Source organism: Henriciella sp. (assembly GCF_029937755.1).
GTDB lineage: Bacteria > Pseudomonadota > Alphaproteobacteria > Caulobacterales > Hyphomonadaceae > Henriciella.
In genome coordinates, this window is the sequence record NZ_JAPYPG010000005.1 from 57,672 (window position 1) to 169,496 (window position 111,825).

The window sequence follows — 111,825 nt, forward strand, 5'->3', positions numbered from 1 at the left end:
CTTCGTCGATGAGAGCCACCAGACCGTGCCCCAGATCGGCGGCATGTTCCGGGGCGACTTCAACCGCAAGTCCACGCTCGCGGAATACGGCTTCCGCCTGCCGTCCTGCATCGACAACCGGCCGCTGAAATTCGCCGAATGGGAAGCGATGCGCCCGCAGACCGTCCACGTCTCCGCCACGCCCGGCAAGTGGGAGCTGGAGGCCACCGGCGGCATTTTCACCGAACAGGTCATTCGCCCCACCGGCCTGATCGACCCGCCGGTCGAGGTCCGCCCGGTCACCGGCACGAAGGAAAACGGCAACATCAACCAGGTCGACGACCTGCTGGCCGAGGTGAAACAGGTCGCCGAGAAGGGCATGCGCTCGCTCGTCACAACGCTGACCAAGAAGATGGCCGAGGACCTCACCGAATACCTCCACGAACAGGGCGTGCGCGTGCGCTACATGCACTCCGACATCGACACGGTGGAGCGCATCGAGATCATCCGCGACCTCAGGCTCGGCGAGTTCGACGTGCTGGTCGGCATCAACCTGTTGCGCGAGGGCCTCGACATCCCGGAGTGCGGCTTTGTCGGCATTCTCGACGCCGACAAGGAAGGCTTCCTGCGCTCGGAAACCTCGCTGGTGCAGACCATCGGGCGCGCGGCGCGCAATTCAGAGGCGCGCGTCATCCTCTATGCCGACAAGGTGACCGGCTCGATGGAACGCGCCATGGAAGAGACCGAGCGCCGGCGCGAGAAGCAGATCGCCCACAATGAAGAACACGGCATCACGCCGACCACGATCAAGCGTGCCGTCGCCGACATCCTCGCCGATCTCGGCGAAGCCCGCCCCGGCAAGTCGCAACAGCTCAAGGGCGGCCGCTCCCGCCGCGTCCCCGCCCGCGGCATGGCGGAAGAGGCCGTCGCCAAGCTCGAGCCCGGCTCCGGCCACAACATGCAGGCGGTCATCGCCGACCTGGAAAAACAGATGCGCGAAGCGGCGGCGAATCTGGAGTTCGAAGAGGCGGCAAGGCTCAGGGATGAGGTGAAGAAGCTGCGGGAGAGCGAGCTGGGGCTTTAGGTGCGACCGGTCCGCTAGCCTATTGTCGCGGTGCCAGTTTCACTTCAGAGCCACGCCGGGAAGCTCAACGTACCACTCGGCAGTTTCGCGTAGAGCTTTTTTTTGAGCTCTCGTAAATCTGCCGCCATTGGGCGACCGCCACACCTCTCCATGATACGGGTTACCTTCAATAGGTTCATACCCGATCATTAGTTCTCGTTCTCTGATCGACTCCGCAATAAAGTACACCGACCCCGTGAATCGGGGCGTGGTGACAAAATCCATGGGCTCAACACCGTCAGCAACAATAAGCTTTTCGACATCAACTGACATGCCGCCCTCATCACCACTTGAAGCTGAGAACGCTTTCGATGAAATCCTCTCGCCACCCGTGTTGTCATCAGGGACGATATGCTCGTTCGGATCGATCCGGCGGATTATGATGTCATCCGCCTCAATTTCGTTTTCGTCATAAGGCTGCATAGTTCGACATGCACCTTATGCTGCGGCTATTTCTTCAACTTCGTCTTCGCAAACCAGATAACGCATCCAATTTGCTACTTCAGAAAAATCTTTCTTAAGTTCAAGCTCTTGCTCCGCGCCGGAGAGTCGATCGCAATGATATGCGACCACGTTATACACTCCCAAGACATCCAATTCGATATCGTGTTGATTGAGGTGCCATTCCATTTGCAATGTGCCGTCCCCTCCAGGCACCAAGCTTGGTGCTGGAACGTCCTCTCTGCAAAGCCGGTTTAGTATATTTAGCGCAAAAGAATAGCAGTCCTGAGACAGCTGCCGACCATTGTATCCGTCCCAACCCGAGGGCAAAGCCAACAACTCCGCAAAGCGGGATTCAAGCTGCTTTGCCCAAGCGCTACAATCGTGCTCGACAATCGTCCTGAAAACAGATTGATGTGTTCCAATATTTTCTACGGTCATCGATTTTGGCGAACGAAACTGTCCTGTGAACGCTGCGCCTGATTGATTCTCACTCACTTTTTTATTCCCCAGTAATCATGAGCTTTTTCTGTCGTCAGCTCTTTGAAGCTGCAAACGATCTTTTCTCTTGCAACCTGAAAGAATTCTACCGCTGATGCAACACCTTCATCATCGGGTGTACCGCGAACAGTGATATCAAACCGAAAGGCTTTCTTTTTACCGTCAATTGAGACTGCGGATTGAAGCTCAAAATACGCTCTACCAAATGGCTGGTCCGCACTATCGTTCAACACCTCTTTAAATTGCGTATTCATCGACTCTAAATCTATAGAGGGAGCATTAAAGCTCTCCATCCAGATGCCGACATCAGAAAACTCTTCAACCGGTATTATGTTAAAGTAGGTGACCTCTGCCTGGTTTATTCTTAGTTTGTGGTCGTACCTTTTAGCAATATATTCTTCCAACGCCTGATACTTGTCTTTGAAAGAAGACAATATGGTCTCGAATCTGGGGTACTCTCCATTTCCGCCCCGTTTTCTCCAATTTGTAAGAAAGCGATCCTTTTGGAATTGGACTAAGTGGCTTTCATCCTCGGAAATGAACCAAAGTCGGTTCTCCGCTGGAGCAGAACCCACTCGAAATTGCACACTATGTCCTGGCGAAGCTCCGCCAAATGTCTCGAACTGGGGAGCTAAAGGCGGGTGCTCTTGGATTGCAGGAAGCTCGTGCTGAAAGAGAGACCACACTTCACCCAATCCCACGCTCGTGAAATTTGGAATTGCTCCAAACTGCACGCCCAATGCAACTTCGTTTATCGGCGGGTTCAAGAAGTCAGGTAAATGCGATGGGCGGGTCATGTGGCAGAAACATTCGATTCTCTAATTTTTCGCAAGCTATCAACTATCGGCTGTGAGTCGACAATTGGTCATATAAACGGAGCAAAAGAAGAGGCGGATTTTATATATCGGGGCTGTGTTGCATTAGATGGAATCCTACGAACAGCAAACTTGAATTTCATCCAACCGGATAGATTCCTCCCCCATACTCCCGCCCATGACCAGACCGGGATTCATCGAGGCGGGGCTTAAGGCCGTTCGTGAGACGCTGGTGACGGCGGCTGACAAGGCCGGGCTGACGATGCGGCAGTATCCGGTGACGCGCAGTGGCGCGCAGCGCTTTCGCGGGGTGGTGCGCCGGCTCGAGACCATGCTGCGCCGCCTGCTTGCCCTGATGGCGGCCAATCTCGCCCCCGAGCCTGCGCGGCCTGCCCCTCAGCCCCCGCTTACCCCGGCGAAAACCGGGGCCCCGTCCCACGCGGCCGAGCCCTCGGACACACCCGTCCCCACGCCCCGCGCACGCGCCTTCGCCCTGACCCAGCCCGGCGGGGCCGACCCCGAACAGCTGCACGCCCTGCGCGCCCGCTATGGCCGCCGGCCGGCAGGAGACAGGTGGGCTGAAACCGGAACGCTTCTGGAACGCTACCGGACCCTTCTCGGATACCTCGACGACCCCGCCCCGCTCGCCCGGCGCATGGCGCGCCATCTCGCCCGGCTGAAGTGTTCCGGCGCCCCGTGCCCGATCTGCGCGCCCGCGCCGGTCCCGTCCCGGCTCGGCCATGAGCTGGGCCTCATCGCCACCATCCTGCCCCAGGCCGTCGGCGAGGCGCTATCGGACTGGTACAACAATAGCAGCTGAGGCGCGCGCCACCGTCCGCCTGCCCTCTTCCATTGCCACCTTTCGGAAGGCGTGCCGTCCCCCGGGATGTGAGCACGCCCGAAAATGCATGCCTGGACTGCAGCAGCCAGCTTGCATGCATATTGCATCGGTTCATCAAGACGAAGGGACCGCCCCGGCCGCTCCGAAACGGAATGAGCTTCCATGCTGCACATCAACAATTTTCGCGGCTTCGCGATCCTCCTCATCATCCTGACCCACACCATCGAGATGTTCGCGCAAAAGTCGCCGGAGATGAGGGAGTTCGACTATATCATCGGCAACGGGACCTATTATTTCATCTTCATATCGGGCTTCATCTTTTTCCGGAGCACGGAGAATTTCCAGTTCACCAATTACATGGCCGGGAAGATGAAGTACGTGCTTCTGCCGTACACACTCTTTTCCGTTCCGGCGCTCCTCCTCTGGTATGCCGGGATCAATGATTACATGCTGATCGCCTCGGCGCCGTGGTTTGAAACCCTGCCACTGATCGGCCAGGCGGCGGCCCTCTACCTGACCGGCACCCAGCTGGGGCCGTACTGGTTCATCCCCACGATCATGATCATCTATGCGGTCTCTCCGGCCGCACTCGCGCTGAAAGACCGCTCGGTCCTGACCGTGCTCGTCTGCTTTCTTCTCTTCTTCGTTTTCGCCGTCCTGATCGCCCGGGGCAATCCGGTGCGGTCGGCCATTTACTTCATCCCGGCCTTCCTGCTCGGCTTTGCCGTCTCGAAGATGGAGAAAGCCCCGTCTTTCACAATCTCCCGGCGCGCCATATGGGCCACGATTGCGGCCACCGCTGCCCTGGCCGCCGCCACGCCTTTCGCGATCTCATTTGAAGGCACCACAGCGGCCCTGTTCAACCAGATCTATTGCGCGGTCACGACCCTCGCCCTGTATGTCGTGTTCAAGAAAAAGATGAGCCAGCACAATGTGACCCTGGACCTGTTCGCCCGCCTGAGCTTCTACATCTATTTCGCCCACGGCTTCTTCCTTCTGGGCTTCAGGAAACTGTGCGAAAATGTGGAGACGGTCGGTTACCAGCTCGTGACAATCATCGCGACGTTTGCCGCGACCCTCGTGCTCTGCATTCTGTCCTATGCGCTTCTGAAATGGAGCCTCGGCAAGAAAAGCCGGCCCCTCATCGGCGCCTGAGGGCCAAAGCGCTCAGCCTATTTTTGAGAGGCAAGCTGTTCGTCCAGCGTCGCGATGGAGAGGCTCGTCCACGTCTCCGGCGGATTTCCGGCAAAGAGATGGTCCAGTTCGATCTGGAGCCCGACAAAGGCGAGGGAGTCAGCGCCGAGGGATTCAAAGCTCTCGGTCTCATCGATCCCATCCTGCATCAGGATCGCCTCAAACGCCTGCTTGACCGTATGACACTGATGCGCCGACAGACCGAGGATCTCCAGAAACCCATCCCAGACCCGTCGAACCAGCGGAGCGTGATTGACCGTGTTGAAGTCCTGTTCGAGCGCGAGATAGCTCACCTTGCCATTCGGCAGGAAAGGAAGGCTTTCATAGAAACGAACGGCTATGACCTTCTGCGGAACTTCCAGTGTTTCAGACAGGGCGCTCTGGACGTCCCGTCGCAACGCGTCGCTCTCCTCTGAGACAAGCGCGACGGCCAGCCGCTCATCATTGCCCGTGACGGCAAGCGTGCCGAATTTTTCCTTCAGCATCTGCTCGACGGAATCGAGATTGATGCGGCTTCCGAAAAGCTTCACGAACCGCTTCCTGCGCCCGACAATCTGGAACAGATCGCCCGGCAAGCGACGCGCAATATCACCGGTCCGGAGATAGTCCGGCGTCTCGTCTGACGCCAGTTCAGACCGATCGGTCGCATATCCCATCATCACATTGGGGCCCCGATAGGCGAGCTCGGCATCGTGCGCCGCGGTCACGGTCTCTCCCTCGTCATCGATCAGGAACAATTCGCCACCGGGGATCGCCTGTCCGATGGAATCCGGAAATGTCCTGGCGTCGTCCGGCTTGAGATAAGACATCCGGGGCGCTGCCTCCGTCTGCCCGTACATGACGAAGAAATCCTTGCCAGCTGCGGCGAAGGCCTCGACGAAATGGGAGACCAACTCGCCGCGAAGCTTCCCGCCCGCCTGGGTCGCATATCTGAGGTCCTCATACGCCGCCGGGTCGAACCCCAGTTCGTAGAGCATCTCGTAATTATAAGGCACGCCGGAAAAGCTGGTGGCTCTTGAGGCTTTGAAATCGACCCAGAACTCGGGCTCCATCATCGACTTCTGCGAAAGCACCAGCGATCCCCCGCACTGGAGATGCGAATTGATGATAGAAAGACCGAAGGAGTAGAACGGTTTCAGATGGCAGAACGCCCTCTCCTCCTTCGTCAGGCCCAGATACTCGGTGATCGCCTCTGTATTCGACTGGATGTTCTTCTGCGACAGCTTCACGAACTTCGGAGAGCCCGTTGAGCCCGAGGTCGACAGCAGCAGTTTCAGGTCAGGATGCAATTGCGGCGGTTCAGCGTCGAATACCTCGGCCGCGTGCTCCCTGAGGATCAGGTTGGGACGATAGGCTTCGATTAGCCGCTGCCCTTTCTCATTCCCGGCATCCTCCAGGAGATGAACCGCCGCCGGCGTGCGCAGTGTGGCGAGATAATTGACGATCGTCTCAATCGTGTTCGTCCCCTCAATGAAGACGAGTTTCGGGTCGAGCCCGATCTCATCGACCTTTCCCCGCACCCTCTGCTCGAGCGCCTCATAGCTCAGGACAAAACCATCCTCCGGCCGGATGATGGCAGGATGATCGCCGAAAAGGCCCAGGTCTTCAAAGAATGCTCGTACCGGCATGGTCCACCTTGCCATCTGCCCCAGCCTTCAGACTGTCGGGATTATTACACAGCCCGCATAGCCATGCAGGTCACGGGCCACGCCTCCATGACGTCAATACGCCATTCGGGCAGGCTGTAACGCAGTATTTGAGACTGCCTGGCGACCTGAGGATAGCTGGTCCACCGCCCAGGCTACCCGCACCAGTCCGCCTGCACGCCCTCCTCCAGCAGCTGCGCCAGCCCCTCCTTCGATAGCAGCCAGCCGACATGCGTGCCATCGAGATAGACGTGAGCCCGCACGCGACCGTATCGATCCATGCCCTCGGCGAGGAAGGTGACCTTGCTGCCGCCTGAAAAGAGCGTGCGTGCGCGGGCCTCGACCTCCCGGCCCAGCCGGGCTTCCTCCGCGCAATTCGCCGCGTCCCCGGCTTCCGGACTGTCCCAGCCGATAAGGCGCAAGCGGATCCGTTCCTCCCCGCCCGAGGCCGTCAGCCGGCGGAGCTCGAACGTGTCGCCGTCAACCGCCAGGAGATCGCGCACCGGAACGCTCACACATCGCGCGCCATCGGCCTCGCAGAGATTGGGCGGCTTGTCATAGCCTGTAGGGCCACCGCAAGCGGTGATGAGCGTAAAGAGTGCGGGAAGGCCCAGTCTGACGAGATGTCTCAAGGTTTGCCCCTCCCGGCCGGTTCGCGTCCAGACTGCGAAGAGGCGGGGCGGGGGTCAAGCCGCCTTTCGGAACCCGCCGCTCCCCCGGCGCATTGCTTTTGTAACAGTCATGAAGAGGATGCCCGATGGCCAACGCGCCCGTTAAGAACCAACCGCTCATCGCCGCCGCCGCCCTCGTCGGGACCGGTGTGCTGCTGCGCCAGTGGAAGCCGACCATGCTCGACCTTCCTGAAGCAAAGAAGAAGCGCCCTCATCTCGATCGCGGTGTGTCGCGCAAGGTCCGCAAGGCTCGCGATGGCGTGGCGAAAGTGGCCATGCCGCCCAATATGCTGCACTCGCTCGGCAACTCCCTGCTCGCCATTGGTGGCGGACTTGTCGCGCTGCGCCTGATCGACGAGATCGTCGACGACAAGGAGCGTCTGTTCTAGGCCACCGGGCTTTACCCACAGGCGCGGGGCGGTTCTCCACAGGCCGCTCGCAAATCTGTGCATAAATCCAAAAATTAACCTTGTGCCCTCTCGACTCAGTCGCGTTTTTGGAGGATCGTTTCGGAACGCCAACGAAGTCCGTGTGAGGAGCAAACCTCACCTCGGATCGTCGGTGAAGCACATCGCCCCCGATACGTCGGCCGGGCCAGGAGCAAGACGGTGAGAGCCGTGGCGCAAAGGGCTCAGCAGAGACGGCGGGACAAAGCAGGCGATGTCCGTGAGGCAGGTCCGGACCTGCCGGAGCGGTGCTGTAGGCCGTGACCGGAGCGCGAAACCGAAACACGGCGGCCAAGGACACATGTTTCCTTCACTGGAGACAAGTCGGCGGCAGGCCAAAGGCAGAAGCCCCCGCAAGGGGACGACTTGCCGGCGGCAGGCAAAGGGAAACGATGGTGGTGTCAAAAGCCGCGAAACGCCCTGGAGCCGGACGATCAACGGCGAGCCGGGCCGACGGGCCCAAAACCGGACCGGCGCGCCAGATCGTTTAACGGGTAACTGACCGGACGCCGGGAGCGGTGCACACGCAACCGGAAAAAGGAAAGGCGCCCGGGTGTGCTCGACCACGGACACCTCATTCGCTGTCACAAGTGTCTGAGTAGGACGATTCGAGACGCATTGGAAGGCGCGATTTGCTCTTTCGGGAGCGATGTCGCGCCTTTCCTTTTTGCGGGCGCCAGAGTCTCACGCGCTCGCCTGACCCACTTCCCGCACCTGGTCACACCCTTCAAATATTACAGGAAATTGAGAGAACCGCCCGGTTATGCGGCGCGTTTGAGGTTTGATCTGTATTAAAGCAAGGATGCCTCGCCATGAAAAATACCCGCGCAAAGACCGGCCTGCTCGCAGCCATTCTGATCGGCAGCTTCTCGATGACCGGCTGTATCGCCGCCGCCATTGGCGCCGGTTATGTCGCCGGTGAGGAAATCAGCGAGAATGACGGCGACTTCGATCCGCTGGACGAAGTGGTCGACGGCGAGAAGTAGCCCATACGGATACCCGTAGCGCGCCGCATGGCGCCCCCTCCCGCCTCTCAGAAAGGACCTCTCCCAATGAAACTCGACCTGGAAAAGCTCGATCCGAAACCCCTTATCCTGGCCGGACTGGTCGGCAGTTCCTTCATGCTGTCAGGCTGCCTCGCAGCCGCAGCAGGCGCCGGCTATGTCGCCGGCGAGGAGATCAGCGAAGACGATGACGATTTCGACCCGCTGGACGAAGTCGACGAGTAGGCCAGCCCCTGCTCGCGTCAGAACCACAAAAGCCGTCCGGGCAACCGGGCGGTTTTTTCTTTGCGCATAAACATAGTGGTGCTCGGAGCACTGGCCGATGATGTCAGCGCGGGCAATTAAAAGCCCCCTTCCCCTCGCCGCGCATCCCCGCTACAAAATCGCCCCGCCTGCAATGACGCCGTGAGAAACCGGTGACGGGGAGCGTAGAGACCATGTTCGAGCTTGTAGCGCTGCATGAGTGCAATCCGGCCCGTGTCGCCGACTTCCTCACCATCAATCGCGACCGCTTCCGCCCCTATTCGCCCACACGCTCGGACAATTACTTCACCCGTGAGCACTGGAAGGCCGCCTGCCGGCTCGCCAAGGTGGAATGGCGCGAGGACCGCGCCTACCGCTTCTGCATCGTCCACAACAATGACAGCGTGATCGGCAAGATCGACCTCGACCAGATCACGCGTGGGCCCTTCCAGTCCGCCACGCTCGGCTACATGCTCGACCGGCGCTTCGAGGGCCAGTCCGTCATGCGCCGGGGCCTGCAGGACGTGATCGAGCTCAGCTTCGGCGATTTCAACCTGCACCGCGTCGAGGCTGCCATCATGCCGGACAATCACCGCTCGCGAAATCTCGCCGGCCGGCTCGGCTTCCGCGAAATCGGCCTGGCGAAGAACTATCTGGAGCTCGATGGTGCCTGGCGCGACCATGTGCTCTACGAAATTCAGGACGCCTGGTTCACCCCCGGCGATGGCGTGGACGCGCTCTGAAGTGTCCCGCATTCCGTCCAACTGCTCAAAAGCCCGCCATATCGCCGTTCAGGCCATATTAAAGCGGTATAATGTATGCATGTACGGGTTGACCCGCCCCATGCCACGACCGCTAATGGAATAGCTGGGGCCAATCGCCTGTGACTTTTTCGTCGCAGGCCTTACGAAAACCGCGTAGATTGACCGCCATGGACGCCAAAGACCCCAGACACCCGGAACACCTTCCGAAAGTGACCCAGATCCGGACTGAATCCGGACTACCATCGGACTCCCTTGAGAGGCTGACCGAGGCACGCGAATCCGGGCGGACTTTCCTCTGGATGGGGCTGGCCGGCGCCTTCGCCTGGTGGATCGCCGCCTTCGGTGGCGCCGTGGCCCTGCTCGGGCTCGACCAGCTCTCGGCCTACTCCGCCGCCGTCATCGGTGCGGGCTCCGTCGCGCTTGCCATACCGGGCCTGATGATCCTCATGGCCGGCCTGCTGGCGCGGGAAAATTCACGCGCCGCATCGACCAATGCGGTCGTTCTGGAAGCGGCGGCCCGCCTGCTTCTTCCCATGGAGAGAACCGGAGAAGATGCGACCCTCTTCGCCGACCAGATGCGCCGCAGCGCTGGCGAGGTCGACCGCTCCATGGCGCATGCCTTGTCGTCGATGAAGGCAATGTCGGCTGAAATTTCCGATGAAAGACAAAGGCTTGAGAGCGTCTCCTATGTCGCTGCCGACAATGCCAAGGAGCTGTCGAAGCGCCTGCATGACGAGCGCAAGTCGCTTGAAACGCTCGCCTCCGACATTCGCAAGCAGACGGAAATGATGAGCGAGGCCATCCCTCGCCAGGCCGCCCAGATGCGCGACTCCGCACGTGCGGCGGCTGCGGATATTGCGCAGGCCGACCAGGCGCTGGAAGTGCGTCTTGAAAATCTCGACAGCGCGAGTTCGAAGCTCTCGGAGAAAGTCACCTCGCTCGACACGATGTCAGTGGAAGCCGCCAAACGTAGCGAGGACCTGGTTTTCGCGGTCGCGCGGATGGAGGAAAAACTCGAACAGTCCCGCAAAATGGTCGAGCAGGCGCTGCGGGCCGGCGAAATGGTCGCCGCCAGCGCGCATACGACCGGGGACCGGCTGACGGATGCGGTCAACTCCGCCCTCGAACGCGCCCGGCTCGCCTCACGCGATATCCAGTCCGAAGCGCTGGAAGCCTCCGAACGGGCGGCGACATCACTTTCTCAATTGAAACAAGCCGGTAGGGACGCCGCCGAAGCCGTACGTGCAGCCCGTGCCGAAGCCGATGCCGAAGCAAGACGCCGGGCAGAGGCCGAGCCACGTCCGACACCGCCTCCCGCAGAACCGGCCCCTCGCCCGATCGTCAGCGAAGGCGAGGATCGTCACGCCAGCTGGTCGAAACCCGCCCAGCGCGGCCCGTCACAGCCTAAGCTCGAAGACGATGACGTGTTTGAAGATGCGCCTGCTCCGGCCCGTGAGACATCGACGTCGGTGTCGGATGAAGACCTGTTTGACAGCGGCGAAACGAAGGGCGAAGCCCCCTCTGCGCCGGAGGAACGCGAAGAGCCCAAGGCTACAAGCGCACCGGCTGACAATGAGAACGAAGCCGAGCCTTCATCGCCCGCCGCATCCGGCGGAGAGAACAAGCCCGTCCACTTTTTCCGCCGCCGCGCCACCGACCGCGCGCCCTATCTGAAGCCGGTTGGCGGGACGCATGCGGTCAATCTCGCCACCGCCGAAGAAACGGAACCTGACGAACAGGAAGAGGTCGAGGCTGAGGCGGAAACTGTAGAAGCTGTTGAAGATGAAGCAGAAACCGCGCCCGAGGCCGAGCCGGAAACTGTCGCAGAATCCGCGCCTGAACCGCAGCCGGAGCGGCGCTCCGACAGCCATCAGTGGAGCGACATCATCGCCGACATGGAGCGCGACGAACACCCGACGCTCCCACGCGAGGAGATCGCTGAAGAGGTCATCCACCGTCTGATGGACTCAGGGATCCGCCTGGGGGAAATCTTCCGCCCGCGCGACAAGAAGAAGATCGCCAATGCCGCCCGCAAAGGTGAGGGTCTTCGCAGGAAAGCGATCAGCGATGCCGCATCCCGCCAGGTCCAGCGCGTCCAGAAGCGGCTCGATATCGACCGCCAGCTGATGCATATGTCCCGGGAATTTCTGGCGATGGAAGAGCCGGATGCCCTGATGGCCCTCGACAAGACTTGCCACTCTTCGAAAAACGCCAGTGCCCGCCTCTCAGCCTACCTGCTGATTGACGCGGCCCTTGGCTGAGGGGCATGCTGCTTCGAACTTCAGACATGAAGGCCGTTCGTTATGTCCCGTTTTGCAACACTCGCGCTTGCCGCGCTCGTCATGCCGCTCGTCGCGTTCGCCCAGTCTGCGACGATGTACAAGACGCCCTGGTGCGGGTGCTGCCTCGGCCATGCCGACTATCTCCGCGATCAGGGCTATGAGGTCGAGATCATCGAGCAGGATAGCGAAGCCCTTGCGGCGCTGAAGACCGAGCACGCTATCCCGCAAGAGCAGCGCGGCTGCCATACGCTGGTGATAGACGGCTATGTGATCGAAGGCCACGTACCCATTGAGGCGATCGAGGCTCTGCTGGTCAAGCGGCCCGACATCACCGGGATCAGCCTGCCCGGTATGCCGATGGGCTCCCCCGGCATGAGCGGCGAGAAGGCCGGATCCTTCAAGGTGGAAGTCATCGGCGCGCCCGGAAAGATCTTCATGGAGGAGTAGGGTTTGGGACTTCGTGCCCCGACGTCGAAAGCCTATTCCCGTGTGCAGGCTGCCGAGGCAAAAAGCCCGCTTGAAACGGAAGTCGCTGCCGAAAAGGCCGTGGCCCTCGGGCGCGCTGGCCGCGCCATAGAGCGGGCGCTCAAGCAGCTGGACGATCCTGACATCGACGACAACCGCGAGGAACGTCTGCTCCGCGCCGCCCAGGCCGTTCAGGCCTATTTCCTTCAGCGCGAACTCAACGGCTTGCGCGACCAGCGCGAAATCATAAACGCCTTCAACATCCCCAGAGCCGTGCTGAACCGCATCGGCATTATGCGCACGCGCTAGCCCTCAAGCCACCTTGCGGGCTTTTCCTTATGGCCAGTCTCGAATAGGAGGTGGCGAGAGGCAAACCCACGCTTGAGGCCCAACCGCACCATGCTCAGATCCGGCTTACTGACCCTGCGCGGCGCAATCGTGTTTTGCCTTGCTGTCCTGCTTATTGCTGGCGCATCCGCCCAGCCCGTCACCTCGGAGCAGACGCGAACCGAACTCGAAAACCTCGAGACCCGGCTCACCGAGCTACAATCCGCAATAGAAGAGTCCGCGACGCTTATCGGCAGCGAAGCTGAAGAGGCAACGCTCAGCGAAGAAATCATCGACCTCGATAATATCCTGATGCAGCTGCAGAGGGTTGAATCCTCAGCAGATACAATCCGCAAGCGCGCCGTTGAATCGATCGACGAAGTCCGGCCGCTCCTCGAACGTGAGAGCCGAACCGCGACATCGCAATCAGACTCCCGAGATAGCGAAGAAGTGGAAATCGATCCTGCGGTCGATGCCGTGCTGGCTCCGGTCAGGGAAATCCGCTCGCGCGCCGCCGTGATCGTGGCAGAGGCCCGGCTGGCCCAGATCGAGGCCCGGCGTCTCGGCCTCGAACTTACCACCTTGCGTGACCGCACCCTTGTCTCTTCCACGCTCGACCGTGGTCCATCCCCCCTGCAGCCGGAAGTCTGGTCAAATGCCATGCCCCGCTTCTCGCAGGCCGTAAGGGAGATCGGAAGCAGCCTTGCGACCTGGCGCGCCAAGCGCATTGCAGAAGGTAAACCGCTGCCACTCATCATTCTTGCAGGAACTGCTGCGCTGGCAGTCTTCGTGCTGTTTATCGTCAATGCCCGTTTCTACCGCTGGCAAGTGCGCCGCTTCTCCGAAAAGTCCCCGACGAGACAGGCTGTGGCCTCAGCTGCAACGACCAGCTTCCTGCTTCGCCTCACACTCGCCATCGCTGCTGTCGGTTTCCTGGCAGGCGTTGCCGAGGCGATCGGGGCACTCGACACAATCCCGCGCTCAATAAGCATCTCGCTCGGCATGGTTGCCATTGCGGTCATTTCCGCACGCGCTCTGGTAGAAGCCGTTATGGCCCCCCGGACCACCGCCTTCCGCCTCATCGCCGTCGGCGATACAGGCGCTCGCGCTGCCTGCTTTGCCTTTGTGGCGCTGGTTGTCGTCTTCGCGATCGAGAGTATTTTTGAGGCGACCGGCGCCATGACCTCGCCTGGCCCTAACCTTCAAGCGGCTGGCACCTTCTTTCTCTCCATCCTGACAGCTGGCCTGCTTGGCTGGCTCGCCCTGAAACTGAAGCCACACACCGAGACCGGATCGACCTGGCTGCGGCACGCAGGTCGTCTCCTGCTCGCCGCGCTGGGCGTTCTCATCCTCGGGGCGTCGCTGTTTGGTTATTCCGACCTTTCGCGCTTTCTGGTCGAGCGGATCGTTCTCATCTCCTTCGTTCTCCTGATTGGCGTCCTCGTGCGCGAACTCCTGCGCGCCACGGCGCTCCAGTTCCTCTCCGGCGTTGTCGAGCGGCGGCGCTACCAGTCAGCACGTGAAGACGGCGACGATTCCAGCGAAGGCAGTTCAGCAATCAAGGGCGAATTCTGGGTCCGGATCATGGTCGATACGATCATCATCATCATCGTTCCACCCTTCATCCTGCTGGCAATCGGAATGCCTGCACAGGAACTCTGGAGCGAGATTCGCCATCTCATCGCCGGGGTCGAGGTTGGCGGCCAACGCATTTCGCTCGGAAAGATTCTCTCCGCCCTTGCCACGCTCGCAGCCGTCCTCCTCGCCACCCGGCTCGTGCAGCGGGGGCTTGAGAAAAACATCCTGCCGCACACGCAGATCAGCTCGGGCGCGAGCAATTCGCTGATCACCCTGCTCGGCTATGCTGGCGTACTTGTGGCGGGCATAGCCGCGATCAGCGTGATCGGCTTCGACCTCTCCAGCCTCGCCATCATTGCCGGTGCGCTTTCGGTCGGTATCGGTTTCGGCCTGCAGAGCATCGTCAGCAATTTCGTCGCCGGCCTGATCCTGCTCTTCGAGCGCCCGTTCAAGATCGGTGACTGGATCGTCACCCCGTCCGGCGAAGGCACGGTGCGCAAGATCAATGTCCGCGCCACCGAGGTCGAGACCTTCGACCGTCAGTCCGTCATCGTCCCGAACGCCGAATTGGTCAGCAGCTCCTTCGGCAACTGGACCCACAAGAGCGAGGTGATGCGGATCATCGTGAATGTCGGCGTGAAATATGGCAGCGATCCGCGCCAGGTCGAAAAACTGCTTCTGGAAGCTGCCGATACCGTGAAACTGGTGCGCTCCTATCCGCCGCCCTATGTCGTCTTCAAGGAATTCGGCGACAGCGCCCTGCAATTCCAGCTGCGCGGCTATATCGTCGCCGACGATATCGTTACCGCTCCTTCCGAACTACGCTTCGAGATCGCCGAAATCTTCAAGCGCGAGGACATCACCATTCCGTTCCCGCAACGCGACTTGCATGTCGCCTGGCCAAAAGGGCTCGAAGCCGCGGATGAGGGGAACGATATGGACGAGCCGACTGGAGAAGATGAGGAAAGGTAAGGTGCTGGAGGCAGCATCAAATTGAACCGCTTCGGCGTTACGGCGTTTCCACATAGCACATCGCGTCCAAATCAACGCGCGACTGGAAGACCTTCAACAGTGTGCAGAATGCACAAGGAGACACCTTATGACCCATCTTCGCTATGGCATGATAGCCGGCCTGATGACACTTTCGAGCGCTTTTGCCCTTACCCCGGCCGCAAGCGCCGCATCCGGCGAAGAAGGGGCCGTCGAAGTCGTCAACGATGCCGTTGGCCAGACGATGACTGCGCTTGAAGACCAGACGATTTCACAGTCCGAAGCCTCAGGCATCATCAAACTGGTAAAGGTCGATCGTGTCGCGCAATTTGCGCTCGGCAAGACCTGGAAAACCGTTAGTGACGACCAGAAAGGTCGCTATATTGATGCGTTCCACACCTATGCGAATGCGCAGCTGCAGCAGCACCTCTCCAATCTCTCTGTGGCCGATGCGGAAGTCACGGATGTGACCACTCGCGGCGAGGGCGATGCAATCGTCACAACCAAGGTCGCGACTGAAGACAATCCGAACGAGAGCGTCAGTTGGCGGGTGATCGACGAGGGCGGCTGGGGCATCGTCGATATCCAGGTCCAGGATGTCTGGTTTGCCATTCAGCAGCGCGAGCAATTCCAGGCGGTTCTTGACCAGAACAATGGCGACATTGATGCCCTGATCGAGAAACTGTCCGCCGGATCGCTATAAGTCAGCGGCCGCGGAAAAAGCGGAAAACGCCGAACAGGCCCGCCAGCAAAGAGCCGGCCCCGCCGAGGATCATGAAGACCGGGTCGAACGTGTCAGCCATAGCCAGAGCCTGGCCGAGACGCGAGACCCGTACTTCCACACGATCGGTAAAGGTCCGGATCGGCAGGGCCTCATCATTTTCCAGCGCAAACAGTTCGATACGCAGCTCATGCATACCGGTCTCGAGCGGCGTGACGCGCCAGCGCCAGATATTCTCCGTTACCGGGGAAATCCTCTGAATTGATGGTGATACAGGGTCGATGTCAAAAGCCGGCCCGGTAAGCGTTGCTTGCGCCTTGTCGAGGATCTGCGCCTCGCCTTCAACGACATTACCCTCGCCCGGCAAGGCATCGGCAGCTGTCTCGTCGCCGGTCGCGTCGATGGCAACAGTGACTTCGAAAGCGCGGTTGAACTTGGCGTCTGTGGGCGTTTCGTGCGCGATCGGAACAGTACGCAACCGCGCCATCATCTCGCTCGTGGCGCTAGCGATGCCGAATGTGTCACTTTCCGCAGGCGCTGCCTCGAAGGCAGCCGTCTCGCCACTGCGTCTTGCCGGCCCTGAGGCCTGAGGTGAGCTACTCTGGAAAGGTTGGTCTTCGGCAACCTGCGAGCCACTCCCGACAACCTGTTCCTCCATATAATAGCGGTAACCGCCCCAGCCTAAAAAGGTGAGCCCGGCCAGAAGCAGGATCAGGGAAAACAGTCTCAGCATAGCGCAAACCCCTCATGCGCCGGGATGGGTACCCCGGTTCACTACTGTCACGACAAGCCTGCCAGCTTGTCCAGCCCGGATAGGCGCGAAATCGGGCAGGGATAAGACGAGCCTAGACCATACGCTCTTTTGTGGCGGTAAAGCTAAGCTCGGGGTTCTTTTCCTGCGCGTAGCCAACATCCCATGCATTCTTGGCAAGATAGACCGGGGCGCCATCGAGATCGGTGCCGACGGACGAGCGGTTCTTTTCCAGGAAAGCTTCGAGCTTCGCCTCGTCATCGCTCGAAATCCAGCGCGCAACATTGTAGGAGGCCTGCTCGAAAACGACTTCGAGATTGTATTCCGCCGCCACGCGTTCGGCCATCACATCGATCTGGAGTGAGCCGACGGCACCGACAATCATGTCGGATCCGAGGGCCGGGGTAAAAAGCTGCGTCACGCCTTCTTCCGCCAGGCTTTCGAGCGCCTTGCGAAGGTGCTTCGACTTCATCGGGTCCTTCGGTCGCGCGCGGCGGAGGATTTCCGGCGCGAAATTAGGGATGCCCTGGAACTTGATGTCGCCGTTCTCCGACAGGCTATCGCCGACACGCAGCTGCCCATGGTTCGGCACACCGATCACATCCCCGGCATAGGCGGTCTCGGCGATCTCACGGTCCTGTGCCAGAAACATCAGTGGCGCATGGACATTGATCTGCTTGTTCGATGTCGTCTTCAGGCGCATGCCGCGCTTGAACTCACCCGAACAGAGCCGGAGAAAGGCGACGCGGTCGCGATGGTTCGGGTCCATGTTCGCCTGGATCTTGAAGACAAAACCAGCCACGGCCTTGTCGGAACGCTCGACAGTAATCGGCTCATCCTTCTTGTGCGCCTTTTGCGGGCGCGGGCCTGGCGCGAACTCAGCAAGGGTCGAGAGAAGCTCATTCACGCCGAAATGGCGCAGCGCCGATCCAAAGACGACCGGAGTCATATGGCCTTCTTCATAGGCCTCACGATCAAACTCGGGCAAGGCGCCGGCAGCGAGTTCCGCGCCCTCTTCCAGTTCGCCCATGACCATCGTGTCGATCGTGCCGCGCGCCTCCTGCATACCGATCCGGTGGCTCGGGCCGACATCGGTCTGCTGGTCGGCGGTCTTCTTGCGGAAGGAGATGAAATCGCCCTTGCGCAAATCCTGCATGCCTGAGAACCGCTGACCGGACGCCGCCGGCCAGTAGAGCGGCGATGTATCGAGCTGCAGCTTGTCCTGGATTTCGTCGAGCAGTTCCAGCGGATCAAGCGCCTCGCGGTCCATTTTGTTGATGAAGGTCACGATCGGAATGTCGCGCATCCGGCAGACTTCAAAGAGTTTGAGCGTCTGCGGCTCGATGCCCTTGGCCGCGTCGAGCACCATGACGGCGGAGTCGGCAGCCGTCAGCGTGCGGTAGGTGTCCTCGGAGAAATCTTCGTGGCCCGGCGTATCGAGCAGGTTGAAGACAAGATTCTCGTGCTCGAACGTCATCACGGAAGCTGAGACCGAGATGCCGCGGTCACGCTCGATCTTCATCCAGTCCGACTGCGTGCGCCGGCGCTCGCCGCGCGCGGCCACCTGACCGGCCAGGCGGATAGCACCGCCAGCCAGAAGCAGGTTCTCCGTCAGCGTTGTCTTGCCGGCGTCGGGGTGCGAAATGATGGCGAATGTCCGCCTGCGGGCGGCTTCTTCAGCGGGGGTCAAACTCATGCGCGCGAGTTAGTGGGGAATGGCGGATTTGTCGAGACGGTCTGGCCAGCGACAGGTTTCCTGACCATTGGAATATAGCGGCCTTCCCTTTTCCGGAGACAGGCTGGATTGCGTTACAGCCCAAGAGGCGGCTAGGGTCGCCGACTCTATAAGGCAAAGGGGTAGAGGCATGTCAGATCAGTCTTCCGCAAGTGAAGCGAAAGGATTTCTCGGCTGGGTCGAGAAAACGGGCAATAAGTTGCCCGACCCGGTCTTCCTCTTTTTCTACTTCATCATCGCCCTGGTCGTCATTTCCATCGTCTGTTCGGCCCTTGGCGTGAGTGCGACCCTGAATGATCAGGTCCTCGGCGGCATGCCAGATAGCCAGAAAGCCCGCTTCGGCATTGGAGCAGACGGGATCATCTCGGCAGTCAGCCTCATATCGGCAGACAACATCCAGCGCCTCTGGGTCGAAATGCCGGCGACCTTCACACACTTCCATCCGCTCGGCTATGTTCTGGTCGTCATGCTGGGCGCCGGCGTGGCAGAACGCTCGGGCCTCTTCGCCGCAGCAATGCGCTCGGCGGTCCGTGGGGCACCAACCTTCCTGCTCACACCCGTCGTTGCCCTGGTCGCCATGGTCGGCAATCATGCCGCCGATGCCGCCTATGTGGTTCTCATTCCGCTAGCCGGCGTTCTGTTTGCCGCTGCGGGCCGGCACCCGCTCGCCGGGATCGGAGCGGCCTTTGCGGGCGTCTCGGGCGGTTTCTCGGCCAACCTCTTTCCGGGCCAACTCGACGCCCTGCTCTACGGCATTACCGAGCAAGCTGCTGAAATTCTCGCTGCTGACTATGATGCCAACATTGCCGGCAATACCTACTTCATCATCGCGCTTCTGTTCATTTATCTGCCGATTATCTGGTTCGTGACGGACAAGATCATTGAGCCACGCCTTGGCACCTGGAATCCGGCGGATGGCGAGGAATCCGCAAGTTACGCCGCTGAAGACCAACCGCTGACCGACCGGCAGAAGAAAGGCCTTGGCCGCGCCGGGCTCGCCCTGATCGGCGTGATCGCCCTGTGGCTATTCATGACCTACGGCCCCGGCACGCCGCTCATCGCTGAAGAGCTGTGTCCACCGGACTCCGCTGCCGCCGGCACCTGTAATCCGATCACGAATTACGGCCCCCTCTTCCGCTCACTCGTCGCAGGCTTCCTGGTTCTCTTCCTCGCCACAGGCTGGGCCTATGGGGCAGCAGCCGGCACCATCAAGAACCATCGCGACCTCGTAGCCATGATGGCCGAGGCGATGAAGGATATGGGCTACTATCTCGTCCTCGCTTTCGCGGCGGCACATTTCGTGGCGATGTTCGGCTGGTCCAATCTTGGCCTGATCAGCGCGGTTCACGGCGCTGGTGCGATCGAGAGCTCAGGCCTTCCTCTGCCTATCCTGCTTGGCCTGATTGTCCTCTTCTCGGCGATGATCAACCTGTTCGTCGGATCAGCCAGCGCGAAGTGGGCGCTACTCGCGCCGGTCATGGTGCCGATGCTGATGCTGCTCAACGTCTCGCCGGACGGGGCCACGGCGGTCTATCGCGTCGGTGACTCGGCGACCAACATCATAACGCCTCTGATGGTCTATTTCCCGCTGATCCTCGTCTTCGCACAGCGCTGGGTGAGAGATTTCGGGCTCGGCAGCCTAACGGCAATGATGATCCCTTACTCACTCTGGATGTTGATCTCAGGGGTGCTTCTGGTTGTCGCCTGGGTCTATCTCGGCTGGGATCTCGGGCCGGGGGCACCGATGGAGTACACAATCCCCAGCACGGAGTGATGCGGCTCTCGCCTAGTGTGCAGCGATGATGCGATCACCGGAGCGACGGGGCGCTGAGGCTTCGTCATTCGCGGCACCCTGCGCAAACACATCCAGCACGGCTGCTGGTAAGCGACGCAGCATCGGCGCACTCGATCCGTCAGAGCGCTGGCGCAGGATGAGGCTGTTGGCGCCGGTGCGCGAGATAATCAGGGCGGCAAGATCGCGCGCTTCCATATCGGTCAGGATGCGATCGAAGAGGCGAGCCTGATCAAGACGGGCATGAACGAAATCGACGACGTCATGGGCACGGAGCGCGTGGGGTCTGCCACAGCCGATTGTCTTCCAGCGGCACTCGAGATGCATCTCGGGCACAGCCACTTCGACAATCCGGTCGTTCAGCAGGAACAGCATCTCCCCAATACCCCGTAAGCCATGGGACTAGGTGTCCCCGATTTGGTCTTAACGGTTGGTTATTAAGCAACGAGGATGCCGTAACTCAGGGTTTTCCCGTAGTCGCTGGAACTGATCCTAGACGCCGTGGATTTCGCCAGCGGCGGCTTCGGCCTTCACCCATTTGATGAAAGCGCGCACATCTTCCGACATGTGACGGCCTTTGGGCCAGACGAGCCAGTACCCGAAATCGATGCTGGTCGACCCGTCTGCAAAGGGCGCCACGAGCCGGCCGGCCGCCATGTCCGAAGACGCAATCGCACGCTTGGCAAGCACCACCCCCCGGCCCGAGGCGGCAGCCTCAATGGCCAGCGAGGACTGGTTGAAACGTGGGCCACGCTGGGCGTCCAGCTTGTCAGCGACACCCCGTGCGGCGAGCCAGCTTGTCCAGTCCGGACAGGACGGGTCCTGCTCGGTGCTTTCGTCGTGGATGAGCGTATGCTTTGCCAGGTCCGCCGGGCGGCGGATGGCGTCAGAACCTTCCAGAAGGCGCGGTGAGCAGACAGGCAGGACCGTTTCGTCCATCAGTTTTTCTGATTTGAGCCCGTCATAATCACCCCGGCCATAGCGGATCGCAAAGTCGGCGTCAGCGGTTGTGAAGTCCGTGATCGACATGTCTGCCGAGATCCAGGCTTCGATACCGGGATAGGCGATATGGAAGCGGTCAAGGCGCGGCGCGAGCCACTTGGCCGCAAAGCTCGGAGCGCAGGAGACCATGACCCGGCCCTTGCGCGCAGGCTGCTGCATGATGCGGCCGGCTTCAGTGATCCGGGAGAAGGCCTCACGCACAAGTGGCAGGCTTGCCTGCGCCGCATCGGTCAGCAGGACGCTGCGCCCGGTGCGGCGGAACAATGGTGTCCCCGCATACTCCTCCAGCTGACGTATGTGTTGAGAAATCGCGCCCGGCGTGACATTGAGTTCTTCGGCTGCCTTGCTAAAGGAGAGGCGCCGGGCTGCAGCCTCAAAGGCTCTCAGGGCGTTCAGGGGAGGCAAACGGTCATTACTATCGGCCATGTCTTGGCCTCTCATAGTTTATCTAAACGATCGGATCAGGGGTCTACGCTTGCTGACCCGAGGTCACAAGCCCCATTTTCTGGGCACGTTAGCGACACTGCCCCTTCAAGCGAGTTCCGATATGCGCCTCTTCCCCGCCTTCTTCCAGATGGATGATGCCCATATCGTCATTTTTGGCGATGGCACGAATGCCGAGCGGAAGACGCGGCTCGTCGCCAAGACCCGAGCGCGCATCTTTCTCGTTGCTCATGCGCGGCCCGATTGGGCCGATGCGTTTGGCGACCAGATCCAGCTGGTCGAGCCGGAACATGCTGCCGGGGCACTCGAGACGGCCCGCTTCACCATCATCGCCCTTGAGGACGAAGCAGAAGCGCATCGAGCTTACGACCTCGCCCGCGCTTCCGGTGTCCCGATCAATGCGGTAGACCGCAAGGCGCTTTGCGATTTCACCATTCCCAGCATTCTCGACCGGGGCGACGTGGTCGCTGCCGTGGCAACCGGTGGGGCCGCCCCAGTCCTCGCAAAAGACATCCGGTCCCGTCTCGAGACCCTTCTGCCGGAGCGTATTGGCACACTCGCCGCGCTGGCTGAACGCTGGCGTCCAGCCGTGAAGGAGGCCATTTCCGATGAAACGAGGCGCCGTCACTTCTGGGAGAGCACCCTTCGAGGCGCCGTCGCGGAAGCGGTTCACGCAAACAATGACGAACTGGCAGAGACCCTCATGGCTGAAGCGCTGGCGCGGTTCGCTGCCGACCTGACCGGGACCGAAACCGGCCCTGTCCATATCGTCGGCGCCGGACCGGGTGACCCGGAACTGCTGACGCTGAAAGCCTTCCGCCTCATCCAGCAAGCCGATGTGGTCTATCATGACAAGCTGGTATCGGCTGAGATCATGGACATGGTTCGCCGGGACGCTGAGCGCGTGCCCGTCGGCAAGTCGAAGGGCGAGCACCTGGTTCCACAGGACGGAATTCATGAACTGATGATCGCGTCCGCACGCGAGGGCAAGCGCGTTGTCCGGCTCAAGGGCGGAGACCCCTTCATCTTCGGTCGTGGCGGCGAAGAGGTCGAAGCCTTGCGCGAGGCTGGGATCGAAGCCCATGTCGTCCCCGGTATCTCTTCGGCGCTCGGCTGTGCAGCGAACGCCAACATTCCGCTCACCCATCGCGACCACGCCCAGACACTGACCTTCGTAACCGGCCATGCCCAGAAAGGCGGCGTGCCCGACCTCGACTGGGCCGGTCTTGCCAAGCCGCACCAGACGGTCGTCGTCTTCATGGGTGTCGGCACGTCCGCGATCATCTCGGAAAAACTGCGCAAAGCCGGCCTGTCCGGTGACACGCCTGTGGCTGTCATCGAAAACGGCACCCGCAAGAGTGAAAAGCGCGGCTTCGGCCAGCTTGCCAAGCTGCCACAGATCATCGAAGAGCACAGCATAAAGGGCCCCGCCCTTCTCATCATCGGCGACGTGGCGGGCCTGCCTGCCGAAGCCCAGGACAGGATCATCGCGGAGGCACTGGCATGACATCGGTTCGCCCGAAACTGAAACCCGACCAGCCCAAGGCCGTGACTGCCTGGGATACAGCGACCGGCAAGGTGGTCTGGATGGCCGACGATGGCAGCTGGTCGGACGATCCGGCGAAAATCGGCGTCTTCACCGGCGACAAGGCCGACGACATGCTGGCTACTGCCGAAACTCAGGAAGGCACGGTCACCGACCCGTATTTCATGCAGGTTGCCGAAGATGGCGCCATCGATGGCCGTGAGACATTACGCGAAACCATCCGCGCCAACGGGCCGACCGTTCATCCCGAATTCCAGCGGAGCGCAAAATGATCCGCATCTATGGCGACAGCATCTCCGGCAATTGCCTGAAAGTGAAATGGGTGGCCGAGCGTCTCGGCATCGATCATGAATGGATCGAGATCGACATCCTGAAGGGGGAAACACGCACCGACGAATTCCTCGCCATAAACCCGTTCGGACAGGTACCGGTTGTCGAGTTCGAGGATGGCCGCACACTGGCCCAGTCCAATGCCATCATCGCCTATCTGGCAGACTCCAGCGAGCTTGTCCCCGAGGATCCATTCGAGCGCGCGAAGGTTCTCGAATGGCAATTCTGGGAGCAATACTCCCACGAAACCGCCATCGCAGTGCGCCGTTTCCAGAAACTCTACGAGAAGAAGTCCGACGACGAAATCGATCCCCACCTGATGGCGAAGGGCCGCCGCGCGCTCGGCCGCATGGAACTGGCCCTGCTCGGCAATGACTGGATCGCTGGCGGCGAAGCCATGACGCTCGCCGATATCTCTCTTCTCGCTTACACCCGCCTGGCCCATGAGGGCGGGTTCGACGTGTCCGAGTTCCCGGCCGTTCAGGCCTGGATTGCGCGCTGCGAGCGCGAACTCGGTCTGCCCCATCTCCACGAGGTTACTGATGTACAGGTATGACGAATTCGACGCGCAGATCGTGCGCGAACGAGTCGAGCAATTCCGCGGACAGGTGGCGCGCCGCCTTTCGGGCGAGCTGAAGGAAGACGAGTTCAAGCCACTCCGGCTGCAGAACGGCGTCTACCTGCAGCTACACGCGTACATGCTGCGAATTGCCGTGCCCTACGGCCAGCTCAACCCGCGCCAGGTGCGCCGGCTGGCCAAGATCGCACGCGACTATGACCGCGGTTATGGCCACTTCACGACGCGCCAGAACATCCAGTTCAACTGGGTCGCGCTGAAGGACATTCCCGATGTGCTGGCGGAACTCGCCGAGGTGGAGTTGCACGCCATCCAGACCTCCGGCAACTGCATTCGCAACACCACGAGCGACCATTATGCCGGCGCGACAAAGGACGAAGTGATGGACCCGCGCCCATGGTGCGAGATCATCCGGCAATGGTCGACATTCCATCCGGAATTCGCCTTCCTGCCGCGCAAGTTCAAGATTGCCGTCACCGCCGCCGAACATGACCGTGCCGCCATCAAGGTGCACGATATCGGGCTGAACATGCGCGAGCGAAATGGCGAGGTTGGCTTCGAGGTTCATGTCGGAGGCGGCCAGGGCCGCACGCCGCACATCGCGGCCAAGATCTCCGACTTCGTTCCAGAGCGCCAGCTGCTCGACTATCTCGAGGCGATCATGCGCGTCTACAACCGCTTTGGTCGGCGCGACAACAAGTACAAGGCGCGGATCAAGATCCTAGTGTCGGAAACCGGTGAGGAGGAGTTCCGCAAGCTGGTCGAGGAAGAGTTCGCTGCTCAGCGCGATGCCGAGAAGATCGATTTGCCGCAGGAAGAGATCGGCCGCATCCATGCTTACTTCTCGCCTCCGGAGCTGGCTGCGAAGCCCGCAACCTCGGAAGGCTTCGAACGGGCAAAGACCGCCGATCCGGCCTTTGCGCGCTGGACCCGGGCCAATCTTCACCCCCACAAGGTGGATGGCTATACGACGGTTACGGTCAGCCTGAAACCGATGGGCGTGGCGGCTGGCGACGCGAACGACGCACAGATGATGGTCGTTGCCCACCTCGCCGAGACCTATGGCTATGACGACATCCGCGTCAGCCATGCGCAGAACCTCGTCCTGCCGCATATCGCGCTGGATGATGTCTACGATGTCTATCGCGAGCTCGACGCAGCCGGTCTTGCGACACCGAATGAAGGGCTGATCTCCGACATGATCGTGTGCCCCGGGCTGGACTACTGCAATCTCGCGAATGCCCGCTCGATACCTGTCGGCATGGCGATTCAGGAAGCGTTCTCCGATCCGGACGATCAGGCCGATATCGGCAAGTTCCACATCAACATTTCCGGCTGCATCAATGCTTGCGGGCACCATCATGTGGGCCATGTCGGCATTCTGGGCGTCGACCGGAAAGGCGAGGAATATTACCAGATCACGCTTGGCGGTCGTGCCGACGAAAAGGCCGCCATAGGCAAGATCGCCGGGCCTGGCCTCAAGGCTGACGATGTGCCCGCGGCGTTGAAACGCCTCGTCGACCGCTATCGCGAACTTCGCACCAGCAAGGACGAGACCTTCATCGAAACCTTCGAGCGCGAAGGCATGGAGCCGTTTAAGGAAGTCATCTACGCCGGCGCGTAGATCACAGGGAATTCTCTTACATGCCACTGATCAAGAACCGACAGGAAGTCGATGATATCTGGGCGTTTGTCCCGGACGACGCTCCACTTTCACCCGGCGGCTGCGTCACCGTTTCGCTTGGCCGCTTTCGCAGCGAGATGGAGCTGCTGCTGGCTCGCAACACCGAAATCGGGGTGCGGCTGGAGCCGGCCGATGACCCGCACGAGCTGGAGGATCACCTCGACCGGCTTGCACTGATCGAGGTCAGTTTTCCGAAATATACCGATGGTCGCGGCTACTCCCAGGCCCAGCTCCTGCGCCGCCGTTTTGGTTATGAAGGCGAGCTTCGCGCCGTCGGTCATGTCCTGCGAGATCAGATTCTCTATATGAACCGTTCAGGCTTCGATGCTTTCGAGACCGAACGCGCCGACCTACCTTCCATAATAGACGCGCTGGAAGAGTTTTCAGCGTTTTATCAACCGGCTGCCGATGGCGCGACACCTGTGTTCCAGCGCCGTCACGGGAAGGATTAGAGGCTTTTCATGCCTTATGCAGATTACCAGACACGCCTGAAGGAGCCCGTCTCTGAGCGGCTGGAACGGCTCAATGGTGAACTGCGAGAGGCTTCGGCAACGACGATCCTGCGGGCATCGCTCGTGCGTGAGTGGCCGCAGAAACTGACTTATGTTTCCAGCTTCGGCGCGGAGAGCGCCGTCATGCTGTCGCTCATCGCCGATGTCGATCCCGACTTCCCGGTGATCTTCCTTGAGACTGGCATGCATTTCCCGCAGACGCTAGACTATAAGGACGAGCTGATTGAGCGCCTCGGCCTGACCAACGTGCGCGATATTCTGCCAAACGAAACCGAGCGCAAGGTGCTCGACCCGAAGAACATGCTCTGGAAGACAGATCCGGACGCCTGTTGCGCCCTGCGCAAGGTGCGTCCGCTTGAGCCGGCGCTGGACGGGTTCGATGCCTGGATCACCGGCCGCAAGCGTTTCCATGGCGGCGCCCGTCTTTCGCTCCCGGTATTCGAATACGCGGCCGGCCGCTTCAAGGTGAACCCGCTGGCCAGCTGGACCCAGGAAGATGTCGACCGCTTTTTCATACAACGCGGCCTGCCACGTCATCCGCTGGTCGATCAGGGCTATCCGTCGATTGGTTGCTGGCCCTGCACAAAGCCAGCCGAAGACCCAAGCGACATCCGTTCAGGCCGCTGGGCCGGGATGGACAAGTCAGAGTGCGGCCTTCACGTGGACAAGAAAGAGCGCCCTCGCGTTTTCTAAAGGCTGGCACCGTTGCTCCCTCTTGGTCCCGAGAGGAGCGTCATGAAAGCCACCAGACTGCCCTCGGATGAAAGCATCATCTAACTTCTGCCAAATTTTCTGCTATAATGGAACCATGGCAAGATACACACGCTGGTTCCTGGTTTCGCTTTTCCTGACCCTTCTTCCTGCCAACCTGGCGACAGCCAAGACGGCACAGGAAAGTATGGGCGTTGGCCTGTGGCAGGAGGCCATGGCGGCTCATGAAAGATATGCCGACGAGATTGGCAACGACAAGTACATGGTCGTCATCGACTATCGCCGCCATTCCGGTGAGCCGCGCTTTTTTCTTATCGACATGAAGACCGGGTCGACCAAGTCCTACCTTGTTTCGCATGGCCGTAATTCCGACAAGGACCATGACGGCATTGCCGATACTTTCTCCAACACCTCAGGTTCGAAGATGTCCTCGCTCGGCACCTTCGTGACTGCGGAAACATATTATGGCAAGCATGGCCTGTCGCTACGCATGGATGGGCTTGAGAGCCAGAACGATGCCGCGCGCGACAGGGCCATTGTTATTCACGGTGCCGACTATGTGACGCCGAAGCGCGCCAAAATGGGCCGGAGCTGGGGATGCCCGGCGCTGGAGCGGGGCGTCGCACAGGACCTTATCCCCAAGATCGCTGATGGTGTCCTCGTCTACACCCGAGGCCCGGGCGACCAGACGCAACTATACGCCGAGGTTGTCGATAAGGCGGGTTGAGCCCATCCAGGCTGCGGCCAGGAGCCGGCATCCCTGCCCCTCGACCAGCGGCCCGTCCGGCAGGTCCTGAAGATTTAACGGATCGACAGCGCTGACATAATCGAGTTTCGAAAAGCCCGCAGCGAGAATGTGCCCGCGGGCTTCTTTCATGGCTTCTTCGACCGGCACCCCGATGCGGATGCGGCAGGCTGCGCGGTGCAGTGCGGCGAACATCGCATTGGCGCGAGAGCGTTCTTCCTCGCTCAAATAGGCATTTCGCGACGACTGGGCGAGTCCGTCCCTGTCGCGCCAGGTCTCGCCACCGATGATCTCTATACCGAAGCCGAGATCACGCACCATACGGCGGATGATCTGGAGTTGCTGGAAGTCCTTCTCGCCGAATACGGCGACGTCAGGCTTCACATGGATGAACAGTCGCGCCACGACCGTTGCAACGCCATAGAAGAAGTGCGGCCGGTAGATGCCGTCCAGCAAGTCCGACATCTCCTCGACCCGGACATTGGTGAGCGAGCCTTCCGGGTACATCTCTTCAACGCTGGGGCAGTAGACGAGATTGCAGCCAGCCTCGCCAAGGCGAGCGACGTCACCCTCCTCATTGCGGGGATACCGGTCGAGATCTTCACCCGGAGCGAACTGCGTCGGGTTTACAAAAATGCTCGCCACCACGCATTCGCACTTTTCCCCAGCTTTCTTGACCAGGGAGATGTGGCCATCGTGGAGCGCACCCATCGTGGGTACGAACCCGATTTTCCTGCCTTTTTTCCGTTCTGCCGCGATAGCTGCCTGCAGATCCGCACGCGTCCTGACGATTTTAGCCTGCCGATTGTTCACTTGGAGACTGCTCCGAACTCTGATTTCGTAAACGCCCTGTTAACCAATTCGAGCGAATTCTTTACACATGAGAAAGCCCATCATGCCCCGACTGAAGATCCTGCTCGCTTGCGCGGGCCTGTCCTCACTCAAGCGCCGTGACATGAAAACGGCCTGTCAATTCGAGCCGGAACCTATCAGGCGCCCGCTTGATGACAACACGGTCGCGCACGCGGATGACTGGCTTTTCGATCACCAGCCCGAGGCAACCGCTCACGGCAAGGCACTCGACACGCTGACCAGCTCGATGATGCGCCTTCGCGAAGCGCTGACGCGCGTTTCGGAGCACGCCCCCCTTACTGTCGAAGCAGAGCCGGTTGTGCCGCTCGGGGCTTTCAGTTTTGACCGGGACCTGTTCGACGGCGAACCGATGCTCGCTGAGACCGGCGACGCCGCCATGACGGGTCTGGATAATGACCTCTTCGAGGATGCAGGCACGGTCATCGCCTTTGGTCAGCCAATCGCTGACGAGAGCATACTGTTCCAGCAAGCCGCCTGAGCTGCTGCATCCCGGACGCAAGGCCAATGTGGAGTAATTCCTAAATGCCCGCAGACGGATTCGGCACAGTCGATACGACCCGTGACGACGCAGTGACGCTCCGGCCGTCGCCTGACCGCGATTGCCGGGTCATTGTTGTGGGCAACGAAAAGGGTGGCGCCGGCAAGTCGACGGTCGCCATGCACCTTTCCGTCGCCCTGATGCGCATGGGCCAGCGCGTCGGTGTCGTCGATCTCGACGTGCGCCAGCGCACCCTCACCCGCTATCTGGAGAACCGGCATCGCTGGATGCAGTCGACCGGCTCGAAACTGCCGATGCCGGAGATCATCCGCGTCGATGCATCGACCGAGCGCGACCTGGACACCGCCGAGCGGGAAGAGACCAATCGCCTGATGGGGGCCATCGACCGCCTCACAGCCGTCAGCGACTATATCATCATCGACGCGCCCGGCGGCGACACCTTCCTCTCACGTCTGGCGCATACGACAGCCGACACCCTCATCACGCCGCTGAATGACAGCTTTGTCGACTTCGACCTTCTTGGCGATGTGAACCCGCAAACGCTGGAAGTCATCCGACCGAGTTTCTATTCCGAAATGGTGTGGAACTGCCGCAAGAAGAAGGCGCAGGCGTCGCGCAAGCCGATCGACTGGATCGTCATGCGCAACCGCGTCTCGCCGCTTGAGGCCCGCAACAAGCAGAAGGTCGGCGAGGCGCTGAATAATCTTTCCAAGCGGATCGGCTTTCGCCTGGCGCCCGGCTTGTCTGAGCGTGTGATCTATCGTGAGCTCTTCCCTGCCGGCCTGACCTTGCTCGACCTGACTGAGCGCGGCTCCAATGTGGCCTTTACGATGAGCCATGTGGCTGCGCGTCAGGAGCTGCGCGACCTGGTCATCCTGCTTCAGCTCCCGGCCCTCGCTGGCACAGAAATAACGTTCTAAGCAGCCAGATCTTTTTCAACACCGCCACCGAAAAGCCCCGCCTCTTTTTCAGGAGACGGGGCTTTTTTTCAATTGTTCGCTTTGAGACGAAGCTCGACCCCTTACGGTCCTTCCGGAGCGGTCGGGATGAGCTCCTCGAAACCGCTCTCGTCACCCTCACCGACTGGCGTCTTGTTCGGCGTGAAGACCTGGCCATTCAGCATCGGCATGGCCGCGCCGTTCGGATCGACTGGCGATTGCAGCGCGCTGAAGGCATAGCTGGCTTTCAGTTCGTCGGCTTCCTGATTTTCATCGAAGCTGTTGTAGGCCGCTTCGATCAGGTCGGTCACGTGTGCGTCGCGGGACTTTGAGGTCGAACCGCCGAACATGATCGCAATGACACGGCGACCATCACGCTTTGCCGACGCCATCAGGTTGAACCCCGACGCCCGCGTATAGCCCGTCTTGATACCATCGACGCCGTCGACGCTTTTCAACAGGTTGTTGTGGTTCTTGTAGGTGCGGCCGTTATAGGAAAAACTCGCCCGCGCGAAATAATGGTAATAGTCAGCGTGGTCCTCAAGCAGGCGTTCGGCCAGGATCGCCATATCGCGGGCCGTTGACAGCTGCTGGCTGTCAGGCAGGCCTGATGCATTCCGGAACGTCGTATTGTTCATGCCGAGGGAATTCGCCTTGGCCGTCATCAGTGTTGCGAAGCGGGACTCTGTTCCGCCAAGGCGCTCGCCCACAACCGCGGCAACGTCGTTGGCAGACTTTGTGATCAGGGAATCGATTGCGTCGCGCACACTGATTGTCGAACCGGCCTTGAGCCGCAGCGCCGACGGTGGCTGCGAAGCAGCATGACGGGAAACATAAAGCCGTTCGTTGAAGGTAACTTCGCCGGCCTTGAGCGCGTCGAAGAGCATGTAGAGCGTCATTGCCTTCGTCAGCGAAGCGGGAAAACGCGGCTCATCGGCATTGCGGGCGTGAAGGACTTCGTTTGTATCAGCATCCACGACAATGGATGCATACTTCTCTGCGATCGCCGCTGGTGCCATCACAACGATGACAGCGAGCGCGCCTAGAGCTGCCCGGATTTTCTTCCCGCCAGCGCGAAATGCCATGGATGTCCTCCGTCCCTGATACGTTATGAACCCCGGCCCTTGCGTGATTCGATCATAGGGTGACCGAATTCTCTTATCCAGCCGTTAAGCGCATTTACCTGCATGAACCATACCGCAGCTGAATCGTTAATGAATGTCGGAAATTATTGTGCACCGCACAAAAAAATGTTGCAAGTGCGAACTGGGTGAGTTATATGGAGAGCATCAAAGGAGTTTTCCCATGGCCAAGACTGAAACCAATATGTTTGGGGCATTCGCCCCTGAGACCTTCGTCAAAGCATTTCCCTTCGCCAATCAGTTCGGCGATATGGGCAAGGACGCGATGACCGCTGGCACGGAGAGCGCGAAAGCTTCCGTGAAAAGCTTCCAGGACGCCAGCGCTGCTGTGATGCGTCAGGCCCAGGACCGCGTAAGCATGACGGTCGAGACCGGCAAGACGCTGGCAGGCGCCAAGACGATGGAAGAAGCCATTGAAATCCAGTCTGCGTATATGCGTAGCGCTTTCAAGGCCCAGATGGACGGCCTCAGCGAACTCGCTGGCATCTACTCCACAGCCATGAAGGACTGCATGGAGCCTTTCGCTGGCTACACCAAGGAAATGATCGCAGAAACCAAGAAAGCGACGAACGCCAAGGCCAAGGCTTCCTGATCTGCGCACTTCGCATGCAAAGTTACCGTTGGCCGGCTGAAAGATCAGCCGGCCAATTTTTTTGATGCCTCAACTGCATCGCAGGGAATACGCCGCGCTGGTGAGCCGTTAGGGTCATATTATGAGCAAACGGGTGGATTTCGAGACAGTTGTGCGGCCCGGTTCGCCGAACACATATCTCGTGGCCCCCGAAGGCCTGTGCCGGAATGCCGAGCCGGATGCCTTCTCACCGGAATTCGCGTTCACCCCTGACGGTCTCTTCTCTGCGTTTGAAGAAGTCATTGAGCAGCACGGCAACTGGACGATCCGTGGCACCGATACGGTGGCTCGCCAGATTGACCTGATCGCGGTTACCAAGGTGCTCAAATTTCGCGACGACGTCGCGCTGCGGGCCCTACCTGTGGAGGGCGCACCAGAGAAATCGAAATTAGCTGTCTATTCACGCTCGCGAGTCGGCTATCATGATCTGGGAGCCAACCGAAAAAGGGTGGAGCGGCTGATCGTGGAGTTGAAAGAAAAAGTATGAGGTGCAGCTTGATCAGTGATCTGCACCTGTTCAGGCTTAAAATTGCCAAACCCTAACCATATCTGTTTGACATGACTGCTAGAGACGACAGACCGAAGCTTGCCGAACCGGAAGATCCTTCCGGCCCGTCTCGCACGGACGGCACGGGACTGGCCACCGAAACGCGCGTCAAGACGAAGAAGCCGTCCATGTACCGCGTCCTGCTGCTCAATGACGACTACACCCCGATGGAATTCGTCGTCTTCGTTCTCGAGCAGTTCTTCAACAAGAGTCGCGAACAGGCGACCCGTATCATGCTGCATGTTCACCAGAAGGGGGTCGGTGTCTGCGGTGTCTACACTTTCGAAGTCGCTGAAACGAAAGTGGCTCAGGTCATGGACCTGGCGCGGCGTAACGAGCATCCTCTGCAATGCACGATGGAGAAAGAGGATTAGAAGCCTATGCCTTCACTGACCGATAGCCTCGAAACAGCCCTGGAAAAAGCGCTTAACCTCGCTGGCGAACGCTCACACGAGTATTCGACCCTCGAGCACCTTCTGCTGGCGCTTACCGAAGACACCGACGCGGTTGAAGTGATGACGGCCTGCAAGGTCGATCTTAACCAGCTGCGCCAGTCGCTGACCCAGTATATCGACGAGGAACTGTCGAGCCTGATTACCGATAATCCGGCTGCCAGCGTGCAGCCGACCGCCGCTTTCCAGCGTGTGGTCCAGCGCGCAATCCTTCACGTCGAAAGCTCCGGCCGCGACGAGGTGTCCGGCGCGAACGTCCTGATCTCGATCTTTTCCGAACGCGAAAGCCACGCCGCCTACTTCCTGCAGGAGCAGGACATGACGCGCTACGACGCGGTCAATTTCGTGTCGCACGGCCTCGCCAAATCGCCAGGCATGTCGCGCAGCTCCACGCCGCGCGGTGCGGAAGAGACCGAACAGCAAGCCAAGGCCGGACCGGCCAAGGAAGCCCTTGAAGCCTATTGCGTGAACCTCAATGAGAAAGCCAAGCAGGGCAAGATCGACCCGCTCATCGGCCGCGATTTCGAGATCGAGCGCTGCATCGAAGTGCTTTGCCGCCGTTCCAAGAACAACCCGGTCCTTGTCGGCGACCCGGGCGTTGGCAAGACGGCGATCGCGGAAGGCCTCGCCAAGAAGATTGTCGATGGCGAGGTTCCGGAAATCCTGGAAGACGCTGTTATCTGGGCGCTCGACATGGGCGCCCTGCTTGCCGGCACGCGGTATCGCGGTGACTTCGAGGAACGCCTCAAGGCCGTGATGAAGGAAATCGCCGAGCAGGAAAAAGGCATCCTGTTCATTGATGAAATCCACACCGTCATCGGTGCGGGCGCCACTTCCGGCGGCGCGATGGATGCCTCCAACCTGCTAAAGCCGGCCCTGCAAAGCGGCGAAGTTCGTTGCATGGGGTCGACGACCTTCAAGGAATTCAAGCAGCACTTCGAAAAGGACCGCGCGCTTGCCCGCCGCTTCCGCAAGATCGATGTGGTCGAGCCGTCCGTTCCGGATGCCGTGAAGATCCTGACCGGCCTCAAGCCGACCTTCGAGGAGTTCCACGGCCTGCGCTATACGAATGAAGCGATCAAGACCGCCGTCGAGCTCTCGGCGCGCTACATCACTGACCGCAAGCTGCCGGACAAGGCAATCGACGTGATCGATGAAGCCGGTGCCACCCAGTGGCTGCTTCCGGAAAGCAAGCGCCGCAAGCAAATCGGGACTAAGGAGATCGAGGCCATCGTTGCCAAGATCGCCCGCATCCCTCCCAAGCAGGTCACCAAGGACGACGCGGTCGCACTCAAGAATCTCGAGCCGGACCTCAAGCGGGTTGTTTATGGCCAGGACGCCGCCATCGAGGCGCTCTCCTCGTCCATCAAGCTGGCCCGTGCCGGCCTGCGCGAACCGAACAAGCCGATCGGCTCGTACCTGTTCACCGGTCCGACCGGTGTCGGCAAGACCGAGGTCGCGCGTCAGCTCGCCTCAATCATGGGCGTCGAGCTGCTGCGCTTCGACATGTCGGAGTATATGGAGCGGCATACGGTCTCCCGCCTGATCGGCGCGCCTCCGGGCTATGTCGGCTTTGACCAGGGCGGCCTGCTCACCGATGGCGTGATGCAGCATCCGCACTGTGTGCTCCTGCTCGACGAAATCGAGAAGGCGCATATGGACCTGTTCAACATCCTGCTTCAGGTGATGGATAATGGCGCGCTGACGGATGCGAATGGCCGCAAGGTCGACTTCCGGAATGTGATCCTGATCATGACCACGAATGCCGGTGCCTCGGACGCTGCCAAGAATTCGATTGGCTTCGGTCGCGGCAAGAAGACTGACGAGCAGGAAGATGCGCTCAAGCGTCTCTTCACGCCGGAGTTCCGCAACCGTCTCGACTCGACGATCACCTTTGGTGGCCTCACGCCGGAGATCATCGAGCGGGTTGTCGAGAAATTCGTCCTGCAACTGGAAGTCCAGCTCGCCGATCGCAACGTTACGATCGAACTCAGCGAAGAGGCCCGCCACTGGCTCGCCGAGCGAGGCTTCGACGAGGAGTTTGGTGCCCGGCCGCTGTCGCGGACCATCCAGGAGCACGTCAAGAAGCCGATGGCGGAAGAGCTCCTCTTTGGCAAGCTCGCCAAGGGCGGTGCTGTCAAAATCGACATCGACAAGGACGACGACGAGAAGCTCGCCTTCAAGTACATCGAGGACAAGGGCAAGAAGTCCAAACCCTCGAAGAAGAAGGACAAGCCCGAGCAGGTCGACTAGACCTCTCAGGCAACCAGACAGATCGAAACGGCCGGAGGGAGCCTCCGGCCGTTTTCTTTTTCAGACGATGCCCCAGAGCATGAAGCCGCTATAGCCGATAAGTCCGGTTGAGATCACGAACAGGGCGATCATGTTGGAAGCTTGCATGATCTCAGGTCGCTCTACGCCGCGGCGCGTACGAGCCCTGGTAATGTCCCGCCCGATCAGCAGGTCGAGATATCGCCCCGATCCGCCATTGACCAGGCCCGCCTGCCCTTCCCACACTTTCGGGTTGCGGAAGGTACCGAACAGCATGTCCCAGATGGGAATGTCCCCGTAATTATAGTGGTGGACGCCCCGCTCATGGTGTAACGCATGGCTTTCCGGCCGGGTGATGATGTAACCGAGCCAGCGCGGCGTGCGGATGTTCGCGTGCTGGAACAGGCCGCAGAAGGTACTTACCATGACCGCGAACATGATTGCTCCGGGCGACACGCCAAGCGTCAGCGTAAGAGCCAGACTGCCGATGAAGGCAAAGCCGATCACATCCAGCGGGTGGAAATAGAGCGCCCCCCAGATGTCCACGCGTTCGGCGCTGTGGTGGGTCTGATGAAAGATCCGCCACAGAACGTCATTGCTATGCATGGTGCGGTGCCAGGCATAGATGCCGAGCTGGTAGAGCAGGAGCGCGGCCGGTCCGGCAATCCAGACCGGCCAGGCCGTGCCGTCGACCAGCTGGTACTGGCCAAGCCAGGCATCCCAGATGAACGGCGAATACCCAGCCAGGAAAAAGTACATCACTGCCGAGGCCAAGCCTTTGAGACGCCAGGCCTTCACCGTCGGGAAGGTCCGGGCTGGAATGATGAAGTCCAGCAGGACAAGAGCGCCGAAAACGGCAAAAAAGAAATAATCAAGCAGACCAAACATGACTGCCTCCTCCGGTTTGAGTTTGCAGGAAGGCTCATTGCCTCCGCTGGACGGAAGATCGCTGGAGGATGCATTTTAAACTAGAAAGCGCGTGGTACAGTTATTCTGGATCGGAGAATAACGCATACATTTCCGCAGCTTATGGCTGCGTATTGGCATTGCGCGAGAGGTCCCGCTTCCTTTCACAACTGCAAAACTGTACCCTCGGTCTAGTAATATTCGTCAAATAAGAGCTGACCGATGAGTGCGACGACCAAAAGCAAGGGTGAGATGACTCGCGACCGCATCCTGGAGATTGCTGAGTCCGCTGTGCTCGCCAAAGGCTTTTCGAACACGTCGATTGACGAAATCATCGCCGAGGCCGAACTGACCAAAAGCGGCTTCTTCTACCATTTTCGTGACAAGACCGAGCTTGCGCGTGCCCTGCTCAGCCGCTCTTTCGAACAGGATGACATCATTCTGGGTGGCATCTTCGAGCGCGCACGCGAACTTAGCGATGATCCTTTGCATGCCTTTCTCGTCGGCCTGCGGATGCTGGCAGAGACGATGGGTAACATGGATAAGGCCCATCCCGGCTGCATGGTTGCCACGGTCACCTATCACGACAAGCAGTTTAACGATGACATCCGGACAATGAACCGCAACGGGATGGTCCGATGGCGCGCGCTCTTCCTGAGTTTTCTCGTAGAGATCGTCCAGACCTACCCTCCGCGCGCAGATGTCGATGTCGATGCGCTAGCGGACATGCTGTCTGTGACTGTCGAGGGCGGCATCATACTGTCGAAAGTCTTTGATGATCCCAAGGTGCTTGCTGACCAGATCATGCAATACCGCACCTTCATCCGCCTGCTCTTCCAGGGAAACTGACGCTGGCGCCTTTTACCAGACCATAGCTTCCTTCAGCTTGGCGTGGAGGTCGGGCGGGATGTCCTGGGCGGCCTTGTCAGCCTGCAGGTCGGCCGGCGCTTCGCCCGGCTTGAGATAGCGCCAGCCCTGGAAGGGCCGCTTTGGCGTTGGGTCGACGGCGATGAGTTCCGGGTCGAAGACGAGCTCGCAAGCCCGCCGTCCGCCACGGTCCTCGATCTCGCGAATGTCGGTGAAAGCCTGGCGCACCTGGATCACGCCCTTGATCACCCAGTAGATCGAGCCGCCATCGAGTAGCTGACCCATCTGTTTTGGCACCATACGCGTATGATGAACCGGCGCGGGATGGCGCTTCATCAACCGCTTCTGCCAGGCTTCGAGATCGCCGACATCATCTGCGCCGACGCAGAGTTTGACCATGTGCAGTGTCACGAGGGTTAATTTAACGCGCTGCGAGCCCGCGACCAGAGGAAGACTGCCGCCGGGCTTCGTAATCTGCTTCTGCCTGTGGATTGGCGAAGAAGATCTCAATGGAGGTAACCGTCGCAGTGTAATGGCGCTCGATAGTGCGGAAGCCACCCTTCGCCGTCATCGATAGACTGTAGGAAGCTACATAGGAAAAGCCCCAATTCGGGTCGCTCTCCAACAGATAGGATTGTTCGAAAGCCGTCAGCCGCCCGCCCTTCGGTCCGCGAACCGGATGGGGCAGCTCATAATCAAGCCGCATGAAACGGCCTGATTGCGGGTCGAGCCAGGCTTCGGCATCGACGCGCTCGGCGAACCAGGCATCCAGTTCAGTGTCGTTGAGTGAAGGGTGATGGCGAAAGCGGACACGCCATGCCGCGCCAAGGTCACTGACATCGACCCGCGCACCGACGCTGGGACGTAGATCATCCGGAAAGAGCCGGCCATCAGGCGCGGGTTCCTGGCTCCACTCAAGGGCGGTGTCATCGAGATCGTCGTCGCGGCCACGTGAGGCGACCAGCTGCCAGCGCTCGCTGACATCAAGGCGCGGGTCGAAGCGGAATTCCCGCATGGCATCATCGCTGACCAGCCGGATCGTGAAGGCCGCTCGAAGGGTATCTGGAGATTCCGTGGCACGCAGCGCCTGGTCTACCGGCCCGCTCTGAGCCGATAATTGATACGCCAGGGCAATGAGCAGCCCGCTCCCCAAAACAACCTCCAGAAGCCCGCACGTTTGCCAGCTTGTCCACGAATCCCCTGTTTAGGGGTTCGCAGATTTACAGCGCCTGAATGAGGCCGAAATCAGACCGCGGAACTTCAGGCCTCTTCCAGCTCCACCAGCACAGCTCCTTCGCCGACCTGTTCGCCAACGTCTGCGCCAGTCGCCTTGATGGTGCCATCGCGCGGTGCGGTGAGGCTGTGCTCCATCTTCATCGCCTCCATGACGGCAACCACCTGGTCTTTCTTCACCGCATCGCCGGCAGCGACGCGCAGGTCGATAAGCTTGCCCGGCATCGGCGCCGACACCTTGTCGCCACCGGCAATGGCTTCCGCCTCGGCCTCATAATCCGGCACATCGACCAGTACCGTGTCACCATCAGCGGCCACAGCGTAGCTGTGCGCAGAGATGGAGGCGACCGGAAGGTCTTCCGGCAGGGCGTCGGCAGCCGGCGAAAGGTCCATCAGCTCACCATCGACATTGAGACGGATCGTGCGGCGCGGAGCGTCATTCATGCGCCAGCCATCGGTGATGTCCCACGGCCCGTGGCCTGCCGGATGCAACAGGGCCTGAGCAACGAGATCGGCCGCGGCCTTGCGCTTGTCTTCATCGCGGGCAGTGAGCGTCTCGATTTCGTCGGCGATCCAGTTCACATGATGCTCACCGGCGCGGAAAACCTCATGATCGAGGCAACGCTTCAGGAAGCCGATATTGCACGGAATGCCCGCCACAATGCTGCGACCCAGGCTTTCCGACAGGGCTTCGATGGCACCCTCACGGTCCCAGCTTTTGACGATCGCCTTGGCGATCATGGAGTCATAGACCGCTGGCACGGTATCACCAACTGCGAAGCCAGTATCGAGGCGGTACTGGTTGAAGTCATCGTCCATCATCTCGGAAGAATCGAACTCGTCCATATTGTCTGACAGGCGCTCGACATTGCCGAGGTCGAAAGCCGTGAGCCGCCCTGCCCCGGGACGGAAATTGTCGGCCGGGTCCTCGGCGCAGATCCGCGCCTCGATGGCGTGTCCATTTAGCGGGATATCCTTCTGTTTCAGCGGGATTTTCTCGCCGGACGCCACGCGCAGCTGCCACTCAACCAGATCGGTGCCCGTAATATATTCGGTAACCGGGTGCTCCACCTGCAGACGGGTATTCATTTCAAGGAACCAGAACGTGTCCTTCGCCAGCGGGCGCGCGCCATCGACAATAAACTCGACCGTGCCAGCGCCTTCATAGCCGACGGCCTTGGCCAGCTTCACAGCCGCATCCGTCATCGCCTTTCGAACGTCTTCGGGCATGCCCGGCGCAGGCGCTTCCTCGACAACTTTCTGACGGCGCCGCTGCAACGAGCAGTCGCGCTCATAGAGGTGGACCGCGCCACCATGGCTGTCGCCAAAGACCTGCACCTCGATATGGCGCGGCCGTTCGACCAGCTTTTCCAGCATCACGCGCCCGTCACCAAAGGATGACTTTGCCTCACGGATGGCGCTTTCGAGTTCGCCTTTCATATCTGCTTTCTTCGAGACAAGCCGGATGCCACGGCCGCCGCCGCCGGCAACCGCCTTGATGAGCAGCGGATAGCCGATGCGGCCGGCCTCGCCTTCCAGGGTTTCCGCGTCCTGCGCCTCACCGCGATAGCCGGGCAAGACCGGGACACCAGCTTCTTCAGCGATGCGCTTGGCTTCGTCCTTGAGGCCCATGGACCGGATGGTCTCTGCCTTCGGCCCAACCCAGATCAGTCCGGCCCCGGTAACGGCGTCTGCGAAATCGGCATTCTCGGACAGGAAGCCATAGCCCGGATGGATGGCCTCCGCGCCTGTCTCCTTTGCAGCCGCCATGATGCGCTCCGCATTGAGGTAACTCTCGCTTGCGGCTGCACCGCCGACATGAACCGCTTCGTCAGCGTGCCGGACATGGCGGGCATAGACGTCAGCATCGGAGTAGACAGCAATGGTGCGGATACCGAGACGGCGGCAGGTGGCGATGATGCGGCAGGCGATCTCACCCCGGTTCGCGATCAGCAGGCTTTTCAGCATGGCGTCCTTCCCGTGTGCCGTGGACCAGTGCCACCAGCACGAAACTTATTATCATGAGCAGATACCAAGAGCCGAATTTTGCAGGAGAAACAAGTTTCCAGACTGTTTCCTGCCCCGGATAGGTCCAGGCCCGGGCGAGCGTCCCCAGATTTTCTGCAAACCAGATAAACAATGCCACGAGGCCGAACCCTATGACAAGCGGCATCGGCCGGTGCGTTTCATCAGGCCGGAACCAGACCACGCACCGGCCATAGATGAGGATGGTCGCGAGAAAGAGCCCATAGCGGATGTCCACCGTATAGTGGTGGGAAAAGAAGTTCACATAGATCGCCGCAGCCAGCAGGCCCTGCAGCCAGAGCGGCGGAAAGCGATCGAAGCGAAAGTCGAAGATGCGCCAGACACGGGCAAGATAGGAGCCAACGGCAGCATACATGAAGCCGGAAAAAAGCGGCACACCGGCGACCCGCAGAAAACTCTCCTCAGGATAGATCCAGCTGCCCGCTCCCGTCTTGAAGACTTCCATCACCGAACCGACCACATGGAAGACGAAGATGATCCGCGCCTCCTCCCATGTCTCCAGCCCGCTCGCGATCAGCAGGACCTGGATGGCAACCGCGGCGACAACGAGGAAATCGTACCGACTGAGGGCAGCCGTCTCTGGATACCAGAGGTGGGTGGCGAGAATCAGCGCCAGAAGAAGACCACCAAAGATGCAGGCCCAGCCCTGCTTGATTCCGAAGCTCACAAACTCGAACAGCGCCTTCGACCACGGCCCTCCCACGACCCGCTCGCGCAGGCGCTCGCGCTGTGCACTCAAGGCAGACTGGATGGCGGAAAATCTGGACATGTCTTGTCCATCCCCTCACAGGCGGGCAGGAAAATGGCGCAAAGACAGCCATTTAGGGTTACTAGTCAGAGCTGTCGCGCTGGTCTAGGCTCCCCACCGTGTCATGAGAGGGGATGCTTAATGGCTTATATGCAAAACCGGAATGTGAGTGTCGTCGCCGGGATCATTATCGGCGGTATTGGCGGTTATCTCGGCTGGGAGCAGGCTGCTGCCACCGGCGTCAGCCCGATCCTCGGAGCATTGATTTTCGGCGCGGCCGGATTCGTCGTCGGCATGGCCGGCGCCTTCATCTTCAAGTCGCTCGCCCAGTTCCTGGTTTTCCTCGTGCTGATCGGGGCCATTATCTATTTTGCGCAGGATCCGATCACGCAGATGACAGGCATAAACCCTGTCAAAGCCGTTCTGGGCTTTCTGGAAAACTTCGGTATCGCGATCGGCGATGCTACCGGACCGGATACCGGGGGCTGATTAGCCGGTCCAGTTCGGCTTGCGCTTGTCGAGGAAGGCCGACAGGCCTTCCCGGCCTTCATCGCTTGCCCGGCGGGAAGCAATCCGCTTCGCCGTCTCATGGCTGAGGGATGGATTGATCTCGAGCCCGGTCAGGTCAAGCACAAGGCGCTTGGCATCCGCAATCGCGCCAGGCGCAGCCTGCATTGCCAGATTGGCGATGTGCTCTTCCATGGCGGTGAGGCCTTCCTGATCCTCGACCACATACTGAACGAGACCAATTCGCTCGGCAAACGACGCATCGAAGCTTTCAGCGGAAATGAACAGCGCCTTGGCCCAGCGCGGACCGATGGCTGAAATCACGAACGGGCTGATTGTCGCTGGAGTCAGGCCAAGGCGGACTTCCGAGAAGCGGAACTTGGTGTCAGCCATCGCGACGGCCACATCGCAGGCTGCAACGAGACCGGCTCCCCCGCCCATCACTGCACCATGCACCAGCGCCACCGTCATTTGCGGCAGGTTGGCGAGCTTGCGCAGCATCTCTGCCAGCTTGTAGGCGTCCTGCTCATTTTCATGGCGCGTATAGTCGGCAGCCGCCTTCATCCATTTGAGATCGGCACCGGCTGAAAAGCTTGGACCGTTGCCGCGCAGGATGACCATGCGGATCGTTTCCTGCTCTTCCAGCGTCTCAAGTGCGTCGGTGAGTTCCTCGATGACCAGCGCATTGAAGGCATTGTGGCGGTCGGGCCGGTCAAGGGTAAGCACCGCGATGCCGCCGGGGGTCGCATCAAGATTGATGGTCTCGTACTCGTCCATGAAAATCTCCTGTTCTGCCCAGACCATAAGGCCCACGGCTCAATTATAAAACGGGGCTTAGTCTGCCGTCTCTGCCTTTCTGTAGTGGCTGTCACGGCGAAGCGCCGGACGCTCGATCAGGTGCCAGAGGACGAAGCTCGCCACCAGGATCAGCAGGGCAGCGAAGCCGAAGCCCACCGCCAGTGGCAAGCTGGCGAACATGCCAGCCACGACGAGGGCCTGCAGGATTGGGAAGTGGGTGATGTAGACACCATAGCTGATATCGCCGAAGCGCGCGGCCTTTAACCTCGGCCCGGGCATGAAGGCGACAAAGGCAATCAGCCCGGCCAGCCCTGCTGCGCGCAGCGGTTCCAGCCACGGGTGCGCGAAGGACAAGACAGTAATTGCCGCACCGACCAACCCGAACCGAGCAGGTTGTGTCTTTGCCCTGTCCCAGAGTTTCCAGACAACCATGCCGCTTGCGAAGAAGGCCAACTGCCCCGGCAGCTGACGAGCGAGTTCAGGCGCAAGCGGGTGATCGAACCAGACTGGCAGCAACAGGCGCCATGCCTCGGCGGAGATATAGATTACGACAAACACGATCCACCAAGCCCGGTCGCTGAGACGCAGCAATAGTGCCAGCACAGGCAGCGCGATGTAGAACATCACCTCTATCTTCAGCGTCCAGAGAGCCCCGTTCACCGCCGTGAACCGGTTGCCCTCAAACAATCCCGGAAGCGTGGGCTCAAGGAAGTTCAGAAATACCAGGTTGGCAGCGAGATAGCGGGCTACCGCTTCAGCTTCCCCCACACCAGCCACAGCCAAACTGACAAGCGCGGGCATGAGAACGACGACTGCATAGGCGGGATAAAGTCTTCGCACCCGCTTGGAGGCATAGATCGTAAGGGAGGAGGACCGCTCCAGCGACCCGAAGACAAGCGCGCCGGAAACGATGAAGAAGCCCTGGATCGAGATTTCAGCGATTTGCGCGAGCATGATCTCTGTGAAGCCGAAGGGCACGACAGCTGGCAGGACCCAGGCATGGTAGCCGAAGACAGCGCTCGCAAAGAGGAGACGCAGGAAATCGAAACGGTTGCCGGTCAGCCGGGCCTCCCTCGGATCAGTCCTCTGTTTGCAACCTGCTTTCGCAAGGAAAATCAAGCCGAGGCCGACAGGCCTAGCGCCATTGACAGGATAAAGAGCAGAACAAAGAAAAGAGCCCGCTCCAGCAGGAACGGGCTCTCGGGAGGTGAATGAAGAAGGTCAGAGCAAGCTCTGATTAGTAGGAGGAGTCAGTATCAGTCTCGAGATCAACATCAACGTCGGCCTCGACGTCCTTGTCCTTCCACTCCGCCATGGCGGAGGTGAGCTCAGCTTCGCTGACGGAGCCATCGGCGTTCGCATCGATCTTGACGAACTTTTCGCTGGCTTCTTCTTCAGTGTATTCACCGTCAGCGGTCTTGTAGGTCACAAACTCGGCCTCGGTGACCACACCGTCTCCGTTGGCGTCGATGTCCGTAAAGGCGACCATTTCACCGGCGGAAGCGGCAAAGGCACCTGCGGAGGCGGCGGCGGCGATAATTGCAATGCGTTTCATGGGTTTCTCTCCAATCTAACTGGCGTCGAACTTCTGTGACGCGCCAATAGAGACGCACATATCCCATGTTTTGATGCGTTAAGAATTGGACAGGGCCATGAAACCTCGGAAAGGAAGCATCAAAAAGCTCGCCTATTCAGCGGCTTGAGCGAGGTGATGTATATTTTGAAACCACTTCTTTCTGGTCTTTTCATCGGCCTGTTCGACCCCACCGAGAACGGTATGACGGACAGGCTTGAAGCCGGAAACTCCAAACAGGCCGCGCTCTAGCGCTTTCAGCGCGCCTGCATCGAAGACCAGTTTATATGCAAATCCCGGCATACCCATCGTAACAATCGTTCGGGCTGACTTGCCCTTCATCATCTGCTTCGGCCAGCTTGAGGCACTCTCTCCTGTTTCGAGGAAAAAGTTTCCACATCCCGCCAGTTCGAAGAAGGCTTTCGCCTTGGCTGGCATATTTCCGAGCCAGAGCGGAAAGATGATGCAGACATGATCGGCCCGCTTGATCTTCTCACGTTCAGAAAGGACGGGTTCCGGCGGATGCGTTTCGAAGTCGCTAACCTTGTCGAGAAAGCCAAGATCAAGCTTTGCGATGTCGATCCGCTCGACACTATGGCCCGCTTCTCGCGCGCCTTCCGCATATGCGTCGGCGAGCGCGTGGCAAAGATGATCGGCGGGATCCGGGTGAGCATCGATCAGGCAGATATGGGTCATGCGGCCAAGCCTCCATCAGGTCGAACCTGATCTAGGCAAGTGCCGCAACTTCGGGAATCCGTATCAGCCCGTATGGCTACATCCGAAAGACACCGAAACCGCGATCCTCGAAGGGCGCGTTCAGCGTCGCGGCAAGGGAGAGCCCCAGAACGCGGCGAGTATCGGCCGGATCGATGATGCCGTCATCCCATAGGCGCGCGGTCGAGAAGTAGGGATTGCCTTCCTTCTCATACATCTCGCGGATGGGGGACTTGAAGGCCTCTTCATCCTCGGCACTCCATTCCTCGCCCCGGCGTTCGAAGCCGTCGCGACGCACCGTTGCGAGCACAGACGCTGCCTGTTCGCCACCCATGACGGAGATACGCGCATTCGGCCACATGAAGAGAAAGCGCGGGCTGTAGGCCCGACCGCACATACCGTAATTGCCGGCTCCGAAACTGCCGCCTGTAACCACTGTCAGCTTGGGCACCGACGCCGTCGCAACGGCCGTCACCATCTTTGCGCCGTCCTTCGCGATGCCGCCTGCCTCATACTTCGATCCGACCATGAAGCCAGTGATGTTCTGAAGGAAGACAAGCGGCGTGCGGCGCTGATCGGCAAGCTCGATAAAGTGGGCGGCTTTCTGGGCACTTTCTGAAAAGAGGATGCCATTATTGGCGAGGATCGCGACAGGCATGCCGTAGATGCGCGCGAAACCGCAGACGAGCGTATCGCCATAGAGGTGTTTGAATTCGTGGAACTCCGATCCGTCCACAGTGCGCGCAATGACTTCACGCGCGTCATACGGTTCGCGCACATCCTGCGGCACAAGGCCATGCAGCTCTTGCGGACTGTATAGCGGTTCGGCCGGCTCAGTCAGGCCAACCCTTTCCGGTTGCGGTTGGTGAAGCGTGCGGACAATCGACCGGACGATGGCAAGCGCATGTTCATCGCTGGCGGCATAATGGTCGGCCACACCCGACTTGCGGGCATGGACGTCAGCGCCGCCGAGGTCCTCTGCCGAGATTTCCTCGCCTGTGGCAGCTTTCACCAGGGGCGGACCGCCGAGGAAGATCGTGCCCTGTTTGCGAACGATAATGGTCTCGTCCGACATTGCCGGGACATAGGCTCCGCCGGCCGTACATGATCCCATGACCGAAGCAATCTGAGGGATGCCCTTCGCGCTCATCTGCGCCTGATTGTAGAAAATCCGCCCGAAATGCTCACGGTCGGGAAAAACGTCGGCCTGGTGCGGGAGGTTCGCACCGCCACTATCGACGAGGTAGATACACGGCAAATGATTCTGCAGCGCGATTTCCTGGGCGCGCAGATGCTTCTTCACCGTCATCGGAAAATAGGCGCCGCCTTTTACCGTCGCATCATTGCAGACAATCATGCATTCGCGGCCTTCGACCCGGCCCACACCTGTAATGACACCAGCGCCGGGCGCCTCATCGTCATACATGCCGTTTGCAGCCAGTGCGCCAATTTCGAGGAAGGGTGTACCAGGGTCCAGAAGCCGCTCGACACGCTCGCGCGGGAGCAGCTTGCCGCGGTCGGTATGGCGCTTGCGCGCGCCTTCCGACCCGCCCTGCGCTGCCTGGGCAGTCCTGGTGCGCAATTCATCGACAAGGACTTCCATCGCCTGCCGGTTGGCGGAAAATTTTGCGCTGGCAGCGTCGAGCTTGGATTTGAGAACCGGCATTTGCCCTCCCATGGACTGTTTCTTGCACAACTATAGCCGTAATCAGGCATTGTCATCCCGAACAGATCATCATGTTCAAGACCGCACCTCAAAAGCCCGAAACAAAAGGCAAAAAACCCTTTTCAGAAGCGGCGGCTACGAACACATTCAGATCTATGAGTCTGAACATCACGCCGACGCTCAAAACGATTCCGTTTCTGGAGGACGTGCCCAAGCGTGCGCTAAGGGCCGCAGGCCGCGAGGCGCGCTGGTTTTCGCTGCCGGCCGGCTGGGAACTCTTCAAGGCCGGTGAGACATCGAACTCGATCTACTTCGTCCTGTCAGGGTCGCTCGGCGCCTTCCGGACCATGGCGGACGGGCGCAGCGATTTCCTTGGCCACATCCGCGCCGGTGAGCCAGTTGGCGAGATGGCCCTGTTCGAAGGTGGGCTGGATGATGACGGCGACGGCATCCCCGAAAACGCGCCACATACGAGTTCGGTCTATGCCCTTCGAGACGCCGAAATTCTGGAAATCTCCCGCAAGGGATTCGACCGGCTGATCAAGGCGGAACCGGAAATCCTGAACGCGATGATCCGGCTGATGCTCACCCGGTTGCGCGAGGGCCGCAAGCCGAACCGCCGCAATGCGCCAAAGGTCTTCGCCCTCGTCGCGACGTCTCCGACCATCGATCTCAAGCTTCGCGCCCGCGCCTTGAAAGCCTCGCTCGACAAGCTCGGCCTCAAGTCCCGCATCATCGACGAGACAGAAGGCACCGACCAGCCAACCGGCTATTTCGACCACCTGGAAGCAGAGAATGACGTGGTCATGCTCGTCTCTTCGGTGGGCGACACTTCCTGGTATCGCCTGTCGGTGCGCCAGGCCGATCGCATCTGGGTGGTGGGCCGCGCCGATGCCCGCCCGTCGCACCCGCTCATGCCGGAAGACGACTCTCCGGCCAAGTCGCTCAAACTGATCGACGTTATCCTGCTCCATCACAGCGGAGAACGCCGGGCCGCCAAACCGACGGAGTGGCTTGATGCCGCTAACGCCGCACGGATCATACATTGGGAAGGCATGGACGGCGAAAGCTGCGACCGGCTCACGCGGATTATGGCGGGACGCTCAGTAGGTCTGGTCCTGTCAGGTGGAGGCGCCCGTGCCTACGCCCATATCGGCGTGGTCAAGGCATTGCGGGAAGCTGGTATTCCGATCGACTTTGTTGGTGGTTCGTCGATGGGAGCCGTGGTCGCCGCCTGTGTCGCTATGGGCTGGGATGATGACGAGATCAATCAGCGCATCCGCAAGGCCTTTGTCGATTCAAACCCGCTGGGAGACTACGTCTTGCCCGTCGTCGGGCTGGTTCGCGGCAAGCGGGTGATGACGCGCCTCCACGAACACTTCGGTGACACGGAGATCGGCGATCTCGACATTCCCTTCTTTGCAGTTTCGACCAATCTCACGGATGGCACCTACCGCGTTCACCGACGCGGCCTGCTACGGCAGGCGCTGCGGGCGTCCATTTCCTTGCCCGGCATCCTGCCCCCTGTAGTTCATGAAGGCGAAGTGCTGGTCGACGGGGCTGTGCTCAACAACTTCCCGACCAATGTCATGCGGGAACTGCACCGTGGTGTCGTCATCGGGTCCGACGTGGCACGGGCACCCGAAGGCCTTGCCGCCGAGGATTTCGAAGATCCGCCCAGCTTTTTCCGCTGGGTCTGGAAGCATGGCTTTTCCTCGGCCCCGCCCATCGCCGGTCTGCTGATGCGCTCAGCGACGCTCAGCGTAGACCCGACAGCCGGACGCGAACTGGTCGATGTCCTTGTGGTCCCCGATCTCCGCGATATCGAACTGCGTGACTGGGAGGCCTACGAGGACGCTGTCCAGGCCGGGTATGAAGCCGCGAAGAAGGCGATCGCCAGCGGAGAACTGATCGACTTCTGCTACGGACCAACTGCTGAAATTCCGAGCGTGACGATCGATAGAGTCTAGCAGCCTCTTTAAGCCGCCGTGTCCCATTCGGGCGCCCAGCTTGGATCAATAAGGCGCTTATGATTGGCGTTGAGCGCTGTAATACGCCCCATTTCCTGTGCCGTCAGCTCGAAGTCCTGGACGTCATTATTGGCCGCGATGTGTTCCGGTGACGACGAGCGCGGGATGGTGATCACGCCCGGCTGCTGGACAAACCAGCGCACGGTCACCTGAGCCGGCGACTTGCCATACTTCTCACCAATCTCTTTCAGGACCGCATCATCAAAGACCTGGCCCTGCGCAAGCGGCGAATAGGCCGTCACCGACATGCCGAGCGCATGCGCCGCTTCGAGGACGGGCGTCTGGTTGATGAAGGGGTGATACTCAACCTGATTGGTCAGGATGGGCGCTTCCGACAGCTTCACCGCCTGCCCCATCTGCTCGACCGTGAAGTTGGATACGCCGATATGCTTCGTCATGCCCTTGCTGCGCGCATCGTTCAGAGCGGCGAAGGTTTCTTCCATGGAGACGTCCTTGTTCGGCCAGTGCAGCAGGACGAGGTCGACATGGTCGAGATCGAGACGCTCCAGGCTCTTTCTGAGCGACGCCTGAAGGTCGCCATCCTTGAATTCCGACGTCCAGATTTTTGTGGTGACCCAGAGATCATCGCGCGGCGTCTGGGAGTCAGCGATCCCGCGTCCGACATGGGTTTCATTCTCATAGGCCTGTGCAGTGTCGATCATCCGGTAGCCAGCCTGATCGCCTTGGCGACGCACATCTGCGCGGTTTCATCGCGCAGCTTCCACGTGCCAAAACCGATTTTCGGGATATCGGCGCCGAAATGCTTCGTTGTGAGAGTCATGAGCGCTCCTTCTTGCCTGTCTGTCTCGATTATCTGCATTGAAAACGGGAGCGCCTGCAGGCAGGTTCCACCCATACCTGCGCCCTGATGGCCGCAAAACTGCGGCGCCGCAAATCAGTCCTGATTGAGACCAAGCTCTTTCTGGAGCTTCTTGGTCAGGCCGAGCGAAACCAGACGGTAGCTTTCAGCGAGATAGTCCTTCAGCGCGCCATCATCGACAGCCTCATCCGAGTAACGCTGGATCCACTTCATGCCACGCGATGCCAGGTGCGGCGCCCCGCGGCAGCCGGGCTGCTCCCTGAGAATGTCGAAGGCAAGGTCGGAGACCTTGAAGCTGACCCGGAAGCCCTCCGGACCATTGTCCCCGCCAATGGCAAACACCTTGCCGCCGACCTTCCACACATGGCTGCCGCCCCATTGGACGACATGGGTGGTATGGGCGAGGCTGGCGCAGTAGGCGTTGTACTCCGCGAGTGTCATGTCCCCGCTCCCTGTCCTGAGAGTTCAGTCTGCCTCAAGGAGCATCACGGCGAAAAGCCCTTTCTCGTCGGTCCAGTGGCGCGACAGGGACCAGCCCGCCTTTTCAGCCATCCCGGCAAAGCGGTCGAGTGCGATCTTGCGGGAGTTTTCGGTATGGATGGTCTCGCCGTCCTGGAAGTCGAATGACTCTCCTGCAACCCTGACGGTCTGCGGCTTGAGACTGCACAAGTGCATTTCAATTCGGCTGTCACTCTCGTTCCAGCGGGCTTCGTGAGCGAACGCATCGAGATCAAAATTTGCGTCAAGCTCGCGGTTCATGCGAGTGAGCAGGTTCTTGTTGAAGGCAGCCGTAACACCTTGGGCGTCATCATAGGCCGGCACCAGAATTCTCGGCGGCTTGGGCTGATCGATTCCGATGATGAAACAGGCCCCGTCACCAAGGTCGGCGCGCGCATTGGACAGGAAGCGGTGGATCTCCGCATCAAGCAGATTACCGACAGTTGAACCGGGAAAGAAGCCGGCACGGCGGCCGGCTGCCTCAGGCAAACTCTCTCCCAGATTGGACGCCATAAAGTCCGATGCGATCGGCTTGATCGTCAGATCCGGATAGTCTGCTGTAAGCTCGTCGGCGGCCGCTTCGAGATGGCTTGCCGAGATATCAACCGGCACAAAAGCAGCCGGGCGTTCCAGCGCATCCAGCAAGATGCGGACCTTCAGCAGGGAGCCGGCGCCATACTCCACAATCACCGCTTCCGGGCCGATGGCATCCGCCATCTCTCCGGCGCGGTCGCCCAAAATCTTCAGCTCGGTGCGTGTCGGATAATATTCCGGCAACTCGGTGATCTCGTCGAAGAGCTTCGAGCCTTTTTCGTCGTATAGCCAGCGGCTGGGGATCGCCTTTTGCCGCTGCCCCAAGCCCTTGATTACGTCTTCCCGGAACGGGTCCCGTGTCAGCCCGTCCATCATGCATCCCTCGCAAGCCTGAGACCGGCGAACTGCCAGCGTTTTCCGGGGTGGAAGAAGTTCCGGTAGGTCGCACGGATATGGCCGGGCGGCGTCGAGCAGGCGCCTCCGCGCAGGACATACTGACCACTCATGAACTTGCCATTGTATTCACCCACGGCACCTTCGGCAGCCTTGAAGCCCGGATAAGGTGCATAAGCGCTACGCGTCCACTCCCAGACATCGCCAAAGAAGCCGAGAAGGCCATCGCCGGACTGGGGAGCGGGGCTAAGACGGCCCGTGCCGACATCATTACCGTCCGGCGGGACATCATGAGCAGCCACTTCCCACTCTGCCTCATCAGGCAGGCGTGCGCCGGCCCAGCTTGCATAGGCATCGGCTTCATACTGGCTGACATGGCAGACCGGAGCTTTCGGATCGACGGGCTGCCAGCCGCGCAGCGTCATTGTCCACCACTCGCCATCCTCGAACCGCCAGTAGAGTGGCGCCTGCCAGCCCTCGGCCTGGCATGTCGCCCAGCCATCGGACAGCCAGTGGTCCGGCCGCTCATAGCCGCCATCCGAGACGAAGCTCATCCACTCGCCATTGGTGACAGCCCGGTTGGCCAGCTCGAACGGCTCAAGCCAGACCTTGTGGCGCGGCCCCTCACAATCGAAGAAGAAACTCTCCCCCTCATGACCGATCTCAACGAGGCCACCCTCGAAACGCTGCCAGCTGAGCTCTGCAGCATCACCTTTCATCAGGCGCAGCTCGGGCGGGCGGAAGGCTGGCTTTAGCGGATTCTGGGCAAAGAGATGCAACAGGTCAGTGAGAAAGAGTTCCTGATGTTGTTGCTCATGGTGAAGGCCAAGCGTGACGAGGCCAGCCAGCTCTTTATTCAGCTCGCCTGACAACAAGGCCTCCATCCCGGCATCAACATGGGCGCGATAAGCCAGCACCTCGTCCAGTCGCGGCCGGGTCAGCATGCCCCGGCGCGGGCGCGGGTGCCGGTCGCCTACAGCATCGTAATAGGAGTTGAAGAGATAGTCGAAATCATCACTGAACGGCGCGTAGCCGGACAAGTGCTCTCGCAGGATGAATCGCTCGAAAAACCAGGTGACATGCGCCAAGTGCCATTTGGACGGGCTCGCATCCTCCATCGACTGGACCGTCGCATCCGCATCGGACAGCCCTTTCGCAAGCTCAAGGGAGTCCCCGCGAACTCTCGAAAAGTCTTTCAGCAAATCGGGGGTCAGGGTCTGCTTGCTGGGCGATAGTCCGTCTGGCATGAAGCGCTCCTTTTGGCCGGCGCTATGGATAACGGGCGACATATTAGCCGCGTTCCTAGACAATGCTGTTTCAGCTGCCTCAGGCGGCAAGGCCAAAACCAGAAAAACCTTTTCCCATCTTTGCAGATTGGAAGGAGCAAGACCAATAAACTCAATCAATCCTGACTCGAGCTATGCAAAAAAGCTGTAGAACGAGGACAAGCGATCGATTTTTCAATATCCCGTTAAGCATGTTGCCTCACAAAACTGTAAGATTCGCTACAGTCGGAGAGGGGTCTTCCATGGATGCAGGCGTCTTTGATTTATTACCGATCGTCGTTTGCGAGGTCGCACCCGTGCGGGATGAGGCTGGCAATATCATCGATCTGAAGTGGATCGACGCAAATACGCTGATGAGCCAGACAATCCTGCCCGACGGCGGCAGCATTGTCGGAATGCGCATTTTCGAGTTCGACCCCTCCTATCGCGGGTCAGAAATGGTCCGCGCGGTCATGGACGTCATCAAGACCGGCAAGCCAGGCACACTCATTACCCAGCAGGGCCGTGCCGCGAAAATGTTCGCGAAAATCATGAAGACGACGCTGATCCCGACCGAACGCGGCGTTCTCTCCTGCTCCCACGAGATTACCGACATTGCCCAGGAACGCGACGAAGCACTCGGCAAGGCAGAATTGCTGCGCGTCGCGTGCGACAGCGCCATCCATGGGATCACGATTACGGATGGCGACAGCAAGCTTCTCTACGTTAACGATGCCCTAGCCGCCCTTTCAGGTCACTCGGCCGGCGAACTCATCGGTCAGCCCATCAGCCATCTTTTTGACCACCCCGCTGTCGAGGCGGCCTCAACCATCCTCCAGGCTGCAGAAGCAGGTCAGACGGTCAAGCACATTGCCGATTCAGAACTGGTCGCGAAGACAGGCGAACGAATCCGCGTTTCGGTGGCCTTGAACAGTGCCTTCCTGCCGGGCGAGCAGGAAGCAGTCTACATCACCCACATTCAGGATGTACGCGAGGAGCGCCGCAAGGCGCATGAGCTGCGCGATGCCCTGAACCGCGCTGAGCAGGCCACGCGCCTGAAATCTGAATTCCTCGCCAATTTGAGCCATGAAATCCGCACCCCGCTCAATGGCGTGCTCGGCATGGCACAGACCCTCGCCCATGATGACCTGACGGCCTCACAAGCTGAACAGGTCTCGATCATTCTCGATTCAGGGCGCGCGCTCATGGTGCTGCTGAATGACATTCTCGACCTCTCCAAGATCGAAGCAGGCAAGCTTGAAGTCTCCCCGGTCGAGAGTGACCTGCGCCACAAACTGAGTGGCCTGTTCAAGCTGCACGAGGCTGTCGCTGAGGAAAAAGGCATTGCGCTGAAAATGTTCGTCGATCCGAGCGTGCCCTCTCAGCTGAGCTTCGACCCGGTGCGGGTTCGCCAGTGCGTTGGCAACCTCGTCTCGAACGCGATCAAGTTCACAGAACAGGGGGAGGTCATGATCGTCGTGACCTGCTCACCGGATAAGGATGGCCAGAACATGGTCATCGTCCACGTCACCGACACAGGGTGTGGCATCTCGGCTGACAAGATCGAGAAGATCTTCGATTCCTTCGCACAGGAAGATGGATCGACGACGCGGAAATTTGGCGGGACCGGTCTCGGTCTGGCGATCACGCGACAGCTTGCCCGAATGATGGGCGGTGACGTCACAGCCGCCAGCGAACCGGGACGCGGCTCGGTCTTTACATTGACCTTCGCCGCTGAGGCAGCCGATAGCGTAACGAAGAAGACAGCCAGCAACACAGTGAATCTGCCTTCGCGCAAACCGCGCGCCGGCCTCACCGGGTGCCGGGCCCTCATTGTTGACGACAACGCGATCAATTTGCGGGTCGCGCGCACCTTCCTGGATGGTTATGGCCTGGAGATCAGCGAAGCCGGTAATGGCAAGGAAGCGCTCGACCACCTCACAAACGATGCGTACGATATCGTGTTAATGGACATTCACATGCCGGGCTTGGATGGGATCGAAGCCCTGAAACAGCTGCGTATGTCGGCCAGCCCAAATCGCTTCGTGCCCGTTATCGCACTAACGGCGGATTCCATGCATGGCGACCGCGAACGCTTCCTCGGGATGGGTTTTGACGGCTACGTCTCCAAACCGATCGAGGAACGCGCGCTCATCACCGCTATCGGACAGGTGCTCAGCCTGTCGGCCGAGAATGAGCCCGTCCGCGCGGCGGGCTAGCTCGTCTCGCCGAAGAGTTCCCGGCCGATCAGCCAGCGGCGGATTTCCGACGTCCCTGCCCCGATCTCGTAGAGCTTGGCGTCACGTAGCAAACGGCCGGTCGCGTATTCATTGATATAGCCATTGCCGCCGAGCAGCTGGATTGCATCAAGCGCGAGCTTGGTCGCTGTCTCGGCCGCATAGAGGATCGCCCCGGCCGCGTCCTTGCGCGCGGTCTCGCCTCGATCACAGGCCTTGGCGACAGTGTAGACGTAAGCCTTGGCGGCGTTCATCTGCACATACATGTCAGCGAGCTTGCCCTGGACAAGCTGGAACTCGCCGATGGACTGGCCGAACTGCTTGCGGTCGTGGATGTAGGGCAGCACGACATCCATGCAGGCCTGCATGATGCCGGTCGGCCCGGCCGACAGGACGGCGCGCTCATAGTCGAGCCCACTCATCAGCACTTCGACGCCGCCATTCAGCGGGCCCATGATGTTCTCCTCTGGAACTTCGCAATCCTCGAAGACCAGCTCGCCCGTTTCCGAACCGCGCATACCCAGCTTGTCGAGCTTCTGGGCGACCGAGAAGCCTTTCATCCCGCGCTCGATGATGAAAGCGGTGATGCCGTGTGATTTCTTTTCCGGTTCGGTCTTGGCATAGACGATCAGCGTGTCGGCATCCGGAGAGTTGGTAATCCACATCTTCGAGCCATTAAGGATGTAGCGGTCGCCCTTCTTCTCGGCGCGCAGCTTCATCGAAACGACGTCCGATCCAGCGCCAGTCTCCGACATGGCCAGACCGCCAAGATGTTCGCCGGTGACGAGCTTTTCCAGATAGCGCTTCTTCTGGTCATCATTGCCCCAGCGGCGCAGCTGGTTGACGCAGAGGTTCGAGTGCGCGCCGTAGGACAGACCGACCGAGGCGGAAGCCCGGGAAATTTCTTCCATCGCGACAACGTGTTCGAGATAGCCGAGCCCTGTCCCGCCCCATTCCTCTTCCACCGTGATGCCGAGCAGGCCGAGTTCGCCCATCTTCGGCAGAAGGTGGCGCGGGAAGACATCGGTCCTGTCGATTTCAGCGGCGATGGGGGCGATACTGTCGGCGGCAAAACTTTGCACCGTATCGCGGATCATGTCGGCAGTTTCGCCGAGGTCGAAGTTAAGCGTGGGATATGTATTCGGGATCATGGCCCGGGTTTAGCTGGCCTTGCCCGGCTTGCCAATGCGCCAATCTCGCCAGTCAGCGCCGCGAGGCGACCGCGCGGGTCCAGTAATAGGCCATGACCAGGAAGATCAGGCCCCCGGTCAGCATCAGGAGGGGCGGCAGGTAGCCGAAAGCTGGCGGCTCGCCCGATATGGTCATTCCGAACCAGCCGAGATGCATCGCGCCGCCAAGCAGGAAGACCAGTGCACCGGTCAAAGCGATAAGCGCAAAGACGATCATCTCGCCGGCATTCTCGGCATCTGCATCACGCCGGAGATCCGGGTCTGCCGGCGGCAATTCTATCTCGCTCACATCATCGATATAAACCTGCCCTTTACGGCGCCCCGCCTGCTCGCCTTTGACAGCAAGTAGGCCCGCTTCAATCGGATAGACCTCAGGATCGAGATCTGATGTCAGGTCGAGCGGCTCCAGATCAGACTTGGCTTCGTCATCCTCAGCCACGAGGGCAGAAATGGCGGCGCGGATTTCTTCGACGCTCGCTTCGCCAGCAACCTCTTCCGCTTCAGCCTCGTGTGCCATGGCTTCGACGGCGGCATCGGCACCCGCTTCATACTCGCCAAGAATACGCGTCAGGCGTTCCTTCACGTTGCGCGCAGCCGCCTCGGTGGCGGTTTCATCAGACAAATCATTCTGGTCGGCCGCTTGCGGTTCAGCCGCTTCGGTTACTGTAAAGGACCGTCGCGAGGGCTTGATGATCTCATCAGGCTGCGGGCGGAAGCGACTGGAGGCTGCGAGCGGTACAGTGCCAACAGTCTTCAGGAACAGGGCCTTCTCGTCGGCGCGGCGGCGCACCAGCGGATCGACAATCATGGCACGAGGGCCGACCTTGGCATTACGCCAGGTTTCCATGCATACGGCAGCCGCCATGCGGTCGCCACCATTCAAGGCGGCCAGTACATCGGAGGTCTCGAACTGGTCGACACCGATATTGAAGACGAAGGAGACCAGCGCATCGAACTCATGCTGGTTTAGTGGAACGAGCGCCATTTCCTTCAGCGCCCGCTCAATGGGCGGGAGGTCGAACTCGCGCAGGATGGCGGCAGCTTCCTGCTGGCTGACTTTCAAGCCAGCACGCGCGGCACGGGTGTGCCCATAGCCGATCACCCAGCGCCCATCAGGCAGCCGGGTTGAGTGGGACCGAAACCCCTCATACGCCATGATCAGCTTCAGTCCTGCTTCGGACGTGCGAAGGTCTGACCCCATAATCTGCTCCAAACCGATACAATCGGAATTCCTATTGCGAGCATCATTGCAAGTCGTACGCCTGTCAGGAGAAAGGCCCACCATTACAACAGAATAAGCGTTGCAAGGCCGAGGAAGCTGAAGAAGGCCATCACGTCTGTGAGCGTGAGCACAAAGACCGAAGAGGCGACAGCCGGGTCGGCACCAACCTTGCGCAGACCGAGCGGGACGATGACACCGGAGAAGCCGGCCCAGATGAAGGTGGCGAACATGGCGACGCCGATGGTGAGCGCCAGCCCGGCACTCTGGAACCAGAGCCCCGCAATCAGCGCCACACCGATGGCAAAGATGACGCCATTGGCAAGCCCCGTAAGCGTCTCACGGACGATCGCCCGGCGGCTGGCATCGCCATCCATTTCGCGTTCGGCAATGGCACGCACGGCGACAGCCAGACCCTGACTGCCAGCATTGCCGCCAAGAGCTGCGACCACCGGCATGAGGATGGCGAGCTGGACGATCTGGTCGATCGTGCCTTCAAACATGGAGATAATGCCAGAGGCGATGAAGGCGGTGATCAGGTTGACCGCCAGCCAGGGCGCACGCGCCTTCACCGAGTCGAGCACCGTGTCGGTGCCTTCTGCGGAGTTCACACCGGAAAGGGCCAGAAGGTCTTCTGTATTTTCTTCCTGGATGACATCGACCACATCGTCGACCGTCAGCATGCCCATGAGGCGCCCGGCACCATCCGTCACGGGAGCCGACGCCAGAGAGTATTTCTGGAACTGGTAGGCCGCGTCTTCCTGATCCATCTCGGCTGTGATGCCAGACTGGATTTCCTGCATGATATCCGAGAGCTTCACATCACGTGGCGTGCGCAAAAGCGTCGCCAGGGGCACCTGCCCTTTCAGGCGATGCGTTGGATCGATGACGTAGACCTCGTAGAATTCGGTCGGCAGTTCTTCGGCATTGTCGCGGGCATGGTCGATGGCGTGACCGACGGTCCAAAACTCCGGCGCAGCGAAATATTCGCGCTGCATGAGGCGGCCGACAGAGTCCTCCTCGAAGGCGAGGCCCTGTTCGAAGCTGGCCCGCTCTGCTGGTGCCAATTCATCGAGGATGCGTTCGCGACGGTCGTCCTCAAGATCTTCCAGGATGGTCGTGACATCATCGGAATCGAGTTCGCCGAGTACGGCAGCAACCGTCTTGTCCGGCAGGACATCGACGGCTTCGACGCGATATTCGTCCCGCAGCTCAATGATGATTTCGGTGGGAAGCTGGCCGCCGAGCAGCGTTACGGCATCAGCGAAATCATCGGTGGAGAGTTGTTCGAGAAGGTCGGCGGCGTCAGCCGGATGAAGCCGGTTCAGCGTGCGCGAAAGCCAGCGCGAATCCTCTTCCCAGACGGCTTCGCGGACATCCTGCTCCAGCGCGAGATGCTTCGCGCGGGTCTCTTCCTCGACATGCTCTTCGGATTGGGTTTCCGGCAGTTCGGACATGGGGAGGACCTCCTATCCACAAGGACAGAAAACCTGCCCGCCTGCCTACTCTTCCCAGGGATGGTGCGGTCGAGAGGACTCGAACCTCCACGGATTGCTCCACAGCGACCTCAACGCTGCGCGTCTACCAGTTCCGCCACGACCGCATATCCCGTACGGGAAGAGTGCGGGGTATAAGTGCGTGAGAAGGCTTTGTGAAGCCCTCCTTGCACCTCTATATGCGCAGAATGACAGATTTTCCTTCCGTCGAATGGGCTGTGAGCCCGGCACCCGTGGATTACGAGGCCGCTCTGGCTTTCATGGAGCGGCGTGTGCGCGCGATTCGCGACACCGGAGCGCCTGAACTCGTCTGGCTTCTGGAACATCCCCCACTCTATACCGCCGGCACGAGTGCGAAGCCGGAAGACCTGAAGGATGCGGCGCGCTTTCCTGTTTATGATGCGGGGCGCGGCGGGCAATACACCTATCACGGACCCGGCCAGCGGGTAGCCTATGTCATGCTGGACGTCGCCCAGCGCGGAAAGGATGTGCGCGACTTCGTGGCGAAGCTGGAAGCCTGGATCATCGAGGCGCTCGACCGGTTCAATGTGACAGGCGAGATCCGCGACGGCCGCGTCGGCGTCTGGGTCGACCGCACCCAACCGGGCGGCCCGATGCGCGAAGACAAGATTGCTGCGATCGGCCTGCGCCTGAAACGCTGGGTGAGTTTCCACGGCATCAGCCTGAACGTCGAACCGGACCTATCCCATTTTACCGGTATCACGCCTTGCGGGATTTCCGAGGACGGCCTCGGCGTCACCAGCCTGGTCGATCTCGGTCTGCCGGTGACGATGGAGGATGCCGACGACGCGCTGAAGGCAGCGTTCCGGAAAGTTTTCGCTTCGGGCCTTGTCGAGACCACCCCGCCTCTCAGCGAGGTTCAGGCATAGGCGCCTTCCGGCTCCCACGGAATGACGTCCGGCGCGGGCCCGTATTCATTGTCCTCCGGATCATTCGGCTGAAGGCCGACCCAGAGGAAGAAAACAAGCGTTGTCACGCCGACCACAAGCGCCGCGAAGACATGAACCGCGAAGATCCAGCTCGGAGGGCTCGAAAAGCCACCGAAGCCCATGATCAGTAGTAGCTCAAGCAAGAGAACCCCGAACATCGCGACAAACGGGACAAGCTGGAGCCACCCAGTATGCCCCATATCGTGCAGACGCTTTGTGTATAGCGCAGCTGACATGGCGACCTGCGCGACAATGACGAGTAACGGGATCACCATGAAGACGGGACTGATCGCGGACAGGCCCATACCGATCCCGGCGAACAGGCCGCCCACGATGGCAAGGCCCACCACCCCGACCCAGAACCATTTGCGGCTGAGGCGCCCATGGAATGACGTAAGGGCAAAGACGAGCCCATCGCGCGGATAGACCAGTTTCGGCATGTGGATCGGTGCGCGCGCGACCCACATCAGGCTCCAGATCGCAACCAATGCCGAAAGCGGGATCATGATCATCTGAATGGTCGGAAGCGCATTCTTGAGAACTGTTTCGGCCTTGGGACCCATGGGCTGGTCGAGAGTCTGGATACTGGGCGCGCCAGGGCCGCTACGGCCTTGACCTTGTTGCGTCGGCTGGGACTCAGCGCCCTCCTCACCACTGGCCTCGGCTTCCGCGGCCTTCGCTTCGGCTTCCTGCTTGGCTTTTTCTGCCTTTTCGCGCTGCTTCGCCCGGAAGGCATCGGGATTGGCAAGGTAGTCCTGACGCATTTCGAAGCGCTCGTCATACTGCGCCGATTGCTGACTGGCCGCGCCCATGAAAGCAACAACCGCAATGATCAGCGGGATCAGAGGGACGACGGCGAGCAGCTGTATCTTGCCGGCATCAAGCAAACGGCGTGAATGGATGACATAGGACAGCAGGGTCGTGGCGATGAATACAATGGGGGTCGCATAAACGCCGAACATACCGACAGGCTTCCCCTCGCCGCCGGCAGCGTTCAGCACGGCCGCAATGGTCCATGGACCAACGATGATCATCAGCTGCAGCATGAAGAGCAGTGTCCATGCCCGCGTGAAGTGCAACTTCGGCGACGCCCCCAGCGGATTGAACAAGGTCTGCACCCAGTTCATGTGGCGCGGCAGTTGGCGCTCATCCGTCAGCCATGGGCGTTTCGGGTCGAGCGCAGTCGAGCTTGAATCAGACATCCGGGAGGGCCTTCACGTTCTTATCGAAAAACGGTTATACGCCCAATTCTAAATTTATCAATAAACGATAAGGAAAAACTCAGCTGAAGTCGTCATACTCCGATCCCGGCACCGGACCATGCTTGTTGGTACGCGGTTCGGTTGCCAGTGACCCGACGATGAAACCGAGAATTGCATTGTTGACGACGGTCGTCAGGATCGACAGCGGCAACATGATTTCAGCGAGGCGCTCCTGCGCCTGCAGGAAGACATCAAACTCACCCTGCGCCAGACGCTCTGCCGCTTCGGCCTGAATAGCGCGGCCTTCCTCACCAAGGAAGATCGGTCCGAAAAACAGTCCTTCAATGAAGCTCAGCACCACGGCGGCGAGCCAGACAGCAATCACCCACCATCCGGTTGTACCAGCATCGTGAAAGCGCTTCGCGTAGACGCAGATATAGGGAAAAATCATCAGCAGGTTCAGCAGGCCGAACATGCTGCCCAGATAGACCGGTAGCGCCGTGATGATCACGGAGGCCACAGTCAGCACGACGAGGCCCTGCCAGAACCGGTTCTTCAGGATCCTGCCCTGCGGATTAAATAGCAGGTTTCCCATCACAAGCCTCCTTTAGCCCCATAAGGGGCGTGTTAAGACGCGCCGGCCCTTACGGCAATTGCCGCCTATTCGAATTCGACCATCACTTCGTCGGCGGCAACGCTATCGCCCGCCCCGACATTGATCGTCTTGACCTTGCCGGTCGCTTCGGCGCGGATGATGTTCTGCATCTTCATCGCCTCAACGATACAGACTGCCTCGCCTTCCTCGACCTCCATGCCAAGCTCGACATCGACCGAAACGACAAGCCCCGGCATCGGAGAAATGATCAGCTTGGATGTATCCGGCTTCGGCTTCTCCGGCAGGCGGGCATGCAGGCTCGCGGTCAGCGGCGTGCAAACGAGCGCGGTCACCGCCACACCCCGGTGGCGGAAGACGTAGCCTTCGGTCTTGTCGGCAAACTTCACCGCGAATGGTTCACCATCGAGGCGGCCTTCGAAAAGGTGGGTTCCGGGGCGCCAGTTTGTGACCAGCGTGTGGTTCTTGTCATCGACCCGGATGGTGGCTTCATGATCACCGAGATCAAGTTCGATCTCGTGATGGGTGTCTCCGAGAATGACGACCCAGTCCTTGCGCTGCGCACCGGGCTCGCTCATCCGGCCCGAAATCTGCTCGGCGCGACGGGCAAAAACGCCATGCACATAGGCTGCTGCCACGGTCAGGATCAGCGTCTGATAGTCGGTCGGCTCGGTCCCGTTGAAACCCTCGGGAAACTGCTCAGGGATGTATTTCGTGGTGATATCGCCGGAGCGGAACCGCTCCTCGTCCATCACTGCGGCGACGAAGGGGATGTTGTCCTGGATGCCTTCGATATGGAAGCGGTCCAGCGCGGCAGCCTGAGTATCAAGCGCGGTATCCCGGTCCTTGCCGTGCGTCACGAGCTTCGCGATCATCGGGTCGTAGAACATCGAGATCTCGTCGCCCTCGCGGACACCGGAATCCATACGCACCGTGCCTTCGTTCAGCTTGCCCTCTTCGGGTGGATGGAAGCGTTTCAGCCGGCCGATGGACGGCAGGAACTTACGGTACGGATCCTCGGCATAGACGCGGCTCTCCACCGCCCAGCCATTGATCTTGAGGTCGCTCTGCTTGATCGCAAGCTTCTCGCCAGCCGCGACGCGCAGCATCTGCTCCACAAGATCGACCCCCGTGATCATCTCGGTGACCGGGTGCTCCACCTGCAGGCGGGTGTTCATCTCGAGGAAGTAGAAGCTCTTGTCGACGCCTGAGGCAACAAATTCGACCGTGCCGGCACTGTCGTAGTTCACCGCCTTGGCCAGCGCGACAGCCTGCTCGCCCATCTTCTTGCGGGTCGCCTCGTCGAGAAGCGGGCTTGGCGCTTCCTCGATGACTTTCTGATTGCGCCGCTGGATCGAGCATTCGCGCTCGAACAGGTAGACGCAGTTGCCGTGCTTGTCGCCCATCACCTGGATTTCGATGTGACGCGGGCTTTCGATAAACTTTTCGATGAAGATACGGTCATCGCCGAAGGATGACTTGGCTTCGGCCTTCACCGCCGGGAAGCCTTCCTGGACTTCCTTGTCATTGTAAGCGACCCGGATGCCCTTGCCGCCGCCCCCGGCAGACGCCTTGATCATCACAGGATAACCAACGTCGTTGGAGACCTTTACGGCCTCTTCTGTATCCTTGATCAGGCCCATATGGCCCGGCACCGTGGACACGCCGGCTTCGGCGGCCAGGTTCTTCGAGCTGATCTTGTCACCCATGGCCTCAATGGCATGCGGGTTCGGACCGATGAAGGTTATGCCTTCTTTTTCCAGCCGCCTGGCAAACTCCGGATTTTCCGAGAGGAAGCCGAAACCCGGATGGATGGCTTCCGCCCCGGTCTGCTTCACCGCATCGATGATCTTGTCCATCACGAGATAGGATTCGGACGCTGGTGGCGGACCGATATGAACCGCTTCATCCGCCATCTCGACAGCCATGGAAGCGGCATCGGCATCGGAATAGACAACGACTGTCTTCACGCCGAGGCGCTTGCAGGTCTTGATGACGCGAACCGCGATCTCACCGCGATTGGCGATCAGGATCTTCTTGAACATGACTGCCCCCTGAAATAGCAGCAACTAAACACAATTCGGAGTGGCTTATAGCCCGCTCGCCGCCCTGTCCATCATCTGACCTTGCGTCAGCCATCAGAGTTTCTTCACTCGCCCTGATCTTCAGGCGATTTCGGAGTTGCGGCTTTCTCGAGACTGGCTTCGAACATGCGGATCTTGCTGGAAATCGAGACAAGGAATGCCGTCGACCAGCCGATCAGCAGGAAACCGTTTGCTGATTCGGTGGCTCCGAGCAGGCGCCACGGCTCCGCCGGCAGGACATCGCCAAAGCCGACCGTCGTGAAGGCGGAGATGGAGAAGTAGAGCGCGTCATGCAGGTTGTCGAAACCACCCACCCAGAGAAACGCCGCAGTGTAGACCCAGATTTCGATCGCATGCAGCAGAAACAGCGAAAGCACGTAGACAATGATTGACGTTCCCTGCCCGATCTTGGTTTCCAGATGCGCGGGATGGAATCGTTGACGGCGCATGATGGCCGAGAGGACCACCAGCCCGCCAAGGTGGATCGTGTTGGTAATGACGACCAGAAGGGCGGCAATGCCGAGGACCGTCGCCAGCATGTTGCTATGCCGCGTCCATAGCCTGCGTCGCCTCACGCAAGCCGCGCGCAAAGCCCGGCGCTTCAGACTTCAGCAGTTCGATCAAGGTGCGCTCGGCCGGACTGACCGTCTTGTCCCAGCCGAGACGACGCAAGAACCACTTGCTCTCTTCCTCGATAATCTGCTTGCCGGTCTTCGTGGCAACTTCCTTTGCCATATAGCGCGCCCGGGCTGCGGCCTCGGCATCGTAGCTCACCTTGTCGAACCATGAGCCGCTGGTGAAGGCATTCACCATCTTTGAGAAAAAACCGCCCACGCTCGCCTTGTTGTCCTCAAGCCAGGCTTCGCGGGCCAGCGCATCGGCTTCGGTATCGGGTTCCGGGTGGGCGGCAGAGAGCAGGTGGTTGAGAATTGCCTTGGCAAAGACATTGTTCCAGCTCTTCGCATTTGGCGCTTCTGCAATGGCATCATTTGTCCGGAACAGCACAATGGCTTCATGCCGGCTGACCCAGAGGCCCGCTTCGCCTCCTGGCGCGGAGAGTATCCGCCGCATGCGCTCACTCATCGCTTCGTTGGCAACGCCGTTCTCGATGATCCTGTGCGAGATAGCCTCCAGACAGAAGCGTGAAAGTTCCTCCGGGGCCCCCTCCGCATAGCGTAGAAGCTCAAGCAGGAGATCAATTTCACTCTCGCTCTCGACATGTCCGTCGCGGCCGATGACCTTCATCAACCAACTGGCTTCATCGTCACTGATCCAGCCTTGGGGAGCTTCGCGCGTGAGCAGAAAGTCCTTAAGGGCCTCAATGAAACGCTCGACCCAGACAGGGTCACGATCAGCCAGCTGCTCATTGAGACGGAACAATGCTTCGGCTTCTTCACGAGTTACCACACCGTCGCGATACACCTCGTTCACAATGCGCCGGGCTTCAGCTTCACCTATCTCGCCGAGATGGGCAATGCGCGCCATCAGGAGCTGCATCTCACTATCCATTCTATCCTCGGGGACCACATTCACAGACATCGCCGTGAAGTATTACAGATATCGGTTTCCAGAGGGTTAGCGTGGTGCCCGCGACCGGGACAGGCCGCCTCGAGCAAGAAGCCTAGCGCATACGGATGAACTTGGAGAAGAGATAGAGCAGGTCGCGGGGCATGTCTGGACTCATCAGGACATCAATGGAATCATCCTTGCGAATAACCATCGTGGAAGACCCTTCATCGTCGTCCACGCGATGATAATTCATCGTCCATTCCGGGAAGGCACGCGCGCTGATCGGCTCACCGATAATCTGAGCCACTCCGTAATGACGCTTGTCTTTGGCGATACGCGAATAGATATCGTTGACCTCTTCACGCGGCCCCTCGATCGCCTGCATGAAGCTCCGGCCATTATGCGCCAGGAAGCCGGTAAGGTAGCGCTCATCATTGTTTGACTGAGAGACGTTGAGGATGTCCTCAATGTCTTCGTCACTCAGCCCGTCTACCGCCGTGCTGACATAAACAAGACGATACATTTCTTCCGGATCTTGCTTCATGCCGGGACGCACTCCCTTAAAATTACCTGCGTCTGTCGGTGAAGGTAACCGGTCATAATTCCCCGTAAATTTCAAGACGGTACAAGTCTGACGTGTGAGATCTGTTTTTGATACGTTCCCGCAGGTCAGCACACGGGATTTTCCTTTCGCTGCGGTTCTGCGCGGTCGTGCATCATGATAAGCAGATGCGATGAGCCCGACGGCAGCCAGCAACCGTCTGTCCGGTAACGCTCAGGAAAAGGGACATGCCATGACCGTCCGAGTTGTATTCGCGCTTGCCAGCTTTGCATGCCTCCCTGGGACAGGAGCGGCCATCGCAGACGAGACGCCCGCCCGAACCCTGCTGGTCTGTGACGGCTGGTCCGCACGCTATACTGACGATCCGGCCGTCGATTTCGAAGCGGGTCTCGAGGAGGCCGCCGTCACCGCCATGATCAAGGATGACCGTGTTGAAGGGGGAACCCTGCCACCGGCTCCGGAAGTCTTCGACGGGGAAGCATTTGCCCGAACCGGCAAGCCAGCTGTCCGCAAGACCAGTATCGATGATGACAATCTCGCTTACCGGATCCTGTCTGAGGGGCTGGCTGACAGCGTCACCTTTATGGGCCTGCAGACCGAAACCCCAACGCTTTACTGGCAGCGCTTGCGAACCCATGAGAACAGCCTGCACGAGACCTTCATAACGGCAACCTGCACCTATCAAGACAGCGAGTAGGCCGCCCCCGCCCTATCTGTCGAGGACCGCCTTGACCATCGGTCCGTAACCGGACCCACCAAGCATGGCGAGCTGTTGCTGGGCAGAGACCTCATTGATCGGAACCTGCGGCTTGGCACGCGGATGGACCGGCCGGCGAAGTGGACGCGTACCCGCCGACATCATCATGATCTCGGCGATTGCTCGCGGGACGTCCATCGGGTCGGTGTCCCCGCCGCCACCGCCACGTTCACCCATTCCGGCAGTAAGCTGCGGATAGCCTTCGAGCAGCGCTTCTGGGGTGCGTGCCTTGAGTTGGGCGGAATAGCGCGCGCCGTTCTCCCAAATCTCCGTTGGATAGCCGCCCGGCTGAATGATCGTAATGTCTATGCCCTTGGCCACGACCTCATAGGCCAACTGCTCGGAGAGGGCCTCCAGCGCAAATTTCGTCGGCGAATACTGTCCGAGTCCCGGAATGATCACCCGGCCCAATTGCGAGGTCACATTGAAGACCTGGCCCTTCCCGGCCTTCCGCATCGCTGGCAGGACCGCGCGGATCATACGTTGAGGGCCGAACACGTTCGTATCGAACATGCGCCGGGTCGCCTCCATATCCATCACTTCGACCGGCGCGGACATCGCAATGCCCGCATTGTTGATCAAAACGTCCAGCTTTCCACCCGTCGCTTCAAGCGCCTGGGCTACACCGGCTTCGACCTGTTCATCGGAGGTGACATCGATCTCGATCACCGTGATGTCGAGGTCTTCCGCCTCGGCCAGCGTTTTCAGTTCTTCCGCTTCAGGCCGGGGCATATCGCGCATGGTCGCAAAGACCTTAGCGCCGAGCCTGGCGTAGTGTTCAGCGCCAAGCCGGCCAAAGCCGGAAGAGGTACCGGTAATGAGGACGGACTTTCCACTGAGGCCATTACCGCTGCCAGCCCCGCCCTCCTGCGCCGAAGCGGCACCAGCCGACAGGGCCATTGCGACCGCGCCGGCGCCCATCATCAGGTGACGGCGGCTGAGGTTGATGGTGTTGGACATGTGGCGCCTCCTATTCGCTGGCCCACACTCTAGGCGAGATGGCACGGCCTGTCATGACGCACTGCCCTCATCATTGCTCATGGAAGGCACGGAGCCTTGTGGCCTATGACGGATGCGGAATCAGGTCTTTTTGGCACTCGCGCACATGCGACCACGCTAGGCAGGTTTCAAAGATCGGCCAGCGTCGGGACCGCATCATCTTCACCGAGCCATGCTTCCTCAAACAGATGGCGGGCATATGCCGCTGACCGTTCGTTCCCAGCTGCTTCATACGTCTCCGCAAGTCCATAAAGGGCGTAGGCATTGTTTGGCGAGTCGATCAGCGTCTTGAAGAATTCGCGTTCCGCCCGATCCGTCTGACCATCCAGCAACAGATAGGCCCCAAGTGTCTGCCGCGTCGGATAATACCACCAGGCCGGCTCAAAATACGGCAGTTGCTGTTGCGCATCAGCTGCCGCTTCCAGACTATGAATGGCCGCACCATACTCGCCTTCAGCGGCGGCCAGGCGGCCTTCCAGCGTCAGGCTGGCGACGTCCACCAGTCCCGGCAGCGGTGCGCCGTACATGGCATAGGTGTCAAAACCCGGCGCATCGCTCAGAGCCTCGAGGGAGGCAAGTTCGCGACTGGCTCTTGCCATCTCCCCCTGCCGGGCGAAGACAACACCACGCGCATAATGCCAGGCCATCCGCATATAAAGATGGGCAGCTGGCGGCTCCTCACGAGCAAGCACATCCTCGTCGGAGCCGAACTGAAGCGCGGTAAACACTTCCGCTGCCGCAACATGCTCGACAAGCGGCGAAGGCGCGTCGGGGTCCATCTCGACAATCTTACCGAGCTTGTCAGCCATCGAGATCGCGGTGTCAGCGTCGCCGCCAAGTTGCGCATTGGCGATCACAAAATGGACATTGTGCGGGTAGTAGACCGCGCCATAAAAGGCCGCATTCTCACTGCTAGCAATGTAGGCCTCATCCGCCGCAATGGCATCGATATTGGCGTCGATCGACTTCTTCCAGCGGCCCAGCCTCAGATAGATGTGGGAAGGCATATGGACGAGGTGGCCGATGCCGAGATCGTGCTGGTGCAGCGTGTCAGCGAACCCTTCAGCACGGAACGGATCGGTCGATGCCTCGGTCGCATGGATGTAGAGATGGATGGACGGCGCGAAGTCGGCATCGATATCGAGCGCCGTTTCCAGAAGTTCGAGCGTTCGTGCCGTGCGCCCCTTCGGAACGCGGGAGCCAGCCTGCCAATAGTCCCATGGCTGGGTGTCCATATTGGCTTCGGCAGCCAAGGCAAGGATCAGCTTGTCATCGGAGTATGTACGCGAGACCACGTCCATCCGGTCAGCGAAGGCAGCGGCATCCTCAACCACCTCTCCGTCCTGTTTACGATACCGTGCCGCCAGCGCGGAAATCAGCGCCGCTTCCTTTTCAGAGGCTGTGTCAGCCAGCTCGGATGCCTTTTCGGCTGCGACCAGTCCGGCTGCCCCGCGCGCGGGCTCAAAGGGAGCGTTGATATTGCTCCCAAAGGCGAAACCTTCTCCCCAGAAACACATCGCGCAAGCGGGGTCCTGCCGCTGGGCCTCGCGGAAGGCGGCGATGGCTTCATCATGGTTGAAGTTCGCCATGTGAGCGAGCCCGGTATCGAACCAGCCCTGGGCGAGATCGCTGTCAGTGGCCACAGGATAATGAAAGTGCGCAACGACATCGTCCGGAAGGGCGAAGGGTTTCCCGTAATCGAAACTGACTTCTGCCAGTGCCGTCGCGGCTGTATCTTGTCCTGAAAGCGGAGCCGTCTTGCCGCCGCAGCGGTTCTGCGAAAGCGTGACCGGATCGACGAAAGTCGGCGTCGGCTCTTCGCTCTCGGTCGCTTCACCGGAAACACATGAGACCAGGCCCGAGACGCAAAGCGCCGCCCCGGCTAACCAGATACGTGAAGTCCCCATCGAAATTCCTCCTGTTACGGAGAAATTGCGCCCATCAGGAAAAATAGTCCACAAGAATAACCTCCGAGGCCCTCAAATATTCGATGGCCCGCTCACAAAAAGCCGCGGGCCATCGAGATATAACGACTTATAACTGCCTGAGCGTATTCAGTATTTACGCTCACTCACAACAGCTGACTCAAGCGGATTCTTCGGCGATCTTTTCATGCAGCCAGGCCGCATGGCGCGGCGCTTTCTTTGTCTGCGCCCACTCGTCCAGCATGTCATAAGCGACAGACTTGAGTTCGCTCATCTGCTCGGGCGTACCGATGTCACAGGCGAGTTCGAGACGGTGGCCGTTCGGATCGAAGAAATAGATCGACTTGAAGATGCCGTGATGGGTCGGCCCGACCACGTCGAGGCCCATATCCTCGGCCCGCTTCTTGGCGTTCATCAGGTCGTCCATCGTCTCAACCTTGAAAGCGATGTGCTGGACCCATTCCGGCGTGTTCTGGTCGCGGTCCATCTCCGGGCTGTTGGGCAGTTCGAAGAAGGCGAGCACATTGCCGTTCCCCGCATCGAGGAAGACGTGCATGTACGGATCGGGCGCGCCGGTGGACGGCACCTTGTCCTCTGCGATGGCAAGCTGGAAGTCCATGCCGAGCAGCTTGTTGTAGAACTCGACCGTCTCCTTCGCGTCCTTGCAGCGATAGGCGACGTGGTGGACGCCGCCCAGCTTGGGGGCAGGTGTGGACATTATGCGTCCTCCTCAACCTTCAGCGTACCACGCTTGATCTGATCGCGCTCCATGGATTCGAACAGGGCCTTGAAGTTACCCTCACCGAAGCCGTCCTCATAGTCACCCACGCGCTGGATGAATTCGAAGAAGACCGGACCGACCTGCGGTTCTGCAAAGATCTGGAGCAGAAGGCGCGGCTGTCCACCCTCGGTCGTGCCATCGAGCAGAAGGCCACGTGCCTTCAGGGCAGCTTCATCACGGCCATGGCCCGGCAGGCGCTCGCTGAGCATCTCGTAATACGTGTCCGGCGGCGGCGTCATCATCGGCACGCCAAGCGCTTTCAGCCGGTCATAGGCTTCGACGAGGTCGTCACAGATGAGCGCGATGTGCTGAATGCCTTCGCCATTATACTCGCGCAGGAACTCCTCGATCTGACCCTTGCCGCCTTCGCCTTCCTCATTGAGCGGGATACGAATCTTGCCGTCCGGCGCCGTCAGCGCCTTGGAGGTGAGGCCGGTATACTCGCCCTTGATGTCGAAGTAGCGGATTTCCTTGAAGTTGAAGAGCGGGCCGTAGAACTCGTCGGCCCAGTATTGCATCCGGCCCTTGTAGACATTGTGCGTCAGGTGGTCGACGCGCTTGAAGCCGGCGCCTTCGGGATACTTCTCGACGCCCGGCAGATATTCGAAATCGATGTCATAGATCGACAGGCCGTCATCGCCTTCATCGGCATAGCGGTCGATGAGATAGATCAGCGAATGGCCGATGCCGCGGATCGCGGGCAGTTTCAGCTCCATCGGGCCGGCGGGCACGTCGCAGGGTTCAGCGCCCTTCTCGAGCAGGTATTCATAGGCCTGTTTGGCATCCTTCACGCGGAAGCCCATGCCGCAGGCGCTCGGCCCGTGCTCACGGGAGAAATAATAGGCCGGCGAACCCTTTTCATAGTTGGTGATCAGGTTGATGCCGCCCTGGCGCCACAACTCGACATCCTTGGAGCGGTGACGGGCCACCTTGGTGAAGCCCATCACTTCGAAGACAGGCTCGAGAACGCCTTTCTCTGGTGCTGAAAACTCAATGAATTCGAAGCCGTCGAGGCCAGCCGGATTTTCAAACAGGTCCGCCATGTGCTTATCCTTGTGCTGTGTGACAGATCCCATAATAGTTGCATTTGCAACTAAATCAACCTCGGAGACCCGATTACGGATGAAGAATTCGACAGACGCCAAGCAGGATCACGCCCAGGACACGCTGAAGCTCGATGGCTTCCTGCCATACCGCCTGTCGGTGCTTTCGAACGCGGTGTCGCGCAAGATTGCCGACATGTATGAGCGGGAGTTCGATATCTCGATCTGGCAGTGGCGGATTATCGCCGTACTCGGCGAGAGTGACGGGCTGACCTCGACTGAGGTTGCCAACCGCACGCTGATGGACAAGCCGGCTGTCAGCCGGGCAGCCGCCAGCCTTACTGAGCGCAACATCATCTCTCGCAAATCCGACCATGCCGACCGGCGCAAGGCCGACCTCCGCCTGACAGCCAAGGGCCGGGACATCTATGATGCCATTATCCCCCGCGCGCTTGCCTATGAGCGTGAACTCCTTGCCTCTCTCTCACCTGAAGAGGCAGGCATGCTTCACGGCTTGCTAACGCGGCTTGCGCATATAGCCTCCCCGGAACGGAATCTCTGGTCGACGCAGGAGGAATCATAGCCCTTCGGCCGGGGTAAATAAGGGGGACAGCAGCATGCAGGCGGCACTCGACATCTATTTCGACAATATCCGGCACAAGCGGCCTGAATTCGAGGCGGCTATTGTTACCTGGCGCGACACGCTGGCGCCGCAACTTGAGCGCTTGGAAGAACAGCGCAAGGCCGTCATCGGCCGCGCCATAAAACGCACGGTGATGGTTGGCGGGATCGTGCTGGTGCTTCTTGCCATCCTGACCTTCGCCATCGGCTTCGAGGTGATGTTCCCGTTCGGCATCTTTGCCGGCATCGTTGTAACTTTCCTTGCCTGCGCAGCGGTCTGGATTCCGGTCTTCTCGATGAAGTCGCAGACCAAGCAGCTCGTCGTGGGGGCAGCATGCGACTGTTTCGGCTTCCAGTATGACACCATGCACGTCGATATGGGCGGCATATCCGGCCTAAAGAGTCTCGCCAGCTGGGCGCAGTCGAACATGTCGAGCTTCAAGGAAATGAACGAGCCGCCGACACCAGCCTTCGACCGGCTGAAAGAGGCCGGCCTCATGCCATCCTATGACAGCCGGAAGTTCGAGGACCTGATCGAAGGCGTGCGCGCCGACGCCAACTTCACCATGGTCGAATGCAAACTCACAGAGCAACAGGGATCCGGCAAGAACCGGCGCACCGTCACTAAATTCCAGGGCCTGCTTTTCAACATCGACTATCCCGAACGCTTCCTCGGACGCACGCTGATCGCCCGCGATGGCTGGTGGAGCTGGGGACGCAAGAATGGCATGCAACAGGTCGATCTTGTCTCGAAGGAGCTGGAAGACGCCTTCACGGTGTATTCCACCGACCAGGTCGAGGCCCGGTCACTGCTCACGCCGGACCGAATGGAACGCCTGATCGCCCTGGAACGCCATTTCAAGGGTGGCAAGCTGCGCGGCATATTCGAGGATGGGCATGTGACCATTGCCCTGGAGGCCAAAAACCAGTTCGAGGCCGGCTCGATCTTCAAGCCGCTGGTTGATCCCGACCGGTTCATCGAAACGCTGACCGAGATCGGTCTGGTCTGTGACCTAATCGACGGGTTCCTCACCCGTGAGTGGTACAAGGACAAGATCTAGGCGCGAGCCCCCTGCGCTCCTTTGCATTCGTGGAGGCGGCGAGCCACGCGATTAGATGAAATTGAACACAGCCCTGAAACGCGATGTTTAGCCTGTTTTGGCAGTATCTGCATTGCATCGACTGGCAGGACTCCCGAATGGCCGAAGGCCTTACCCATTTCAGTGTTCCAGCGAACTCCAATTCCGTGGAGGATACACTCCCGCCACATCCGGCCCCGAAGGCATCTGCCGACCGGGCAAGCCTGACTGAAGCCGCAGAGCGGATTCATCCACGCCATCATGCAATGAACCGGCCGCTGTTGCGGGAAGTGCTGAAGTCTGCCGATCTGGTCCTTGCCTCCTTTGTCGCCTGGCTCGCCCTACATGTGGCGGGCTATGAGTTGCTCTCAGCGCCGGTATCCACCGTCCTCCCCTTCGTCATGATTCCCGTGGCCATAAGCCTTGGCCTGCGCAACGCCGATGCCTACCGTCTGTCCTATTCGCGGCCTGTGACCCAACAGGTGATGCGTGTCTGCCTTGGCGCCGGTCTGGCACTCATTACCCTGACCTTCCTGACCAGCCTGCTCTATCCTGCCCAGCAGACGCGCTGGGTCATGGGGGCGGCCTATCTCGCTTTCGCCTTCACCATAGTGCTGCATGCGCATCTGGTCGTCCTGTTCAAGATCCTGACGCGGCAAGGCGCACTGTCAGAAAATGTGGTCCTCGTTGGCGCGACACCGAACGCCCGCCGACTGCTCCAGCGCAATCACGATACGCGCGAACTCAACATTGTAGGGGTCTTTGACGACCGGCTGTCACGCGCGCCTGTCTCGATGGCCGGTGTGCCGGTGCTCGGACGGCTCGATGACCTGATGAACTGGGACCGTCTGCCCGACATCGACCGCATCATTGTCACCGTGACATCCGATGCGCGGGTCCGTGTCCGGCAGCTGATCGACCGGCTGCGCGTCCTGCCACAACGCGTCGTCCTGTTGCTCGACCTGGAAGGCTTCGACCCGGAAACGGAATCGCTCGCCCGCATTGCCCAGTCGCCAGCGGCCTATGTCTCCGGGGCCCCGGACAATCTGCGCCGGGCTGTTATCAAACGGATGGCAGACCTCGTATTTGCCTCCCTGATGCTGGCCGTGTTCAGTCCCGTCATCCTGCTCACCGCCCTCGCGATCAAGCTGGACAGCCGCGGGCCGGTCTTTTTCCGCCAGAAGCGTCATGGCTTCAACAACCAGGTCATTCGGGTCTGGAAATTCCGATCCATGCTCCACAATCCGAGAGCGGAGGAGCGGATGAGCCACCAGACCGTCCACAAGGATCCGCGCGTGACCCGTGTTGGCCGCTTCATCCGCGCGACGTCGCTCGACGAGCTGCCGCAGCTGATCAATGTCCTGACTGGGGAGATGTCGCTGGTTGGTCCCCGTCCGCACGCCATCGGCATGACGGCCGAGGACGCAGAGGTTCAAGGCCTGGTGAGTGACTATGCCCACCGGCACCGGGTCAAACCCGGCATTACAGGCTGGGCACAGATTAATGGCTCACGAGGTCCGGTCCATTCCCGCGAGGAGGTCCGCGAGCGCGTTCGTCTCGATATGGAGTATGTGAACCGCGCCTCTTTCTGGTTCGATCTGTTTATCCTCTTCGCAACGGCACCATGTTTGCTTGGTGACTGGCGCCGACAGCGATAGGAGATCGCCCGATGCCGGACACGGCCTTTACACTACAGTCCGAAACCGCCGCTTTCAGCGTCGGAAGAACCCATGCTGGCGAGGCCGTCCTGTCGAACGGCATTTCCGGCGAAGCCGCCCTTACCGTCTGCGTCCCCTGCTATCATGACAGCGCCCGCCCCCTGATCGCGACACTGACGCGAATGCCGGATGCGGCCCGCACAACGCTTCTGCTGTTCGATGATGGGTCTGCCGATGACAAGATGACGCGCGAGCTTGCCCGCCAGGTCATGGCCTGGCCGGGGCCGGCGCGACTGCTGACGGCCAAACAGAACAGGGGCCGCTCCCATGCCCGCAACCGCCTTGTGGCAATGGCCGAAACCGACTGGATCCTGTTCATCGATGCAGACATGCGTCCCGACAATGACACGTTCCTGAGCCGATATCTCGAAGCCATTCGCAAGAGCGAGGCGCCGGCTCTTGTGGCGGGCGGATTCACGCTGTGGCAGGTTCAGCCTACACAGCAGACGGCCCTGCATGCCGCTCAATCCGCCGCATCGGAATGCCTGACGGCCGAGGCTCGTTCCCGTGCGCCGGGCCGCTTTGTCTTCACCTCCAACATTCTCGTCCACAAGGACGTGCTGAAGGCCGTCCCCTTCGATGATGGCTTCTCTGGCTGGGGATGGGAGGATGTCGACTGGGGCCTTCGGGTCAGCGAGCGCTTCGACATAAAGCACATCGACAATACCACCACGCATCTTGGCCTCGACACCACGAATGACCTCCTGAAGAAATTCGGCAGCTCCGGCGCCAATTTCGCCCGGCTGGTCGAGCGTCACCCCGAAGCGGCGAAATCCATGCGCCTGTTCCGCATGGCACAGCGCGTAAAGCGTCTGCCACTGGGCGGCTTCTGGAAAGCAACCAGCAAGCTGATGGCCCGCACCACCTGGATGCCCATGAAGGCGCGGCTCATGGCCCTGAAGTTCTATCGCGCCTTCTGCTACAGCGAGCACCTCTGATGACGGCGCAGACGATGGAGGCCTATCAGCCCGACCGCTCGCTGCCCGCAAAGGTCACCCGCCGGCTGACACGCTGGTCGGTTGCAAGTCCGCTGAAGGCCTCACCGCAACGAACGCAGATCTGCTTCACCTTTGACGATTTTCCGAAATCTGCTGCCGATACAGGCGCGGAGATCCTGGATGAGGTCGGCGCAAAGGGCTGCTTTTACGCCTGCACTGGCATGGCGAGCACGACGAATCTCAGCGGCGACCTGTTCGATGCCGATGATTTGAAGGCGCTGACGGCCGGTGGACATGAGATCGGCGCCCATACGCAAACTCATCTTGATTGCGCCCGCTCAGACACCGCCACTGTTCTGGCCGATATCGACACCAATCTCGCACAGCTCGCCGCCATGGGGCTCGAAACGCCTGTCACGCAATTCGCATGGCCCTACGGTGAGACACGCGCCCGGCTGAAGCCGAAGCTCGCCTCGCGCTTCGATGTCGCGCGCGGTGTGCTCGCCGGCCCGAACGGGAAGGGTAGCGACCTGATGCAGCTCTCGGCCTATGAGCTGGACGAAAGCGAAGACAGCGTCGCGCGCGCTACAGCCGCGATTGAGCGGTCAGCCAGGCTTCCGACATGGCTCTTCATCTTCACGCATGACGTTCGTGAACGCCCCAGCCCGTGGGGAACCAGGCCCGACCGGCTGCGCAGGCTTGTGAGGCTTGCTCGCAACACGGGTGCAGAATTGGTCACGCCCTCTATGGCGCTTTCGACAATTCGAGGTAAGGGAGGCGCATGACGAGTCGAGACGTCACTGTTGTCATTCCGACCTACAACCGGCCGGAAAGCCTGCATCGCGCTGTCCAGAGCCTGTTCTGGCAGACCGCCCGCAAGACAGGCTTCAAGGTTCTCGTGGTCGATAACTCACGTGAAGCGACCGCCCGCTTTGCTTTCGATGCGCTGGAAAACCAGGCACCCGATACGCTGCATCTGACCTACCTGCATGCGCCCGAGCCGGGCGTCGCCAATGCGCGCAATGCTGCGATGGATGCACTCACGACGCCGCTGGTCGCTTTTCTGGATGACGACCAGACCGCACCTATCCACTGGCTCGACGGGCTGATCGAAGCATATTCGCGCTATCAGGCGGCGGTTACGTTCGGGCCGGTCATGACGGCCCTTCCCGACGGCATCCATCAGCACCGCGCCTATTTCGAACATTTCTTCGCGCGTGATCCCGGTCTCGAGGATGGCTATATCGACAAGCCATGGGGCTGCGGCAACGCCCTGCTCGATACCCGGCAGATTCCGGGCGCCAAGCCCTGGTTCGATGCGCGGATGAACGAAGTCGGCGGCGAGGATGACGTTCTCTTCGCGCGCATCCGCGAGGGTGGGGGCAAGTTCGCCTGGGCAGAAAACGCACCCGTCTACGAACACCCTTTGCGCCAGCGCCTCTCGCTTTCCTACACGCTTCGCCGGGCGCTCGCCTATGGCCAGGGCCCCTGCACCATGGCGCGCAAGGCGAGCCCGCCGCGCTATGGCAGCCTGTTGATGTGGATGGGAATTGGTACCGTAAAGGCCGCTATTCACGGCACAGCCTGGCTTGCCCTGTGGGTTGTGCGTGACCCGAACCGGGCCTTCCAGCTGGATAAGGCTATACGCGGCCTCGGCAAGATACTGTTCTGGAAGAAGATGCGCTTCTATGGCGCCGCGACAGTGAGGCAGACCGGGCCAATCGTCTCAGCGAGTGCGAACCAGCCCCGCACGGGTGCCGCTCCCGCCGAACCTGCCGCTGCCAATCACTGACTCCTGCAGGGGATGGCCGGGTGCGCGCGCCGACAGGTCTGCCATACTGATCGCGACCTTGGCAGCCACAGCAACATAAACCACCCAGACGATAGTATTCTGCTGCAATGCGATACTCTCAGACAGGCTGAAGAGCAGGAATTGCGCGGCCACACCGAGCGCGAAGATGCCTTCCCAACTGGAAATGGCCAGACGAATGGCACGCGCCAGCAGCAGCAGATAACTCAACATGAAGCCAGCCAGCCCGACCAGTCCAATGGAGAGAGCCGTTTCCAGCCAGCCATTGTGCGCCGTTGGCACGAGCCATTCTGTCGCAAGCCGCACCTTATAGGCCGGCTCGGAGTCGATGCCCCAGAAGGCGCCATAGCCATAGCCGAACCAGGGCCGCGCCGCGATGGCATCCAGTAGCGCAGTCCAGATGTCAGTCCGCCCCGTCAGCGTCGCATCCCGGCCAAGCAGTTCGAAAATGAGCCCCGGCGCAACGATGAGGACGAGCGCCATGGCCCCAACGGCAATGAAACCGATCCAGATGGTCGAGAGCGTCGTCACAACACCGCGCCGCATCCATGCGCCGGTTGCAAGGACGCCAAGCCCCACCAGCAGGCCGAGCAGTGCCGTCTTGGATGTCGACAGGATAACCAGCGCGGCACAGAGCGTGACCGCCCCGCCCCAGACCAGCCGCCATCGCCGGTCCATCACGAGCAGGAAGGCACAGACGAAGCTCGCCCTTGCCATGTGGCCGCCGAGGGCATTCTTTTCCCACCACATACCGCGCCATGCTCCAACGTGAACTTCATCCATGATGGCGATACCCGGCGCAACCACGCCCGATATGAATGAGACGAGCGCCATGAACAGCCAAACCGCGCCGAGTAGTCTCAGCAGTGTCCGCCAGTCGTAGCGCGCAGCGAGGAACAGACCGGCCAAGGTCGTTGCAACGATGGCGATGGCCCGTCGCTCGGTCACTTCCGGATTGATCGACCAGGCCCAGGAAGCACAGGCAAGAATGAGAATGAAGATTAGGAACGGGAGCCGAACCGATATCCGGAAAAGCCGCGGCAGTTCGAACAGGCAGCCAATGACCACAAGACCATAGACAGGCAGCCAGAGCATGCGCAGCAGCGTGCTTTCAGGGTCCGTCTCACTGGCAAAAAGACGCGGTAGCAGGCCTTCAGTGAACATGACGAGGCAGGCGAAGACTGTCGCGTATTCGGCAAAGCGCAGAAGGCTCTGGAGCGGTGTCCTATCCAGCGAGGCGGTCTGCGAAACGGGCATCGCTTCCCATCCTGTTCAGCACCAGGCCTGCTACCTTGCCGCCATGACTGATAATCTCGTCACGCAGGCTGGCGACCTCTTCGGCCCCGGTGGAATCGGCCTCGACGACGATAAAGACCCCATCGGCCTGTGCGGCAAAGGCAAGACCGGCAGGTGAACGGGTCAACGCCGGAGCATCAACCACGATCCAGTCAGCCGCCTGCCGGACCTTCTCCCACCAGCCCGGCCGGGAGCGCAGCTGCACGTGCTGGCCCTTGCGCAGAAGCTCGGTCCGGAACCGCGAAACAAGCAGGCGCGTATTCTCGATCTCATGCACGCTCAGCAGTTTGGGCGATGGCTTCGCCGCCTCACCCGCGGTGCCGGGTTGAGAGACGGAATAAATCGGCTCGGTGCGCAGCGATGCGTCATAGGCCCGGCCCGGTTTGCCAACGCCCCGGGCAAAGCCCTCCTCGAAAGAGGAAAAGGCCGCATTCCGGCGCAGGTCGAGGTCGAGAAGCCAGGTCGATTTCTGGGACTTGCGCGCGGCCAGCAGCGCGAAGGAGGCGGCAATACTGCTCGTCCCCTCGCCTTCGCGCGACGAGATGAACATCACGCACCGGCCACCCGAAGCTGAAGTCAGCCTCGAAGCGGCGCGCCATACACCGTCAATCTGGTCACGAAGGTCTCGCATCGGCCCGCATTCTGTTGAGGATTCGGGCTAACATGCGTCTGGTTAACGCTTTTCTTAACCAAGCGTCATTGAAAGCCGCCTCAGGCCGTGCGTACAGACCCGACAACCGGTAGCCCGATAGTTCGCTCCAGCGAGCGGCTGGTCGTGAAGCCGTTGCGTGTCAGCGCCCTGAGCAGCCCGGCCATCAGGGCCGTGAAGCCCGCAAGAAGGAAGGCAAGTGCAGCGACCGGCAGTTTCAGGCTGGAGCCCTTGATCGGCACACGCGCTGGCTCAAGGACCCGCACACTGTCGGCGGACTGGTTGGAGATCTCCGCGAGCGCGCGCTCCTCGATCTCCCGAGCGGAAAAGTTCTGGACATTGGCTTCCATAAGCGCCTTGCGCCGCTGCAGTTCCTGCCATTCCGGCTGAAGATCGTTGAGGCGTTCAAGGCGTTCTTCGACGCGTGCGAGCTGGCGCTCAAGCTCTGCGCCCTGCAGGGCAAGCGACTGGGCTTCGGCTTCCAGGTTCGCGGCAGATTGCTCGATCTGCTGGTAGACCGGGTTCGGTCCGCGCCGAGTCGTACCGGACAGCCCTTGTCGCGCGTTAAGATACTGCTCCAGCTGTTCAATGCGCGTATCGATGGCCTGCACCGCCCGGGAGTCTGCTGTGTAGCGCGACAGCAATTCCTCGCGCTCCATCTGCAACTCGCTCAACCGCTGGGCGGAGCTGTCCTCGACATAGAGATCCTGCTCGGGGGCCATCCTGGAAAGTTGCTGGTTATAAATGTCGAGCTGCCCCTCGACGGCGCTCGCGCGAGACTGGTTGGTGAGAAGCTCGCCGGAGATCGTTGCATAGAGCTGCTGGGCGGTCTGCCGCTCGCTCTCAAAATCGCCGATCTGGTTGCGCCGGAGGAAGTTGCGGATCTCTTCCTCGACCTTGAGAAGCTCATTCTCGAATTTCTTGCGCTGGTCGCGAAGCGTGTCGGAGCCACCTCCGGAAAACACTTCCGTGCGGTAGTCGAGATAGGCGCCGATGATGGCGTTGAGCAGCTCTGCGGAGAGTGCCGGATCCTCATGGGTGAGCGCTGTGCCGACGATCGGAGACTTTGGTGCTGAACCGGCCTCGAAGGATTTGCGAAGCGCTGCGACACCCTTTTCGAACGTCTGGTCGGCAATGGCATCATGCTCGGACGTGGGCGCCTCGGCCATTTTCTTGTCCATCGCCTCCACCAAATCCGGGAAGACACGCGAGAGCGGAAACCGCTCCAAGGCGCGTTCCGCCACGATAGGGCTGCGAAGAACTTCGATCTCGGCCTGGATCAGCTGCTCCTGTTCCGGGGTTGCGCCAGCGCCTTCCGTACCAACCCTTGGCCTATAGACGCTCTCATCGCCGAGGCGGACATAGAGCCTCGAATTGGCCTCATACGTCTTGGGCATCTGGAAGGCGATGAACAGACCCAGAAGGAAGATTGGCAGAAAGACGAGCACCATAAGCCATTTGGCTCGCCAGAGCTGCAGGACCACCTCACTTGCGCCCATCCAGGGACGACGGCGCACCGCGCCGGACTCGGCGCGGCGCTCGCCTGCCGGTCCCCAGTCTTGCGATGCTGCCATGGGCGTCGATGCTCCGCTGGTTTGGTTACTGTCTGTCCTGACGGACGCCGCTTGATAATTCCTTAAACATTAACACCGAGCCTGAGACCTTGCTGCAGCACATACCTCAGACTGGACGGATATGAGACATTCCCTCCTGCTCCTGCCGCTTGCCGCGCTTGGCGCCTGCCAGAGCGTCGAGCCGGCTCCGACAGAATACTTCCCCGTCGCCGAGTGGCGCCATGAAGATGGTCAGGACCCGGCCTACCTGCTGGCGCCCGGCGATACGATGCAGCTTGTCTTTCATACGGCACCAGAGCTTGATCGCGAGGTCCGCGTCGCTCCAGACGGATCAATCGCCCTGCCTTATGTCGGGTCGATCCGCGCGTCGGCCCGCACAGCCGGAGAACTGCGCATGGATCTTCTGAATGCCTATGCCAGCGAACTGAAAGACCCGGACATCGACGTCATTCCAACCGGCTTCGAGAGCCAGAAGATCTTTGTCGGCGGACAGGTCCAAAGCCCGGGCATGGTCGAACTGCCGGGCCAGATTGATCCGCTGCAGGCGATTATCATGGCAGGCGGCTTTACCGATGGTGCCAAGCCGACCCAGGTCGCCGTTTTGCGGCGCCTGCCGGGTGGCCAGGTCATGTCGGCGGTGTTCGACGTCCGCAAGGGGATCAACGATCCGCGCTATGCAGACTTTACCCCACTCCGGCGCTTCGATGTCGTCTATGTGCCGCGCTCGGCCATTTCCGAAGAGAACCTGCTGATGCAGCAATGGTTCAGGAACTCGCTGCCGATCGACTTCTCGCTCTATTACGATATCGGCGGCGAGCTGCGCCGCTAGGCCGGCAGGCGAACGCCTGCCAGGTTCACTAGTTCATGAGCTGCAGCCAGTCGCGGGCGGACTTGAGCGCCTGCTTGATCTCGTCGCTGGACAGCATATCGGCAATCTGCTGGCGATATTCCCTGGCTTCTTCCGAGCCCTTCATCACAGCGAGATTGAACCATTTGTGTGCGGCGACCATGTCAGCATCCACGCCAACGCCTGTCGAATAGGCGAGACCTACGCGGTAAAGCTCCTCGCCGGTTGCTGTCGATGTGATCCCCGTCTCCGGGGCGACATCCATTGCCATTTCTGAATACGGCATCTGTCTTCTCCATTTTACCCTGAGTCCGCCGGCGCTTCATGCTGCCTTGTACGGACCCTCAAAAAACCATCACGCCACGCCTCGGTGACAGTGCTTAGCGTGCCCCCAGAGCTTTTCGACATGGTTAACGGAAAGAAGCGAAAACCGTCTGTGTGTTAACAGAAATAGCCGCGTCATTAACGTTCGTGTACGGAATTACAGTAATCAGAAGTTTTCGCGTAAAAACGGAATTTCTTGCCCGCCCAGCGAAACACTCATAATCTTGCCGACGCCAACACTGCAAGGAGGGCAAAGTGGAGCAGGACATATCCGCAGGGTTCATGGCAGGGATGGGAATCTTCTATCTCGCCATCGTTATTCTTTTCATCGTCGCCTACTGGAAGATCTGGAGCAAGGCAGGCTTCAGCGGTGCCTGGTCGCTGCTGATGCTGATACCCTTGGTGAACATCATCGCCTTCCTGTATCTGGCTTTCGCCGAATGGCCGGTCCATCGCCAGCTCGCCAATCCGGACGATTTCGGCTAGCGCCAGCAAAGAGCATTGCCAGACAGCGGCGCGGCACGCACCATGACTGCCAGGAGGAAAGACCCATGGTCCTCGGCTTCTGGCTTCTCATGTTCGTGCTCAACCTCGTCGCCTTCTGGCGCATATTCCAGAAAGCGGGCTTCAAGGGCGCCTATGCGCTGATGATGGTCGTGCCCATTTTGAATGTGGTCGGCCTTCTCCTGCTCGCCTTCGTGGAGTGGCCGGTTCACCGGCTCGTCGACTATCTCGATGAAGAGCGCAGGCGCTGAACTGCGCTGCGTCCAAATACCCCTGAGGAAGCCGCTTGGGGGTAAGGGATGTGACGCGTATATTGCCGCGCCATGACAAACCTGTTCGAACCGATCCCGTACGCGCTCTGGAAAGAGGACAAGCAGGCCTTTGCTAACAAGCTTGGCCGCTCCTTTCGCGAGACGGGCTTTGCCGTCATCACCGGGCACCCGGTCGATGAGGCCGTGATCGCACGCGCCAACGACGCTGCGAAGGACTTCTTCAAGCTGCCGGAAGACGTGAAGGAAAAATACCACGACGCCGAAGGCGGGCGCCAACGCGGCTATACCCCGTTCGGCACCGAGAACGCCAAGGGCCAGAAGCAGGCCGACCTCAAGGAATTCTGGCATACCGGCCGCAAGCTGCCGACGGACTCGAAATACCGCGCCACGATGAAGGACACGCCCTTTGTCGACGAGGTGCCGGACTTCGATGCTGCGACCTATGCCTTCTACGAAGAGATGGACAGTTTCGGACGCGACCTTCTGGCCGCCGTCGCGCTGCATCTGGACCTCCCGGAAGACTGGTTCGAGGACAAGGTTGAAAGCGGCAACTCCATCCTGCGCCTGCTTCACTATCCGCCGCAGAAAAACCCACCGCCCAAAGGCACGGTGCGTGCCGCCGCCCATGAGGACATCAATGTCATCACGCTCCTGCTCGGTGCCGAAGAGGCCGGGCTGGAAGCCTGGCACCGCTCCGGCCAATGGTTGAGCGTGAACCCGCCGCCTGGGTCTCTCGTCATCAATTGCGGTGACATGCTACAGCGCCTCACCGGCGGTGTTCTGCCCTCAACGACGCACCGCGTCGTGAACCCCGAACCGGAACGAGCCAAATTCCCTCGCTATTCAACGCCCTTCTTCCTGCACTTCAATCAGGATTTCCTGATCGAGCAGCTGCCGCAATGCCTGGAAGAAGGCGGCAAGAAACAGCCGCCAATCACGGCGCAGGATTACCTGATGGAGCGCCTGCGTGAGATCGGGCTGGTGAAGGCCTAACACCCCCTCCAAATTTCCGTGGCCGCTCCTTATACTGGTCAGCACATGACCTGGGGCAAACACATCGCCATTGCCGGTTTCGGTGCGACCGCGATCGCATTCGGGCCGGCGCGCATGGGTTTTGGCCTGTTTCTTCCGGAACTGCGCCAGGCGTTCAGCTTGTCCACCTCGCTTGCCGGCGCGATTGCCAGTGCCGGCCTGCTCGCCTTCCTGCTGGCCTTGCCCCTTACCGCCTGGATGGTCCGGCGCGCCAACCCGAAGCTACCGGTGATCGCCGGTACCCTGTCTGCATCAATTGGTTTTCTGGCTGTGGCGACGGCGACAGGGCCGCTTCAACTTCTGGCCGGCATCCTGTTTGCCAGCACCAGCGCAGGACTATGCTGGGCGCCTTTCAACGGTGCCGCCGAGCGTTTCATCTCACAGAAATCGCAAGCCAGCGTGCTGGCCGTAATCGCCTCAGGGACAAGCGTCGGCATCCTGTTCGCGGCCGTGCTCGCCCTGTGCGTAACCTACGAGATTTTCTCATGGCGCTATGCGTGGGGCGCGTTCTCGATGGCCGCGCTGCTCATCGCCCTTGCTGCCTTTTTCGAGATGCCTTCGCCTTCGCAGCAACAGACAACAGGACCTGAAGGCCGGTTCCCCCGGCTTGCCCGGTACAATGCCGCCCCCCTTTATCTGGCTGCCCTCGCCTTCGGCGCCACGAACGCCGTCTATTTTTCTTTTGCGGCTGACCGTGTGGTCGCCGCCGGAGGATTGCCAGGCCTTCGTGAAGGCGCGGCCGCAGCCGTCGTATTCCTGAGCTATGGCGCCTTCGGCATCCTCGGCACACTGACCGGCCGGGCGGAAGCGGCGACCGGAATGGGCTGGCTGCTTCGCATGGTCTTTGCCGCTGCTGCGCTGTCTCTCCTCCTTATCGCTTTTGCGCCGCAATCCTGGAGCTCCGTCATTCTCTCAGCAGGCCTGCAGGGGGCTGCCCTGATGGCGGCGAGCTCGATTTTCTCGCTGTGGAGTCTTCGGCTTTTTCCCGGCAACGGCACGACCGGTTTCCTCGCAGCGCTCGTCGGCCTTGCTGCCGGAAGCGTACTGGGACCGGCCATTGCCGGCCTTCTCGAACAGCCGGTCGGGCCCCAGGGCATGTTCCTGATCGCGAGCGTGCCCGTCCTGCTTCTCGCGCTCTGGCCAGGAAAACTGGTGAGCATCAAGGGCTTGCCATAAGGGTCTCTTCCGCCTGACATAGCGCCAAGAGGCTTTCGAGAAGAAGCCCGCTGCAGGGAGGAGATACCATGTTCGACAATGACGAATGGCTGAACCAGGTTCGCGAGGAGGTCGTCGATCCGGACCGTGAGATTGTCGATCCGCACCATCACCTATGGCCGAAAGGCAATGCGCGCGGCATCGTCTACGACCTTGAGGATCTGTGGCGCGATACCGAAGACGGTCACAAGGTTACCCAGACCATCTTCATGGAATGCGGCGCGGCTTATCGCACGGATGGACCGGAGCATCTGAAACCCGTCGGCGAAACCGAGTTCGTGGCAGCCGCCGCAGCGCGCTCGGCAGCAGATGCAGGAAAGGCCACGATCGCGGCCCTGGTGGCGCATGCCGATCTCCGCCTACCGCTTGCCCAATTGGATGAAATCCTGGACGCCCATATCGAGGCGGCGAATGGACTCTTCCGCGGCATCCGGCATTCCGGACCGTTCGACAAGGCAGGCCAAACGTTCCGCATCCCGCCGCGCGCTCCCGAGGGGCTTTACCGTAACGAAGACTTCAGGCGCGGCGTCGCCCACCTCGGCAAGCGCGGGCTCACCTACGATACATGGAATTATCACCATCAGCTGCGCGACTTAGCCGATCTGGCCGCTGCCGTGCCGGGCACGACGATGATCCTCGACCATTTCGGCACCCCGCTTGGGGTCGGTCCATATGAAGGCAAGCGGGAAGAGAATTTCGAACAGTGGAAAGACGATATCGCCGCTGTCGCTGAAAACCCCAACCTCCATGCCAAGATTGGCGGGCTCGCCATGCCCGATAACGGCTTCGGATGGCATGAGCGCGCGACCCCTCCGACCTCGGACGAGTTTGTTGAGGCGCAGGCGAAGTACTACTACCACACGATCAAATGCTTTGGACCACAGCGATGCATGTTTGAAAGCAACTTCCCGGTGGACCGGCTCTCCATCGGCTATCGCGTCCTCTGGAACGGGCTGAAGAAGATTGCCGCCGACTACTCCGACGAGGAGCAGACCGCGATGTTCTCGGACGTCGCACGCAAGGTTTATCGCGTCGATCCGCCTGCCATTTGAGGAGAAGCCCCATGTTCGATGAAATCATTTACGAGGCCGAGAACGGCCGTGCCCGTATCACGCTCAACCGGCCGGACAAGCTCAATGCGCTGACTTTGAAGATGCAGGCCGAGCTATCAGAGGCCCTGTGGCACGCCGACAATGATCGCGCGGTCCATTGCGTCATCATAAGGGGAGCAGGCCGGGGCTTCTCCGCCGGTTATGATCTGGCGGGGGCGGCCAGGGTCCCTGTTTCCAGGCTGGACTCCTCGACAGACAAACCGCGCGGTGGCCGCTCGGTCGACGACGATATCTGGCAGCTCGAGCGCGCGCAGCGCTACCGGATGGCGATCTTCGACATGCACAAGCCCGTGATTGCCCAGATCCATGGCCCCTGCGTGGCAGGAGGAACGGACATTGCGTTGCTCTGCGACATGGTGATCATCGCTGAAGATGCGACGGTGTCGTTTCCGGCAGGCCGCAATCTCGGCGCGCTCCCGAACCAGATGTGGCTGTATCATGTCGGCCCGCAGTGGACGAAACGGCTGATGCTGACGGGCGACTCCATTACCGGAAAGGAAGCCGCCCAGCTTGGCTTTGCCATGAAAGCGGTTCCCGCCGATGTGCTGGAAGCGGAAGCTGAAGGACTTGCCGACCGGATAGTCCTGATCGATCCGGACATCCTTGCCGCCAACAAACGCGCCATCAATCTCGGCATGGAGCTGATGGGCGCGCGAACGATGCAGCGCCTTGCCGTCGAGAATGATGCACGCGGTCATCAGGCAGCGTCGGCGCATGCCTTCGTCAAACGCGTCGGCGAAGCTGGACTGAAGCAGGCCCTTCACGAGCGCGATTCCCACTTTGGCGATGGCCGGGCCAAGGTCAACGGGCCGGAACGACGCGATCCAAAGGGCAACCTGATCGAGGACTAGGCTTGCGTGCCAAACCGCGAGAGCCACGCCTCCCTCTCGACTTCCCAGACCTGTGAGGTTCGGGTGGAGCCATCAGGGCGAAGGCTTTCAATGTCGCCCTTGTACTCAAGCCCCGTCTTGCGGAAAAGGCTCTGTATACGGATGTTGTCGAGCGCGGTGGTGTTGCAGATCAGCTCAAGACCCAGCGCCTCGAACATCCAGGTGAACGTCGCCGTCATGCCGGCACCCCCCTGCCCCCGGTTCTGCCGGTCCGGGCGTATCGCACCTGCAATTTCGCCCGCCCCCCATTGCGGCCAGACCTGAATGTCGGAATAGCCGGAAATCTCACCCGCCTCATCAAGTGTCAGGAAGAGAAGGCCTTCACCGGCTTCGCGTGTCGCGATCTTGCTGTCGATAAAGGTCTGCACCGAGGCGAGTGTCAGAGGTTTCGGCAGAGAATAGATCCAGCCATGCACATCCGGATGCAGCAGAAAAGCGAGAAAGGCGTCAGCGTCGGACGGCGTCGCTAACCGTGTCCGGGCCCCCGTGGAGGGGGGCGGCCCGGCCGAGCGAACCTTCTGCCTGATCTCTGTCTCCTTTTGGGCGGAGACACGGGTCTTCGTGAATGGCAGGTCGCTCATCGCTCACGCCTTGTCTTGCAGAAACGCCTCGACGTCCTTTCGCCAAGGGAGGCTAGGCTGTGCGCCTTCCTTCGTCACCGCAAGGGCTGCCGCACCGGAAGCAAAGCGCAGCGCAGCACCTTCTTCCATGCCCTCCGCCAACGCCACGGCAAGCGCGCCGCAGAACGTATCGCCAGCCCCGACCGTATCGATGACCGGAACCGCATAGACCGGCATCCGCGCGACCTCCTTGCCAGCACGGTAGAGAACGGCTCCCTCCCGGCCGAGCGTCTTGGCCACCATGCCCTCACCGCGATACAGCGCATCACCATAGAATTCGGCCTCGCCCTCGTTGACAATCAGCAGGTCGGCGCGCTCCAGAAGCCCGGCCGGAACAGGCAAGGCAGGCGCGAGATTGATCGCAAACAGTTTCGTATCGATGCGGCTGGCAGCTTCTACTGCGGCCACAGGCACTTCGAGCTGGCAGAGCACGGCATCGGCGGGGCCGACGCCTTCGACATCTCTCGGTTCAAGCTTACCGTTAGCCCCGCTTGCCACCACAATCTGGTTCTCGCCCTCGGCATCGACGGCGATCAGGGCAACGCCCGTGGCTGCCTCTTCATCCACGACGAGATGCGACAGATCCACGCCGTCCTCTCTCAGGAGAGCAAGCGCGGCCTCGGCATGGGCATCCTTGCCAACCCGCGCGATCATCGAAACCACCGCTCCGAGCCGCCTCGCCGCAAGCGCCTGGTTGGCGCCCTTTCCGCCCGGATACTTGGCAAAGCGTGCACCAGTCACTGTCTCCCCCGGCGCAGGAAGACGGTCGCATGCCGCAACGAGATCGAGATTGACCGACCCCACCCCAATGATCCGTACACCACTCATTCCCCGAACCTCGCAAGCTGACCGAGCATCTCTGAAAAGACTGCATCGGCATCGGCCTGATTGTACCACAGGACGTGACCGTCTTCGCGATAGTCCGGCACGGTCTTCCCGAAACGCTCGCCTGTTTCCGTGACCACACTGACTGTGGCTTGAGGTCCCTCGAACAGGTCCGGCCGCAACAGGCAGAGAATAGTGGACGGGTCATGCAGCGGCGCCACTCGGGCTTTCGCCTTTTCCTCAAGCCGGTTCGAGGCGGCGAGCAGGTCAGCGGCAGCCCTGGCCTGTTTCGATCCGAGCGCGCGTACGCGCTCGACCTGATCATCGGTGGTACGGATCTGGTGGGTCACATCGAGGTTCAGCACGCGCGTGGGAATTCCACTCTGGAATACCGACTGGGCGGCGTGTGGATCGGCGAAGACGTTGAACTCTGCATGCGAGGTAATGTTGCCGCCCTCGCTGTCGGCCCCGCCCATCACCACGATTTCCTTGAGACCCTCGCGGATGTCCGGCGCCATAGTGAGCGCCAGGGCGACATTCGTCATCGGACCCGTAACCACAAGCGTAATTGGAAAGCCCTTGGCCGTGCGCAGGGTGCGCACAAGGAAGTTGACCGCATTCGCCCGCGATGGCCGCACGCGAGGCTTCGGGAAGGGAATGTTTCCAAGCCCGGTCGAACCATGAAAGTCCTCTGCGGTTACCGGGTCACGCAAAAGCGGCACGGGCGCCCCACCGCAGACCGGCACGTCCCGGCCGCGCCCGGCAAGCTCCCGGATGATGCGGGCGTTCCGGAGCGTCAGCTCGGCAGGGACATTCCCGGCCACGGTCGTAATGCCGACCACGTCCATCATGTCGGAGGCAGCAAAAGCGACGAGAAGCGCAACCGCGTCGTCGAGACCGGGGTCGCAATCGATGATAATCTGGCGTTTCCTCATTGTTTCACAACAAGAAACCAGTCCGTCAGTTCCGGCAAGGGCTGGCCGTCAGGCGTTCAGGCCCCTAAGTGTGTTGGCAGCAAGACGAAGGAGACATCAGACAATGGGTATTTCAACGAAATCGCTAGAATACGAAGCCGGCGGCCAGACCTATGAGGGCTTTCTCGCCATGCCGGAAGGGACGCCGAAAGCGGTTGTCGTGATTGTCCATGCGTGGGGCGGTCAAAGCGAGTTCGACCATGATAAGGCCAAGCTTATGGCCGAGTGGGGTTATGCCGGCTTTGCCGTGGATGTCTTCGGCAAGGGCAAGCGGGGCGAGACCAAGGAAGAGTGCCAGGCGCTGATCGAGCCACTGGTATCAAACCGTTCTGAACTGCAGAACCGGCTGAAGCTCAGCCTTGAGGCCGCGAAGAAGGAGTCCGGCTGCGACAAGGCGGCGGCCATCGGCTTCTGCTTCGGCGGGCTGTGCGTCCTCGACATGGCGCGCACCGCCATGGACGTCCAGGGCGTTGCGTCTTTCCACGGCCTGCTGGGCGCACCGGGTAATACAGACGGCAAGACAACGGATGTGAAAGTGCTTGTCCTGCATGGCTGGGACGATCCGATGGCCACGCCCGAAGATTTCATGGCCTTCACCAAGGAAATGGATACCGCAAAGGCTGACTGGCAGGTCCACGCCTATGGCGGCACGATGCACGCCTTCACCAATCCCGACGCCAACGATCCAGACTTCGGCACCGTCTACAGCCCGGACGCCGAGCGCCGCTCGCTGGCTTCCCTGAAGGACTTCCTCGGCGAGCTTTACAGCTAGAAGCTCAATCAACCTTCCCCGGGCGGTAAATCCGCTCGGCATTGGCTTCCACGGCGGCGCGCTCAATCAGGGCGCGCCGCCATTTCATATCCGCAAAGAGCGGCGCCTGATCAGCATAGTGGGGCGAACCTTCGTCGAGCGTGGCCGAACCGTACTGGTGGATAACCCAGGCATCCTGCCGCCCAGCCTCATCCCATTCCACGAGCGCAATCCAGGTGTCGCCGGCAGAGGCATGCAGCGTCCCGTCATCGCGGATCTCGGCCGGGTATATGGCGCGCAGCGTATCGGGCCCACCATCGATGGGCAGGCTGGTCTCACCACGCACCAGCCGGTTCACCTCGCCCCATTCCGGATCGATACGGCCATAATGCTCGTTGAGCCAAGAGACCGCTTCGCGAAAGGCGACCAGCGGATCTGGCGGCGTGCTTCCATCGAATTGAGAGCTGATTTCTCGCAAGATAGTGAGTCCAGCGAGCGCGGCATGGCGGTTATTGCGGTCCATCTGCCGGTCCCATTCCGCCAGATGTGCAGCCGCCTCTTCCAGTTCTGGTTCATCGCTCCAGTCATGAGCCAGCACCGCTGCAATCACCTCCTCGGCCTGAGAGTTTTCGGCATAGGCAAGGTCGAACTTGATGGCGAGCAGCCGCTCACGCGTGATGGGCTTTTCGCCGTCTGTCAGCTCCTGAACGCGCAGCGAGCGGTTGGTCTCGTTCTCCTGCAGGCCCATGGAGAGAGGAAACTCTTCCTTCGTCAGGTTGTCGGCCCCGTCGGTTGCCGAGTATGGGGTGTTGTTCGAATTATAGACAAAGCCTGAGGCCGGATTGATAAGCTTCGGAACGTCAGGGAAAGGACGATAACCTTCCCAGATCAGGTCCGAGCGGTCGCCCGGCAGGTCTTTCTCCCAGTCCCAGCCTTCAATCCGGTCAGGATACTGGCCGTTATGGACAAAGGCGATGTCGCCGGTCTCGTCGGCATAGATATAGTTGATGCTCGGCAGCGCATTCACTGCCATCGCGTCAAGAAAATCCTCGAGGGTCTCTGCCTTGTTGAGCCGGTAGTATTGCTCCAGCTGGCGGATTTCACCGCGTCCCGCATAGCGGATAGCATATGTGCCGTGGTCGGCTTCGATGACCGGTCCGTGCGCGGAGTGCTTGAGCGGGCGCTTCGCCGTAAACGCAAACGGTCCCCACAGGCCGACACGGATGGTCACGGTTTCCTCTTCGAAATCCCTCCACTCACCGTCGAGACGATACTGACCGGCATTTTCGGGATTCACCTCAAGGCGATAAATGTCGGCCAGGTCCGGCTTGTTGACGGTGTTTGCCCAGCCAAGGTGGCGGTTGAAACCATGCAGGATGAGCGGTGTGCCGGGGAACAGCCCGCCGGTGATGTCCAGCCCCTCTTCCGAGACAAGCTGCGCTTCATACCACGCCACCGGCCCGGTCATCGGCTGATGTGAGTTGATGACCAGCCGTGTGGTCTCGTCGCCTGAGCGCTCCGGCGAGACAGCGAATGCGTTCGATCCGCGCTCGGGCTGTCCCTTGGGAACCGCATGAAAGGCTTCGCGGCCAGCACTCGGGTCAAGCGCGATCTCGGCCTGACGGTCATCACCGAAGAGCTCCATCAGCGTCCCGTCGAGCCCGTAGAAGAAAGGTGTCTTGAAGATGAAGCCGGCAACCACGTCCTCACCTTCGAAAGGGGCCAGTCCTGCCCATGTGACGTCAGGATTTTCCGAGGCGTAGAGATTGAGACCGGCGGCATAGCCTTCGGCAATCGCCTTCACCTTGGGCGGAATATCTGCCTCATAGCGCGCGTCGATCGTGTCCCATACGCCGAGCAGGCCGACGATATAGTCTGTCGGTGCAGCGCCGGCGCCCTTGTAGCGCGCCAGGATGCCCCGCGTTGCCGCGACCACTTCCTGGATCGTTTCATAGTCATCCTCTGCGTGGGCATAGGCCACGCCGAAAGCGACATCCTCATCGCGCGCGCCATAGATATGCGGAACGCCCCAATTGTCGCGAATGATCTCGACATCATAGTTCGCCGCCTCGGCTGCCAGCTCTTCGGGGGGCGGGTTGGAGCCAATCGGGTCCCAAAGCCAGACGCCCACACCGATCAGCGCGAGCAGGACAATCGCCCCGCCCCATTTGACGATTTTCATTCTCAGCCCTCCCGCACGATTATCTGTGCTTTGGGCGAGATGCGAGCGCAGTGCGGGCGAGATTGCAAGAGCGGGAATGCGTCAGGTGGTCAGAAGCCCGGCGACAAGGTAGAGGACCACCGCGCTCGTGCCCGCAATCAGGGCGTAGGGCAGCTGGGTGCGCACATGCTCGATATGGTCACATTCGGCAGCGAAACTCGCGATGATCGAGGTGTCTGAGATGGGCGAACAATGGTCGCCGAATACCCCGCCACCCAGGACGGCCGCCAGCGCCAGAGAAGGCGGCACACCGCCTCCTATGGCGAGCGGGATCGCGACCGGCACCAGGATGCCATAGGTCCCCCAGCTCGTACCCGTCGTGAAAGACGCGACGCCTGCGATGATGAAGATGATCGCCGGTAGTGCCCATGGCAGCGGGAAGCCGGCCGCCAGTCCGCCGAGGACTTCGCCGGTGCCGAGCGCCTTGAGGCTGGCGCCAAGAACAATGGCCATGAAGATGACAGTGACCGCTGGCAACAGTTCTCCCATCCCCTTGAAGCCCGTCGTGATAAGCGAGCCTTTCTCTTCCCGGCCAGACCGCCAGAGTAGAAGCGCCGCCACCAGCGTCGCCAGGCACACCGCCCAGAGGATGGATTTCGAGCCCGAGCCCTGCAGGAGGTTTCCCCCGCCTGTCCAGACCATGAAGCCGAGCGCGCCAAGCACGAGCACGGCAACCGGTAGTCCCATGTCGAGCGCGTGGCCGGGCTTGGCCTCTTCGCCAGGCTCGACGGTGTCTGCCTCACGGACCTCCCGTTCGCGCGCTTTCAGCGGACCGATGGTTCGGTCGGTGGCTACGGTCAGGAAGACACCCGCCAGCGTCAGCAAGGCATAGAAGTTGAGCGGGATCGTTCCGATCAGGATTTCGAGCGGATTGTCGAAGCCATAGCCGGCAATCAGAGCCAGCACATAAGCGCCCCAGCCGTTGAGCAGGATCAGGACACTGACAGGCGCAGAGGTCGAGTCGATCAGATAGGCCAGGCGCTCTCGGCTCATCTTCAGCCGGTCAAACAGGGGGCGGCCCATGATGCCCGTGGCCAGCAGGCTGATATTGGTCTCAACGAAGATAAGCGTCCCCGTCAGCGCGGTGACAACTCCGGCACGTCGCCGCGTGCCCGCTGCGCCTGAGCGCACCAGCCAGTTCACCATGCCGGAGATTCCGCCTGAGCGGCGCATGTACTCGATCAGGGCGCCAATAATCACGCAGAACAGCAGGATGCGCGTATTTCCGGCATCCCCCAACACCGAGACAGCCCGCTCGACCCCGGCCAGCACGCCCATGGCCGGGTTGAAAGCGGCAATGAAGGTTTCAGACAGCCAAATCGCTCCGCCCAATGCGAAGTAGACATTCCGCGTCCAGAGCGCGAGCGCGAGCGCGAGCACCGGCGGCAGGATGGTGAGCCAATCAGCCAAAGTCATGGTCGCTCCTGCCCCGGTCTCTGCCTAGTTCAGCACGGATGGCGAACCGAGCTCGGATGTCTTTTCGGCTTCTGCTTCGCGAAGCAGTCGCAGCATGTTGCCGCTCCAGATGTTGGCGATATCCTCTTCGGTGTAGCCCGCTTCGAGCAGAGCAGCGGTGACCTTGGGCAAGAAGGTGACGTCGCTCATCCCGTCAACACCGCCACCGCCATCCCAGTCAGCGCCCATGCCGACATGGTCCGGACCGACCATTTCCAGTGCATAGAGCATGTGCTCCATGAACTTCTCGAAGGTCGAGCGCGGGGCGGGGAAATCCTCTTCGAGCTGCATGCGCGCCTCGCGATACCGGGCCATGGTTTCCTCATCCATGTTCGCGGTGTCGCCAAATTCCGCATCGAGCTTTTCCAGGGCTTCAGTGCGTTCGGGGCTCGGCTCCAGGGCTTCGAGATAGCCGCTATAAGCATTGATCTGGATAACGCCGCCATCGTCAGCCACAGTCTTGAGCAGCTCGTCGGGGATGTTGCGATAGTGCTCATAGACGCCATCCACACCAGTATGCGAGAGGATAATTGGCGTCCTGGACAGTTCGATCATGTCATAGACCGTCTCATCGGCCGCATGCGATCCATCGAGGATCATGCCGAGATCGTTGGCCTTCTTCACCAGTTCCTCACCCAGCGGGGAGAGCCCGCCAAATTTCTCGCCAGTCACGTCTGTTGCACTGTCAGCGAACTGGTTGTTGCGGAAGTGAACCGGTCCGACCATGCGCAGCCCGCCGATATAGAAGGTCTCCAGCAGCGAGACATCGGTGCCGAGCGGGTAGGAATTCTCCATGCTCTGATAGACGATGCGCTTACCTTCTCCGGCAATACGCTCGGCGTCGTCGGCGGTGAAAGCGAGTTCGACCTCGTCGGAATATTTCGCCGCCATCTCGCGGATCGCCATCTGGCGGAGCATCGCGCTGTTTCGCGCGGCATCATAGGAGGCCTCATCGAGTGGGCCCTGCGCGGTGAAGATGACCCAGAAACCACCATCGAGCCCGCCCGCTTTCATGCGCGGCAGGTCAACATGTGTACCGTCTTCCTCGAAGGTCTGGCGTTCGGAGAAATTATAATCTTTCGAATGGAAATAGGCCGGAGTATCGAGGTGGGTGTCCATTACGAGCAACCGGTCATGCAGCTCCGATACGTCCGTCGGAACACTCATGCCCGTGCCCTGCGAAGGCGTCTGCGCCTCTGCTTGCGGTATGATCTGGCTTCCATTCTCGCCATGATGTTCCTGGCAGGCCGCCAGTCCGAAAAGGCTCGCGCCGGCAAGAAGGCCGACCATGAAGCGCAGTTTCATGAGGGATACTCCGTTTGATCTGTTGTTCGGCGCGATACGAGCAGAGTCTGGAACGAACTGCAATTGTGCCCACTCACCCGTCCCGCCTGCCGCGCAGCTCTGCCCAGCGTTTGAGCCGTTCGGCAATCGGCCCTTCCCGGCCCTCGCCCTTCGGCTGGTAGAAGCTTTCGCGCTTCATCCCATCGGGAAAATAGTTCTGTCCAGAAAAACCCTCTTCCGCGTCATGGTCGTAGGCGTAGCCCTTGCCATAGCCCTCCTCCTTCATGAACGAGGTCGGCGCGTTGAGAATATGCTTGGGCGGCATCAGCGAACCGGTCTCCTTCGCCGAGCGCTGGGCGGCTTTCCAGGCGACGTACACGGCGTTCGATTTCGGCGCCGTGGCAAGGTGGACGATGGCATGGGCGAGCGCGAGTTCGCCCTCCGGGCTGCCAAGGCGTTCATAGGTGCGCGCCGCTTCGGCAGCGATCATCAGAGCCGTCGGGTCGGCAAGGCCGATGTCTTCCGATGCCATGCGCACGATGCGGCGAGCGAGATAGAGCGGGTCCTCGCCGCCCGTGATCATCCGCGCGAGCCAGTAAAGCGCTGCATCCGGATCCGATCCACGCACCGATTTGTGGAGCGCGGAGATGAGATTGTAGTGTTCCTCGCGGTCCTTGTCATAGGCCGGCGCGCGCTTCTGGAGCGCCTGGGAGAGCGCCTCGGCGGTCAGCTCTGTCCCCTCGTCGGCGAGCGTGAAGGCCTGTTCGGCAAGGTTCAGCATGTAGCGGCCATCGCCATCGGCCATGTCGATCAGGGCCTCGCGGGCACGCCGTTCGAGCGGCAGCTTGCGGCCTTCGAGTTCCTCGGCGCGGATAAGCAGCTCTTCAAGAGATTCCGGGGTCAACCGCTTCAGCGTCAGCACGGCGCAGCGCGAGAGCAGAGCACCATTGATCTCGAAACTCGGATTCTCCGTCGTCGCGCCAACCAGCGTCACGACGCCCGCCTCGACAAAAGGCAGGAAGCCATCCTGCTGGGCGCGGTTGAAGCGGTGAATCTCGTCGACAAAAAGCAGCGTGCCCTTGCCAGTCGAGCGCCGGTTCTCGGCCCGGTCGAAGGCGGCACGCAGATCCTTCACCCCGGAGAAAACCGCGCTAATCGCCTCGAATTCGAGATCGGTCTCTTCCGCCAGCAGCCGCGCAATTGTCGTCTTGCCGACCCCGGGCGGGCCCCAGAAAATGATCGAGCCAAGCCGACCCGTCTTCAGCATCCGCCCCAGCGCGCCCTCCGGGCCGAGCAGATGATCCTGCCCGACCACCTCCGACAGCGTTTTCGGGCGCAGCCTGTCAGCCAGCGGTCGCGGCGCATCGTCGGCCATACCCGAGGCGGAGAAGAGATCGCTCATGCCTCCTCCCTAGCCTGTTCTCCCGTGGGTGATAAGATCGCGACTGGAGGAAACGCATCATGACACTGACCATCATCCCGAGCGGTGAGGCGTGTGGGGCAGCCGTAGCAGGCATAGACCTGAGCCGCCCGCTGGATGAAGCCACCGTTGCGGAGATCCGCACGGCCTGGCTCACCCATCACGTTCTCGCCTTTCCTGAGCAGACACTCACCAACGACGATCTCGAACGCTTCACGCAATACTTTGGCCCGTTCGGAGACGATCCGTACATCGCGCCGATTCCGGGTCGCGAGCATATCATTGCGGTAAAGCGCACAGCTGACGAAACAGGCCCAATTTTCGCGGAAACCTGGCATTCCGACTGGAGCTTCCAGAAGACCCCGCCCGCCGGGACATGCTTGTATGGCATCACCATCCCGCCGGTCGGCGGCGACACGCTGTTCACCAATCAGCACAAGGCCCTTGATGAGATGCCGGATGAGCTACGCAGCAAGCTCGAAGGCAAGATGGCGGTGCATTCCGCGCGAAACGGCTACGCCAAAGCCGGGATGTATGGCGACAACGACACCGGCCGCAGTATGGATATCCGCTCCTCCGACGAGGCGATGGCGACGCAGACCCATCCGATCATCCGCAAACATCCCGAGACGGGCCGCGAGGGCCTGTTCGGATGCGCGGGCTATATCATCGGCATAGAGGGGATGGGCGAGGAAGAGGGCTTTGCGCTGCTGACCGAGCTCTATCGCTGGCAGACACGGCCGGAATTTCAGTACCACCACAAATGGCAGCCGAACATGCTTCTCATGTGGGACAACCGCTCCTGCCTGCATATGGCGACCGGCGGCTATCAGGGCCACGACCGCCTGCTCCACCGCACGACAATCGGTGCGCGCGAGACGGTCACAGCCTGAAGAAAACGGTCAGTTCTCCACCCAGAGCCGACGAATATTCGCGGCGATCTTGGCAAGCGCCAGCTGCTCCGGCGCATCATGCGGCAGCGACTGGCCGAGCGTGGCGCGCAGGTTTTCGAGATCGAAAAGGATTTCGCGCTGCTCAGCTGTCCGCACCAGACTCTCCACCCAGCCGACACAGACAATGCGTTCGCCGCGGGTCACGGTCTCGACACGGTGCAGGCTGGTCGAGGGATAAAGCAACAGCGACCCCGCTTCGAGCTTCATGGAATGGACCATGCCGGCCCAGTCGATCGTGAGTTCGCCGCCATCATAGTCTGATGGCTGACTGAGGAAGAGCGTGAAAGAGAGGTCGGTGCGCAAACGGTCTTCGCCGGAGCGCATCAACACATTATCGACATGCGTGCCGTAGCCCTCGCCCTCACAGGCCTTGCTCACCATAAGGCGCGACAGTTTCTTCGGCTGTGCGGCTGCCTCGAAAATGGCATTGCCCGTGATTGCGTCATGAAGTCGCTTATGGAGGGCAACTCCGCTTCGCGTGGACAGATCGGCCTGCTTGTTGTTCTTCACCCGAGCAGCCTGTGCGCCCGCAGTGATGCGGCCATCACGCCAGCCGACAGTGTCGAGTGTGGAGCGGATTTCGGAGAGCGCTTGAGGGCCGAGAAGGCCGGGAATTGTGATCAGCATGGCTTGCACTTGCGAATGGTTTGCAGTTAGGGCTAGCGCGTATACTCGAACGCGCAAGCCTCAATAATGAAAGTGCGACCAATGGCGACGTCTTACAAATCCTGGGCAGCCCTCGGCCTTTCCACCACCCTGCTCGGCATCGCCGCCTGCGGCAATGAGACGACCGAGACGAGCGCCCCAGCAAGCGAGACCGCCGGGCCCGCCCCGCAGGACAAACCTGCCGACGCTTCTGAGCGCTCCGGTGTCGCGCCCTCCAATGTGATCTCCTCGGACGGGGAAGGCGGCGGCGAAGGGGGTGAAGGGGAAGGCGGCGAAGGCGGTGTGAACATTGCCGCCGCCGCAAAAGACCCAGCCGTCTATCTTAGTGCACTCGCCCTCGTCGAAGCCCATATCCGCGCCGGTATCGACGCGCTGGAAGCCGGCGAGCGCGAAGCTGCCGGCGAGATGTTTGCCCACCCTGTCAGCGAAATCCTGTTCGACCTCCAACCGGTGCTCAAGCAGCAGGGTGTAACGCCGTTCGAGCAGAAGCTGATCGCGGCCTCGCATGCCGTCTTCAGCGGTGAAAGCGATGCCGAGATCCGCCAGCGTGCAGAGGACATCATTGCAACGGTTCGTCAGGCTGGCGAAGCGGCCCCGCAAGGCCGGGAACGCCAGGCTCTGGTCAAGGCCCGCGTGATCGCTGACGAGATCGACCGCGCCAGTTCGCAATACAGGGCAGCCCGGACCAGCGAAGCGTATGAGCCCTATCTCGATGGCTATGGCTTCTACAAGACAGCGGCCGCCCTGCTTGAAGACAATGCCGAGACCATTCAGGAGGCGGCTCCAGACTTTGCCGCGCGGGCAAACCACATTCTCGAGACGCTCTCTTCCGCCTATCCGACAGCGGAACGGCCCGAGACGCTGGATGCAGACGTTTCGGCCATGACGGTGCAGAATTCGGAGCTGCAGCTGGAACTCAGCAACCTTTAGCGAAAGAAGAAGGGCCAGATCCTGCGATCCGGCCCCTCGTCTCTTTTCCGATGGCGTAAAGCCTATTCGACAGCGTTGTCCCCGCCAGCATCAGCGTCCTGCTGCTCGGGCTCACCCTTCAGGTAGGTGTTGAGGAAGTCGACATAGGCTTCCGATGCCGTGATGCGGTTCTCGCGCTTCTGAAAACCGTGCCCCTCATCCGGAAAGACGACATATTCGACAGTGGCACCATTCTCGCGCGCGGCCTCGACGAGTTCGTCACTCTCCACCTTGAGTACGCGCGGATCGTTCGCGCCCTGGATCACAAGCAAAGGTTTGGTGATCTGGTCAGCATGGAATAGCGGGGAGATGCGGCGTAGCCGCTCTTCGTCCGTGGCTGGATCGCCCATCTCGTCATAGAGCGCGTCGCGGAACGATCCCCACCATGGCGGAATGCTTTCAAGCGTGCGCACCCAGTTGGTCACACCAAAGATGTCGACCCCGACATCGAAGACGTCCGGCTCGGAGGTCAGCGCCGCAGCGACCATGAAGCCGCCATACGATCCGCCAATGATGCCGATCTTGTCCGGGTCGATGCCTTCAACACCTTCGAGATAGGTGCGGCCATAGACAATATCCTGGAGGTCCTTTTCGCCATGGTTCCTGTCATCCATGTGGAAGAAGGTCTTCCCATAACCGGAGGAGCCGCGATTGTTCGCGCCGAGGACGGCATAGCCGTGATTGACCAGATGCTGGATCGTCGCCGAATAGCCCTTGGTGGTCTGACCGCCCGGACCGCCATGGACCCAGACCAGCGCCGGCACCGGATTATCGGCAGATGCCTGCTTCGGCATGTAGAAGACGGCCGGAATCTCGAGCCCGTCAAAGCTCTCATAACGAACGATCTCAGCTGTCACGAGATCATCCTCGTCGATCGCATCCGGTAGCGCATCAGTGAGCCGCGTCGCCTCACCATCATCGAGATCGGCGAGATAAAGGTTGAAGGGCGAGGTATCGGTGTTCACGCCAAAGGCAATCTCGCTCTCATCGCGATTGAAGCGCACCTGGCCCACTTCACCGTCCGGAATGTTTGTCAGCTCCACCGCTTCGCCGGTCTCATTATCGGTGATGGTGAGTTCCGTTACGGCGTCGGCATTGATGGCGGAAACGAGATACCGCCCGGTCGGGCTGTCGAAGACGAAGGAAACATCCCAGTCTGCCTCGATCAGCGGGTTTTTCTCGCCGCTGACAAGATTATAGGTCCAGGCCTGATTGAACTCGCCATATTCGTTAGTGGCATAGATCAACGTCTCACTATCGGCGGTAAAATCATACACGCCATAGGAGATGTCGCCCTCATGCCCGGTGATCAGTTCGGGCGTCTGATCGTCAGCAAGGAAGTCGACGAGGAAGATGTTGGAGTCGGCATTGGTCCGCTCCTTGGACAGCGCCAGCCACCGGCCATCCGGGGAGACATCGGCGATGTCCTTGCCGTCATTCTCGAAGATCATCTTCCGGGAATAGTCGGCAGCGCTGTACTCGTAGAGATCGTTGGTCTGGGGATCGCGCTCATTGGTCTGGACGTAGAAGACCTCACCATCATCCCGCCAGCCGACAAAGCTCGCGCGGACTTCCTCGCCCGGCGTCAGATCGGTCAGGGTCCCGTCCTCTTCGCGGACATAGACATGATAAATCTCATTGCCGCCGCTATCCGACGTGACAAGCACACGGTCATCTTGAGGAAAGAAAGACTGGGCGTAGACGGCATTGTCGTCAGACATCGTCAGCGCTGTGACGGCACCAGCCTCATCAAGAGTGACAGCATTGAAGATGCCTGTCTCATCGGTTGAGGCAAGGATGTCGCCATCCTCATGAGAGAAGACATAACCATTGTTGGAGCCCAGCCCCCAGCTGATCGTCTCGTGAAAGAGTGCGGCCGGATATTCTTGCACGGTTGCGGTTTCAGTGGGCTCCTCGACGACCTGCTCGATATCTTCCTCCGGCGTGGTCACCGCCTCATCCGGAATATCTTCGCCGGGTGTCTGGGCGCAGGCCATCACCAGGGCGGATGCGCCAATCAACAGGGTCCATTTCAATTGCATGCTTTGCCTCCCGCAACCTTTGTGCAGGAGGACGCTAGCACTCGCCTTTCAGGATAGCGAGGGCCCCGGAGGGCGTTTTTAGAGCGTAACCGTTCCGCTGATCCGGCGGCCATTGCGATCGAGCTCAATCGCCCAGCGCGATGTCTCTTCCGCCAGGGCCTCGTCGAGATCCTTCAGCGTCTTGATCGGCTCGTCATTGATCGAAACGATCAGGTCGCCCGGACGCACAATCCGCCAGGCATAGGCACGGCGTAGAATACGCGTCACCAGCACGCCTGAGGCGAACGGATCGCGGCCCATCTCTTCGGCAAGGCGCGGTGATAGCTCGGCGACTTCGGCGCCGGAGAAAGGATGCCGGCCTTCAAGGAGCTCCAGCTCTGCCTTGGTCGCGCCGGGTGGTGGTGCGAGCGTGACCTTCACATCCTCATACTTGCCGCCATGCAGGATCTTGAGGCTTGAAATCTCACCGGGCGAGCGGGTTGCAGCAAGGAATTTGAGGCCCGTCTCGTCAAAAACTTCACGGCCATCAATCTCGGTAATGAGGTCGCCACGCTTCAGGCCTGCCTTGTCAGCAGGGCCATCATCAAAGACCTCCGTGACCATCACGCCCACTGGACGGCTCAGGCCCTGCGCCTTGGCTATGTCATAGGTCACCGATTGCGCCTTCAGGCCGAGCCACGGCCGCACGATCCGGCCTTCGTTGACAGCAGCATCGACGACACGCTTCACCATCTCGGCGGGGATCGCAAAACCGATCCCGTTCGATCCGCCGGACCGCGAGAAGATGGCGGAGTTGATGCCGACCAGCTCGCCCTTCGTATTGACCAGGGCACCGCCGGAATTGCCGGGGTTCACCGCGGCATCGGTCTGCAGGAAGAAGGAATAGTCGGAGACGCCGACATCAGTCCGCGCAGTCGCGGAGATGATCCCCGTCGTCACTGTCTGCCCAACACCGAACGGGTTACCGATGGCGAGCACGATGTCACCGACTTCGGTATCGCGCGTATCGCCATACTCGACTGTAGGCAGCGGCTCGCCTTCCGTGTCGATGCGCAGCACGGCGAGATCAGTCCGCTCGTCTGCGAGAATGAGTTCGGCTTCATATTCACGCCGGTCAGACAGCACGACGAGAAGTTCATCGGCGTCGGCAACGACATGATTGTTCGTCACTATGACGCCGTCACCGACAATAACGCCGGAGCCGAGCGAGTTCTGGACGCGCTCTCGGGGCGTGCCGAAGAACTGGCGGAACACGGGGTCGTTTGCAAAAGGCGATGCGTTCTGGCGCACAACCTTCTTGGAGTAGACGTTCACGACAGCCGGCGAGACCTGTTTCACCAGCGGTGCATAGGAGAGCTCAACCTCTGCCTGGCTTTGCGGGACGCGCTTCTCGTTACCGAAGAAGCTTGTTTCCTGGGCGTTGGCTGTAAAGAGCGGACTGAGGACCACTGCCAGGAGAGCAAGCACGGCCACCAGGCTCACCAGAAGCAGTTTCGAGACATGTCGGGTCATGTTGTTGGTTTGCATCATGAAAATGGCTCTATTGCGGCGCTGCCGAGGGCGCAATCGGGCATGGCATGACAATTCAGAAAGACGCTCGGCTTCGAAGTATCAAGAGCCATTCTCGCGTTCCGCCAACGCGCGAAGATTGCTCTCATGATCCTCGCGGCTGATGCGGTAGAAATTCACGCAGACAATCATGATCATCCACAGCGCCAGCAGCGTCAGAGCATAGCCCCAGCCAAGCGTACGCACAGCCTCGTCACTCGCCTGCGATGAGCGCATGCCGGGCGTTATGGAGGCAACCGCAAGAATGAAGGACGCGCTCAGGATACCCACGCCCTGGGCCAGCTTCCGCATGAAGCTGATGCCGGCAAAATAGATGCCCTCGGAGCGCCGCCCTGTCACCAGTTCGTTCTGCTCGACGATATCGGCCACCATGGAGGCGGCCAGCATCTGGTAGGCGATGATCAGCGCGATATCGAAGATCGTCACGCCAAGGACGATGAAATAGAGCGCTTCGGTGCCGTTTGGCGGCAACAGGCCGAACTGGCGCGCGATAACGGGCGCCGGCGCAATGGTAAAGGCAAGAAGTCCGATGATGATGGCCGCCTTCTTCTTGCCGAGCACACGGCCTGCCATGGGTGCGAGCGCCAGCGCCATGATGGCGGACAGGTAGACTGCAAAGGTCAGCCCCCCGATCTGGTCGCTCGTGAACTCCCAGAAAAAGCCGTTGATATACTGGTTCAGCGTCGCCGAAATCCCGCTGGCGACAAGCCCGAACAGGGTCGCGATGAAGAGCGCGCGGAAGGACGGGTTAGAGACCGTCTCCCAGATCTCACCGAGCACTTTCAACGGTGTCAGCTTGCGAGGCGCCGGCGGTGCCTTGAGGTGCGGTATATGACGGTGCGTGCCAACGGACGTGATCAGCACTGCAGTGAAGATGCAGGAGGCCCCGAGGAGGCCGTAAGTGTGCCAGCCTGCGATATGGAAGAAACCGGACGGATCGCCCTCACTCGGCTGCAGCAGGAAGAAGAAAAGGATGATCTGGACGCTCAGGCCGCCAACCCAGCCAAAGAAATAGCGGAAGGACATCAGCGACGTGCGGGCGTCATAGTCCTGTGTCAACTCGGCTGCGAGCGCCGTACTGGGCACCTCGAACAGCGTGTACATCAGCCTGACAATCACCGTGAAACCGAGAAGCCAGGCAAACAGCTGCGCACCACTCAGTTCCGAGGGCGGGTTCCAGACGAAAAAGTAGGCAATCGCGACCGGCACCATGCCGACATACATGAAGGGGTGGCGCCGCCCCCATTTGGTCCGGAGATTATCCGACCAGTACCCCACGACCGGGTCAGATACGGCATCGATAAGGAGCGCAATCCAGAGCGCGGCGGCCACGAGGACCGCTGAAAGGCCGAGTACCTGGCTATAGAACAGCAGCAGGACATACTCGAAGCCGTTATTCTTGATGCCGCCAGCCGCGCCGCCGATGCCATAGGCAAGGCGCGTGGCGAGTCCGGGTTTGCGAAGCTCTGCCATGAGGGAAAGGGGCGGACCCGCTAGCGCCTACTCGACGATGTCAAAATATTCGATTTCAGGACGGCCCGCGAGGCAGGCGCCAAGCTTCGGGCCTGCGGCCTTGAAATACTCGGTCTGGCCGTGCGCCTTCAGCGCCTCTTCATTGGAGTACTGCTCCATGAAGATGTAGGTCTGCGGATCAGATTTGGACTGGTAGAGCTGGTAGGTCAGCGTGCCGGACTCATTGCCCTTCACCTTTGCCATCAAGTCCTTGCCGACCTCTTCGAACTCGGCATTCTTGCCCTCGGCCACTGTAAGTTTGGCGACGACTCCGATCATGTGCTCCTCCCAAAGTGCATCTGTCGATTTTGAGATGACCATAATCGACTACACTAAGCGCACAAGAGTTTACGTCGCGGAGGCGGCGGGGAGCCGCCATGGCAGGCCCTACTTCCCCTCGAACTTCGGCGCCCGTTTTTCGAGGATGGCGTGGACGCCCTCCATATGGTCCTCGGTCTCATGCATCAGCGCCTGCGAGGCTGCCGAGAGTTCCATGATCGTGTCGTAGGACGCGCTCTGTCCATGACGCAGCAGCGTCTTGGCAAGGCGCAGGGATTGCGGCGGCTGGCCAGCCATCCGCTCGGCAAGCTTCATCGTCTCGTCCATCAGCTGGTCACCCGGCACAGCGTCAGAGATCAGCCCCCACTCCTTGGCGGTCTCAGCGTCGATAACGTCCCCGGTGAACAGAAGCTGAGCCGCGCGTGAATTCCCGATAATGCGCGGCAGGAGCCAGGCGCCACCATCGCCCGGGATAAGGCCAAGCTTGAGGAAGGTTACGCCAAACTTCGCATTGTCGGCGGCGATCCGGACATCAGCCATGCAGGCGACATCACAACCGAGCCCGATGGCTGCGCCATTCACGGCGGCGATGAGAGGCACTTCGAGATTGTAGAGCGACTTCACCACCATATGGATGTTGCGGCGGTAACCGTTTCGGATGTCATAAGCGCTGCCGCCGAAGGCGCCGGTCTTGTCGCGCATCGCCTTCACGTCGCCCCCGGCTGAGAAGGCCCGGCCTTCACCGGTCAGGATAGCAACGCGGATGTCCGGATCGGCCTCGATCTCGGCGCAGGCTGCTGCGACTTCCGGGCCGTCGCCTTCCTGGCCGAGCGCATTCATCATTTCAGGACGCGTCAGCGTCAGCGTGGCAATCGGGCCTGATTTCTCGAGTTTGATGACGGACATGGTGCGGGCTCCCGGCTTGTAGAATTTCTGTTTCCTGAAAGGTCTATGGCAGGCGCTGCGCCCGGATGTCGAGCCCTTCGCCTACTCTTTCCGGTAGGTACCAATGAACCAGTCGTCCCATTCTTCGCTCTCGGCATTGAATTGCTCGAAATGCTGCGTCACCGAGCCGTCCTCATTGGGCACCCAGCTTCCTCGGAAAGGATGGGTATCACCGCCGCGATATTTGATCTCACCCTCGAGCATCATGTGACCGCGCTGATTGATCCCGCCTTTGTAGTCGATCACCGCCCCGGGGCTGACCCAGAGCTGATGCCACTTCCCGTCACCCGGATCGTAATAATTATAGCTCTGTCCCGTGGAGCCGCTTGCGCCGGACCAGCGCTCGACGATGAGGCACCCGTCTTCTTCCTTCGTGATCGAATTCGTCCCCGCCAGCTCTTCGGCCGGGTCGGTAACGGTCCACTCGCCAAGCCAGAAGTCGAAGGCGTGATAGGGTGGCGAGTCGCAGGGCTTTGGCCGCTCACTTTCCTGTGCGATCCCGCCAGAGGCGGCGCCAATTGCCATGAGCGCGGCTAGTCCGGTCTTTCCCCACATGTCTTCTCCTCCCAAAAGAAAGCCCCCGCCCTGCGAGCTTGGGCAGGACGGGGGCGTGTCGTCAATCTTTTGGAGAAAAGACTATTCGGCGGCCATCTTCACCGGCTCCGCCGTAAGAGCCGTGTAGCGGCGCATATGATGGTCGACATTGCCAAATTCGCTGTCGATCATCGTGAGGCGCTTGAAGTAGTGGCCGACGGCGAGTTCGTCCGTCATACCCATACCGCCATGGATCTGGACGGCTTCCTGGCCGACAAAACGTCCGCCCTGGCCGATACGAACCTTGGCAGCCGACACGGCTTTCTTGCGGGTCTCTTCATCCTCGTCGAGCTTCAGCGTGGCCATATAGGTCATGGAGATCGACTGCTCGTGCTCCATGAACATGTCGACCATGCGGTGCTGCAGGACCTGGAACTTGCCGATGGCAACCCCGAACTGCTTGCGCTGTTTGGAGTACTCGACCGTCATCTGGTGCGCGACCCCCATGGCGCCCATCGCTTCTGCACAGACAGCGACGGTGGCTTCATCGACCACGCGCTCGATAAGCGGAAGGGCCTTGCCTTCCTCGCCGATCAGTGCGTCAGCGGGAACAGAGACATTCTCGAAATAGACTTCCGAGGCCCGGCGGCCATCGACGGTCGGATAGTCGCGGGTCGTGATGCCCTTTGCATCCTTTTCCACGATAAAGACCGAGATACCATCCTTGTCGCGGCGGTCGCCGGACGTGCGGGCCGTGACAATCAGGTGGCTCGCCCACGGTGCGCCAATAACAACCGCCTTGTGGCCGTTGATGACATAGCCGTCGCCATCCTTCTTCGCCGTGGTTTCGAGATCGGCGAGATCATAGCGCCCGCGTGGCTCGGCATAAGCAAACGCAAAAACGCGCTCGCCGCCAATGATTGCGGTCAGGTGCTCTTCCTTCTGGGCCGGGCTGCCGGCATGCTTGAGGAATCCGCCAGCACAGACGATGGTCGGGATGTAAGGCTCGACAACGAGCGCCTTGCCGAATTCTTCCATGATGACCATGGAGTCGAGTGCGCCGCCCCCGAGACCGCCATCCTCTTCCGAGAACGGCGCGGCCAGCAGGCCGAGCTCTGCGAATTGCTGCCACATCTCAGGGCGCCAGCCGCTTTCGCTTTCGGAGACCTTGCGGCGGGTCTCGAATTCATACTGATCGCGCAGCAGCCTCGCGAGGCTGTCGCGGATCATTGTTTGTTCTTCTGAAAAATTGAAATCCATAAACGGATACTCCCATCAAGTCTTGTTTCCCCGCCGGGGTGTTTTTTGTTTACTGTAATAGCTGCGCGCAATAGCCCAGATTTTTTCCCGATACATCCACGGGTTCGGCCGCGCCTTGCGGCTCGACGATTTCCAGAACCTCTCCGGAGCCACCGCTTTTCCATGTGATCTGCACAGGCATGCCGAGCGCGGGCGATACGGCTATATCCATTTCCGCCGCACCGATTTCGCTGGCAACGATCCACGCATCACGAGCACCCTCAACGCTCGATATGACATCGACCTGCGTCTTTCCGCCCACCTTGTAGGTGCCACTGGAGCCGGACCGCACAGACGCCGTAGCGCCCTGGATGAGCGGCCAGATCGCGATGAGCGAGGCACGGTCGTCTTCGGCCGGCAGCGGCTCGTCACATCTCTGGGTGTGCAGGCCGGAAAAATCGACGAGATATTCCGACGAGCTGCCCGACGTATCACTGATATCAGGATCGTAGACCACGAAGTCGTCTCCCGAAGCGATGACCTCGCTCAGGCGAATATAGCTGTGGTCGTCGAACTGATACTTCCATGTGATCATCGTGCCCGGCTGAGGTGGCATGTATTGCGATTGGGCGGCGCTCACCGGCGCAGATGCAATCAATGCAAGTGCAGGGATGATCCACCGCCCCATCTCGCTACAGCCCCAGGATCATCTTGGTAATGATGTTGCGCTGGATCTCGTTTGACCCGCCATAGATCGACGTCTTCCGCATGTTGAAATACGTCGGGGCTGCCTGGTGGGCATAGTCCGGGCCAATCGGGAATTCGTTCGAGCCGTCTTCCGGGAAGCCGCGGAAGTAAGGATGGCCGTAATGGCCGACAGCTTCTAGCGTGAGTTCGGTCAGGCGCTGCTGGATTTCAGTGCCCTTCACCTTCAGGATCGAGCTTTCCGGTCCCGGGCCCTTGCCAGCGGCTTCGCTGGCGAGCGTGCGCAGTTCAGTGAACTCGAGCGCAGTCAGGTCAATTTCCAGCTGGCCGATCTTGCGGATGAAATCGTCGTCCTTGATCAGCGGTTTGCCATCGAGCACTTCCGTCGATGCAATCTGGCGCAGCTTTTCGACACCACGCTTGGAGCGTGCCACGCCAGCAATGCCGGACCGTTCATGGGCAAGCAGGAACTTGGCGTAGGTCCAGCCCTCATTCTCCTTGCCGACAAGGTTCTCGACCGGCACGCGCACGTCGGTCAGCCAGGTCTCGTTGACCTCATGGCCGCCATCGATCGTCTTGATCGGTTTCACCTCGATGCCCGGCGTATTCATGTCAGCCAGGATAAAGGAGATACCTTCCTGCGGCTTTGCAGCGTTCGGATCGGTGCGGCAGAGGAAGAAGCCCCAGTCGGCGTGCTGGGCCAGCGTCGTCCAGGTCTTCTGGCCGTTGATCACATAGTGGTCGCCGTCGCGGACAGCGGTTGTTTTCAGAGAGGCAAGGTCAGACCCGGCGCCCGGCTCGGAATAGCCCTGACACCACCAGACAGACCCGTCGCGGATACCCGGCAGGTGCTTGGCTTTCATCTCTTCAGAGCCAAATGTGTAGATCACGGGGCCGACCATGGAGACGCCGAAGGGCAGCGGCATGATCGTGTCCATGCGCGCATTCTCTTCCGACCAGATATATTTCTGTGTCGGTGTCCAGCCGGTGCCGCCGTATTTCTCCGGCCATGCCGGAACGGACCAGCCTTTCTTGCCAAGGATCTGGTGCCAGGCAAGCATATATTCCTTGCTCAGATCCTCACGTGCCCCGACGCCCCGCAGATGCTGGGGATAATTCTCTTCAATGAAGGCCCGGACTTCCTTGCGAAACTCGATTTCCTCCGGGGTGAATTCCAAATTCATGCGCTTTTTCCTCGCGATTATTTTTTGCGTCTCTCACTTGCCTCCCTTGTGCCTGCACGGCGACACGAAAGCAAGTTGACGCGTACGTCAACGTAAGGGGCTCAACGGACCCCACCTATACTGTTTCAGCTAGCCTGACGGCTGGCCGAGAAAAGGCGCACAAGCGGTCTTCAGAACCCCCACGGCAGCGGCCGAGCCCATGCCACCGCCCGTATTGAACTCGAATGGCAATAGCGGGCGCATGCCGATCCGCTCAAGCGCAGCTTCATGCGCGGGACGTTTGGTCACATGACCAGGAAGCACATGAGCGACGGCCGCTGGATTGATCGCGTGCACAACACCGGCAGCAATCGTGGTTGCAAATCCGTCCAGCACCACCGGGACTGACTGGATACGGGCCGCCAGGATGGCGCCGACACAGGCGGCCAGTTCACGTCCGCCAAGGCAACGCAACGCTTCTAGGGGATCATCGAGATGGCCGCGATGGGTCGCCAGAGCCTTGTTCACGAGTTCGGTACGCGCTGCGCTCACGTCCTTTGGCGTCAGCGGTCCGGGACGAACCCAGTAATTCGGTGTACCGCCATAGAGCGCACAGGCCACGGCAGCCGCCGATGTACCGATCCCTGCCCCGATGACGCCTAACGCCAGGACGTCCGGCTGGCCTTCCAGCGCCTCGAACCCATAAGCAATGGTCGCCGCGCATTCGCGCTCGCTCATCGCCGGGCTTTCGGAAAAGTCTGAGGTCGGCTGATCAAGCGCCAGTTCGAAAATACGAATATTCGCGCCGACCTGGCTGGCGATGGCTGAGAGCGGCGCCGTGCCCGCGCGCATAGCCTCGACCTTGGTGCGCGTGCTGTCGTCACTGGAGAGAGTAATCTTCTCGTCGGATATGCCATGCGAGCCGGCAAACAGGGCAAGCGTTGCATTCTCGATGCGCGGCGGAAAACGACCCTGCCAGAGCGCAAGCCATTCGGCCGCTTCACCCAGTCGACCGAAGTCGCCTTCGCGGCCCATACCCAGCAGCGCCTCACGCACGGAATCGGCAGGCGCGCGGTCGCGCTGCACATCGCGCATCGCCAGATCGCGGACATCGTCGAAGGGCGTTGCAGAAGAGGCTGCGTCGCTCACGGAAATTCCTCACACCTCGGAATGGCCGCAAAGCGCCTGAAACACCCGTTGAAGTCAATGAAAGATTCGTGATTTTTTGCCAATCTCACTGCGAACCCCCAAGTTAAGGCCCGAATGCAGAACCGTTCCCGCCCCATAGAGACCCCTTGCAAGAAGGTGTGCGCCGTCGACGGCCAGACCGGGCTTTGCCTGGGTTGTGCCCGCTCACTGAATGAAATCGGCGGCTGGTCATCTTTCTCCGATGCCGAGCGGCGGAGCATCATGGATGACCTCGATGCACGCATGGAACGGCTGAAATCACTCGGCAAGCTGGGCCCTGTGGCATGAGCGCGCGTATCATCTCCACCCTGATCAGTGCTGCCGCCGTTGCGGGCGCTGTGGCGATTTTCGTCGCCCCCAGGCTGGAGGACCAGCAGGCGCAGCAAACCACGCAGCCACCGGTGGCCGATATCAATACCGCGACAGTGGCGGAGGACCCGGATACTCCCGCCCGCCAGGCTGTCCTCTCCATTCGCGATGACGGCCATTACTGGGCGCGCACCGTGGTGAACCGGAAAGCCAGCGTCGATTTCATGGTCGATACAGGCGCCAGCACCGTCGCCATCACCCAGAAAGATGCCCGCAAGATGGGCTTCGATCCTGACGAGCTGGACTATAAATGGGAAATCCGCACGGCGGGTGGCACGACCTATGGCGCCAGGGTGAAGATCGAGTCGATCAAGGTCGGAACCGTGGAAGTGAAAAACGTCGCCGGCATGGTGCTTCGCGACGAGCTGACCCAGTCGCTGCTTGGCATGAGTTTTCTGCGCGAGCTCTATTCCTACGAGTTCAGGGGCGACCGGCTCATCATCCGGCAATAACCTTCCAGATCATTCGGACCGAGACCAGCACCAGCAGCACCCCGAAAAGTTTCCTGAGCAGGCCGGCATCGAGTTTGTGAGCCAGCGCCGCACCAACCGGCGCCATCGTCACCGTGAAGAGCGAGATCAGCGCAAAAGCCGGCATGTTCACATGGCCGAGTGACAAGGGTGGCAGCCCCTCCTTGCCCAGCCCGTTGCCGATCGCCATCGCCGCGCCCGGCAAACCGATCGCGACCCCGAAACCGGCGGCTGTCGCCACAGCCTGATGGATAGGCCGCCCACAGACCGTCATCAGGCTAACCCCAAACGTGCCACCGCCAATCCCCATGATGGCCGATAACGCACCCAGCGCACCGCCCAATCCGGCGCGTGGCGCGCCTTTCGGCAGGTCCTCGGCAAGCCTCCAGCTCGGCCGGCCGAAATAGAGCTGCAAGGCAAGCAGGAGCAGGAGCGCTCCGAAAATAAAGGTCAGCGCACCGGTCGAGATAAAACCCGCAATGGCCTGACCGATTACCGCACCCAGCATGATCCAGGGCGCCCAGCCCCGGATGATGGACCAGTCCACCGCGCCGCGCCGATTATGGGCCATGACGGAACGGATCGAGGTGAGGATAATTGTCGCGAGCGAGGTCGCGACCGCCACATGCATTGCGGTCTCGCCATAGCCGAGGGCATTGAACAGGAAATAGAGCACAGGCACGATCACCGCGCCGCCGCCAATGCCGAATAGCCCGGCCGCGAGTCCGGCGGCCGCCCCCGCTACGGCAAGCGAGACGATCAGCACGCCATACTGGGCTAGAAAGTCTGCCATCAGGCGGTGGCCATTTCTGGCGCAACATGGGCAAGGGCTTCGTCGAGTACTTCCAGGCCGGCGCCGTCCTTCACCGCCTTCTCAGACAGTGTACGGCGCCAGCCGCGCGCCCCGGGCTGGCCTGCGAAGAGACCGAGCATGTGCCGCGTCATGTGGGAGAGCTTGGCGCCCTCCTGCAGTTGCATCGCCATATAGGGGCGGTAGGCCTCGAGCCCTTCCAGACAGGCCTGCATATCGAGGCCATCATCGGCTTCGCCAGTCTCAAGCCAATGGTCGACGCGCGTCAGGATATGCGGCGTCTGGTAGGCTGCACGGCCAAGCATGACGCCATCGAACCCGTCGAGATGCGCGGCGCATTCCGAAAGCGTCTTTATGCCACCGTTGAGTATGATGGTGAGGTCCGGCCGTTCGGCTTTAAGCTCGGCCACAAGGCCATAGTCGAGCGGCGGAATATCCCTGTTTTCCTTGGGGCTCAGGCCCGACAACCAGGCCTTCCGCGCATGCACGGTGAAAATCTCGCAGCCTGCGTCGGCCACCTGGTCGACAAATCCGAACAGCGTCTCGCGCGGCGGGTCTTCATCGACAGCGACCCGGCACTTCACTGTGACGGGAATGGAAAC

113 protein-coding genes and 1 tRNA gene (2 of these 114 running past the window's edge) are annotated in these 111,825 nt (G+C 60.5%); 50 read left to right on the forward strand and 64 right to left on the reverse strand.

The genetic code is table 11. The annotated features are described in order from the left end of the window. On the forward strand, positions 1-1,063 hold the 3' end of the coding sequence (gene uvrB / locus Q1K29_RS12085; RefSeq protein WP_300395129.1) for an excinuclease ABC subunit UvrB. 1,142 nt of this gene lie to the left of the window's left edge; only the last 1,063 of its 2,205 coding nucleotides appear in the window; its start codon lies off the left edge, out of view; it ends in the stop codon at positions 1,061-1,063. A 39-nt stretch (positions 1,064-1,102) separates the two neighbouring features. On the opposite strand, the gene Q1K29_RS12090 is transcribed toward uvrB, so the two are convergent. The 3 genes from Q1K29_RS12090 to Q1K29_RS12100 are packed head-to-tail and all read right to left on the reverse strand — an operon-like array spanning position 1,103 to position 2,841. After that, positions 1,103-1,525 carry a hypothetical protein gene (locus Q1K29_RS12090; protein ID WP_300395131.1) on the reverse strand — a complete coding sequence of 141 codons (423 nt, stop codon included), beginning with the start codon at positions 1,523-1,525 and terminating at the stop codon, positions 1,103-1,105. A gap of 15 nt (positions 1,526-1,540) precedes the next feature. Then, entirely contained in the window at positions 1,541-2,041 is a 501-nt protein-coding gene (locus Q1K29_RS12095) for a hypothetical protein (protein ID WP_300395133.1), read from the reverse strand. Next, positions 2,038-2,841 (reverse strand): TIGR04255 family protein, encoded by an 804-nt coding sequence (locus Q1K29_RS12100; RefSeq protein WP_300395135.1) that lies wholly within the window; start codon positions 2,839-2,841, stop codon positions 2,038-2,040. The genes Q1K29_RS12095 and Q1K29_RS12100 overlap by 4 nt, the downstream gene beginning before the upstream one ends. Before the next feature lie 196 nt (positions 2,842-3,037). On the opposite strand from Q1K29_RS12100, the gene Q1K29_RS12105 reads away from it, so the two are divergent. Next, the gene (locus Q1K29_RS12105; protein ID WP_300395137.1) at positions 3,038-3,679 is read left to right on the forward strand and encodes a hypothetical protein; all 642 of its coding nucleotides are present in this window, start codon (positions 3,038-3,040) and stop codon (positions 3,677-3,679) included. Positions 3,680-3,862: 183 nt separating this feature from the next. After that, positions 3,863-4,855, forward strand: a complete 993-nt coding sequence (locus tag Q1K29_RS12110; RefSeq protein ID WP_300395139.1) for an acyltransferase — start codon at positions 3,863-3,865, stop codon at positions 4,853-4,855. 17 nt (positions 4,856-4,872) lie between these two features. Here Q1K29_RS12110 and Q1K29_RS12115 read toward each other — a convergent pair whose 3' ends face one another. Beyond that, positions 4,873-6,537, reverse strand: a complete 1,665-nt coding sequence (locus tag Q1K29_RS12115) for an AMP-binding protein (RefSeq protein WP_300395141.1) — start codon at positions 6,535-6,537, stop codon at positions 4,873-4,875. 158 nt (positions 6,538-6,695) lie between these two features. After that, a complete protein-coding gene (locus tag Q1K29_RS12120) occupies positions 6,696-7,172 on the reverse strand; it encodes a thermonuclease family protein (RefSeq protein WP_300395143.1) in 477 nt (158 codons plus the stop codon). 125 nt (positions 7,173-7,297) lie between these two features. Here Q1K29_RS12120 and Q1K29_RS12125 point away from each other — a divergent pair, with 125 nt between their 5' ends. The 9 genes from Q1K29_RS12125 (at position 7,298) to Q1K29_RS12165 (ending at position 16,013) form a co-directional block, all read left to right on the forward strand. After that, positions 7,298-7,600, forward strand: a complete 303-nt coding sequence (locus Q1K29_RS12125; RefSeq protein WP_300395145.1) for a hypothetical protein — start codon at positions 7,298-7,300, stop codon at positions 7,598-7,600. Positions 7,601-8,469: 869 nt separating this feature from the next. After that, positions 8,470-8,643 carry a hypothetical protein gene (locus tag Q1K29_RS12130; RefSeq protein ID WP_300395147.1) on the forward strand — a complete coding sequence of 58 codons (174 nt, stop codon included), beginning with the start codon at positions 8,470-8,472 and terminating at the stop codon, positions 8,641-8,643. A gap of 66 nt (positions 8,644-8,709) precedes the next feature. Beyond that, entirely contained in the window at positions 8,710-8,886 is a 177-nt protein-coding gene (locus Q1K29_RS12135; protein ID WP_300395149.1) for a hypothetical protein, read from the forward strand. A 212-nt stretch (positions 8,887-9,098) separates the two neighbouring features. Further along, positions 9,099-9,647 carry a GNAT family N-acetyltransferase gene (locus tag Q1K29_RS12140; RefSeq protein WP_300395151.1) on the forward strand — a complete coding sequence of 183 codons (549 nt, stop codon included), beginning with the start codon at positions 9,099-9,101 and terminating at the stop codon, positions 9,645-9,647. Positions 9,648-9,835: 188 nt separating this feature from the next. Beyond that, positions 9,836-11,929: a hypothetical protein gene (locus tag Q1K29_RS12145; protein WP_300395152.1), complete on the forward strand. Its 2,094-nt coding sequence runs from the start codon at positions 9,836-9,838 to the stop codon at positions 11,927-11,929. Between the two features lie 42 nt (positions 11,930-11,971). Then, on the forward strand, positions 11,972-12,397 hold the full coding sequence (locus Q1K29_RS12150; protein ID WP_300395155.1) for a DUF411 domain-containing protein: 426 nt from the start codon (positions 11,972-11,974) through the stop codon (positions 12,395-12,397). Positions 12,398-12,400: 3 nt separating this feature from the next. Beyond that, a complete protein-coding gene (locus tag Q1K29_RS12155; protein ID WP_300395157.1) occupies positions 12,401-12,724 on the forward strand; it encodes a DUF6665 family protein in 324 nt (107 codons plus the stop codon). 90 nt (positions 12,725-12,814) lie between these two features. Further along, positions 12,815-15,292 (forward strand): DUF3772 domain-containing protein, encoded by a 2,478-nt coding sequence (locus Q1K29_RS12160; protein WP_300395159.1) that lies wholly within the window; start codon positions 12,815-12,817, stop codon positions 15,290-15,292. Positions 15,293-15,419: 127 nt separating this feature from the next. Beyond that, the gene (locus Q1K29_RS12165) at positions 15,420-16,013 is read left to right on the forward strand and encodes an ABC transporter substrate-binding protein (RefSeq protein WP_300395161.1); all 594 of its coding nucleotides are present in this window, start codon (positions 15,420-15,422) and stop codon (positions 16,011-16,013) included. Between the two features lies 1 nt (position 16,014). Here the strand turns inward: Q1K29_RS12165 and Q1K29_RS12170 are convergent, their stop codons facing one another. Together Q1K29_RS12170 and Q1K29_RS12175 are read right to left on the reverse strand one after the other, a co-directional pair. Continuing rightward, a complete protein-coding gene (locus Q1K29_RS12170) occupies positions 16,015-16,764 on the reverse strand; it encodes a hypothetical protein (protein WP_300395163.1) in 750 nt (249 codons plus the stop codon). A gap of 112 nt (positions 16,765-16,876) precedes the next feature. Continuing rightward, positions 16,877-18,478, reverse strand: coding sequence for a peptide chain release factor 3 (locus tag Q1K29_RS12175; RefSeq protein ID WP_300395165.1), 1,602 nt, complete (start codon positions 18,476-18,478; stop codon positions 16,877-16,879). 169 nt (positions 18,479-18,647) lie between these two features. On the opposite strand from Q1K29_RS12175, the gene Q1K29_RS12180 reads away from it, so the two are divergent. Continuing rightward, the gene (locus tag Q1K29_RS12180; protein ID WP_300395166.1) at positions 18,648-20,291 is read left to right on the forward strand and encodes an AbgT family transporter; all 1,644 of its coding nucleotides are present in this window, start codon (positions 18,648-18,650) and stop codon (positions 20,289-20,291) included. A gap of 12 nt (positions 20,292-20,303) precedes the next feature. Here Q1K29_RS12180 and Q1K29_RS12185 read toward each other — a convergent pair whose 3' ends face one another. Both Q1K29_RS12185 and gcvA read right to left on the reverse strand, forming a co-directional pair. Beyond that, positions 20,304-20,684 carry a hypothetical protein gene (locus Q1K29_RS12185; RefSeq protein ID WP_300395168.1) on the reverse strand — a complete coding sequence of 127 codons (381 nt, stop codon included), beginning with the start codon at positions 20,682-20,684 and terminating at the stop codon, positions 20,304-20,306. A gap of 117 nt (positions 20,685-20,801) precedes the next feature. Then, positions 20,802-21,737 carry a transcriptional regulator GcvA gene (gene gcvA / locus Q1K29_RS12190; RefSeq protein ID WP_300395170.1) on the reverse strand — a complete coding sequence of 312 codons (936 nt, stop codon included), beginning with the start codon at positions 21,735-21,737 and terminating at the stop codon, positions 20,802-20,804. A gap of 121 nt (positions 21,738-21,858) precedes the next feature. On the opposite strand from gcvA, the gene cysG reads away from it, so the two are divergent. The 7 genes from cysG (at position 21,859) to Q1K29_RS12225 (ending at position 27,842) form a co-directional block, all read left to right on the forward strand. Further along, positions 21,859-23,262: a siroheme synthase CysG gene (gene cysG, locus Q1K29_RS12195; protein WP_300395172.1), complete on the forward strand. Its 1,404-nt coding sequence runs from the start codon at positions 21,859-21,861 to the stop codon at positions 23,260-23,262. Next, on the forward strand, positions 23,259-23,573 hold the full coding sequence (locus tag Q1K29_RS12200; RefSeq protein ID WP_300395174.1) for a DUF2849 domain-containing protein: 315 nt from the start codon (positions 23,259-23,261) through the stop codon (positions 23,571-23,573). Before cysG ends, Q1K29_RS12200 begins: the two co-directional genes overlap by 4 nt. After that, entirely contained in the window at positions 23,570-24,187 is a 618-nt protein-coding gene (locus tag Q1K29_RS12205; RefSeq protein WP_300395176.1) for a glutathione S-transferase family protein, read from the forward strand. The genes Q1K29_RS12200 and Q1K29_RS12205 overlap by 4 nt, the downstream gene beginning before the upstream one ends. Beyond that, a complete protein-coding gene (locus Q1K29_RS12210) occupies positions 24,174-25,832 on the forward strand; it encodes a nitrite/sulfite reductase (protein WP_300395178.1) in 1,659 nt (552 codons plus the stop codon). The genes Q1K29_RS12205 and Q1K29_RS12210 overlap by 14 nt, the downstream gene beginning before the upstream one ends. A gap of 20 nt (positions 25,833-25,852) precedes the next feature. Beyond that, positions 25,853-26,344: a DUF934 domain-containing protein gene (locus tag Q1K29_RS12215; protein ID WP_300395180.1), complete on the forward strand. Its 492-nt coding sequence runs from the start codon at positions 25,853-25,855 to the stop codon at positions 26,342-26,344. A gap of 9 nt (positions 26,345-26,353) precedes the next feature. Then, positions 26,354-27,097: a phosphoadenylyl-sulfate reductase gene (locus Q1K29_RS12220; RefSeq protein WP_300395182.1), complete on the forward strand. Its 744-nt coding sequence runs from the start codon at positions 26,354-26,356 to the stop codon at positions 27,095-27,097. Between the two features lie 115 nt (positions 27,098-27,212). Then, on the forward strand, positions 27,213-27,842 hold the full coding sequence (locus Q1K29_RS12225; protein ID WP_300395184.1) for a murein L,D-transpeptidase catalytic domain family protein: 630 nt from the start codon (positions 27,213-27,215) through the stop codon (positions 27,840-27,842). Here Q1K29_RS12225 and panC read toward each other — a convergent pair. Continuing rightward, positions 27,810-28,673 carry a pantoate--beta-alanine ligase gene (gene panC / locus Q1K29_RS12230; protein WP_300395186.1) on the reverse strand — a complete coding sequence of 288 codons (864 nt, stop codon included), beginning with the start codon at positions 28,671-28,673 and terminating at the stop codon, positions 27,810-27,812. The two genes, Q1K29_RS12225 and panC, sit on opposite strands and share 33 nt — an antisense overlap. 82 nt (positions 28,674-28,755) lie before the next feature. Here panC and Q1K29_RS12235 point away from each other — a divergent pair, with 82 nt between their 5' ends. After that, on the forward strand, positions 28,756-29,211 hold the full coding sequence (locus tag Q1K29_RS12235; protein ID WP_300395188.1) for a hypothetical protein: 456 nt from the start codon (positions 28,756-28,758) through the stop codon (positions 29,209-29,211). A 44-nt stretch (positions 29,212-29,255) separates the two neighbouring features. Continuing rightward, positions 29,256-30,152 carry a division plane positioning ATPase MipZ gene (locus Q1K29_RS12240; RefSeq protein WP_300395190.1) on the forward strand — a complete coding sequence of 299 codons (897 nt, stop codon included), beginning with the start codon at positions 29,256-29,258 and terminating at the stop codon, positions 30,150-30,152. A gap of 101 nt (positions 30,153-30,253) precedes the next feature. Here the strand turns inward: Q1K29_RS12240 and Q1K29_RS12245 are convergent, their stop codons facing one another. Then, complete coding sequence (locus Q1K29_RS12245; protein WP_300395192.1) at positions 30,254-31,255, reverse strand: D-alanyl-D-alanine carboxypeptidase family protein; 1,002 nt, start codon at positions 31,253-31,255, stop codon at positions 30,254-30,256. Positions 31,256-31,475: 220 nt separating this feature from the next. Here Q1K29_RS12245 and Q1K29_RS12250 point away from each other — a divergent pair, with 220 nt between their 5' ends. The 4 genes from Q1K29_RS12250 to clpA all read left to right on the forward strand — a co-directional run bounded on the left by Q1K29_RS12250 (position 31,476) and on the right by clpA (position 35,195). Beyond that, complete coding sequence (locus tag Q1K29_RS12250) at positions 31,476-31,904, forward strand: phasin family protein (protein WP_300395194.1); 429 nt, start codon at positions 31,476-31,478, stop codon at positions 31,902-31,904. A gap of 121 nt (positions 31,905-32,025) precedes the next feature. Continuing rightward, a complete protein-coding gene (locus Q1K29_RS12255; protein ID WP_300395196.1) occupies positions 32,026-32,430 on the forward strand; it encodes a DUF1499 domain-containing protein in 405 nt (134 codons plus the stop codon). A gap of 71 nt (positions 32,431-32,501) precedes the next feature. Next, the gene (gene clpS / locus Q1K29_RS12260; RefSeq protein WP_300395198.1) at positions 32,502-32,864 is read left to right on the forward strand and encodes an ATP-dependent Clp protease adapter ClpS; all 363 of its coding nucleotides are present in this window, start codon (positions 32,502-32,504) and stop codon (positions 32,862-32,864) included. Between the two features lie 6 nt (positions 32,865-32,870). After that, entirely contained in the window at positions 32,871-35,195 is a 2,325-nt protein-coding gene (gene clpA / locus Q1K29_RS12265) for an ATP-dependent Clp protease ATP-binding subunit ClpA (protein ID WP_300395200.1), read from the forward strand. 60 nt (positions 35,196-35,255) lie between these two features. Here clpA and Q1K29_RS12270 read toward each other — a convergent pair whose 3' ends face one another. Next, positions 35,256-36,101, reverse strand: a complete 846-nt coding sequence (locus tag Q1K29_RS12270) for a sterol desaturase family protein (RefSeq protein ID WP_300395217.1) — start codon at positions 36,099-36,101, stop codon at positions 35,256-35,258. Between the two features lie 240 nt (positions 36,102-36,341). On the opposite strand from Q1K29_RS12270, the gene Q1K29_RS12275 reads away from it, so the two are divergent. Continuing rightward, the gene (locus Q1K29_RS12275; RefSeq protein ID WP_300395229.1) at positions 36,342-36,968 is read left to right on the forward strand and encodes a TetR/AcrR family transcriptional regulator; all 627 of its coding nucleotides are present in this window, start codon (positions 36,342-36,344) and stop codon (positions 36,966-36,968) included. Between the two features lie 12 nt (positions 36,969-36,980). Here Q1K29_RS12275 and Q1K29_RS12280 read toward each other — a convergent pair whose 3' ends face one another. The 4 genes from Q1K29_RS12280 to Q1K29_RS12295 all read right to left on the reverse strand — a co-directional run bounded on the left by Q1K29_RS12280 (position 36,981) and on the right by Q1K29_RS12295 (position 41,034). Further along, positions 36,981-37,385 carry a DUF1489 domain-containing protein gene (locus tag Q1K29_RS12280; protein ID WP_300395231.1) on the reverse strand — a complete coding sequence of 135 codons (405 nt, stop codon included), beginning with the start codon at positions 37,383-37,385 and terminating at the stop codon, positions 36,981-36,983. Between the two features lie 22 nt (positions 37,386-37,407). Then, positions 37,408-38,139, reverse strand: coding sequence for a hypothetical protein (locus Q1K29_RS12285; protein ID WP_300395232.1), 732 nt, complete (start codon positions 38,137-38,139; stop codon positions 37,408-37,410). A 107-nt stretch (positions 38,140-38,246) separates the two neighbouring features. Next, entirely contained in the window at positions 38,247-40,187 is a 1,941-nt protein-coding gene (locus Q1K29_RS12290; RefSeq protein ID WP_300395234.1) for an acetyl/propionyl/methylcrotonyl-CoA carboxylase subunit alpha, read from the reverse strand. Next, on the reverse strand, positions 40,153-41,034 hold the full coding sequence (locus Q1K29_RS12295) for a DUF817 domain-containing protein (protein ID WP_300395236.1): 882 nt from the start codon (positions 41,032-41,034) through the stop codon (positions 40,153-40,155). Before Q1K29_RS12295 ends, Q1K29_RS12290 begins: the two co-directional genes overlap by 35 nt. A 120-nt stretch (positions 41,035-41,154) precedes the next feature. Here Q1K29_RS12295 and Q1K29_RS12300 point away from each other — a divergent pair, with 120 nt between their 5' ends. After that, positions 41,155-41,502 (forward strand): hypothetical protein, encoded by a 348-nt coding sequence (locus Q1K29_RS12300; RefSeq protein ID WP_300395238.1) that lies wholly within the window; start codon positions 41,155-41,157, stop codon positions 41,500-41,502. Here the strand turns inward: Q1K29_RS12300 and Q1K29_RS12305 are convergent, their stop codons facing one another. The 5 genes from Q1K29_RS12305 to Q1K29_RS12325 form a co-directional block, all read right to left on the reverse strand. Further along, entirely contained in the window at positions 41,503-42,297 is a 795-nt protein-coding gene (locus Q1K29_RS12305; RefSeq protein WP_300395239.1) for an enoyl-CoA hydratase-related protein, read from the reverse strand. It abuts the gene before it with no gap. 57 nt (positions 42,298-42,354) lie between these two features. After that, positions 42,355-43,437 carry an acyltransferase gene (locus tag Q1K29_RS12310; protein WP_300395241.1) on the reverse strand — a complete coding sequence of 361 codons (1,083 nt, stop codon included), beginning with the start codon at positions 43,435-43,437 and terminating at the stop codon, positions 42,355-42,357. 118 nt (positions 43,438-43,555) lie between these two features. Then, positions 43,556-43,873: an EF-hand domain-containing protein gene (locus Q1K29_RS12315; RefSeq protein WP_300395243.1), complete on the reverse strand. Its 318-nt coding sequence runs from the start codon at positions 43,871-43,873 to the stop codon at positions 43,556-43,558. Positions 43,874-44,005: 132 nt separating this feature from the next. After that, positions 44,006-44,587 (reverse strand): NAD(P)H-dependent oxidoreductase, encoded by a 582-nt coding sequence (locus Q1K29_RS12320; protein ID WP_300395245.1) that lies wholly within the window; start codon positions 44,585-44,587, stop codon positions 44,006-44,008. A gap of 76 nt (positions 44,588-44,663) precedes the next feature. Then, positions 44,664-46,271 (reverse strand): carboxyl transferase domain-containing protein, encoded by a 1,608-nt coding sequence (locus Q1K29_RS12325; RefSeq protein ID WP_300395247.1) that lies wholly within the window; start codon positions 46,269-46,271, stop codon positions 44,664-44,666. Positions 46,272-46,426: 155 nt separating this feature from the next. Here Q1K29_RS12325 and Q1K29_RS12330 point away from each other — a divergent pair, with 155 nt between their 5' ends. After that, positions 46,427-48,241: a patatin-like phospholipase family protein gene (locus Q1K29_RS12330; protein WP_300395248.1), complete on the forward strand. Its 1,815-nt coding sequence runs from the start codon at positions 46,427-46,429 to the stop codon at positions 48,239-48,241. An 8-nt stretch (positions 48,242-48,249) separates the two neighbouring features. On the opposite strand, the gene Q1K29_RS12335 is transcribed toward Q1K29_RS12330, so the two are convergent. The 5 genes from Q1K29_RS12335 to egtB all read right to left on the reverse strand — a co-directional run bounded on the left by Q1K29_RS12335 (position 48,250) and on the right by egtB (position 51,793). Continuing rightward, positions 48,250-48,963 carry an aldo/keto reductase gene (locus Q1K29_RS12335; protein WP_300395250.1) on the reverse strand — a complete coding sequence of 238 codons (714 nt, stop codon included), beginning with the start codon at positions 48,961-48,963 and terminating at the stop codon, positions 48,250-48,252. Then, positions 48,960-49,082, reverse strand: a complete 123-nt coding sequence (locus Q1K29_RS12340; protein ID WP_300395252.1) for a hypothetical protein — start codon at positions 49,080-49,082, stop codon at positions 48,960-48,962. The genes Q1K29_RS12335 and Q1K29_RS12340 overlap by 4 nt, the downstream gene beginning before the upstream one ends. A 114-nt stretch (positions 49,083-49,196) precedes the next feature. After that, positions 49,197-49,562, reverse strand: a complete 366-nt coding sequence (locus Q1K29_RS12345) for an MmcQ/YjbR family DNA-binding protein (protein ID WP_300395254.1) — start codon at positions 49,560-49,562, stop codon at positions 49,197-49,199. A gap of 24 nt (positions 49,563-49,586) precedes the next feature. Beyond that, positions 49,587-50,528, reverse strand: coding sequence for an L-histidine N(alpha)-methyltransferase (gene egtD / locus Q1K29_RS12350; RefSeq protein WP_300395256.1), 942 nt, complete (start codon positions 50,526-50,528; stop codon positions 49,587-49,589). Then, complete coding sequence (gene egtB / locus Q1K29_RS12355; protein WP_300395257.1) at positions 50,525-51,793, reverse strand: ergothioneine biosynthesis protein EgtB; 1,269 nt, start codon at positions 51,791-51,793, stop codon at positions 50,525-50,527. The genes egtD and egtB overlap by 4 nt, the downstream gene beginning before the upstream one ends. A 281-nt stretch (positions 51,794-52,074) precedes the next feature. On the opposite strand from egtB, the gene Q1K29_RS12360 reads away from it, so the two are divergent. After that, positions 52,075-54,030 (forward strand): ATP-binding protein, encoded by a 1,956-nt coding sequence (locus Q1K29_RS12360; RefSeq protein ID WP_300395260.1) that lies wholly within the window; start codon positions 52,075-52,077, stop codon positions 54,028-54,030. Here the strand turns inward: Q1K29_RS12360 and Q1K29_RS12365 are convergent. From Q1K29_RS12365 to Q1K29_RS12380, 4 genes are all read right to left on the reverse strand, one after another. Beyond that, positions 54,027-55,199, reverse strand: coding sequence for an isovaleryl-CoA dehydrogenase (locus Q1K29_RS12365; RefSeq protein ID WP_300395262.1), 1,173 nt, complete (start codon positions 55,197-55,199; stop codon positions 54,027-54,029). The two genes, Q1K29_RS12360 and Q1K29_RS12365, sit on opposite strands and share 4 nt — an antisense overlap. 52 nt (positions 55,200-55,251) lie before the next feature. Further along, positions 55,252-56,439, reverse strand: a complete 1,188-nt coding sequence (locus Q1K29_RS12370; RefSeq protein ID WP_300395264.1) for a lysozyme — start codon at positions 56,437-56,439, stop codon at positions 55,252-55,254. Positions 56,440-56,522: 83 nt separating this feature from the next. Then, positions 56,523-57,914, reverse strand: a complete 1,392-nt coding sequence (mgtE, locus tag Q1K29_RS12375) for a magnesium transporter (RefSeq protein ID WP_300395266.1) — start codon at positions 57,912-57,914, stop codon at positions 56,523-56,525. Positions 57,915-57,975: 61 nt separating this feature from the next. Then, positions 57,976-58,060, reverse strand: a tRNA-Leu gene (locus Q1K29_RS12380). A gap of 81 nt (positions 58,061-58,141) precedes the next feature. Between Q1K29_RS12380 and lipB the strand changes: the two genes are divergently transcribed. Further along, positions 58,142-58,843, forward strand: a complete 702-nt coding sequence (gene lipB / locus Q1K29_RS12385; protein ID WP_300395268.1) for a lipoyl(octanoyl) transferase LipB — start codon at positions 58,142-58,144, stop codon at positions 58,841-58,843. Here lipB and Q1K29_RS12390 read toward each other — a convergent pair. The 6 genes from Q1K29_RS12390 to Q1K29_RS12415 form a co-directional block, all read right to left on the reverse strand. Continuing rightward, the gene (locus Q1K29_RS12390; RefSeq protein WP_300395270.1) at positions 58,834-60,105 is read right to left on the reverse strand and encodes a DUF805 domain-containing protein; all 1,272 of its coding nucleotides are present in this window, start codon (positions 60,103-60,105) and stop codon (positions 58,834-58,836) included. The genes lipB and Q1K29_RS12390 overlap by 10 nt on opposite strands. A gap of 79 nt (positions 60,106-60,184) precedes the next feature. After that, positions 60,185-60,700: a DUF805 domain-containing protein gene (locus Q1K29_RS12395; protein WP_300395272.1), complete on the reverse strand. Its 516-nt coding sequence runs from the start codon at positions 60,698-60,700 to the stop codon at positions 60,185-60,187. Between the two features lie 65 nt (positions 60,701-60,765). Continuing rightward, positions 60,766-62,763, reverse strand: coding sequence for an acetyl/propionyl/methylcrotonyl-CoA carboxylase subunit alpha (locus Q1K29_RS12400; protein ID WP_300395273.1), 1,998 nt, complete (start codon positions 62,761-62,763; stop codon positions 60,766-60,768). Positions 62,764-62,867: 104 nt separating this feature from the next. Next, on the reverse strand, positions 62,868-63,341 hold the full coding sequence (locus tag Q1K29_RS12405) for an ion channel (RefSeq protein ID WP_300395275.1): 474 nt from the start codon (positions 63,339-63,341) through the stop codon (positions 62,868-62,870). A 4-nt stretch (positions 63,342-63,345) separates the two neighbouring features. Further along, positions 63,346-64,311 carry a hypothetical protein gene (locus tag Q1K29_RS12410; RefSeq protein ID WP_300395277.1) on the reverse strand — a complete coding sequence of 322 codons (966 nt, stop codon included), beginning with the start codon at positions 64,309-64,311 and terminating at the stop codon, positions 63,346-63,348. Between the two features lie 112 nt (positions 64,312-64,423). Further along, entirely contained in the window at positions 64,424-64,855 is a 432-nt protein-coding gene (locus Q1K29_RS12415; RefSeq protein ID WP_300395279.1) for a BLUF domain-containing protein, read from the reverse strand. A gap of 190 nt (positions 64,856-65,045) precedes the next feature. Between Q1K29_RS12415 and Q1K29_RS12420 the strand changes: the two genes are divergently transcribed. Further along, complete coding sequence (locus Q1K29_RS12420) at positions 65,046-65,570, forward strand: hypothetical protein (RefSeq protein WP_300395281.1); 525 nt, start codon at positions 65,046-65,048, stop codon at positions 65,568-65,570. Positions 65,571-65,582: 12 nt separating this feature from the next. Here the strand turns inward: Q1K29_RS12420 and Q1K29_RS12425 are convergent, their stop codons facing one another. From Q1K29_RS12425 to hppD, 4 genes are all read right to left on the reverse strand, one after another. After that, positions 65,583-66,590: an SDR family oxidoreductase gene (locus Q1K29_RS12425; RefSeq protein ID WP_300395282.1), complete on the reverse strand. Its 1,008-nt coding sequence runs from the start codon at positions 66,588-66,590 to the stop codon at positions 65,583-65,585. A 167-nt stretch (positions 66,591-66,757) separates the two neighbouring features. After that, on the reverse strand, positions 66,758-68,536 hold the full coding sequence (locus tag Q1K29_RS12430) for a tetratricopeptide repeat protein (protein WP_300395283.1): 1,779 nt from the start codon (positions 68,534-68,536) through the stop codon (positions 66,758-66,760). A 178-nt stretch (positions 68,537-68,714) separates the two neighbouring features. After that, entirely contained in the window at positions 68,715-69,272 is a 558-nt protein-coding gene (locus Q1K29_RS12435) for a VOC family protein (protein WP_300395285.1), read from the reverse strand. Next, positions 69,272-70,378 (reverse strand): 4-hydroxyphenylpyruvate dioxygenase, encoded by a 1,107-nt coding sequence (gene hppD / locus Q1K29_RS12440; protein WP_300395287.1) that lies wholly within the window; start codon positions 70,376-70,378, stop codon positions 69,272-69,274. The genes Q1K29_RS12435 and hppD overlap by 1 nt, the downstream gene beginning before the upstream one ends. Before the next feature lie 79 nt (positions 70,379-70,457). On the opposite strand from hppD, the gene Q1K29_RS12445 reads away from it, so the two are divergent. From Q1K29_RS12445 to Q1K29_RS12470, 6 genes are all read left to right on the forward strand, one after another. After that, a complete protein-coding gene (locus tag Q1K29_RS12445; protein WP_300395289.1) occupies positions 70,458-70,961 on the forward strand; it encodes a MarR family transcriptional regulator in 504 nt (167 codons plus the stop codon). 34 nt (positions 70,962-70,995) lie between these two features. Next, the gene (locus tag Q1K29_RS12450; protein ID WP_300395291.1) at positions 70,996-72,060 is read left to right on the forward strand and encodes a DUF3137 domain-containing protein; all 1,065 of its coding nucleotides are present in this window, start codon (positions 70,996-70,998) and stop codon (positions 72,058-72,060) included. Positions 72,061-72,197: 137 nt separating this feature from the next. Continuing rightward, the gene (locus tag Q1K29_RS12455; protein ID WP_300395293.1) at positions 72,198-73,736 is read left to right on the forward strand and encodes an exopolysaccharide biosynthesis polyprenyl glycosylphosphotransferase; all 1,539 of its coding nucleotides are present in this window, start codon (positions 72,198-72,200) and stop codon (positions 73,734-73,736) included. An 11-nt stretch (positions 73,737-73,747) separates the two neighbouring features. Beyond that, positions 73,748-74,734, forward strand: coding sequence for a glycosyltransferase family A protein (locus Q1K29_RS12460; RefSeq protein ID WP_300395295.1), 987 nt, complete (start codon positions 73,748-73,750; stop codon positions 74,732-74,734). After that, positions 74,734-75,519, forward strand: a complete 786-nt coding sequence (locus Q1K29_RS12465; protein ID WP_300395297.1) for a polysaccharide deacetylase family protein — start codon at positions 74,734-74,736, stop codon at positions 75,517-75,519. Before Q1K29_RS12460 ends, Q1K29_RS12465 begins: the two co-directional genes overlap by 1 nt. Further along, positions 75,516-76,526, forward strand: a complete 1,011-nt coding sequence (locus Q1K29_RS12470) for a glycosyltransferase family A protein (RefSeq protein ID WP_300395299.1) — start codon at positions 75,516-75,518, stop codon at positions 76,524-76,526. The genes Q1K29_RS12465 and Q1K29_RS12470 overlap by 4 nt, the downstream gene beginning before the upstream one ends. Here the strand turns inward: Q1K29_RS12470 and Q1K29_RS12475 are convergent. The 3 genes from Q1K29_RS12475 to Q1K29_RS12485 all read right to left on the reverse strand — a co-directional run bounded on the left by Q1K29_RS12475 (position 76,461) and on the right by Q1K29_RS12485 (position 80,063). After that, on the reverse strand, positions 76,461-77,801 hold the full coding sequence (locus Q1K29_RS12475; protein ID WP_300395301.1) for an O-antigen ligase: 1,341 nt from the start codon (positions 77,799-77,801) through the stop codon (positions 76,461-76,463). The genes Q1K29_RS12470 and Q1K29_RS12475 overlap by 66 nt on opposite strands. After that, positions 77,770-78,471, reverse strand: coding sequence for a hypothetical protein (locus tag Q1K29_RS12480; RefSeq protein WP_300395303.1), 702 nt, complete (start codon positions 78,469-78,471; stop codon positions 77,770-77,772). The genes Q1K29_RS12475 and Q1K29_RS12480 overlap by 32 nt, the downstream gene beginning before the upstream one ends. Before the next feature lie 80 nt (positions 78,472-78,551). Further along, entirely contained in the window at positions 78,552-80,063 is a 1,512-nt protein-coding gene (locus Q1K29_RS12485; RefSeq protein ID WP_300395304.1) for a Wzz/FepE/Etk N-terminal domain-containing protein, read from the reverse strand. A gap of 121 nt (positions 80,064-80,184) precedes the next feature. Between Q1K29_RS12485 and Q1K29_RS12490 the strand changes: the two genes are divergently transcribed. After that, complete coding sequence (locus Q1K29_RS12490; protein WP_300395306.1) at positions 80,185-80,892, forward strand: polysaccharide biosynthesis/export family protein; 708 nt, start codon at positions 80,185-80,187, stop codon at positions 80,890-80,892. Positions 80,893-80,920: 28 nt separating this feature from the next. Here Q1K29_RS12490 and Q1K29_RS12495 read toward each other — a convergent pair whose 3' ends face one another. After that, positions 80,921-81,196: a hypothetical protein gene (locus Q1K29_RS12495; RefSeq protein WP_300395308.1), complete on the reverse strand. Its 276-nt coding sequence runs from the start codon at positions 81,194-81,196 to the stop codon at positions 80,921-80,923. A gap of 320 nt (positions 81,197-81,516) precedes the next feature. Here Q1K29_RS12495 and Q1K29_RS12500 point away from each other — a divergent pair, with 320 nt between their 5' ends. The 6 genes from Q1K29_RS12500 to Q1K29_RS12525 all read left to right on the forward strand — a co-directional run bounded on the left by Q1K29_RS12500 (position 81,517) and on the right by Q1K29_RS12525 (position 86,220). Then, on the forward strand, positions 81,517-81,720 hold the full coding sequence (locus Q1K29_RS12500; protein ID WP_300395310.1) for a hypothetical protein: 204 nt from the start codon (positions 81,517-81,519) through the stop codon (positions 81,718-81,720). 65 nt (positions 81,721-81,785) lie between these two features. After that, positions 81,786-81,989, forward strand: coding sequence for a hypothetical protein (locus Q1K29_RS12505; protein WP_300395311.1), 204 nt, complete (start codon positions 81,786-81,788; stop codon positions 81,987-81,989). A gap of 72 nt (positions 81,990-82,061) precedes the next feature. After that, entirely contained in the window at positions 82,062-83,003 is a 942-nt protein-coding gene (locus Q1K29_RS12510; protein ID WP_300395312.1) for a 2-oxoglutarate and iron-dependent oxygenase domain-containing protein, read from the forward strand. Between the two features lie 45 nt (positions 83,004-83,048). Continuing rightward, positions 83,049-84,218 (forward strand): MFS transporter, encoded by a 1,170-nt coding sequence (locus tag Q1K29_RS12515; protein ID WP_300395313.1) that lies wholly within the window; start codon positions 83,049-83,051, stop codon positions 84,216-84,218. A gap of 68 nt (positions 84,219-84,286) precedes the next feature. Then, the gene (locus Q1K29_RS12520) at positions 84,287-85,309 is read left to right on the forward strand and encodes an amidohydrolase family protein (protein ID WP_300395315.1); all 1,023 of its coding nucleotides are present in this window, start codon (positions 84,287-84,289) and stop codon (positions 85,307-85,309) included. Between the two features lie 11 nt (positions 85,310-85,320). Next, positions 85,321-86,220: a crotonase/enoyl-CoA hydratase family protein gene (locus tag Q1K29_RS12525; protein WP_300395317.1), complete on the forward strand. Its 900-nt coding sequence runs from the start codon at positions 85,321-85,323 to the stop codon at positions 86,218-86,220. Here the strand turns inward: Q1K29_RS12525 and Q1K29_RS12530 are convergent. Genes Q1K29_RS12530 through Q1K29_RS12540 form a run of 3 tightly spaced genes read right to left on the reverse strand, consistent with a single transcriptional unit; the run spans position 86,217 to position 88,639 of the window. Next, entirely contained in the window at positions 86,217-86,840 is a 624-nt protein-coding gene (locus tag Q1K29_RS12530; RefSeq protein WP_300395319.1) for a GNAT family N-acetyltransferase, read from the reverse strand. The genes Q1K29_RS12525 and Q1K29_RS12530 overlap by 4 nt on opposite strands. A 3-nt stretch (positions 86,841-86,843) precedes the next feature. Then, positions 86,844-87,707, reverse strand: coding sequence for a ribokinase (locus tag Q1K29_RS12535; RefSeq protein ID WP_300395321.1), 864 nt, complete (start codon positions 87,705-87,707; stop codon positions 86,844-86,846). Next, positions 87,704-88,639, reverse strand: coding sequence for a nucleoside hydrolase (locus Q1K29_RS12540; protein WP_300395323.1), 936 nt, complete (start codon positions 88,637-88,639; stop codon positions 87,704-87,706). Before Q1K29_RS12540 ends, Q1K29_RS12535 begins: the two co-directional genes overlap by 4 nt. A gap of 103 nt (positions 88,640-88,742) precedes the next feature. Between Q1K29_RS12540 and Q1K29_RS12545 the strand changes: the two genes are divergently transcribed. Continuing rightward, positions 88,743-89,450: a dienelactone hydrolase family protein gene (locus tag Q1K29_RS12545; protein WP_300395325.1), complete on the forward strand. Its 708-nt coding sequence runs from the start codon at positions 88,743-88,745 to the stop codon at positions 89,448-89,450. Positions 89,451-89,454: 4 nt separating this feature from the next. Here Q1K29_RS12545 and Q1K29_RS12550 read toward each other — a convergent pair whose 3' ends face one another. The 4 genes from Q1K29_RS12550 to Q1K29_RS12565 all read right to left on the reverse strand — a co-directional run bounded on the left by Q1K29_RS12550 (position 89,455) and on the right by Q1K29_RS12565 (position 95,791). Next, positions 89,455-91,611, reverse strand: a complete 2,157-nt coding sequence (locus tag Q1K29_RS12550) for an acylase (RefSeq protein ID WP_300395327.1) — start codon at positions 91,609-91,611, stop codon at positions 89,455-89,457. An 81-nt stretch (positions 91,612-91,692) separates the two neighbouring features. Then, positions 91,693-93,066 (reverse strand): Na+/H+ antiporter NhaC family protein, encoded by a 1,374-nt coding sequence (locus tag Q1K29_RS12555; protein WP_300395329.1) that lies wholly within the window; start codon positions 93,064-93,066, stop codon positions 91,693-91,695. A 24-nt stretch (positions 93,067-93,090) separates the two neighbouring features. Beyond that, the gene (locus tag Q1K29_RS12560) at positions 93,091-94,410 is read right to left on the reverse strand and encodes a membrane dipeptidase (RefSeq protein ID WP_300395331.1); all 1,320 of its coding nucleotides are present in this window, start codon (positions 94,408-94,410) and stop codon (positions 93,091-93,093) included. Between the two features lie 73 nt (positions 94,411-94,483). Further along, on the reverse strand, positions 94,484-95,791 hold the full coding sequence (locus tag Q1K29_RS12565) for a replication-associated recombination protein A (protein ID WP_300395333.1): 1,308 nt from the start codon (positions 95,789-95,791) through the stop codon (positions 94,484-94,486). Between the two features lie 59 nt (positions 95,792-95,850). On the opposite strand from Q1K29_RS12565, the gene Q1K29_RS12570 reads away from it, so the two are divergent. Then, on the forward strand, positions 95,851-96,702 hold the full coding sequence (locus tag Q1K29_RS12570; protein WP_300395335.1) for a TauD/TfdA family dioxygenase: 852 nt from the start codon (positions 95,851-95,853) through the stop codon (positions 96,700-96,702). A gap of 9 nt (positions 96,703-96,711) precedes the next feature. Here Q1K29_RS12570 and Q1K29_RS12575 read toward each other — a convergent pair whose 3' ends face one another. After that, positions 96,712-97,389: a Fe2+-dependent dioxygenase gene (locus Q1K29_RS12575; RefSeq protein WP_300395337.1), complete on the reverse strand. Its 678-nt coding sequence runs from the start codon at positions 97,387-97,389 to the stop codon at positions 96,712-96,714. Positions 97,390-97,470: 81 nt separating this feature from the next. On the opposite strand from Q1K29_RS12575, the gene Q1K29_RS12580 reads away from it, so the two are divergent. After that, complete coding sequence (locus Q1K29_RS12580) at positions 97,471-98,358, forward strand: hypothetical protein (RefSeq protein WP_300395339.1); 888 nt, start codon at positions 97,471-97,473, stop codon at positions 98,356-98,358. Between the two features lie 62 nt (positions 98,359-98,420). On the opposite strand, the gene Q1K29_RS12585 is transcribed toward Q1K29_RS12580, so the two are convergent. From Q1K29_RS12585 to Q1K29_RS12630, 10 genes are all read right to left on the reverse strand, one after another. Then, positions 98,421-100,439 carry a S9 family peptidase gene (locus tag Q1K29_RS12585; protein WP_300395341.1) on the reverse strand — a complete coding sequence of 673 codons (2,019 nt, stop codon included), beginning with the start codon at positions 100,437-100,439 and terminating at the stop codon, positions 98,421-98,423. Between the two features lie 78 nt (positions 100,440-100,517). Further along, positions 100,518-101,969: a Do family serine endopeptidase gene (locus Q1K29_RS12590; RefSeq protein ID WP_300395343.1), complete on the reverse strand. Its 1,452-nt coding sequence runs from the start codon at positions 101,967-101,969 to the stop codon at positions 100,518-100,520. Between the two features lie 81 nt (positions 101,970-102,050). After that, positions 102,051-103,481, reverse strand: coding sequence for an MFS transporter (locus Q1K29_RS12595; RefSeq protein ID WP_300395345.1), 1,431 nt, complete (start codon positions 103,479-103,481; stop codon positions 102,051-102,053). A 27-nt stretch (positions 103,482-103,508) separates the two neighbouring features. Further along, a complete protein-coding gene (locus Q1K29_RS12600) occupies positions 103,509-103,799 on the reverse strand; it encodes a putative quinol monooxygenase (protein WP_300395347.1) in 291 nt (96 codons plus the stop codon). 108 nt (positions 103,800-103,907) lie between these two features. After that, positions 103,908-104,705 (reverse strand): crotonase/enoyl-CoA hydratase family protein, encoded by a 798-nt coding sequence (locus tag Q1K29_RS12605; RefSeq protein WP_300395349.1) that lies wholly within the window; start codon positions 104,703-104,705, stop codon positions 103,908-103,910. 81 nt (positions 104,706-104,786) lie between these two features. Then, positions 104,787-105,299 carry a hypothetical protein gene (locus tag Q1K29_RS12610; protein WP_300395351.1) on the reverse strand — a complete coding sequence of 171 codons (513 nt, stop codon included), beginning with the start codon at positions 105,297-105,299 and terminating at the stop codon, positions 104,787-104,789. 81 nt (positions 105,300-105,380) lie between these two features. Beyond that, complete coding sequence (locus tag Q1K29_RS12615) at positions 105,381-106,538, reverse strand: acyl-CoA dehydrogenase family protein (RefSeq protein ID WP_300395353.1); 1,158 nt, start codon at positions 106,536-106,538, stop codon at positions 105,381-105,383. A gap of 49 nt (positions 106,539-106,587) precedes the next feature. Then, positions 106,588-107,205 (reverse strand): hypothetical protein, encoded by a 618-nt coding sequence (locus Q1K29_RS12620; RefSeq protein WP_300395355.1) that lies wholly within the window; start codon positions 107,203-107,205, stop codon positions 106,588-106,590. Positions 107,206-107,209: 4 nt separating this feature from the next. Beyond that, entirely contained in the window at positions 107,210-108,406 is a 1,197-nt protein-coding gene (locus tag Q1K29_RS12625; protein WP_300395356.1) for an acyl-CoA dehydrogenase family protein, read from the reverse strand. Between the two features lie 129 nt (positions 108,407-108,535). Next, the gene (locus Q1K29_RS12630; RefSeq protein WP_300395358.1) at positions 108,536-109,534 is read right to left on the reverse strand and encodes a nicotinate-nucleotide--dimethylbenzimidazole phosphoribosyltransferase; all 999 of its coding nucleotides are present in this window, start codon (positions 109,532-109,534) and stop codon (positions 108,536-108,538) included. A 114-nt stretch (positions 109,535-109,648) separates the two neighbouring features. On the opposite strand from Q1K29_RS12630, the gene Q1K29_RS12635 reads away from it, so the two are divergent. Together Q1K29_RS12635 and Q1K29_RS12640 are read left to right on the forward strand one after the other, a co-directional pair. Further along, positions 109,649-109,861: a DUF1289 domain-containing protein gene (locus Q1K29_RS12635; protein WP_300395360.1), complete on the forward strand. Its 213-nt coding sequence runs from the start codon at positions 109,649-109,651 to the stop codon at positions 109,859-109,861. Then, on the forward strand, positions 109,858-110,394 hold the full coding sequence (locus Q1K29_RS12640) for a TIGR02281 family clan AA aspartic protease (protein ID WP_300395362.1): 537 nt from the start codon (positions 109,858-109,860) through the stop codon (positions 110,392-110,394). The genes Q1K29_RS12635 and Q1K29_RS12640 overlap by 4 nt, the downstream gene beginning before the upstream one ends. Here the strand turns inward: Q1K29_RS12640 and Q1K29_RS12645 are convergent. Next, positions 110,381-111,205, reverse strand: coding sequence for a sulfite exporter TauE/SafE family protein (locus Q1K29_RS12645; RefSeq protein ID WP_300395363.1), 825 nt, complete (start codon positions 111,203-111,205; stop codon positions 110,381-110,383). The two genes, Q1K29_RS12640 and Q1K29_RS12645, sit on opposite strands and share 14 nt — an antisense overlap. Next, positions 111,205-111,825: the 3' portion of a tRNA dihydrouridine(20/20a) synthase DusA gene (gene dusA / locus Q1K29_RS12650; protein WP_300395365.1), read on the reverse strand. 387 nt of this gene lie beyond the right edge of the window; 621 of the gene's 1,008 nt are visible here — the last part of the coding sequence; its start codon lies beyond the right edge, outside the window — the gene reads right to left on this strand; it ends in the stop codon at positions 111,205-111,207. Before dusA ends, Q1K29_RS12645 begins: the two co-directional genes overlap by 1 nt.

Bases quoted from the DNA above. Each gene is read 5' to 3' on its own strand.
- Q1K29_RS12090 (WP_300395131.1), bottom strand. From the start codon at position 1,525: ATGCAGCCTTATGACGAAAACGAAATTGAGGCGGATGACATCATAATC.
- Q1K29_RS12100 (WP_300395135.1), bottom strand. From the start codon at position 2,841: ATGACCCGCCCATCGCATTTACCTGACTTCTTGAACCCGCCGATAAAC.
- Q1K29_RS12105 (WP_300395137.1), top strand. From the start codon at position 3,038: ATGACCAGACCGGGATTCATCGAGGCGGGGCTTAAGGCCGTTCGTGAG.
- Q1K29_RS12110 (WP_300395139.1), top strand. From the start codon at position 3,863: ATGCTGCACATCAACAATTTTCGCGGCTTCGCGATCCTCCTCATCATC.
- Q1K29_RS12115 (WP_300395141.1), bottom strand. From the start codon at position 6,537: ATGGCAAGGTGGACCATGCCGGTACGAGCATTCTTTGAAGACCTGGGC.
- Q1K29_RS12125 (WP_300395145.1), top strand. From the start codon at position 7,298: ATGGCCAACGCGCCCGTTAAGAACCAACCGCTCATCGCCGCCGCCGCC.
- Q1K29_RS12130 (WP_300395147.1), top strand. From the start codon at position 8,470: ATGAAAAATACCCGCGCAAAGACCGGCCTGCTCGCAGCCATTCTGATC.
- Q1K29_RS12135 (WP_300395149.1), top strand. From the start codon at position 8,710: ATGAAACTCGACCTGGAAAAGCTCGATCCGAAACCCCTTATCCTGGCC.
- Q1K29_RS12140 (WP_300395151.1), top strand. From the start codon at position 9,099: ATGTTCGAGCTTGTAGCGCTGCATGAGTGCAATCCGGCCCGTGTCGCC.
- Q1K29_RS12145 (WP_300395152.1), top strand. From the start codon at position 9,836: ATGGACGCCAAAGACCCCAGACACCCGGAACACCTTCCGAAAGTGACC.
- Q1K29_RS12150 (WP_300395155.1), top strand. From the start codon at position 11,972: ATGTCCCGTTTTGCAACACTCGCGCTTGCCGCGCTCGTCATGCCGCTC.
- Q1K29_RS12160 (WP_300395159.1), top strand. From the start codon at position 12,815: ATGCTCAGATCCGGCTTACTGACCCTGCGCGGCGCAATCGTGTTTTGC.
- Q1K29_RS12165 (WP_300395161.1), top strand. From the start codon at position 15,420: ATGACCCATCTTCGCTATGGCATGATAGCCGGCCTGATGACACTTTCG.
- Q1K29_RS12170 (WP_300395163.1), bottom strand. From the start codon at position 16,764: ATGCTGAGACTGTTTTCCCTGATCCTGCTTCTGGCCGGGCTCACCTTT.
- Q1K29_RS12175 (WP_300395165.1), bottom strand. From the start codon at position 18,478: ATGAGTTTGACCCCCGCTGAAGAAGCCGCCCGCAGGCGGACATTCGCC.
- Q1K29_RS12180 (WP_300395166.1), top strand. From the start codon at position 18,648: ATGTCAGATCAGTCTTCCGCAAGTGAAGCGAAAGGATTTCTCGGCTGG.
- Q1K29_RS12185 (WP_300395168.1), bottom strand. From the start codon at position 20,684: ATGCTGTTCCTGCTGAACGACCGGATTGTCGAAGTGGCTGTGCCCGAG.
- gcvA (WP_300395170.1), bottom strand. From the start codon at position 21,737: ATGGCCGATAGTAATGACCGTTTGCCTCCCCTGAACGCCCTGAGAGCC.
- cysG (WP_300395172.1), top strand. From the start codon at position 21,859: ATGCGCCTCTTCCCCGCCTTCTTCCAGATGGATGATGCCCATATCGTC.
- Q1K29_RS12200 (WP_300395174.1), top strand. From the start codon at position 23,259: ATGACATCGGTTCGCCCGAAACTGAAACCCGACCAGCCCAAGGCCGTG.
- Q1K29_RS12205 (WP_300395176.1), top strand. From the start codon at position 23,570: ATGATCCGCATCTATGGCGACAGCATCTCCGGCAATTGCCTGAAAGTG.
- Q1K29_RS12210 (WP_300395178.1), top strand. From the start codon at position 24,174: ATGTACAGGTATGACGAATTCGACGCGCAGATCGTGCGCGAACGAGTC.
- Q1K29_RS12215 (WP_300395180.1), top strand. From the start codon at position 25,853: ATGCCACTGATCAAGAACCGACAGGAAGTCGATGATATCTGGGCGTTT.
- Q1K29_RS12220 (WP_300395182.1), top strand. From the start codon at position 26,354: ATGCCTTATGCAGATTACCAGACACGCCTGAAGGAGCCCGTCTCTGAG.
- Q1K29_RS12225 (WP_300395184.1), top strand. From the start codon at position 27,213: ATGGCAAGATACACACGCTGGTTCCTGGTTTCGCTTTTCCTGACCCTT.
- Q1K29_RS12235 (WP_300395188.1), top strand. From the start codon at position 28,756: ATGCCCCGACTGAAGATCCTGCTCGCTTGCGCGGGCCTGTCCTCACTC.
- Q1K29_RS12240 (WP_300395190.1), top strand. From the start codon at position 29,256: ATGCCCGCAGACGGATTCGGCACAGTCGATACGACCCGTGACGACGCA.
- Q1K29_RS12245 (WP_300395192.1), bottom strand. From the start codon at position 31,255: ATGGCATTTCGCGCTGGCGGGAAGAAAATCCGGGCAGCTCTAGGCGCG.
- Q1K29_RS12250 (WP_300395194.1), top strand. From the start codon at position 31,476: ATGGCCAAGACTGAAACCAATATGTTTGGGGCATTCGCCCCTGAGACC.
- Q1K29_RS12255 (WP_300395196.1), top strand. From the start codon at position 32,026: ATGAGCAAACGGGTGGATTTCGAGACAGTTGTGCGGCCCGGTTCGCCG.
- clpS (WP_300395198.1), top strand. From the start codon at position 32,502: ATGACTGCTAGAGACGACAGACCGAAGCTTGCCGAACCGGAAGATCCT.
- clpA (WP_300395200.1), top strand. From the start codon at position 32,871: ATGCCTTCACTGACCGATAGCCTCGAAACAGCCCTGGAAAAAGCGCTT.
- Q1K29_RS12270 (WP_300395217.1), bottom strand. From the start codon at position 36,101: ATGTTTGGTCTGCTTGATTATTTCTTTTTTGCCGTTTTCGGCGCTCTT.
- Q1K29_RS12275 (WP_300395229.1), top strand. From the start codon at position 36,342: ATGAGTGCGACGACCAAAAGCAAGGGTGAGATGACTCGCGACCGCATC.
- Q1K29_RS12280 (WP_300395231.1), bottom strand. From the start codon at position 37,385: ATGGTCAAACTCTGCGTCGGCGCAGATGATGTCGGCGATCTCGAAGCC.
- Q1K29_RS12290 (WP_300395234.1), bottom strand. From the start codon at position 40,187: ATGCTGAAAAGCCTGCTGATCGCGAACCGGGGTGAGATCGCCTGCCGC.
- Q1K29_RS12295 (WP_300395236.1), bottom strand. From the start codon at position 41,034: ATGTCCAGATTTTCCGCCATCCAGTCTGCCTTGAGTGCACAGCGCGAG.
- Q1K29_RS12300 (WP_300395238.1), top strand. From the start codon at position 41,155: ATGGCTTATATGCAAAACCGGAATGTGAGTGTCGTCGCCGGGATCATT.
- Q1K29_RS12305 (WP_300395239.1), bottom strand. From the start codon at position 42,297: ATGGACGAGTACGAGACCATCAATCTTGATGCGACCCCCGGCGGCATC.
- Q1K29_RS12315 (WP_300395243.1), bottom strand. From the start codon at position 43,873: ATGAAACGCATTGCAATTATCGCCGCCGCCGCCTCCGCAGGTGCCTTT.
- Q1K29_RS12320 (WP_300395245.1), bottom strand. From the start codon at position 44,587: ATGACCCATATCTGCCTGATCGATGCTCACCCGGATCCCGCCGATCAT.
- Q1K29_RS12325 (WP_300395247.1), bottom strand. From the start codon at position 46,271: ATGCCGGTTCTCAAATCCAAGCTCGACGCTGCCAGCGCAAAATTTTCC.
- Q1K29_RS12330 (WP_300395248.1), top strand. From the start codon at position 46,427: ATGAGTCTGAACATCACGCCGACGCTCAAAACGATTCCGTTTCTGGAG.
- Q1K29_RS12335 (WP_300395250.1), bottom strand. From the start codon at position 48,963: ATGATCGACACTGCACAGGCCTATGAGAATGAAACCCATGTCGGACGC.
- Q1K29_RS12340 (WP_300395252.1), bottom strand. From the start codon at position 49,082: ATGACTCTCACAACGAAGCATTTCGGCGCCGATATCCCGAAAATCGGT.
- Q1K29_RS12345 (WP_300395254.1), bottom strand. From the start codon at position 49,562: ATGACACTCGCGGAGTACAACGCCTACTGCGCCAGCCTCGCCCATACC.
- egtD (WP_300395256.1), bottom strand. From the start codon at position 50,528: ATGATGGACGGGCTGACACGGGACCCGTTCCGGGAAGACGTAATCAAG.
- egtB (WP_300395257.1), bottom strand. From the start codon at position 51,793: ATGCCAGACGGACTATCGCCCAGCAAGCAGACCCTGACCCCCGATTTG.
- Q1K29_RS12360 (WP_300395260.1), top strand. From the start codon at position 52,075: ATGGATGCAGGCGTCTTTGATTTATTACCGATCGTCGTTTGCGAGGTC.
- Q1K29_RS12365 (WP_300395262.1), bottom strand. From the start codon at position 55,199: ATGATCCCGAATACATATCCCACGCTTAACTTCGACCTCGGCGAAACT.
- Q1K29_RS12370 (WP_300395264.1), bottom strand. From the start codon at position 56,439: ATGGGGTCAGACCTTCGCACGTCCGAAGCAGGACTGAAGCTGATCATG.
- mgtE (WP_300395266.1), bottom strand. From the start codon at position 57,914: ATGTCCGAACTGCCGGAAACCCAATCCGAAGAGCATGTCGAGGAAGAG.
- lipB (WP_300395268.1), top strand. From the start codon at position 58,142: ATGACAGATTTTCCTTCCGTCGAATGGGCTGTGAGCCCGGCACCCGTG.
- Q1K29_RS12390 (WP_300395270.1), bottom strand. From the start codon at position 60,105: ATGTCTGATTCAAGCTCGACTGCGCTCGACCCGAAACGCCCATGGCTG.
- Q1K29_RS12395 (WP_300395272.1), bottom strand. From the start codon at position 60,700: ATGGGAAACCTGCTATTTAATCCGCAGGGCAGGATCCTGAAGAACCGG.
- Q1K29_RS12400 (WP_300395273.1), bottom strand. From the start codon at position 62,763: ATGTTCAAGAAGATCCTGATCGCCAATCGCGGTGAGATCGCGGTTCGC.
- Q1K29_RS12405 (WP_300395275.1), bottom strand. From the start codon at position 63,341: ATGCTGGCGACGGTCCTCGGCATTGCCGCCCTTCTGGTCGTCATTACC.
- Q1K29_RS12410 (WP_300395277.1), bottom strand. From the start codon at position 64,311: ATGGATAGTGAGATGCAGCTCCTGATGGCGCGCATTGCCCATCTCGGC.
- Q1K29_RS12415 (WP_300395279.1), bottom strand. From the start codon at position 64,855: ATGAAGCAAGATCCGGAAGAAATGTATCGTCTTGTTTATGTCAGCACG.
- Q1K29_RS12420 (WP_300395281.1), top strand. From the start codon at position 65,046: ATGAGCCCGACGGCAGCCAGCAACCGTCTGTCCGGTAACGCTCAGGAA.
- Q1K29_RS12425 (WP_300395282.1), bottom strand. From the start codon at position 66,590: ATGTCCAACACCATCAACCTCAGCCGCCGTCACCTGATGATGGGCGCC.
- Q1K29_RS12430 (WP_300395283.1), bottom strand. From the start codon at position 68,536: ATGGGGACTTCACGTATCTGGTTAGCCGGGGCGGCGCTTTGCGTCTCG.
- Q1K29_RS12435 (WP_300395285.1), bottom strand. From the start codon at position 69,272: ATGTCCACACCTGCCCCCAAGCTGGGCGGCGTCCACCACGTCGCCTAT.
- hppD (WP_300395287.1), bottom strand. From the start codon at position 70,378: ATGGCGGACCTGTTTGAAAATCCGGCTGGCCTCGACGGCTTCGAATTC.
- Q1K29_RS12445 (WP_300395289.1), top strand. From the start codon at position 70,458: ATGAAGAATTCGACAGACGCCAAGCAGGATCACGCCCAGGACACGCTG.
- Q1K29_RS12450 (WP_300395291.1), top strand. From the start codon at position 70,996: ATGCAGGCGGCACTCGACATCTATTTCGACAATATCCGGCACAAGCGG.
- Q1K29_RS12455 (WP_300395293.1), top strand. From the start codon at position 72,198: ATGGCCGAAGGCCTTACCCATTTCAGTGTTCCAGCGAACTCCAATTCC.
- Q1K29_RS12460 (WP_300395295.1), top strand. From the start codon at position 73,748: ATGCCGGACACGGCCTTTACACTACAGTCCGAAACCGCCGCTTTCAGC.
- Q1K29_RS12465 (WP_300395297.1), top strand. From the start codon at position 74,734: ATGACGGCGCAGACGATGGAGGCCTATCAGCCCGACCGCTCGCTGCCC.
- Q1K29_RS12470 (WP_300395299.1), top strand. From the start codon at position 75,516: ATGACGAGTCGAGACGTCACTGTTGTCATTCCGACCTACAACCGGCCG.
- Q1K29_RS12475 (WP_300395301.1), bottom strand. From the start codon at position 77,801: ATGCCCGTTTCGCAGACCGCCTCGCTGGATAGGACACCGCTCCAGAGC.
- Q1K29_RS12480 (WP_300395303.1), bottom strand. From the start codon at position 78,471: ATGCGAGACCTTCGTGACCAGATTGACGGTGTATGGCGCGCCGCTTCG.
- Q1K29_RS12485 (WP_300395304.1), bottom strand. From the start codon at position 80,063: ATGGCAGCATCGCAAGACTGGGGACCGGCAGGCGAGCGCCGCGCCGAG.
- Q1K29_RS12490 (WP_300395306.1), top strand. From the start codon at position 80,185: ATGAGACATTCCCTCCTGCTCCTGCCGCTTGCCGCGCTTGGCGCCTGC.
- Q1K29_RS12495 (WP_300395308.1), bottom strand. From the start codon at position 81,196: ATGCCGTATTCAGAAATGGCAATGGATGTCGCCCCGGAGACGGGGATC.
- Q1K29_RS12500 (WP_300395310.1), top strand. From the start codon at position 81,517: ATGGCAGGGATGGGAATCTTCTATCTCGCCATCGTTATTCTTTTCATC.
- Q1K29_RS12505 (WP_300395311.1), top strand. From the start codon at position 81,786: ATGGTCCTCGGCTTCTGGCTTCTCATGTTCGTGCTCAACCTCGTCGCC.
- Q1K29_RS12510 (WP_300395312.1), top strand. From the start codon at position 82,062: ATGACAAACCTGTTCGAACCGATCCCGTACGCGCTCTGGAAAGAGGAC.
- Q1K29_RS12515 (WP_300395313.1), top strand. From the start codon at position 83,049: ATGACCTGGGGCAAACACATCGCCATTGCCGGTTTCGGTGCGACCGCG.
- Q1K29_RS12520 (WP_300395315.1), top strand. From the start codon at position 84,287: ATGTTCGACAATGACGAATGGCTGAACCAGGTTCGCGAGGAGGTCGTC.
- Q1K29_RS12525 (WP_300395317.1), top strand. From the start codon at position 85,321: ATGTTCGATGAAATCATTTACGAGGCCGAGAACGGCCGTGCCCGTATC.
- Q1K29_RS12530 (WP_300395319.1), bottom strand. From the start codon at position 86,840: ATGAGCGACCTGCCATTCACGAAGACCCGTGTCTCCGCCCAAAAGGAG.
- Q1K29_RS12535 (WP_300395321.1), bottom strand. From the start codon at position 87,707: ATGAGTGGTGTACGGATCATTGGGGTGGGGTCGGTCAATCTCGATCTC.
- Q1K29_RS12540 (WP_300395323.1), bottom strand. From the start codon at position 88,639: ATGAGGAAACGCCAGATTATCATCGATTGCGACCCCGGTCTCGACGAC.
- Q1K29_RS12545 (WP_300395325.1), top strand. From the start codon at position 88,743: ATGGGTATTTCAACGAAATCGCTAGAATACGAAGCCGGCGGCCAGACC.
- Q1K29_RS12550 (WP_300395327.1), bottom strand. From the start codon at position 91,611: ATGAAAATCGTCAAATGGGGCGGGGCGATTGTCCTGCTCGCGCTGATC.
- Q1K29_RS12555 (WP_300395329.1), bottom strand. From the start codon at position 93,066: ATGACTTTGGCTGATTGGCTCACCATCCTGCCGCCGGTGCTCGCGCTC.
- Q1K29_RS12560 (WP_300395331.1), bottom strand. From the start codon at position 94,410: ATGAAACTGCGCTTCATGGTCGGCCTTCTTGCCGGCGCGAGCCTTTTC.
- Q1K29_RS12565 (WP_300395333.1), bottom strand. From the start codon at position 95,791: ATGAGCGATCTCTTCTCCGCCTCGGGTATGGCCGACGATGCGCCGCGA.
- Q1K29_RS12570 (WP_300395335.1), top strand. From the start codon at position 95,851: ATGACACTGACCATCATCCCGAGCGGTGAGGCGTGTGGGGCAGCCGTA.
- Q1K29_RS12575 (WP_300395337.1), bottom strand. From the start codon at position 97,389: ATGCTGATCACAATTCCCGGCCTTCTCGGCCCTCAAGCGCTCTCCGAA.
- Q1K29_RS12580 (WP_300395339.1), top strand. From the start codon at position 97,471: ATGGCGACGTCTTACAAATCCTGGGCAGCCCTCGGCCTTTCCACCACC.
- Q1K29_RS12585 (WP_300395341.1), bottom strand. From the start codon at position 100,439: ATGCAATTGAAATGGACCCTGTTGATTGGCGCATCCGCCCTGGTGATG.
- Q1K29_RS12590 (WP_300395343.1), bottom strand. From the start codon at position 101,969: ATGATGCAAACCAACAACATGACCCGACATGTCTCGAAACTGCTTCTG.
- Q1K29_RS12595 (WP_300395345.1), bottom strand. From the start codon at position 103,481: ATGGCAGAGCTTCGCAAACCCGGACTCGCCACGCGCCTTGCCTATGGC.
- Q1K29_RS12600 (WP_300395347.1), bottom strand. From the start codon at position 103,799: ATGATCGGAGTCGTCGCCAAACTTACAGTGGCCGAGGGCAAGAATGCC.
- Q1K29_RS12605 (WP_300395349.1), bottom strand. From the start codon at position 104,705: ATGTCCGTCATCAAACTCGAGAAATCAGGCCCGATTGCCACGCTGACG.
- Q1K29_RS12610 (WP_300395351.1), bottom strand. From the start codon at position 105,299: ATGTGGGGAAAGACCGGACTAGCCGCGCTCATGGCAATTGGCGCCGCC.
- Q1K29_RS12615 (WP_300395353.1), bottom strand. From the start codon at position 106,538: ATGGATTTCAATTTTTCAGAAGAACAAACAATGATCCGCGACAGCCTC.
- Q1K29_RS12620 (WP_300395355.1), bottom strand. From the start codon at position 107,205: ATGGGGCGGTGGATCATCCCTGCACTTGCATTGATTGCATCTGCGCCG.
- Q1K29_RS12625 (WP_300395356.1), bottom strand. From the start codon at position 108,406: ATGAATTTGGAATTCACCCCGGAGGAAATCGAGTTTCGCAAGGAAGTC.
- Q1K29_RS12635 (WP_300395360.1), top strand. From the start codon at position 109,649: ATGCAGAACCGTTCCCGCCCCATAGAGACCCCTTGCAAGAAGGTGTGC.
- Q1K29_RS12640 (WP_300395362.1), top strand. From the start codon at position 109,858: ATGAGCGCGCGTATCATCTCCACCCTGATCAGTGCTGCCGCCGTTGCG.
- Q1K29_RS12645 (WP_300395363.1), bottom strand. From the start codon at position 111,205: ATGGCAGACTTTCTAGCCCAGTATGGCGTGCTGATCGTCTCGCTTGCC.